We start from the raw sequence: 114,342 nt of genomic DNA on the forward strand, positions 1-114,342 counted from the left end.
TCGGCGCGCCGCACTGCTTGCAGGCGCCGCGCTGATCACCACCGCCTTGGTGGCTCCACCGGGCTCCGCGACCCCAGACGCCGCCGCTGCGCCGGCCGTCAACCGCTTCGGCTTCGCGCCGGGCCGGTATGTCGTCACGCTGGCCGACAAGCCGCTCGCGACGCACCAGGCCGCCTTGACCGGAGCCGGTCACAAGGTCGACGTCACCGGCGGGAAGGCGTACCGCAACTACCTGACCAGCAAGCACGAGCAGGTCGCGGCCGCCGTCGGAGCGAAGATCGACCACGACTACTCGGTCGCCCTGAACGGTTTCGCCGCTGCACTGACCTCCAAGCAGGTCAACGAGCTCAGCAAGACCCCAGGCGTCGTGTCTGTCGTACCGGACCAGCTGCACCACGCCCTCGACGACCGCAACCCCACCGACTTCCTGAAGCTCTCCGGCGCAACCGGCGTCTGGAACAAGCTCGGCGGTACGGCGAACGCGGGCAAGGGCGTCGTCGTAGGTGTGGTCGACACAGGCATCTGGCCCGAGAGCGCCTCCCTGTCCGGCCCCAAGCTCGGTACCGAACCGCCAACAGCAGCTGACCCGTACCGCCCGTACCTGTCCGGCTCGACGACCGTCATGCAGAAAGCCGACGGCCGTACGTTCACAGGCAGCTGTGAGGCCGGCCAGGACTTCACTGCCGACCTGTGCAACACCAAGCTCATCAGCGCGAAGTACTTCGGTGACGGCTGGCTCGGCCTTATCCCTCCGGAGCGCCGCGCCGACTATGTGTCCCCGCGAGATGGCGAGGGCCACGGTACGCACACAGCGACCACCGCAGCAGGCAAGGCCGACGTGGACGTCGTACTGGGCGGCCGTGACCTCGGCACTGTCACCGGTGTAGCCCCTGCCGCAAAGATCGCTGTCTACAAGGCACTCTGGTCCGGCAAGAACGCCAACGACTCAGGCGGCCTCACCTCCGACATCGTCTCCGCCATCGACCAAGCGGTGGCCGACGGCGTCGACGTCATCAACTATTCGGTCGGCTCGACCATCGAGTCGCCCGCAACCGACCCGATCCAGCTGGCGTTCCTGTCCGCCGCATCGGCCGGCATCTTCGTCTCCGCGGCGGGCGGCAACTCCGGACCGGATGCCTCGACGCTCGACAACACGTCTCCGTGGGTGACGACGGTCGGCGCCAGCACGGTCGCACCGTGGAACGGCACAGTCGTACTGGGCAACGGCCAGAAGTACGCCGGTGTGAGCACGACGGTGTCCACCGCTACGGGCAGCAAGCCGCTCGTCAACGGTATTGCCGTCAAGAACGCAGGCGCGAGCGACGCAGACGCACTGATCTGTCTGGCGAACACCCTGGACCCGGCGAAGACAGCCGGCAAGATCGTCGCCTGTGACCGTGGCATCAGTGCCCGCGTCGACAAGTCCGCCGAAGTGCAGCGCGCAGGCGGCGTCGGCATGGTGCTGTTGAACCTCTTCGACCAGGACGTGGTCGGCGACTCTCACGCCGTACCGACCGTGCACCTGAACACGCCCGGTGCGTTGTCGGTCCGCTCGTACGCGGCGCAGGCTGGTGCCACGGCCGAGCTCGTACCTGGTAACACGACCACTACCACGACGCCGTACCCGCAGATGGCCGACTTCTCTTCGCGTGGTCCGTCGCTGTCGAGCAACGGCAACCTGCTGAAGCCGGACCTCGCTGCACCGGGTGTCAACGTCCTGGCGGCCGTGGCACCGCCAACGAACGGCGGCCAGAGCTACGCGTTCCTCTCTGGTACGTCGATGGCCGCACCGCACGTAGCGGGTCTGGCAGCGCTCTACCTGTCACAGCACCCGGACTGGTCGCCCATGGCGGTCAAGTCGGCGCTGATGACGACCGCGGGCAACGTATTGACCTCTACTGGCGCGGTGGACACCAACCCGTTCGACGCGGGCGCTGGTGAAGTACAGCCGTCGAAGATGCTGGACCCCGGTCTCGTCTACGACTCCCGTGACACGGACTGGCTCGGTTACCTCGAGGGGACCGGCGTCAACACCGGTACCGGTGTACCGGCCATCAACCCGAGCGACTACAACGCCCCGTCCATCTCTGTCGGACAACTGTTGGGCACGCAGACCGTGACGCGTCGCGTCACCGCGGTGACGCCAGGCCTGTACCGGGCGACCGCTTCGGTGCCAGGCATGAAGGCAGTGGTCACCCCATCGGTCCTGAACTTCAGCAAAGCCGGTGAGACCAAGTCGTTCACGGTGAAGCTCACCCTCGACACAGCCGACTCCGGTACAACCACGAACGGCTGGCTGACGTGGCAGGGCGCCGGCAAGACAGTACGCAGCCCCATCGTCGTCGTACCTACCTCCGTACTCGCCCCGACCGCAGTGTCAGGTACTGGCGCCTCAGGCTCCGTGTCGTTCACCGCCACCGTGGGCAAGGCCGGCGTACCGATCCGCTCGTACGGCGTCGTGTCAGCTCCCCTGGTGCCGGGTGCGGTTGCAGCGGGCGCAGCAGACGCTGACCTGCCGGACTACCCGGTCACCGTGACCTCACAGACCAAGGCTGTGCAGTGGAACATCAAGACCGTGGACCCGGCCGGGAGCATCTGGCTGGTGCTCTACAAGGTCGTGAACGGCCAGATGCAACTGCAGTCGTTCGTCGGTGACGGTTCGAACCAGGCATCTGCCAGCGTGGCCGGACCGACTCCTGGTGTCTGGGGCGTGCTCGCCATCACCCTGTCCAACCCACCGGGGGCCAGCACTACGGAGTACACGATACAGACCAACGTCGTGACCGGTGGTAGCTCGCTCAAGGTGACGCCGTCGTCGGCACCGGGTGCGTTCAAGCCGTTCCAGGTCACCGCTTCCTGGTCGAGCCTGCCGACGGGCAAGCGCTCCACCGGCTTCATCGAGTTCCCGAACCGAGCCGGGACGGTAGTAACCATCAACTAGCAGTGCGGCGGGCCCGCTCGTGCGGGCCCGCCCATCAACGCCAGGTACTGCGATCCGCGGAGCTTCCTGGAACCGGCTCGAAGACCACGTCCTCATCGGGAACCTGCTGACCGTCCTTGGCCACGAAGCCCACGTCGACAAGGCCCTTCGACCGCGTGTCTCGCCGCAGCACAGTCGGCCCGTCAGCCCGGGGTACGTGCACATCACCCCACTGCTGCAAGGCAGCCAGCACGATCTTGAGGTCCGCACCCGCAGGGGTCAGATGGTACGACGACCGCGTCCGCTCGCCTTCCTCCCGGTACTCACGCTTCTCCAGCAGCCCCGCGTCGACCATGGTGGTCAGCCGGTTCGTCAGGATGTTCGGGGCGATCTTGAGGAAGTCGCGGAAGTCAGCGAACCGGGTCGTACCGAGGTGTGCCTCACGGAGGATCATGAAGGTCCAGCGGTCACTGACCAGCTCGAGCGCCCTGGCGATCGAACAGTTCGGCCGGGTCGCCATGTGCGTTGTCATCAGACCTCCTGGACCTTCTTCGCCGCCAGGGCCCCGGCGGCGCCGATCACGAGCAACGCCAGGCTACTGATGACGATGGCGCCCAGCAGCAAGGCCGTACCCAAACCGGACGCTGTGGCCACCAGACCGAGGGCCAGAGCGATCGCTCCCTGCAGGATGTACGCAACGAGGTAAACGGCCGAGACCGTGCCACCGCGGTGATGGGCCGGAGCGTGTGCCGTGATCAGACCGAGGCCGCCCGAGAACAACAGGCCGTAGCTGATGCCGCCGAGCACGGTCGCGGTCATGAACAACGGCAGCGAGTGCAGTTGGGCCGAGGTCTCAAGAACAGCCAGGTCGATCAGCGTTGCGACCGCGCCGACCAGGACGAGACGGCCCGGCTGGAAGCGACGTCCGGCGATCGCGGTGACGCCGATCATGATCGACATGATCGCGAGCACCAGACCGATCACGAAAACGTTCGCAGTCCCGATCAGCTGATGGGCGATCTGCGCGCCGAGCGCGAGGAAGACCGAGCCGAACGCGTATGCAGTCGTCACCGCCAGTGCGGACGCGACGTACAGCACCCGAATGCCCTGGGGAACGGAGATCGGGCGCGGCCGCCAACGGCCCTGGCTCTCGTCCTTGGTGTGGCGCGGGAGCCTCCAGACGAATCCGAAGACCACTGCGATCACGGCCAGCAGCACCCAGAAGTCCAGGTGCAGCGGCTGCGGCGCATACTCGATCAGCCCGCCGCCGACGATCGTCGCCAGTCCCAGGCCGGCCGCGGTCGCCGCAGTCGTCACGGACGAGGCCCGTGCGGCCTTGCCGAGCGGGCTGAACTCGACGACTGCAGCCGTCGCCGCGGTGAGTGCGAGGCCCACGCCTGCACCCATCAGCGCGCGCCCGGCATACACCCAGGCGACCGACGGGGCGACCGCGAACAGCAGTACACCCGCGAGGAGAGCGCCGACGCCGTACAGCATCGTCGCCCGACGGCCGATGTAGTCGGACAGCTGGCCGAAGACCAACAGGAACGCCACCAGCACCACGGGGTAGACGGCGAAGATTGCCGTGGTCGCAGTAGGAGTCAGGTGCCATGCAGAGGCATAGAGCGGGTACGTCGTCGTCGGGGCAGCGCTGGTCCACAGGCTGAGGCCTGCTACCGAAGCGGCCGTCCAGAAGCTCGCCTTCCGGTTCAGCGTGCGCGGTGCTCGGGTTGTGCTGAGTTCGAGAGTGCTGGTGGTCACGCCAGGTTCCTTCCGGAGCTGAATTGCACAATGAAACCCAGAACATCTGAGTAGCTCGATGCAATCCAGCGTCGGAAGTGATCCCGGTCATACCTCAGATCCAGCGGCGCCGGGCCGCCTGGACACCCGCTTGGAACCGGGTCTGCGCGCCGAGGGCGTCCATCAGCGCGCGGACCCGGCGTTGCGTCGTCCGCGGACTGATCCGCAGCCGCCGGCTGATCATGTCGTCGGTCGCGCCACCGGCCAGCAGCATCAGCACGTCCCGGTCCGGCGCCCGCAGCTCCGCCACCCCGCCGCCGGCCTCCAGCTCAGGCATCGGCACCGCCAGCCCCCACAACATCTCGAACGTCGCGATCAGCCCGTCGAGCAACCCGGTCGATCTGATCAGCAGATGACACTCGGCCGGCGCGCGCTTGGTCAACGCGACCAGCGCCATGTTGTCGTCACCGAGCACCATCTTCATCGGCATCTGCGGCAACACCCGGCTCTGCTCGCCCGCCGCCCGCAGCCCCGGGAGCACCGCCATCACCTCATCGGACTCGAACACCTCGAACCCGTAGATCGCCCGGTACGCCAGCCCTTGCTCGAGCCGCTCCAGCTCGAGCTCCTGCTGCGAAGCCGGCGGCGCCGAGTAGGGACCACGATCCAGCGCCCGGATCTGCACACTGCAACTGCGCTGCATCTCCTCGTACGCCGCCAGCAACGTCGGCCCGTCCTCGACCAACTCAACCTGATTCCCATCCAGAACCGGCTTCCCCCGCCCCTCCCGCAACTCAGCCACCACCCCCTGCAACCGAGCCACGTGCACCTCAAGCTCATCCAGCGGATCCCTCACCCCACGCACACTAAACCGCGTGAAGTAAGTCCCCCGACCAACGTCTCAAAGATCAACTGACGCCCAGGGTCCTGAGTCTTGGTGCGACGGCGCCTACGGGCCGCAGCTGAGGCAGGGCCAAGGGCGGCCGCAGTGAGAGCAGAGGCCTTCGGGGGTTGGGGGTGGGAGCCAGATGGTGGGGGTGGGTTCGGTGGGTGGGGTGCGGTCTTCGGGTGGGGTGGGGAGAGGTTCGTGGGTCCAGTGGAGTTGGGTGCGGGCGTCGGGGGCTTGGGTGGCCAGGAGGGCGGGGATGCCGGCGTCCCAGGTGGCGGTGCTGGGCCAGGGGCCGCGCCAGCGGAGGGTGGCTGCACCGTCGGACCACTCCACGCCCTCGGCGAGGATCGCGGTGGGGTTGGTGTGGCGGACCAGACGGAAGAGGCGGGCCTGGGGCTGCAGCGGGTTCACGTCTTCACGATCGCCCAGAACGCCCTGCGGACAACAGGTGTTTGCTGTGGGCTGTGGGAACAGCCCACAGCCACATGGCCTTGTTTTGAACGGTTTTTGTCGGCGAGGGCTTGTAACTTCACCGGCACGCACCACATGAGCTCGAAGCGACGAACGGGGTGGTCCTGTGACTTTCGGTTCCCTACTGCGGCAGTGCAGGCAGACGGCCGGGCTGAGCCTGCGGCAACTGGCAGCACAGGTTGGGTACGACCACAGCTACCTGTCACAGGTGGAGCGTGGGCAACGACCGGGCTCCACGGACCTGGCGCGGCTCTGCGACCAGGTGCTCGGCACCGACGGCCGGTTGTCCGCCACGTTCGAGCGACGGCCCGCCCGCGTGCGCCCGGAGCCGTTGGAGGCGGCGTGGCGTGGACTGGTCGGCAGCGTCGACGCCGATCCGGGTCAGCTGTTCGGTGACATCGGCAGTGTTCCTCCGGCCGCGCTGCTGCCTTCCCTCGTGCGGCAGCTGGCCGGCGCCGATCAAGCGGAGGCCGCCGAGCTGAGCATCCTGATCGCGGAAACCCTGACCAGGTTGGACGATCGGTGTACTGCGGGGCGCTGGTGGTGGGCCGCCCGCGCGGCCGCGGACAGTGCCGGCTGCGGGGCGACGGCGCGTGCCAGGGAGGTGATCAGCGGGCTTGCCGAGCGTCGTCCGTTGCCGGAGCTGCTCGAGCTGGCAGAGGAAGCGGTCGCCCTCGACCGGCAGGGGTACCTGCCGCGCGCTGCACGAGCGCTGGTGCTGGCCGAGCTCGGCCGGCGCGAGGAAGCACGTCGCGCGTTGCAGGAGTTGATCGGCGTCGAGCTCGCCCCGACGTACCAAATGCACTGGGTGGAGGGACGCCTCTGCACCCTGCTCGGGTACGGCGTGGCCGGCTGTGTGCTGCTGCAGCGCGCCAGGGAGCTCTGCCCGGAGAGGTGGATCGGCGAGCGCGCCCGGCTCGACTTGTGCCTCGCCGAGTGCCTGGCCGTTGCGGGGGAGGTCGCGGCCGGTCTGGCGATGGCACTGCGCGTCCTGGTGGAGCTTCCGGACGAGTGGCGCGACACCTTGGTGTACGACGCTGCCGACCGGGTGCTGTCCGTCGTACAGGCAGAGCCAGGGGCAACCGAGCTACGGCGGCTGATGGCCGGAGTGTGGGCAGCGGGTCGAGCTGGAGGTGAGGGCAGGGGTAGCGTGCGGTGAGTGACAGGTGAACAGCGGACGACGGTGATGACAGACGCATGGGACTTCGCGGTCGAGCTGCGGAGCGACCCGGCCAGTGCAGAGACCAGAGCTGCAGTGCTCGCGAACCCTGCGTTCGGCCAGTCCTTCACGGACCACATGGTCATTGCGAACTGGACTCCGGACCGCGGCTGGCACGACACGAAGGTCACGGCCTACGCACCGCTCAAGCTGAGCCCTGCCGCTGCTGTCTTCCACTACTCACAGGAGATCTTCGAGGGCCTCAAGGCGTACCGGCACTCCGACGGGTCGGTGTGGGCGTTCCGTCCCGACCGGAACGCCGCCCGGTTCACCGCGAGCGCGAAGCGGCTCGCACTGCCGCATGTTCCCGAGGACCAGTTCGTGGCAGCACTGCGGGCGCTGGTGACCGTCGACGAGTCCTGGGTGCCGTCGGCAGAACACGGCGAGACCAGCCTGTACCTGCGGCCGTACATGATCGCCACTGAGGCCGCTCTGGCTGTGCGGCCCTCCAACGAAGTGCTGTTCGGAGTCATCGCCTCCCCTGCCGGTCCTTACTTCAACACGGGCCCCAAGCCGGTCTCGATCTGGCTCACCACCTCCACGATCCGTGCCACCCCGGGCGGGACGGGCGCGGCCAAGTGCGGCGGCAACTACGCAGCCAGCCTGGCCGGCCTGGCGGAGGCCGTGGCGAACGGCTGCGACCAGGTCGCGTTCGTCGACGCCGCCGAGCACAAGTGGCTCGAGGAGATCGGCAGCATGAACATGTTCTTCGTGTACGCCGATGGCCGGATCGCCACGCCGGAGCTGTCCGGATCGATCCTGGAGGGCGTCACCCGCGCCTCGGTCGTCGAACTCGCCGCCGACCTCGGCCACCCGGTCGAGGAACGCCGCATCTCCGCCGACGAGTGCAAGGACGGCGTCCGCTCCGGCGAGATCACCGAGGTCTTCGCCTCCGGCACCGCCGCCGTCATCACCCCGATCGGCCGCCTCGCCTGGCCGGACGGCGACCTGACCATCGGCGACCACTCGGTCAACTACGGCGTCGGCCCGGTGACCGCGAAGATCCGCAGTACCCTCCTCGACGTCCAGTACGGCCGAATCCCCGACACCCGGGGCTGGCTCACGCGCCTGGCCTGACCCCGGTTGTCCCTGGAGCCAGTTAAGTTGGCTCCATGGCGGCCAAGTCTCCGGCGATCGAGCTTGAAGTTGGTGAGCGGACGGTCCGGATCTCGAATCCGGACCGGGTGTACTTCCCTGCGCGCGGGGAGACCAAGCTCGACCTGGTGAACTACTACCTGTCCGTCGGCGACGGGATCGTGAACGCGCTCCGCGAGCGGCCGTGCATGCTGCATCGGTTCCCGGAGGGCGTCTCCGGCGAGAAGGTGCACCAGAAGCGGTTGCCGCACGGCGCGCCGCCGTGGATGGAGACCGTCCGCGTCAAGTTCCCGCGGTACAACCGGACCGCCGACGAGCTGTGCGTCACCGAGGTGGCCCACGTCGCCTGGGCGGTGCAGATGTCGACTGTCGAGTTCCACCCGTGGAACTCGCGGCGCGCCGACACCGAGAAGCCGGACGAGTGGCGGATCGACCTCGACCCGATGCCGGACTGCCCGTTCGACCGGGTCCGCCGCGTCGCGCACACCGTCCACGAAGTGCTCGACGAGCTCGGCGCGGTCGGCTACCCGAAGACGTCGGGCGGCAGCGGTATCCACGTCTACGTCCGCGTCGAGCCGGAGTACGGGTTCACCGACGTACGGCGTGCCGCGCTCGCCTTCGCGCGTGAGGTCGAACGCCGCGCGCCGGAGGACGTGACGACCACGTGGTGGCGCAAGGACCGCGACCCACGGCTCGTCTTCGTCGACTTCAACCAGAACGCCCGCGACCACACGATCGCCGCGGCGTACTCGGTCCGCGGCAACCCCGAGGGCACCGTATCGACCCCGATCCGCTGGGACGAGATCGACGACGTGAACCCGAAGGACTTCACGATCGCGACCGTTCCCCAGCGGTACGCCGAGCTCGGCGACCTGCACGCGACGATCGACGACAACGTCTACTCGCTCGACACCCTCATCGATTGGGCCGACCGCGACGAACGTGAAGGCGCCGAGGAGCCTCCGCCGCCCGAGGACTGACCAGCTACCACCTATGATCCCCGGGTGCAGACGTTGGACCCGGCCGCCGCGTATCAGCGGGCCGTCGAGTTGGCGACGCAGGGTCGACGGCAGATCCTCGGTATCACCGGAGCACCGGCGGCCGGCAAGTCGACGTACGCCGAACAACTCGCCGCACAACTGACCGCTGACGGGTATCAGGTCGCGCTCGTTCCGATGGACGGGTACCACCTCGCGCAATCCGTTCTCGAGACCCTGGGGCTTGCCGAGGTGAAGGGGGCGCCGCACACGTTCGACGGTTACGGCTTCGTCGCCATGCTGAGACGGCTCAAGGAGAGCCCGGACGAGCAGATCTGGGCGCCGCGTTTCGATCGCAGCATCGAGGACTCGATCGCCGCGAGCATCGGCGTCGCGCCCGAGGTCACGCTGGTGCTGACCGAAGGCAACTACCTGCTGCTCGACGAGGCGCCTTGGTCGACGGTACGGACGCTGCTCGACCAGTGCTGGTACGTCGAAGTACCCGAGGACCTGCGCCACGAGCGCCTCGAGGCGAGGCACCGCGCCTTCGGCCGATCCCCCGAACAAGCCCACGAACGAACCTTCGGGTCGGACGAACGCAACGCCCACCTGATCGCGGCCACCGCGCCGTCGGCCGACGCGATCATCCAACCCGGCTGATCGAACGACGGCTTGGTGTTCTGGTCTGCACCTGTTCTCGGTCATGGTGGTGACTTCGCTCTACCGGCGACGCACTCGCAAGTGATCGGCGGACACGCGCCGGATTCGACGGGCGTGACCCCTTGGGGTTGTTAACGTCAAAGTCCCCCCCAACGTGTGGTGGTCCCATCCCCCCGGGACCCACACGGACAAGCGCCCCGATCATCGATCGGGGCGCTCTGTTTTTCTTTCCAGCCGGGTGTCGATTCCGGCCTCTCCGGTTCGACGTATCAGTAAGAGCGACCAAAGGAGAGGGTCAGAATGAACATCACCACCGACACCCGGAACATGATCGTCACCATGCTGGCCGAGGGCAGCCCGGTCTGGTACGTGGCCGGCATGGTCAACATGCGCAGCCACGACGTGTACGTGATCGGTCGCGAGGCCGGCTATCCCGACAAGGCCGAACTGCGCCGAGCCGTCTGGGCCGCCCGCAACCGGATCCCCCAAGCCGCCTGACATTTCAGGTCGCTCCAGCCGCTGTCTGCCCCTGTGGGCGACAGCGGCTTTGCTCTGTCTAGGGTGATCGCGTGGAAGATGTCAGCGTCGTGGACTACCACACCGCCGGCGAACCGTTCCGGATCGTGACGTCGGTGGAGATCCCGGGCTTGTCGGTGGCCGAACGCCGGACCACGGCCCAGTCGTCCGAGTCAGTGGATGCCGTCCGGCGGCTGCTGGTGAACGAGCCCCGCGGTCACGCCGACATGTACGGCGGGTTCGTCGTACCGGCTGATGACGACGGCGCCGACTTCGGCGTGGTGTTCTGGCACAAGGACGGGTACTCGACTGCGTGCGGGCACGGGACGATCGCGCTCGCCACCTGGGCCGTCGACACCGGTCTGGTCCCGCCCGGCGAGGTGGTCATCGACGTACCGTCCGGCCGGGTCACCGCTCGGGTGGATGCCGATGGTGTTGCCTTCCGCAACGTTCCGTCGTGGGTGCTGCGACGCGACGTACAGGTGTCGACGTCCCGCGGCGACGTGCTGGCGGACATCAGCTACGGCGGCGCCTTCTATGCGTCGGTGCCCGCAACTGCGGTCGGTCTGTCGGTCACGCCGGACGCGTACGCGGACCTGATCGCGATCGGCCGCGAGATCAAGTGGGCGCTCGACCCGGTCGCCGTACACCCGGCCGATCCGCGCCTCAGCGGCCTCTACGGCACGATCCTGTACGACGACCTCGGCTCCTGGGCGGAGGGCCCGCACCAGCGCAACCTCGCGGTCTTCGCCGACGGCGAGGCGGACCGCTCCCCCTGCGGCTCCGGTACGTCGGCCCGCCTGACGCTGCTGCACGACGAGGGCCGGCTCGGTCCGGGGCAGACGCTCCGCCACGACTCCATCGTCGGTACGACGTTCCGCGGCCGCGTCGTCGAGGAGACATCCGAGGGCGTGATCACCGAGGTCCACGGCATCGCGTACCGGACCGGGACCGCGACCTTCACCCTCGATCCGCGCGACGGGCTGGGTACCGGGTTCGTCCTGCGCTGATCTCAGATTGCGACTGTCCTTGCCGTGGGTGACCGCTAGGTTGGTCCTCATGATCTTCATCACCGCGAAGTTCCGTGTGAAGCCCGAGCACGCCGACGACTGGCCGTCCGTCACCGCCGACTTCACGGCCGCGACCCGCGCGGAGCCCGGCTGCCTGTGGTTCGACTGGTCCCGCTCCCTCGACGACCCGCACGAGTACGTCCTGGTCGAAGCCTTCGCCGACGACGATGCCGCCACCCACCACGTCACCTCCGACCACTTCAAGGCCGCCCAGCAACACCTACCGCCGCACCTGGTCGAGACGCCCCGCATCGTCAACTTCAAAGTCCCGCAAGACGACTGGTCCGAACTCGGCGAACTCGCTGTCGAGTGAGCTCAGTGGAGGGTGTAGCCACCGTCGATCACGACCACTGAGCCGGTCATGAAGCTGGAGGCGTCCGAGGCCAGGTAGACGACCGTCGGCGCGATTTCCTCGGGCGTGGCGTACCGCTGCATCGGGGCGTCGTCGATCCAGCGAGACTTGAACTGTGGCTCGTCGACCGGCGCCATCTCGGTCTTCACGTAACCGGGCGCGACCGCGTTGACCCGGATGTTCAACGGCGCCCACTCCGCGGCCAGCGACTTGGTGAGCTGGTGCACCGCCGCCTTGGACGCGTTGTACGCCGGCTGCCACTGCGGCCGGTTCACGATCTGCGCCGAGATCGATCCCACGTTGACGATCGAACCGCCACCCACCGTGGTGAAGTGGCGGGCCGCCTCCTGACTGAGCTTCCACAGACCGTCGACATTCGTCGCGAACACGGCGTCCCACTCGTCATCCGGTACGTCGAGCGCCGGCCGGTGAACGCAGGCGCCGGCGTTGTTCACCAGAATGTCGAATCGCCCGGTCGCCTCCAGCGCCGCCTCGATGGCGGCCCGCCCGGATGCCCGATCGGTCACGTCGAGACCGACACCAAGGGCGGTCCGTCCGGTCGCCGCAGCGACCTGCCGGGCCGCCTGCTTCGACGCGGCCGCATCGCGTGCGCCGATCACGACGTCCGCCCCCGCTTCGGCCAACCCGGTCGCGAACGCGAGCCCAAGCCCTCGGTATCCACCGGTCACCAACGCCGTGCGCCCATCCAGCGAGAACCTGTCCAGGATGCCCATCGCACCATTGTCACGCGTCACCGCCGCCCGCGACGCCCGTCTCAGTCTCGAAGGTCAACCACACGCAGCCCAGGACCCAGATCGCAAAGACGAAGGCCCGGACCTGATGGTCCGGGCCTTCTTCCGTAGCGGGGGCAGGATTTGAACCTGCGACCTCTGGGTTATGAGCCCAGCGAGCTACCGAGCTGCTCCACCCCGCGTCGTTGTGTCTTCAGTTTAGAGGATCCGGGCCGTGCAACCAAATCGGTTCCCGGGGCGGCGAAAACCCGTGTCTGCGGACGGCTCCGCGGGCGTACCGTCCAAGTATGTCCCGACACGTCGTCCGCCCGTTCGAGGAGGCGGATCTGCCGGCGGCGGCCGGCCTGCTCGCTCAGCGGCATCAGACGCATCGCAAGCGTCACCCACTGCTTCCCGCCGACTACGAAGACGAGCGGCTGGCACTCACCGAGGTCACCGCAGCCTGGGAAACCGAAGGCGCGTCCGGAGCTGTCATGGTGGAGGCCGGCGAGGTCACCGGTTACTTGCTCGCAGCACCGAAACCGTCGCAAACCTGGGGCCCGAACATCTGGGTGGAGGCCGCCGGTCACGCCGTCCGGGAGCCGGAACACATCCGCGACCTGTACGGCGCTGCCGCTGAAGCCTGGGTCGACGCCGGCCACACCGCTCACTACGTCCTCGTGCCCGACGACGCCGAGCTGATCGACGCCTGGTTCCGCCTCGCGTTCGGCTCGCAGCATGCACACGCGGTCCGCCCCGTGCCCACGACGTCACCGACTCCGCCCCGGAATCTCGTCGTACGTCGGGCGACGCGTGCGGACATCCCTGTACTCGCGGAGCTCGACCTCGTACTGCCCCAGCATCAAGGGCAGTCGCCGGTGTTCTCGTCCGGCGAGGTGCCGACGCTCGAGGAGGCGGTGGCGGACTGGGAGGAATCGATCGACGACCAGGACTACGCCACATTTGTTGCCTCGTACAACGGTGATGTCATCGGCTCGTCGGTGGGGTGCTCACTGGACAAGTCGAGCGCGCACAGCGGGCTCGCGAAGCCGGACAATGCCGGGTTCCTCGGGTTCGCTGCGGTGCTGCCGGCGGCGCGTGGGCTCGGCGCGGGCCGAGCGCTGGGCGAGGCCGTGCTGCAGTGGTCGGCGGAGACTGGGTACACGTCGGTCGTGACCGACTGGCGGGTGACGAACCTGCTGTCCTCGCGGACGTGGCCACGGCTCGGATTCCGGCAGACCTTCCACCGTCTGCACCGGCTGATCGGACACTGACGGGCCGAGTTGTCCACAGGTTCGAATTCGCCGGTCCGGACGAGAGCCGATCGGTGCACCTTCTTGGACACGAAAGGCGTCTCGCAATCGGTGGGGCGCCGACCGTTCCCAGGAGGCTGTCATGTCACGTTCACTGCTTGGCTCCCGAGTCATGCCGTCCGCCCGCCGTATCGTGACCGGGAGCGCGGTCGTGCTGGCCACGCTCGGCCTCGCGACGACGGCCGACGCCGCAACCTCATCGACGTACTCCGTTGTCTCCGGATCCCCATCGACCGAGCAGAAGGCTGGCACCTTGGACGGCTTCGTGATCGAGAACCTGCCCGACGGCATCGGCACGCCGAGCGACTTCGAGTACGAGTGGGAGGACGTGTCGTTCCACAGCCGGGTCTGGGAGACCGGCCCGGATGCGAACGGCGCCTACAAGGTCGACCTCACCGTCAAGACGATCCGCGGCGAGAAGCTCACCGATCTCGAGACCTTGAAGAACTTCCTGGTGGAGTACGAGGAGAAGGACCCGGGCTGGCAGCTCACTCCCGTCAAGGTCGGTGGGTACGACGGGCTGTTCGCCGGTGACGAGGTGTTCTACTTCATCGAACCGGGGGTGGCGGCCGAGGTCACGATCGACCACGACCGGTTCACCGACGAGGACGTGCTCGACACCGCGGCCGGGTTCCGGCCCGAAGCGCCCTGATGCCGTAGGCAACCACCCCCGCAAGACGAAAGGGCGGCGACGCCGACAGGTGTCGGTGTCGCCGCCCGGAAAATGTCCTGCGGGTCAGCCTGACGGCGAGGCCGGCGGGCTCGACGGTGTTGTCGACGGGGTCGTCGACGGTGCTGTTGATGGTGTTGTCGATGGGGCGCCGGACGGTTTCGGTGTCGGGGTGGGCGTCGCCGCGGCACCGGCCGTCGCCCGGTCGAGCGCGGCCTTCATCTGGTTCACGTTCGACTGGTAACCGGCGAGGTCACCCTTCTTGAGGGCGTCCTGTGCCCGGTTGTAGGCCGCTTCGGCTTCGGCCAGGGCCTGCTTGACGGTCTGGTTCGTCTGTGCCGGCGGTGTCTTGGTGCCCGGTGGGTTCTCGCCCGTGTCGACGTTGGTGTTGAACACCTTCTCGAGGGCTTCCTGCAGCGTCGTCCCGAAGGCGACGTTGTCCCCGAAGGACACCAGGACGTACCGCAGGACCGGGTAGTTACCCGGCCCGCTGGTCCGCGACGAGTAGACCGGCTGGACGTAGAGCAGACCACCGCCGAGTGGCAACGTGAGGAGGTTCCCGAACTGGGCTCTGGCGCCGCTGTTCTGCTGGTTGATCGGCAGCAACGCCGCTCGGATGCCTTCGTCGGTCTGGAACTTGTTGTACACCTGCCCCGGACCAGGCACCTGCAGGTTCGCCGGCAATCGGAGTATTCGGAACTTGCCGTAGTCCGGGGAGGTTGCCTCGGAATCGACAGCCATGAACGCGGTGAGGTTCTCCCGTTCACCGTTCGGTACGTACACGGAGGTCAGGGAGAACTTCGGATCGGTCTGGTCCGGCATCCGCAACGAGAGATAGAAGGGAGGCTGGCTGATTTGGCTGGACGAGTCGCTACCGGTCGCCACCGCGGTCGGGTCGGCCGGAACGCGCCACAGGTCGCTGTTCTGGTACCAGGTGCCCGCGTCCTGGACGTGGTACTTCGCGAGCAGGTCGCGCTGCACCTTGAACATGTCCTCCGGGTAGCGCAGGTGCGCCATCAGCGCCGGGGAGATGTCGGAGCGCGGCTTGACCGTGCCGGGGAAGGCCTTCATCCAGGTCTTCAGGACCGGGTCGTTCTCGTCCCATGCGTACAGCTCGACCGAGCCGTCGTAGGCGTTGACGACGGCCTTGACCGAGTTCCGGATGTAGTTGATCTTCTCGCTCGGCTGCTGGGCGATCGTGCCCCGGCCGGTGGTGGTGTCCCGGGTGCTGGTGTCCAGCCCGACCTTCTCGGAGTACGGGTAGTTGTCCGAGGTGGTGTAGCCGTCGACGATCCAGACCACCTGGCCGTCGACGACCGCCGGGTACGGGTCACCGTCCGGCGTCAGCCACGGCGCGGCCTTCTCGACCCGCTCGCGCGGGGTGCGGTCGTAGAGGATCTTCGAGGCCGAGTTCACCCGGCTGGACAGCAGGATGTTCGCGTCCCGGAACTTGGTTGCGTAGAGCAACCGGTTGAAGAAGGAGCCGACCTTGACGCCACCCTTGCCGTTGTAGGTGTTCAGCGTCGGGTCACCGCCTTTGGTCCCCTCCGGGGTGTCCAGCTCGACCGGCGCGGATCCCGGCGGCGCACCGACGATCGAGTAGTCCGGCGACTGCTCACCGAAGTAGATCCGCGGTTCGTAGTCGCCGAGCTGGCCCTGCGGCGGCAGGTCCTTCTCGGTCCAGACCGGCGTACCGTCGGCGGCCCGCTGGTTCCCGTTCGCGGCGACCACGCCGTAGCCGTGGGTGTAGACCGTGTGATCGTTGTTCCAGTTCCGCTGACCGGCCGGCAGCCGGTCGATCTGGACCTCCCGGGCCGCGATCACGGTGTCCTGGGTCTTGTCCTTGAGCTTGTACCGGTCCACATCGAGATCGGTCGGGAAGGAGTAGAAGCCACGGACCTGCTGCAACTGCTCGAAGGTCGGACCGATGACGGTCGGGTCGATCAGCCGGATGCCGGGCAGCACGTCCGCATCGGCGGTCAGCTCGTTCGGCTTGGCGGTGCTCTGCGCCTGGTACTCGGTGATCTGTGTGTTCTCGAGACCGTACGCCTGGCGCGTGGCCGTGATGTTCTTGGTGATGTACGACCCTTCCTTCACCGGCTCGCTCGGGCGCACCCGCAACTGCTGGAGAGCGGCCGGCCAGAGCGCGCCGAGGAGGATCGCCGACAGGATCAGCACGACCGTGCCGACGCCGGGCAGCAGCCAGGTCCGGCGTACGACGTTCGCGAAGAATAGGCCGGCGCAAAGGACCGCGATGACCGCCAGGATCTCCTTGCTGGGCAGGATCGCGTGGTCGCCCGTGTAGGAGATACCCGTGAAGAGCCTGCCGTCGGAGGTGGTCAGGCCGTAGCGGTCGAGCCAGTAGCTGAACGCCTTGAGGAGCACGAGCAGCCCCAGCAGCACCGAGAACTGCACCTGCGCCGCACCGGAGGCCTTCTGTCCCTTGGCCGACGGGCGGAACCCGCCGTACAGGTAATGGGTGATGATCGCGGCCACCAGCGAGAGCAGCACGATCGAGTAGCCGAAGCCGAGCAGTACGCGCAGCCACGGGTAGTCGAAGACGAAGAACGAGATGTCCTTGTTGAAGTGCTGGTCGGTGACTCCGAACGGGGTCCGGTTCTTCCACGCCAGGAAGGTCTTCCACTCCCCCGAGGCTGCCGAGCCGCCGAAGATCAGCATCAGCGTGGCGACCACGCCGACGGCGATCTTCCCGTGCTGCTGGAGCAGGTCGCCGTACCGCTCGAATCCGGGGCTCGGCGACGGAGCGAGGGCGACCCGCGGCCGGGTGCGGAACGCAACGATGATGTTCGCAACGACGGCGACCGCCATCAGCAGGCCGACCACCACGAACAGCAGCACCCGGGTGCCGAGCACCGTGCTGAACACCGAGCCGAGGTCGACCGACCGGTACCAGAGCCGCTGGGTCCAGACGTCGGTGAAGACGCTGAAGAGGATGAGCAGGACGATCAGTGTCGCGATCGTCGGCAGCAGCGCGCGTGGACGGCCGCCCGGCCGCCGCATTCGCCGGGCAGGCTCCTCAGGCATGTCGTAGACGCCGTCGCTCATGGTCGGTTCTCCTCGTCGTCACTCACGCCGTCGACCCCAGGACCTTCACCCGGCCGGTTGCCGGCCGAAGGTTCGAATGTCAATGACAGTACTTCGCACAGCGTGGGGACCAAGTCGACCCCGGTGAGCACTGCACTGTCCTCGTCGTGCGCACGCAGCCGGACCGCACCGAAACGGTCCCCTTCACGCAGCACCGCGGCGACCATGCGGACCTCGTGCCGGCGCGGATCGCTACCGGCCAGCCGGGCCAGCTCGGCGTCGGACTCGACGCTGGACAGTCCCGACTCGGCCGCCGCCGGCAGCACGATCCGTTCGATCGCCAGGGCGCAACCGGCGACACCCTCGGGCCATTCGATCCTGCCCAAGGTGTCAGCGAGGTTCTCGTCGTCGACGCCACCGGGCAGCTCGCCCTGGGCCACCGGGGTCAGTGGCTGGGACGCGTCCTCGGCGCCGAGTTCGGCGGCCAGTTGCGGTTCGGCGCGCAGCAGTTCGGCGGTCGGGACCAGCGCGAACAACTGCGCCGGCTGGTCCCAGCCCGCGCCGCTCACATGCTTCTCGATCTCGACCACCGCGCGGCTGAGCGCGTCAGGAGGCAGCGTGCCTACGGAATCCATGCCGGCAGATCTTCCCTTCGGCTCGCCGATTCGTTCAGGTTGCTCATCTGGGCATGTCTCCCAATCCCGCGCCGTCGCGAGCAGGTGCTCGGCGGAGTGCCTCGGCGCGCCGGCGCGGAGGGCTCGATGTGGTTCCATCGTGCCCTTCGCGCCGGTGCGGCGAGGTGCCCGCCGAGTGCCGCGCAGTAGGCGTGGGATTGGGAGACATGCCCTAGCTGCACGAGGGGACGTCTCCCTTGCCGGTGGTGACCGCCTGCAGGGCGCTGATCGCGTCCTTCAGCGTGCTGATCTTCACCAGCCGGATGCCGCTGACGTCCGCGTGCAGCGCGGCCTCACAGTTCGGCGCGGGGACCAGGAAGATCGTGGCGCCGTCATTCTTGGCACCGGCGATCTTCTGCTGGATGCCGCCGATCGCGCCGACCTGGCCGAGCGCGTCGATCGTGCCGGTGCCGGCGACGTGCTTGCCGTTCAGCAGCGCGCCCGGCGTCAGCTTGTCGTAGATGGCCAGCGCGAACGCGGTACCCGCACTCGGACCGCCGATGTCCTGACCGAGGTTGACCGTCACCTTCACTGTCGAGTCGACGCCGATCGTGATCCCGACCATCGGGCGGGTCTCCTCACCGGGAGTCGCGGCCGTCTTCAGTTCGACGGTCTGCTCGGCGGTGCCGCGCCGGATCAGGAACACGACGGTCTGACCGACCTTGTGCTTCCGGACGAGCTCACCGACCTGCGGGACCTGTGTCACCGTGTGGCCGTCGACGGCCAGAATCAGGTCACCGGGTTTCAACTTGCCCTCGGCCGGCGACTTGTCCGCGACCGTCGACACCTTCGTGTGGAACGGGACGTTCGCGGCCTGCAGCGCCGCGGCGACCGCACTGTCCTGGGAACCGGTCATCTCCGCGGTGTTCTGCTGCTCGACCTCGTCGGCGCTCTGGCTCGGCGGATAGATGATGTCGCGGGGGAACAGGTCGTGGTGTGGGTCGAGCCAGTTCCGCATCGCCTGCGGAAGCGTCAACTGCCGATCGGGCGAGGTCACCGACACCGTGGTCAGGTCCAGCTGGCCCGACGTCGGGAAGGTCTCGTGACCGGTGATCTCGATCACCGGCTTGTCTTTCGCCGTCCCGAGCGTGTCCTTGACCGGTCCCGGGCTGAACGAGACGAACGGCACCGGGAACGCGGTCACCAACCCCAGCGAGACGACGAGCACGACGATCGAGGCGACCAATGTGGCGGTACGACGTGTCACGAACCCTGCCCTGCGATCTTGGTGGAGCCGGAGCCCCGGTCCTCGGAGACCGGCTGATGGTTACGACGACCCAGGCCGCGGCGACGTTCCGGAGTGGCCCGTGGGCCCGGCGCGGAGAGCGCGGCGTTGAACCGGCGGAACTCGTCCACCGACGCGAACGGACCACCGGAGCGGCGCGGCTCACGGCTGCGCCACCCGCGCCAGCCTGCCCAGCACATCGCGAGCAGCGTGGCGACCAGCGGGAACGCCAGCCACGCCAAAACCTTCATCCGGCCACCTTCATGCGCCCAGCGTACGGGTCAGTGAGCGCCGACCCACTCGCTGCCACCGTCGGTGAAGTGCTGGTGTTTCCAAATCGGGACCTCTGCCTTGAGGTCGTCGATCAGCTGCCGGCATGCCGTGAAAGCCACATCCCGGTGCGATGCGGCTACCGCGACGATCACCGCGGCGTCCCCGATGACAAGGTCTCCGGTCCGGTGGACGGCGGCCAAAGCCGTCACCGCGGGGTCGTCGCAGACCCGCTGCGCGACCTTCCGCAGGTGCTCGAGCGCGTCCGGGTGCGCCTCGTAGCTGAGCTGCTCGACGGGCTTTTCCTGGTCGTGGTTGCGCACAGTGCCGATGAAAAGCGCAGTTCCACCCGCCGTCGGATCCGCGACAGCAGCCAGCACCTCGTCGCTGGACAACGCACTGTCGCGAATGTCCAGCAGCCTGATCGCGTCGCTCATCGGTTCCTCATTCCCGCCGGGTACCACGCCTGCAGAGCACACCATTCCATTCCCGCAGCACGATTCTCCCTCCAACCCTGGATTTCCCCGACATCACCTCCCGGTTCAGCACATCTCGCGCTGCGTTGTGTGTCCCGGCGTACACCCAAAGAGACTGTTGCCCTGCTCCCCTACTTGGCTGCGTGTCTCCCGGCTCTGCCCGCGGCGAACACCAGGCGGGAACTGTTGACCGGACGCGGAACTCGTGGACCGAACCAGTACGTTTGGAGTAGTACGCCCCACCCGCACAGGAAGGCCCTCCGATGAGCGACGAACCGGAAAACCCGGACAACCCCTTCAAGGGCACGCCGTTCGAGGCCATGTTCCAGCAGTTCTCCGGTGCGGCCGGCGCGGGCGCTACCCCGGACCTGAACGCGATCTTCGCGCAGGTCCAGCAGCTGCTCAGCGGTTCGGCCGACGGCAAGCCGGTGAACTGGGACCTGGCCAAGGACATCGCGCGCAAGACGGTCTCCGCCGCCGGGGACCGGTCGATGACGGCGACCGACAGCGATCGGGTCGCCGACGCGGTCCGTCTCGCCGAGCACTGGCTGGACGACGCGACCACACTGCCCGAGGTCTCCGCGACCTCACAGGCCTGGAGCCGCGCCGAGTGGGTCGAGAACACGCTTCCGGTGTGGCAGACGATCGTTGACCCGGTGGCCGAGCACGTCGCCGGCGCGATGGGCAACGCGCTGCCTGCCGAGGCACAGCAGTTCGCCGGTCCGATGGCGGGGATGCTGCGGCAGCTCGGCGGTTCGGTGTTCGGCGCGCAGGTCGGGCAGGGTCTCGGCGAGCTCGCGGGTGAAGTGGTCAGCTCGTCCGACATCGGCCTGCCACTGGGCCCGACGGGCCAGGCGATCCTGCTGCCGGACAACGTCGCGAAGTTCGCCGAGGGCCTTGGGTTGACCGACGAGGACGTCCGGCTGTACCTGGCGCTCCGCGAGGTCGCCCACCAGAGGCTGTACGCCGGTGTCCCGTGGCTGCGGCAGCACCTGCTCGCCGCGGTCGCCGACTACGCGGCCGGGATCGAGGTCGACTCCGGCAAGATCGAGCGCGCGATGGCCGACATCGACCCGCAGAACCCGGAAGCCATGCAGGAGGCCCTCGCGGGCGGCCTGTTCGAGCCTGAGGACTCCGAGCAGCAGAAGGCCGCTCTCGTCCGACTCGAGACCACGCTCGCGTTGGTCGAAGGCTGGGTCGACGACGTCGTACGCGAAGCCACCAAGGGCCGGATGCCCGCCGCCGTACAACTCGCCGAGACGGTACGCCGCCGCCGCGCCGCGGGAGGACCCGCAGAGCAGACGTTCGCCACCCTCGTCGGCCTCCAACTCCGCCCCCGTCGCCTCCGCGACGCCGCCAACCTCTGGGCAGCCGTCCGCGACGCCCGCGGGGTAGAGGGCCGCGACAGCCTCTGGTCCCACCCCGACCTGATGCCCAGCACCAGTGACCTCGACGACCCCATCGGCTTCGCCCAACACGCCGGCGAACTGTCCAACATAGACATCACCGACTTCCTGGACACCCCCACCAACCCCGAAGAAGACAACGGCGACACCCCCAAGTAGGGGGTGAGTCCCACCGCAGCTCGACGGCGGTCCGGAGTGGATGCGGGAGACTGGGCGGATGCTTCGTGTAGATGCGGTTGGGGTTTTGGAGAGGTGGAATGCGCCGGATGGGGAGCAGGAGGAGTTGCGGCGGCATTACCTGAGGCATCTGGCTGAGCACGTGGACGGGATGTGGCGGACGTGCCGGCCGGAGCATGTGACCGCCAGTGCGTTGGTGGTCGATGCGCCCGGCGAGAAGACCCTGCTGACGCTGCACAAGGCAGTTGGGCGTTGGCTTCAGCTCGGCGGACATTGCGAGCCTGGCGACACCACCTTGACCGGCGCGGCCCTCCGCGAAGCAACTGAGGAGTCCGGGTTGATCGGGCTGACGGTCGGCCCGCAGCCCCTTCATCTCTCGCGCCATCTCATCGAGGCCGGCGGTTGTGCGGGCGCGTACCACCTCGACGTCCAGTTCTTGGTGACCGCGACCACGGATACCGAGTACGTGGTCAGCGACGAGTCGGAGGATCTTGCCTGGTTCCCTCTCGATGCCCTGCCACCCGACACGGACGCCAGTGTCCAGGCTCTCGCGAGTCGCGCACTTCAGCACATACCCCACGTCTGAGACGGGACAGAACTGTGGGCCGGCTCAACTCAGCCGGCCCACTTCCCCGCAACAAGCCCCCCAGCCCTGCTTCCCCCGCCGAGACCGCTCCCCGTGCCCCCACTGGCAATGCGCCCCGTGCACCCCACTTGCTGGTAGCGATCCCCGTGTCCCCGCTAGTGGTTCCCCGGCACCCCACTGCTACTGGCAATGCTCCCCCGTGCCCCCACTGCTGGTAGCGCTCCCCCGTATCCCCGTTGGTGATACTGCTCCCCCCGCGTCCGCTGGTACAACCCCAGCGATCCCGCTGGTACAACCCCCCAGCGATCCCCGCTACTACAACTCCCCCGCGATCCCCGCTGGTGCTACTCCCCGCGATACTGCGTCCCCGCTCCCCCGCGATACTGCGTCCCCGCTCCCCCGCGTGCTGCGTCCCCGCTCCCCCGCGCGTACTGCGTCCCCGTCCCCTCGGCACGGTCCGTTGACCCTGCCGTCTTCCTGCCCCCGTTGATGTGGCGTGTCCAGGGTGGCGCGGTCCCCCGACCGCGCGGTTGGTGCCGTTCCCCGCCGCATCCCCCCGGTGCGGTTGGGTTCGTCGAGTACCGCCCCTGAACGGCATCGGCGAGGGTGCTGGGCTTCCCCCGAAGACCCTGCTGCATGGTGAACGAGTGGGTGTGGAGAAGGTGACGGGTCAGGAGTGACGAAGTATGGATCTTGTCGCGTCCCAGCCCTCAAGTCCCGGATCCAGTCGCGCTATGTCAGCATTCGATCGCAGACGGTGCCAACCAGGGCCGATCGCGACCGCGTGCCGGCGCGGTTTGCGGGCTTCCAGCTCGGCGAGCGGGGTGTCGAAGGTCGGCGCGAGTTCGGCGACCCAGTCCGCGACCGGCACGTTCACTCCGATCGCCGCCAACGTGCCGTCCTCCGCCGGAGTCACCGCGATGTCGGCATGAGCGAGAGCGCGGAACAGCTTGCCGATCAACAGCCCAGGCAAGTCGGGTACGTCGTGCGACACCGCAACGACCGCCGCGGCCGACCCCGCCTGTGACAACGCGTCCAGCACGGGCCGCGCAGGATCAACGGCGTACGTCGGCGTCCCGGGCCAGGTCAGTGCGCTCATCTCGGCCACGGCGCCCTCGTCGCCAGCAACCGCGACGGCGACCTCGACCCGATCCAGCGCGGCCAGGACTTCGTACGTGTCCTCGGCCAGCGCGAGCCGCCACGCCTCCGGATCGCGGCCGGGCGGAGCCCACGTACCAACTCCCGGTACGACGACAACGACGACCCGGCGGTCCGTCATGCGGGAGTACTCGAGTCGTAGGCGTCGCGGGCGGCGGCAACCTCAGGCATATGGCCGTCGGCCCAGGACTTGATCGCGGAAATGAGCGGCATCAGCGTGCCGCCGAGTGGCGTGAGCTCGTAGTCGACGCGGACCGGTACGGACGGCGTGACCGAGCGAGTCAGCAGACCGTCGCGCTCCAGCGAGCGGAGCGTTTGCGTGAGCATCTTCTCGCTGACGCCGGCGATCCGGCGGGACAGGTCGGAGTATCGCTGGGGACCGTCGGCGAGGGCCGTGAGGATCAGGGTGACCCACTTGTCGCTGATGCGGTCGAGGAGTTGCCGCGCCGGGCAGGTCGCCAGGAACGCGTCGTACTCGCGCGCCGCTTCCTCACGGCGCTGGGCGGCGGTCCGGGTCGGCATGGCTCTCCTCCTCGTACGGTACGCACTCCGAAGTACGTACTTCCCGTCAGAGAGTAGCTCTCCCACAGTGGTGTACACACCACGAAACAAGGAGAGAAACGATATGCGCGCACTGGTGGCCCGGCGGCTCAACGGGCCGGAGGCGGTCGAGTTGATCGAGACCGCCGTACCCGAACCGGCCGCGGGCCAGGTACGGATCAAGGTGGCTGCCGCCGCGGTCAACCCGGTGGATCTGGCGATCAGCAGCGGGGCCCTCGTCGAGGTCGGGCTGACGGCGCCGCGGGAGCAGTTCGGTCTCGGCTGGGACGTCGCCGGCACGGTGGACGCCGTCGGACCCGGCTGCCAGCTACAGATAGGTACGCCGGTGGTCGGCGTGGCGGATCGTCTGGCGCAGAGCCTCAAGACGCATGCGGAGTACGTCGTACTGGACGCCGGCACGGTCACCGAAGCCCCGCATGGCGTGGAGCTCGAGAGAGCAGCCACGTATGGGCTGAACGGTCTCACGGCCTTGCAGGCGGTCAAGGCGGTCCGCGGAGAGACCGTGCTCATCACAGGAGCAGCAGGCGGCGTCGGCGGCTACGCCGTGGAGCTGGCTAAGCACTTCAACAAGACCGTGATCGCCAGCGCAGCGCCAGCTGACGAGGACCTGGTTCGGAGGCTCGGCGCGGACCATTTCATCGACCGCAACGATGACCTGGCGGCAGCGGTACGGCGAATCGCACCGGCCGGCGTTGACGGTGTCGTGGATGCTGCGGTCGCCGGAATCGGCGCACAGGAGGCGGTCCGCAACGGCGGACGGCACGTACACCTACAAGGCGGCCCGCGACCGCCGCACTTAAGAGGGATCACCGTGGAGCAGGTGTTCATCCACGTGAACCAGGAGCAGCTGGCAGAGCTCACACAGCTTGTAGAAAAGAACGTGATCTCAACGCGGATTGCCGACACCTACGAGCTCGGTGACGCTCAGCAGGCCTACAAGCGGCTCGCGGAGGGAGGGGTCCGCGGTCGGCTGGTACTCGCGCCGTGAACGTCAGGCGATCGCGGACAGCTCGGTGCTGATGAGACCGAGGCGTAGTGCAGTCATAATCGCGTTCGCGCGGTTGGTCGCGCCCAGCTTGTCGTAGAGCCGGGACACGTACGTCTTGGCCGTCGACAGGCTCACGAACATCGAGCCCGCGATGGCCGGTACGGACTGCCCGGTCGCCAGCAAGGACAGGACCTCACGCTCCCTCGGGCTGAGCGCCAGTGTGGCGGCCGTCGGCAGGGTGGCCTGTCCGCGACGCGCGAGTGCCGACGCGAGGCCTGTCGCGGTGAAGGACGCGGCCGCCACGGCGGCGTGCCGGATCGCCGCCAGCACCTCGGCGTTCGGGGCGGTCTTGGCCACGAACGCGGACACCCCGGTCTCCAGCGCGCGGAAAAGGACGTCGTCCTCGTCGTGGCATGTCAGTACGACGATGCCGAGCGACGGGTACCGATCGCGCAGTTCCCGGGCGAGGCGCAGGCCGTCGGCGTCCGGCAGGACCACATCGAGCACCACGACATCAGGATGAGCAACCGCGATCCGGGCGGGTGCCTCCGCGGCGAGGCCACACTCACCGACGATGCTGATCTCCGGGTCGGCGCTGACGAGTCCGGCCAGCCCGTATCTGGTCAAGGTGTGGCCGTCGACGACGACGACCGTGATCGGTCCGCTCATGATTTGCCCCCGTGGAAGCCCCAGCGCAGCGTGACGACTATCACGTGCTGTAATGATCATCGGGCATGCGTCACAGGTTGTTACGCCGCTCACGCTAGGTGTTTTTAATCTAAACGCCCTAAACACCTGGTTAACAAGTTGCGGACTCAACCAAGCAGAGCGCCGTACCAGGCGGCCAGCGGAGCGGCCGCGAACACGGCCAGCAGAACGCCACCGATCATGAACGGCCCGAACGGCAGCGCCGTCTTCCGCCCGCCCTGCCGGAAGGCCAGCACAGCGACGCCGACAATCGCTCCGAGCACGAACGCCGCGAAGGCGCCGACGAAGAACGCCTGCCACGAGAGGAACGCCAGTACGCCGCCAACGAGCCCGGCCAACTTGACGTCTCCCCAGCCCATACCGGCCGGGTAGACGAGCACGAGCGCCAGGTAGAACGCGAACAACACTGCCCCACCGATCAGCGCCCGCCCGAGCGCCCACCAGTCGTGTTCCAGAGCCGAAGCGCCGGCCAGCAAGCCGAGGAGGATCGGGTACGACGGCGCCACGATCGCATTCGGCAACCGCCGTACGTCGAGATCGATCAACGCCAGCGCAAGCCCCGCACCCGTGAACCACAGGTACGCCGGAATCGCCCCTCCCCCAACCCGCAATGCGACCGCCGCGAACAGCAGCCCCGTCACCAGCTCGACAAGCGGATAACGCACGCTGATCGGCAGACGACAGTCAGCGCACCGCCCGCGCAACAAGATCCATCCCAGCACAGGGACGTTGTGCCTGGGCCGCACGAGACTCCCACACTGCGGACAGTGCGACGGCGGCCTAACCACAGACTCCCCACGCGGCACCCGGTACACCACCACGTTCAGGAACGACCCGACCATCAGCCCCAGGACGCCCGCAAACGCGGCGATCATCCCGGCCTCGACCAACTGAGCACGGTGACCTGCCGGTGTCCCGGACTCGGCGCCATCGGGTTCGTGTCGACCAGCGCGACCTTCGATCGCAGCACAGGTGTCCCACCCGTCGAACACGGTCCGGCACCGGCGCAGATGTAGGCAGACAAATACAGACTGAACACGAAGCCCGGCGAGTCGTCAGGCACCTCGATCACGACCCCGCCGTAGTTGAAACTGCCTGTTTCCTTCACCCACAACGATCGTGCGATGACGCCGAACCGGAACACCTGCTCTTGGGCGTTGTTGAGCGTGATGTCCAGAGCCGCCTTCGGGGCGTAGGTCGTGCCTTGCACATAGAACTTGTTCGCGGGGTCGAGTTCAGACGTGACAAGGGCACAGGTCGTCGAATGCCCGCCGCTGCGCATGTACGGACCGGTCGCAACGCAGCCGCTGCTTGCTCGGAGGGTTGGCGGCAGGAAGGTGAGCTCCAGCTTCAGGCTGTCCACGCGCTCGATCCCGGCATGCTTCACCGTTGCCGAGTACGTCAGCTTGGTGGTGCTCAGCGTTCCAGCGTTCGCCAACTGTGCCAGTTGCCCGGTCAGGCCCTGGAACACATCGACAGAGTCCGTGTGCACCGCGGTGTCGCCGTAGGAGGGGAGCGTGACCGTGTACGGCGTACCGCCTGTCGGGCTGACCTGTACGGACAGTGTGTCCAGTGTCGAGCCCGCCGTGTTGCCGTGAACAGCGACCATCTTGGCGGAGGTGAGGATGGAGCCCGCAGGGATCGGGGTGGTGGGCTGATATCCGGTGACAACTACTTTGCCCGTCTGTTGGTTGCTCCCGGTCTTTGTCCAGGTAGCGCTCTGGCCGTCGGTCTGGCTGATCCAGCCCGCGTTGGTGAAGTCACCGGTGTCGGAGACTCCGGACATAGTGAGCGCGTTGGACCCGGTCCACGCCACGGGAGAGTCGGCGCCGGTGGTTTGCCCGTAGACCGCGACCGGCGCCTTGTTGGTGTGGTACGAGCCGCAGATCTCGGCCTGAGCCGATCCGACGATCAGTTGACTGTCCCCGCCGAAAATGAACTGGACTCCGACCGCGTTGGCGTTGTTGATCGGGTTGTCACACGCGCCCGGAATGCTCGGTGGAACGGCCGGCTGCGCGATCGGGGTACCGGCGGCGTTGACGGGCGTGCCGGCGACAAGGTAGCCGTCGTCGATTCGCCAAATGTCGTTGCCGGACGAGAGGAACGGGCTCGGGTTGGTGCCGCCGTTGCGGAAGTCGAAGTAGTACGTCCCGGGCTTGAACCACCAGACGCTGTGCTTGCACTGACTGTTCCCATGCATCATCGTGGTCAGGCCCACGGCATCGTCGTAGGCGCCCGGCTCGAAGACGACCACGGAGTTAGCGGTCGTGCAGCTTGGCAGTGCCCGACGGACAGGCGCTGCGACTGCATCGGAAACGTAATTGGGGTCGTCCCCGAGCGGGTTCGACGCATTACCGATATTGCAAGCCGGGGCCGGTGTGCTCTGGATCGATCCGGTGCAGGAGGTTCGGGCGGACGCGATGGCGTTGGTGTTGAGGGTGCCGTTGACGACGTTGATGTTCGAGTTCGAGAAGACGTTGCCGTGGACCCGGAAGGTCGAGCCGGTGTTCTGGGTGATGTTGAGACCGTCCTCGGACGTCCGGCCCAGGGTCAGGATCGCGTTGCCCGGGCGGTTGCAGTTCGAGAGGGATGGGCATTGGATGCGGACCGTCTTGGGGTCGGCTTGGCAGGTTATGGCGGCTGAGTTCGAGCCGTAGAAGTTGCTGAGCTGGAGGGTGTTGCTCGCGCCGAAGCAGGGTTGACCGGCGTTGTCGTTGTAGGCACTGTTTCGGAGGTTGTTGATGGCGGCCTGCATGGCGCCGTCGGCGCTGTAGGTGTTCGATGCTTGGTCGCGGAGGCCGACCGTTGTGCGGACGCTGGTGTCGGAGAGGGTCAGCAGGGCGGAGAGGCTCAAGGCAATGACCGTAATCACGATCAGGACCAGTACCAGCGCCGCCCCTTCATCTCCCTTGGCGCGGGCGATGCGCTTTCTCATTGCTGCCTCCGCTGGCCGTTGAGCGTGATCGGGTAGTCGGCTGCCGAGCCTTTGGTGACCTGGAACGTCAGCGAGAGCTGGTTCGGTACGGCGGTTGCCTCGCAGGTGCTGGAGCACGTCACGGAGACGCTCCCAGGTTTCACGTTGTGGGCGAGGACGACATCGGCGGTGGGCGTCGTCGCCGGGCCGAGGCACTTGATCCGGTGCAGTTCGCTGACGGCGCCGACCGGCTGCAGGTAGTACGCGACGACGTTGGTCGTGGGATCGGTGTTGGAGACGGCCGGGTCCCACGCGTCGGACAGCAGCCGCACCACCGCAGCAGGAGTGGCCGACGTACCGCACGTGTAGCCGCCGGCGTTGTAGGCCGCGTTCAGCTGGACGGACTGCTTGAACGGTACGGCGTTCGCGTTGATGTTGGCCCAGTCCCGGAGGCCGAGCTCGGCGACGTCGCGGGCGAAGTACGACGCACTGATCTGCGCGTCGTGCGACAACGCGAGCCGGTCCGACGTGTCGGTGGTGTTCCGGAAGGCACCGATCACGACGTTCGCCAGCGGTACCGTGATGACCGCGAGGATCGCCACTGCGACGAGCAACTCGACCAGGGTGAACCCGTCGTCGGTACGGCGTACGCGGGTCAGCATGTCGTGTCCAGACCGCACGGCTTGCGCAGTACGACAGTGACTCGCTCCGTCGCGCGGCCGTCGGTGCTCGCGACCTGGACCGTCAACTGCTGCAGGCCGAGATCGGTCGTGCAGCTGGTCTGCCACGAGCTGCCGTTCCAGTACCGGATCGAGCCGGCGACGATCGACTTCGTGTAGCCGGTGGGGACCGTGAAGGACGACAGGTTGTACGGCGTGATCGAGCCGCAACTGTCCACATAGTTGCCGTTGGCTACGAATGTCTGGATCGCCTCGGCGTAGTCGCGGACCGCGGTGCCGGCGGTGGCCTGTTTGCGATGTACGTCGGAGACGAGCACGCTGGTGACCAGACCGGCCATGATGGCAACCACGGCGATTCCCATGATCGCCACGGCGATCAGTAGCTCCAGCAGCGATTCGCCGCTTTCGTCCTGGGTCATGTCTGCACCTGGCGGAAGATGCCGTACATCGCGGAGACCAGAGCGACGGCCACGAAGCCGACGATGAGACCCATGACGACGATGACGAGGGGTTCGAAGAGGCCGATGAGCTTCTTGAGCTTGTAGTCCAGCTCACCCTCATAGTAGGCCGCTGTGACTTCCAGCTGGGTGTCCAGCGTGCCCGTCTCTTCACCGACGCGCATCATCTGCGCGGCAGTCTTCGGGAACAGTTTGGTGGCGGCCAGTGGACGGGCCAGGCCCTCACCTTCCAGCAGAGCTTCGCCTGCCACGCCCAGCGAGCGGCGGAAGACCAGGTTCGGCAGCGACCCCGTGGCAACCCGCAGAGCCTCCGGGAGCTGAACACCCGCACCGACCATCGACGACAGGATCCGGCAGAAGCGTTCGACCAGCGCGAACTGGATCGTCCCACCGAGCACCGGCAGCGCGAGGAACACCCTGTCCCGCAGGTAGCGGCCGCCTTGGGTCTGGACGACGCTGAAGATGAGCAGTGCGACTACGGCGGCACCGCCGGCCAGCGCCCACCACCATGCGGCGAAGAAGTCCGTGACCGCGAGCAGCATGCGTGTGGGAAGCGGCAGCGTCGCATGCAGGCTGGCGAAGAAGTCCTTGAACCGCGGTAGTACGAAGGCGGCCAGCACAACCACCGTCACCAAGGACATGATCGCCACGATCGACGGATAGATCATGGCCTGCTTCACCTTGCGCCGTGCTTCCAAGTCCCGTTCCAGATACCTGGCCAGTTGCCCGAGTACCGTGTCGAGCTGACCGCTCAGCTCTGCCGAGCGCAGGATGCCGCGGTAGAACTCGGGAAAGATCTTCGGGTGCCGGTCGAAGCAGTCCGAGAGCTTCTCACCACCGCGAAGTCCGTGCTCGACCTCGCCCATCATCCGGCGTACCGAGGCGTTGTCCGACTCCTCGCCCAGCGAGTGCACTGCGTCGATGAGCGGCATGCCTGCCTTGATGAACGCACCCAGTTGCCGGGAGAGGTGCATGACCTCCTCACGCTTCACCCGGCGCGGAGTGATCTCCAACTGCAGGACACTGCGCTTCTCGGTGACCCGGATGTCGCGCAGCTCGCGTTCGTACAGTGCGAGCTCCGCGTCCTCACGGCTCTCCGCCTTCGTGGTGCCCTTCGCGACCTGGCCGTCCGGTGCGACCGCGACGTACGCGTATCTCGTCATCGGTCAGCTCCCGACCATGTAAATGGACCGCATGACCTCACCGATGGTGGTAATACCATGGCCGACCAGCCGGACGCCCTCCTCGGTCAGCGTGCGCATCCCCTCGTAGCGGGCAGCCTTGCGGATCTCGTCGTGGGAGGCGCGGTCCACGATCAGCTCGCGGATCGCGTCCGACACCGGCATCAGCTCGTACACCCCGGTCCTTTCCAGGTATCCCGTGTGAGCGCAGAAGTTGCAGCCCGCGCCGCGGACGAAGCCGTCGGACGGCAGGGCTCCACCGGCGCTGGCAAGGAAGGCCAGCTCTTCGGACTTCGGTTGGTAGTACTCGCGGCAGTTCGTGCAGATCCGCCGTACCAAGCGCTGTGAAACCACCGCGGTCACGGAGGACGCGATGAGGAACGTCTCGATGCCCATGTCCAGCAGGCGATGCAGCGCAGTCGCGGCGTCCGTTGCGTGCAGGGAGGACAGTACGAAGTGCCCGGTGAGGGCGGACTGTACGGCGATCCGCGCGGTCTCCACATCGCGGACCTCACCCACCAGGATCACATCGGGGTCCTGCCGCAGGATCGACCGCAGCCCACCGGCGAACGTGATGCCGGCCGCTTCGTTGATCTGGATCTGGTTGATCGAGTCGAACGTGTACTCCACCGGGTCCTCGATCGTCATGATGTTCCGCTCGGGACTGTTGATCTCGCCCAGCGACCCGTACAGCGTGGTGGTCTTGCCGCTGCCGGTCGGCCCGGCGCAGATGACCATGCCGTACGGCGCCCGCAGCAGACCCGAATACGTCGAAGCCATGTCATCCGGCATCCCGAGCTGCTCCAGGCGGTACAGCGGCCGGCTCTTGTCCAGCAGTCGCAGCACGACCTTCTCGCCGCCGACCACCGAGGTCGTCGAGACCCGGATGTCGACCGGTCGGCCCTCGACGTCCATGCTGATCTGCCCGTCCTGCGGGCGCCGGCGCTCGACGATGTTCAGATCGGCGAGGATCTTGATCCGGCTGACCACCGCAGGGCCGATCGACCCGGGCAGTTCGAGTACGTCGTGCAGCGCGCCGTCAATGCGGTACCGGACCCGGACGCGGTCGCCGTGCGGCTCGATGTGTACGTCCGAGGCACGGTCGCGCAGCGCCTGGGTGATGACGAGCTGGACGACCTGGACCACCGGGGCGTCGTCGCTGGCACCAGGGGCGTCGTCACGGAAGTCCTTGCGGACCGCGTCGCGGGCCTCGAAGACCTTGACCCGGTCGTCGATCCCGGTGAGCGCGCGGTACGCCGTACCGATCGCGTGCAGCACATCGGTCGGCGCGGCCAGCTTGACGATCACGCGGCGGCCGAGGGCTGCCTGTAGTTCCTGGTGCACGGTCGGGTCGGCGACCGCGGCCGTGACGACGTCGTCGTGGACCTCCAGCGGTACGGCGACCAGGGAGCGAGCAGTGCGTTCGTCGAGCAGGGCGGCCGCGGTCGGGTCGGGGCTGACTGTGCGCAGATCGACCAGCTGGAGGTTGTGCTGCTCGGCGAGCTGACGGGTCCTGGTCCGCTCGATGTGCAGGTCCTGTTCGGTCGCGGCCGGGAGTACCTCGGCGCGCGGCGCCGGCGCGGCGTGCCGCGGTTCGGGCTGGGTGGGCTTGCGGAGCTTCATGCCGTCACCCCCGCGTGCAGGCGCGGACGTGCCTCGACGTCCTTCGGGTAGAGGCTGCGCGCGACCGCATCGTCGTACGAGACGATGCCGTTCTGTACCAGCGTCGAGAGCGACTGCTCGAGCGTCTGCATGCCGTCACGCTGGCCGGTGACGACCGAGTTGCGCAGCTGATGCGTCTTGCCTTCCTTGATCAGGTTGCGTACCGCGGCGTCGGCGACCATCACCTCGTACGCCGCGACGAGGCCGCCGCCGATCCTTGGGACCAGCCGTTGGTACACGACACCGGTGAGGGCCGCGGCCAACTGGACCCGGACCTGTGCCTGCTGCTCACCGGGGAAGACGTCGATGATGCGGCCGAGGGACTGCGCAGTGTCGTTGGTGTGCAGGGTCGCGAACACCAGGTGGCCGGTCTCGGCGATCGTGAGCGCGAAGCGGATGGACTCCAGGTCGCGCATCTCACCGACGAGCAGTACGTCGGGATCCTCGCGCAGTGCGGAGCGCAGGGCGTCCGGGAAGCTTGCCGTGTCGCTGCCTACCTCGCGCTGGTTCACCGCGGACAGCTTGTGGTCGTGGACGTACTCGATCGGGTCCTCGACGGTGATGATGTGGCAGGCGCGGTCCGTGTTGATCTTGCCGATCATCGCGGCCAGCGTGGTCGACTTGCCGGAGCCGGTCGGGCCGGTGACCAGAACCAGGCCCTGGTGCTTGCGAGCGAAGTCGTACAGCACGGGCGGCAGGCCGAGCTCCTCCATCGTCGGGATCTCGCGCGGGATCATCCGGAGCGCCACGGCGGTGTCACCGCGCTGCGTGAACGCGTTGCCGCGAATCCGGGCCTCGTCGCGCCACGAGAACGAAAAGTCGTGTTCGTGCTTGGTGTTCCAGTCGGTCGCCTGTTCGGGGGTGAGTACCTCGGCGAGCAGGGCGTCGGTGTCGTTGCGGGTCAGGGGGTCCAGGCCGTGGACCGAGTACAGCCGGCCGTGCACACGGATCTGCGGCGGCATGCCCGCGGTCAGCAGGAGGTCGGTGCCGCCCGCGTTCCACAACTCTTCGAGCAGCAGGTCGACCCGGCTGCCACGAGCAAGACTGATCATGGTCGTCTCCAGGAGAAGGTCAATGGAAACCGGTGGAGAGGGGCGCTTGGGGTCCCCCCTCCCCACCGGGGTCAGGTGGATCAGCCGGCAGCGCAGCCAGTCGGCACGCCCGCCGCGGCCATCGTCAAGGCGCCAGTCGTCCCGTCGGCACTCGCTACATACTTCGGCGTGCCTGGGCGCAGGAACCCGTTGGTGACCAGGCCGCCCAGGTCGGCGTAGGCGCCCTTCTGTGCGTAGTTGGCTTCTTCGGCGACCGCGATGGTCTTGACCTCGGACTTGCAGGCGGCCAGGTCACCACGGTCTTGGATGCCCTTGACGGCAAAGACGACGATCCCCGACAGGATGCCGAGGATGACGATGACCATCAGGAGTTCGATCAGGGTGAAGCCGGACTGATTGCGCCGGGCTTCGTGGATTCGGTTGAGCATGGTGTTTTCTCTTTCTGTACAAAGGGTTTGATGGTTGTGAAGTGGTGCTACGCGGAGGGCGGGTCGCGGCTGCACCTCCCGTCGCTCGCGGCCAACGAGCCCGCGAGTTCGCGGATGGCCTGGCTGACGGGGTGGTCCGGGTAGCCGACGACGATCGGTTCGCCGCGGTTGATCGAGGCGGGTACGTCGGTCCAGTTCGGCAGCTGGATCGTGATCGGGCTGCGGAGCAACTGGTCGACGTCGGCCGCGGTGAGGCCGGTCCGGCTGTCCGATCGGTTGACGACGACCGAGCGCGCGCTCGCGTCGTACAGCACGTCGAGTACGTCGAGCGTGAGTCGCAGGTTCTTCAGCGAGGGGCGCTCCGGCGTTGCGACCAGCACTTGGTGGTCGGCCGCGTCGAGCGCCGCGAGTACCGAGGCGTCGAACTGTGCCGGGGTATCGACGACCACGTAGTCGTACGCGTCCGGCAGCACCTGCAGGAGTTCCTCGATCAGGGCCTGCGGCACCTGTGCGGCGGCTCCCGGCCCGGTCGGTGCCAGCAGGCAGTCGAGGTTCGGACGGAACGAGGTCATCAGTTCCGGCAGCTGCTCGGCGGTCAGGGCGCCGGACCAGCGGACCGCATCGCAGAGACCGCGTTCGGCGCGGAGTCCGAGCGCACACGCGACGTCACCGAACTGCAGGTCCAGATCGACCAGACAGACGTGCCGGGTGCCGAGAGCACACAGGGTCGCGGCCAGGTTCGTGGCCACCGTCGTCTTCCCGCAGCCGCCCTTGGCTGCGAAGACCGTGATGATGCGTCCCCTCGACATCCGACACCCCCCCGCCACCACTCTCTGTCACCGCAACCCGCGATGAAGCTGCCTAAAGAGTGATGTCCACCGCGAATCCGTCACAGCGGGTGAACGGATGACAGAGCCTGTCGTTCGGCCGACCTGCCGTCGGCTGAACGGACGACAGGGCTCAGCCGAGGGCGGAGTGGAGGCGGAGGGCTACCTGGATGTCGAGGGCGCGGGACGGGGACTGCCAGCCGTTGCCGAGGAGGGCGGTGATTCGGTCGAGGCGTTGTTGGACGGTGTTGGGGTGGATGTGGAGGGACGTGGCGGCGCGGGTCGGGCTTTGGCCGGCGGCGAAGTAGGCGTGCAGGGTGCCGATGAGGTCGGTGCCGCGTTGGGTGTCGTAGTCGAGGACCTGGCCGAGTACGTGCTGCACGTGGGTGTGTACGTCGACCTCGGACGCTCCGACGAGTCCTGCGACGCCCAGGTCGTCAGGAGTCGCCGCCTCGTTCGTACGCCCCAGCCGGATCATCCTGGTGACCAGGCGCGCCGCCTGGCGGTGCGCCTCGACCAGTGGCTGGCCCCAGGCGGCAGGGCCCGTCACTGCGACGGTGACACCAGTACGCTTCGCCAACTCGGACAGGTCCCGTGCAGCCGACACGGCCTTCGTACGGGCGAACAGCAGCACCAGGTCGCCGCCGTACGGACCAGATAAGACCAGCCGCTCCTCCAGCGGAGCAGACAGTCGCGCACGTACGCCGGAGTGATCACCGCGGCACACTGCGACGACGAGAGGGTCGTGGCGGTGCTGTGGTGCAAGCAAACGGAGTCGATCGGTCAGGGTGCGCGGGTCAGCGCTTCCACTGAGTACGTCGGCCAGTAGATCCGCCTGTGCACGTTGAGATTGCTCAGCGGCCTGTCGACGGAAGAGCAGCACCAGCGCCGTGACAACAGCTGCACGCTCCACGATGCGCTGATCAGCACCGGACAGGTCGTCGGCGCCGCCAATGACCAGGGCTCCAAGCCGCTCGCCCTTGGCCGTCGCTGCGACGACCCAGCAATCCTCAGTGCGAGTCAAACGACCAGACACCGACTCCTGCCACGGGACCGACGCACCAGGAACACGACCCGCGTTGGCGAGCTCGTTGCCGTTGGCATCAACCAGTACGACCCACACGTTCAGGAGCTCGGCAAGGGCGGCCGCGATGGCGTCGACATCCCCACCGGACAAGACGATCTCAGCGAAGCGGTCATGCGCGGCAGCTGCGTGCTCCACTCCAGCATGTGCTGCAGACAGCTGATCCAGCGCTGCAGCCGTCTCTGCGGCGGCCCGCACCTGTACCAGTGTCACAGCAGCCAGCGTGGCAAGTGAACCTAGTAGTGACACCTCGTCATGGCTGAACGGCCTACGAGTCCGGTTGGACGCGAACAGCACGCCGACGAATGCCCCGTCCACCACAAGCGGCGTACCGCAGATGGCTACTAATCCCTCCTCACCAACGGCGTCGTCGATCGGCAGGGTGTGCTTGAAGCGACGGTCAGACGGATAGTCCGCGGTCCAGTACGGCTTGTACGTTTCTGCGACCAGTCCCCCGAGCCCCGCGCCCAGCGGCAGTCGCAGCTGCTGGAAGGCCGCGGACACGGAGCCATCGGTGGCCCGCATGTACGTGTCACCACGTGTCTCGTCGTACAGGGTCAGGTAGGCGACGTCCGTCCCGACCAGAGTGCGAGCACGGTGCACGATGGTTTGCAGTACGCCGCCCGGGTCGCGGGCGGATGCCAGCTCGCGTGCTACGTCGACCAGTGCGGACAGCTCGGCCTCACGCTTCTTGCTGGCGTCCATGCCGGCCCGGATGCGCAGGGCGAGGTCGCGTGCCACCGCGTCCTCGCCCGCCGCGCGGGCCAGCTCGCTCCCGGGCGCATCCTCCGCCAGCAGGCGCAGCAGCTCCTCCATGGCCTACAGCGTAGTGAGGTCCCGGCGATGCGTTTCGGAATACGCCGTGACCGCGACGATCGAGATGACCGCGCAGACCGCGACGTAGACGGCGATCGCGTACCCGGAGTCGTACGCCTTGAGCAGGGCGACTGCGATGAACGGGGCAAGACCGCCCGCGATGATCGAGGCGAGCTGGTACCCCACCGAGACGCCGGAGTACCGCACTCGTGTCCCGAACAGCTCGGTGAAGAACGACGCCTGCGGTCCGTACATCGCACCGTGCAACACCAGGCCGACCGTGACCGCAAGAGCCGCGAGACCGAAGTTCTTGGTGTTCACCAGCGTGATGAAGACGAAGCCCCAGACCCCGACGCCGATCGCACCGATCAGGTACACGGGCCGGCGACCGATACGGTCCGACAGCGCTCCCCACAGCGGGATCGCGAAGAAGTGCACGGCCGCACCGATCAGTACCGCGTTCAACGCGAAGGACTTGCCCATGTGCAGGTGTTCCTTGGTGTACGTCGCGATCACGATCGTGAAGATGTAGTAGCTGACGTTCTCCGCCATGCGTGCGCCCATCGCTGTCAGGACCTCGCGCGGGTACCGCGTGAGCACCTCCACCAACGGCAGCCTGTCAGCCGGCTCTTCCTGCGCTCGAACTTGAGCCTGCTTGAACACAGGCGACTCCTCGATCCGCAGCCGCACCCACAGACCCACCAGGACAAGCACTGCGGACAGGAGGAACGGGATGCGCCAGCCCCACCGGTTGAAGTCAGCGTCCGACTGGAACGCGGCCAGCCCGGCCAGTACGCCGTTGGCAATCAGCTGACCCGCTGGAGCACCCGCCTGCGGCCAGGACGCCCAGAAACCACGCCGTGCCGGATCACCATGCTCCGACACGATCAGAACTGCCCCACCCCACTCCCCACCTAGTGCGAAACCCTGGATGAGCCGCAGTACTGTCAGCAGGACCGGAGCGAGCGCACCGACCTGCGCGTACGTCGGGAGTAGGCCGATGGCGAACGTAGCGAGTCCCATCATCAGCAGCGACAGCACGAGCAGCTGCTTGCGGCCCAGGCGGTCCCCGAAGTGCCCGAACACCACACCGCCGACAGGACGGGCGAAGAAGCCGACCGCGAAGGTGGCGAAGCTCAGCAGCGTCCCCGTGAGCTGCTCGCCCTTCGGGAAGAACAGGTCGCCGAACACCACCGATGCGGCGACCCCGTACAAGAAGAAGTCGTACCACTCGACCGTCGTACCGACGAGGCTCGCGCCGACCACCCGGACGATCGACGTACGTGTCTGGACTGGTTGTGTTGCTGCCGTCATGGCGGGCTCCTGTGTTTAGTGGGCGGTCCAGCCGCCGTCGAGTACGAACGAGCTCCCCGTGATGGAGGCGGACGCGGGGCCGCACAGTACGGTCACGAGTTCCGCCACTTCGGCCGGCTCGATCAGCCGCTTCACCGCGACCGGCTCGAGCAGGACCTTGTCCAGCACCTCCGACTCGGACAGGCCGTGGGTTGCGGCCTGGTCCGCCAGCTGCGCGGTGACGAGCGGCGTACGGACGTACGCCGGGTTCACGCAGTTGCTGGTCACTCCGTGCGCCGCACCCTCCAGTGCGACAACCTTGCTGAGTCCCTCCAGCCCGTGCTTCGCAGCGACGTACGCCGCCTTGAAGGGACTCGCCCTGAGTCCGTGGACCGAGCTGATGTTCACCACGCGGCCCCAGCCTGCGCCGTACATGTGTGGCAGCGTCTGGCGGATCAGCCGGAACGGGGCCTCCAGCATGAGCCGGATGAGATAGCTGAACCGCTCCGGCGGGAACTGCTCGACCGGTGCGACCTGCTGGACGCCTGCGTTGTTCACCAAGATGTCCACGTCTGCGGGGAGTTGCTGCAGGCTCTCGAGGTCGGACAGGTCGGCTACGACCGTCTCGACACCCTCCAGAGCGTCGAGACCAACCTGGTCGAGGTCGACGGCCACCACGTGGACGCCGTCCGCGGCCAGGCGCTGGGCGCAGGCGGCGCCGATACCGGACGCTGCACCGGTGACGAGGGCTCGACGGGTCTCCATGGCGGACGACTGTAGGAATCCCGAGGCGGCTGCGGTATGGGATGCGGCCACATATCCACGCGGTCATCGATGGGTCCGGAAGCCAGTTATCCACAACTCCGGCTATCAGGGCAGCGCTTGGGGATAGCCAGGCCTATTGTTGAAACATGGTCGATATCGAGCAGCCGCAGAAGAAGGCCGCCGGGGTGCCCGCGGTGCTGTCGTCGTTCAAGTTCGGCTTGCACGAGATGGGCCCGCTGCGGACCGGCAAGGTCTTCCAGAAGATGAACCAGGACGGCGGGTTCGACTGCCCGTCGTGTGCGTGGCCGGACCCCGACCACAAGCGCAAGCACGCCGCCGAGTTCTGCGAGAACGGCGCCAAGGCCGTCGCCTGGGAGGCCACCCGGAAGCGGGTCCCGCGGGCGTTCTTCGCCGAGCACTCGGTCGCGGAAATGGATCGGATCAGCGAGTTCGAGCTGGGCAAGCTCGGCCGGATCACCGAGCCGATGCTGCTCCGGGCCGGCGCCACCCACTACGAGCCGGTCGGCTGGGACGAGGCCTTCCAGGTCGTCGCCCGGCACCTGAAGGCGCTGGTCGACCCCAACGACGCCGTCTTCTACACCTCGGGCCGGACCAGCAACGAGGCCGCTTTCCTGTACCAGCTGTTCGCCCGCGCTTACGGGACGAACAACCTGCCCGACTGCTCCAACATGTGCCACGAATCTTCTGGTACGGCGCTGTCCAAGGTGATCGGCAGCGGGAAGGGCGCGGTCACGCTGGAGATGCTCGAGGAGTCCGAGCTGATCGTCGTCGTCGGGCAGAATCCGGGCACGAACGCGCCGCGGATGCTCAGCCATCTGGAGATCGCCAAACGCAACGGCGGCTCGATCGTCTCGGTGAACCCGTTGCCCGAGCCCGGCCTGAAGCGGTTCATGAACCCGCAACGCCCGCGCGGCTGGGTCGGCAAGGGCACCGAGCTCGCCGACCAGCACCTGCAGATCCGGATCGGTGGCGATCAGGCGCTGTTCCTGGCCCTCGGCCACTTGCTGCTGGAGGCCGAGGCCGCCGCCCCGGGCACGGTCCTGGACAAGTCGTTCATCGAATCGCACACCAGCGGCTTCGAGCTCTACTCCAAGCACAACGCCGAGCTGGACTGGGCGGCCGTCGAACAGGCGACCGGGTTGCGGCGGGCCGAGATCGAGGAGCTGGCGCAGCGGTTCATCAAGTCCAAGGCGACCGTGATCTGCTGGGCGATGGGCCTGACGCAGCACCGGGACGCGGTCGCGACGATCAGGGAGATCGTCAATGTGCTGCTGCTCCAGGGCAACATCGGCAAGCCGGGCGCCGGCCCCTGCCCAGTGCGCGGGCACTCCAACGTGCAGGGCGACCGGAGCATGGGCATCTGGGAGAAGATGCCGGACGCCTTCCTGGACAAACTGGACCGCGAGTTCTCGTTCACGTCGCCGCGGGAGCACGGGATCGACGCGGCCGCGACCGTGAAGAGGCTGCGGGACGGTGCCGTGCGCGTGTTCTTCGCGATGGGCGGCAACTTCGCGATGGCCACTCCCGACACAGAGGTCGTACACCGCGGGCTACGGGAGTGCGACTTGACCGTCCACGTGTCGACCAAGCTCAACCGGTCCCACACCGTGACCGGCCGGGAGGCGCTGATCCTGCCGACGCTCGGGCGCACCGACCACGACCACACCCCGGCGGGGCCGCAGTCGGTCACGGTCGAGGACTCGCAAGGCGCCGTACACCTGTCCACCGGCAACCTGACCCCGCCGGCACCGGAGATGAAGAGCGAGATCGGGATCATTTGCGGGCTCGCGCAGCACGTCGTACCGGACGTCGGGCAGATCCCGTGGGCGGACTTCGCCGACGACTACAGCCTGATCCGGCAGCGGATCGGGCGGGTGGCCGACGGGTACGAGGACTTCGAGGAACGGCTACGGGCCAACGAGGGTGGGTTCCTGCTCGCGCACGCGGCCCGGGACAAGCGTGAGTTCAAGACGTCGGATGCGCGCGCGCAGTTCACCGCCAACGATCTGACTTGGTTGCCGACGGCACCTGGGCGGTTGTTGCTGCAGACGTTGCGGAGCCACGATCAGTTCAACACGACGATCTATGGGCTCGAGGATCGGTACCGCGGGGTGCACGGGACGCGCGAGGTCGTGTTCGTGCATCCGGACGATCTGGCGGACCTCGGGCTGCAGGACGGTCAGTACGTCGACATCGTGAGCGAGTTCGAGGGGGTCGAGCGGCGGGCGTCGCACTTCCAGCTGGTGTCCTATCCGACGGCCCGCGGGTGCGTGGCGGCGTACTACCCGGAGACCAACGTGCTGATGTCGGCCGATGACCTGGCGAAGGGCAGCAACACCCCGGTTGCCAAAGGTCTGACGGTCAGGCTGGAGCCGCGCAGCTGACGCCCGGTCGTCACGATCACAGCCGGCGGGGCCGTACCACTGCTGTCGTCGCCGGGCGGGTCGGAGGGCAGTGGCTTCAGGCCAGCCAGGAGCCGGTGCCGTCCCAGGCGTACTCGAGTTCGTCGGCGACAACGGGATCCGGCAGCCGGGAGGCGACCTCAGCTATCGCCGCACGCATCGACGCGATCCCGCCGTGTGCGTGCAGTTGGCGGCCAAGCTCGCGAGCACGGGCCTCACCGGGACCGCCGTCCAGGTACTTTTCGGCCTTGCCGATCTCCGTCAACTCCTTGACGACGGCCTGCAGGTCCAGGCCGCCGGGCTTTGGCGATGCGTCGGTCACCTGTACTCCGATCCGATCGAGCTCCCCAGCATTCGTCACTCGGCACCGGGACGCAACTGCCGTCTGACCCACGGTTGGAGTGCGGCGAGCACGGCGGCGACCGCGGCGCTCGTGAGCCAGAGTCCTGTCGGACCGGACGTTTTGAGGAGCTGGGTGACGGTGATGGGTGCGATCGTGGTCGCGATACCCCAGCTCAGGCCGAAGATCGCGAGGTAGCGCCCGCGCGCGTTGTCCGGGGCGAGTCCGGAGGCTTGGGTGAGGTAACGGGTCAGCAGGAAGAGGTCCCCGAGGCTCCAGAGGACGGCGGCCAGGAGGAAGACGAGGAGCGTGTGGGCGAAGGCGCTGGCGATCAGACCGGTTGCCAGTAGTACGTAGCCGATCGCGATCGATCGGAAGTCGTCGAGTTTCTGGACGCGCAGGAGCCGCTGGGCGACGATCAGAACCAGTGCCGAGACCGCGAGAATCACGCCCGTACCGGACTTGGGGATGCCCTGCTCGAGCAGCGTCAGCGGAATACCGATGACGAGCTGCATGTAGATCGTCGCGAAGACGGTTCCACTTGCCAGCAACAACAACAACCGCCGATCCCGCCATGCAGATCCCCCATTCCCAAGCCCACCCTCCACCTCCAGCCCCGCATCGCCACGCCCCTCCGCCTCGCCGCGCCCCTCCAGCTCCGCGTGGACCCGCCCCTCTGCCTCCGTGTGGCCGCGCCTCTCCAACTCCCCGTAGACCCGGCCCTCCGCCTCCATGTGGCCGCGTCCCTCCGCCTGCGTACGACGCAGGACGCTGACCGGCGGCTCGCGTCGTACGCCGGTGCGAGTGTCCCGGCGTACATCAGCTGGTAACGCCAGCGCGACCAGCGTGGCGCAGGAGAGGCAGGTGAGCGCGTCGGCGACGAAGAGCCAGCGGAGGTCCCAGTGGCTGATTGCCGCCGCCAGTAGTCCGGCGAGGACGCCGGCCGCGGCGAGGGCAGCGCTGTAGAGGCCGTAGGCGGCGGGGCGATCCTCCGGTGCGGTGACGTCGGCGATCATCGCCTGGCTCGGCGGCTCGTAGATCTCGAACGCCAGGCCCAGCAGGACGGTCGCGAGTACCGCGGACCACAGCGCGTGGCTGAGCGCGATCCACAACTGCGAGACCGCACACCCCACCAGCCCCAGGACGATCGTCCGGCGACGCCCGAGCCGATCCGCCAACTGACCGCCGAGCAGCCTCGACGGGATGGTCGCCGCGCCGAAGATCGCCAGGATGAGCCCGGTCTGACTCAGCGACGCCCGGAATTCGACGGTCAGCACCACCCCGAGGAAGGGCAGCGTGAACGCCCCGATCTTGTTGACCGCCCGCGCGACGATCAGGATCCAGACGGTCCGCGAGAGCCCTCTGGTCGCGACAACAACGCTCATCCAAGAACCCCATGACTGTCTAAGTGGCTATGATCGGTCACGCAAGCTCGAGCCTACGGAGGGATCGCATGACTGGTCAAGTGTCTTTTGATAGTCATGCCCGCAGCGTGCTGGCGGCGTCGGTCGAGTACGTCAACCGCCTGACGCCGGGCTACTCGGGCGGTACGCCGTACTCCGCACCGGCCGACGATCCGGAATCGGTCACGTCCGCGGTCGCTGATGCGCTGACCGCGATCGGCTACCCGCCGAGCGCGCGGCCGCCGTTGGAGGACTCGCGTCGCCTGGTCCAGCTTGCTCAGCGCATGCGACTCGTCTTCGAGTCCGCCCACGCCGGCGACCTCGACGCAGCCGCGGCCGAAATCAACTCGCTCCTGGTCGACACCAACGCCCGCCCACAGTTGGACCGCGGCCGCGACCGTCCGTGGAGCCTCCACTTCCACGGCCCCGACGAACAACTGGCCAACGGCTGGGCAGCCGGCTGCGCCGCAGGCCTCGCCCTGGCAGTAGGCAGCGACCTGGCCGGCCGCCTAGGCGTCTGCGCGGCTCCCCACTGCGACCGAGTCTTCGTAGACACCTCCAAAAACGGCCAACGCCGCTTCCACTCCCCCCAATGCCAAAGCCGAGTAAAAGCCGCCGCCCACCGAGCCCGCCACTCCACCACCTGACCCGGCCGGCACTCCACAAATTGGATGCCGGTAGCACGTGTCCCCAGCACAATGGCGCCATGGTCGAGCAGGTCCTTCCGAACGATGCAACACCGCCACCCGCGCTCGTCGCCGCCTGGCTGACCCTCGACAACCTGCACCTGGAGGCGGTGCCGATGTGGGCGGCCAACTGGATCGTCCAGGGATACGACGGTCCATCGCTGGCGGAACTGGCTGGCCTCAACGGCCAGGACACCCGCGAGGTCCGCGACCTCCTACCGGATGCCCTCGCAGACACTGGAATCGCCGCGCTGCCATCCGGTCAGGCTGCGCTCAAGATTGCGTACGACGACATCGCCACGGCGTACCTCGCCGGCCGCGCTCAGTGGACCTGGGCTGCCAACGAAGTCGCCCGACTCGTCATCGCCACCAACTACGCCGAGGAGAACTTCGATCACCCGCTGAGCGTCCTCTGGTACATCGACGAGGAGATTGGTCAGCCATGGGCCCGGACCGATGACGAACTGGCCGCAGACGTACGCCGGCTGTGCATCGATCAACTGCACCACTGACAAACCTCTGCTCGGTCCTGGCGCCCCGAATGGATTCATGTGACGACGCTAGTGCACGCCGCTCGAAGCAGTTCGGCCAGTGCTTCGAGGTGTTCCAACAGCACGCTCACACTGGGTGTGGAAATCGGAGCAACGAGCTAATCGTCCACGATCCTCAGTGTCGGTCAGCCGGCAGATGGTCGGGTGAGGATCGGGCGGGCTGGGTTCTCGTTGTCGATGACGAGGTGGGCGCGCGCGGCGGGATCGACCCGCTTGATGTAGAGGCGTTCCCCCGGGATGTACCGGGTGCGGTACCGATGGGCAGCTGCCTCTGGTGAGTCCATCCAGGCTGCGTCGCGGTCGGTGCCGCGACGGAGTACGGTCTCGAAACTCACGTGTACATACATGCTCAGATCCCAGCAGTCGTTGAGTTCTGGACGTTGCAGGAAAGCACCGTCGGCGATCAGGATCGCGGCCGGGGCCGCAGTACGGACCGGTACGTCGAGCACCTCCGCGGCCGAGCTGTCCCGCAGACCGTTCACATACCGCCGATCCCCACCCGACCCCAACGGCACCAACAACCGCTCCCGGATGCTGTCGCAGTCATACATCTCGAAGTAGTAACTCTCGGGTGATTCGAGCGGATACCGAGTCCGCAGCTCCGGGGCTCGCTTGAAGTGGTCGATTTCGGCGCGGATGAGCTCCCGATCGGTGCGTAGTCGCAGTACGTCGGCCAGCTCGTCTGCCAGTGTCGTCTTGCCTGCAGCGGAGCAGCCGTCCACGGCGACACGTACTGGATGGTCGCGTTCGATGGAGAGCACTTCGTCCGCGAGCTTCTCCAGAACCGCAGCTCGGTCTGCCATGGGTCCATCGTGCAACGACAGCGGCCCACCCGATTCGGGAATCGGGTGGGCCGCTGGGATGTGTTAGCCGACGGGGGTTAGTTCGCGGTTTGGGGTGGGTGGGGGTGTGGCGTGTTTGGGGGGCTTGGGGCGGAGCCACTTGGGGGTCCACCAGTTTGCTTCGCCTAGGAGGGTCATGATGCTGGGGAGGACTACGGCGCGGATGATCGTGGCGTCGATCAGGATTGCGACCGCCAGGCCTACGCCCAGTTGTTTCATGTCCAGGGTGCTCAGGGTGGCGAAGACTGCGAAGACGCCGATCATGACTGCGGCTGCGCTGGTCACCACTCCTGCTGAGCCGGTGATGCCTTCGGCTACGGCCTGGCGGGTTGGGATGCCGCGGAGTACTGCCTCGCGGATCCGGCTTACTACGAAGACGTGGTAGTCCATCGAGAGGCCGAACAGGACCACGAACAGGAACAGTGGGAGCCAGCTGACCACTGCGCCGTTGGAGCGGAAGTGGAGTATGCCTTCGGCCCAGGTGTTCTGGAAGACCGCGGTGACGACTCCGTACGCCGCACCGGCGCTCAGCAGGTTCAGGCCGATCGCGGTGACAGCCACGACGACGGACCTGAACGTCACCATCATCACGATCATCGTCAGCAGCAGTACGAACCCGATCACGAGCGGCAGCTTGGACCGGGTGTGGGCCGCGTAGTCCACGTCCGCGGCCACGAACCCACCGACGGCGTACTCGACCCCGGGCACCTTCCCGACCGTCTCCGGCATCAGCTCCTTGCGCAGCTTGGCCAAGGAATCACGGGCCTGCTGGCTACCACCCTCGTACGGCGTGGCGACCTCAAGCGTCGCGACCGTACCGTCCTTGGAGAAGCGCGGCTCCTCCAGACCGTCCGACGCGAACAGCTTGTCGCCCTTGGTCTTCTGCTGAAGCTCGGCCAGCGCGGCCTTCACCGCGGGCAGCTCGTTCGCAGGCGCCCGTACGGCGACCTCGTGGCTCGTGCCCGTACTCGGGAACGCGGCCGTCAACCGGTCGTACGCCTTCATCACAGACGTCGTCCGCGGCAGGTCCTCGGTACCGGGGAACTTCAGCGTCATGCCCAGCGCCGGCGACGCAACCGCGAGCAGTGCGGTGACTGCGACGAGCAGCGTGGCAACGGGGTGCTTCAGAGCGGGCTTCAGTACGGTCGGCCAGAACCGCGGCCGACGGTTGCCGGCGGTCAGCCGCCACAGCAGCGGGATCCGCGGGCGGTCCACCCAACGACCGAGCTTCGCGAGTACGGCGGGAAGTACGGTCAGCGAGCCGACGACGGCCACCGCGACGACGAGGATCGATCCGACGGCGAACGACGAGAACACCGCGTCCCGGGCCAGGAACAGGCCGGCCATCGAGATGATCACCGCCGTACCGGACACCACGACCGCATGCCCCGAGGTCGCCGCGGCGATCTCGACCGCGTCGACGTGACCGCGGCCCTTGGCGCGTTCCTCGCGTTCACGGCGCAAGTAGAACAGTGAGTAGTCGACGCCGACCGCCATACCGATCAGCAGGATCACGCTGTTCACCGCGTCGACCGCGGGCACCAGCTGGGACGCCGCGGCGGAGAGGCCGATGGCGGCTGCGACGGCGGACAGCGCGAGTAGTACTGGTACCGAGGCGGCGATCAGTGCACCGAAGGCGATCAACAGGATCGCCAGCGTCACCGGCAGGCTGAACATCTCGGCCCGCTTGAAGTCCTTGCCCAGCGTCTCGTTCAGGGCCTTGCCGATCGACAGTCCACCGACCTCCTCGATCCGGAGGTCCGGGTACTGCTGCTGGACCTTGGCGGTGGTGTCGAGCAGCGGCTGGACCCGGGCGTTGTCGTCAGCACCCTGCGGCGCGTCCTTCAGCGTCACTCGGACGATGACCGCGTCGTTCTTCGGCGACGGCATCGGCTGACCGACCTCCGCGACCCCACCGAGGGCGCGCATCTGCTGGATCACCGTGCCGGCCGCCTTCGTCGCCGCGGCCCGGTCGAGCTGTCCGGACGGCGCCGTGATCAGCACGCTCTCCACGTCCGGGTCGTCGAAGTTGCCGGACTTCACGATGTTGTCGGCCCGGGTCACCTCGCCGATGTTGCCCTCGTCGGTGGACTTCTTTGTGCCGGTCACCGAGCCGAGCGCGAAACACGCGGCTACCACGACCACGCACATCGCGATCGCGCGCCACGGATGGGTGGCGCTCCAGCGCGCCGCCCGGACCGTGATCTGTCCCCTGGCCATACCTTCCCTGCCCCTCTGCGCCCCCACCGGCGCCCCACCCAGCGCACCTGGCGTGGCGCTGGCTACGGGACAAAAGCCTCGCTGGCAGGCACACCGCGCGACCATGCAGGAAGCCCCCTAGTAACCCCTGGGGAAGACCCCACCCCTCCCTTTCCCGTACGGCGTACGCACCCGGTGATCGGATGTCCGCACCGAGGGCGTCAGAAGTCCTCGAAGTCGAGCGAGGCGGCGGCCGAGACCCCCTCCAGATACCCCTCGGCGCGCTCTGCCTTGGGGTAGCGGTGGACCAAGGACCAGAAGTGGGCGTTGTGCGCCGGCTCGACCAGATGGGCCAGCTCGTGCACCAGCACGTAGTCGACGACCCAGGCCGGCATCGACTGCAGCCGGGTGCTCAAACGGATCGACCGGTCCGCCGGGGTGCACGATCCCCACCGTCTGTTTTGGTTCGAAACCCACCTCACCGACGCAGGTTCGGGCACTTCCGGGAGGTGACGACACGCGAGTTCGTGTGCTCTGGCCAACAATTTTTCGTCCGACACGCGCGATCGGCTGCGCTGCTTCTCGAGCCGCGCCAGCATGGTCTCGACCCAGCGCGCCTCCTCGGCGGCCGACAGCCGGTCGGGCATCAGCACGACCACCCGCTCACCGTCGCGGTACGCGCTGACCGTGCGCTTGCGGCGCTTGCTGCGGCGGATGTCGACGTACGGCGGGATCGGGCGCGGTGGGGAGTCGGCCATGGCTCAAAAATGTACCCCCCGAATCCGACAACTTTCTTCCGCGCACAGCCTGTGGACTTGTGTTTTCGCAGGTCAGGCGCCAGATCGTGAGCCCTGGGACCCCGGTTGTTCACATCGTGTTCCCCCGCCCGTCCACAGTGCCGCGCGGCGCGTCCCACAGGTTGCGCACAGAGTTATCCACAGGGGTGGACAACCGGGGCTTGCCACCGCTGCCGTGGCCTCCTAGCGTCGTCTGCAACAGGCTCCCGGACCGCCTCCGGGGCTGCTCGGAGGGGAAGCCGAGTGGCTCCGGAGGCGGATCACCGGGAGCCTGTTCCGCGCCGCCGAAAGTCTCGGTAAGGGCTTTCCCAGGCGGGCCGACGCGGCACGCGGACGCCGACGTGCGCTTGAGCGTGCGGAAAGCTGCCGTAGGGTGAATCCCGACTGGGCCGAACGGCCTACGGCAGGACGGTCTGCCGTTAGCATCCAACGACTGCCCGGGGCCAGACCCCGGGCTGAAATTCAGAGCAAGGAGAGGGCCCTCATGGCAGAGACCTGGAGCGGCGAGTTCTACTGCGTCAAGTGCAAGGCCAAGCGCACCGCCGACGGCGAGGTCAAGGTCAACGACAAGGGCACGCGCATGGCGAAGGCCAAGTGCCCCGAGTGCGGTACGAACCTGAACCGGATCCTCGGCAAGGCCTGACGCACCCCGTAGCACCAGTAGGACCGAGCAGTACGAGTAACACCGCGGAGGCGGTGTCCGGCCGGTCGCCGGGCGCCGCCTCCCGCTGTGAGCGAGTCGTGATCGCATCGATGAGGACGACACCGGGCACCCCGGAGCGCCCGGACTTGGGTGACCGGACAGAATGGGTACGTGTCGGACCTTCCCCGTAAGGCGCTGAGCCGGACCGCGAAACTTGCCAGCCTGCCGCTCGGCGCCGCCGGGCGCGCGACGGTCGGCCTGGGCAAACGGATCGGTGGCGCACCCGCCGAGGCGGTGTTCGCCGAGTTCCAGCGCCGCACCGCGGACCAGCTGTTCGCCGTCCTGGGCGAGCTCAAGGGCGGCGCGATGAAGTTCGGGCAGATGCTCAGCCTGATGGAATCGGCGATGCCGGAGGAGTTCGCGGCGCCGTACCGGGCCACCCTGACCAAGCTGCAGGACTCCGCTCCGCCGATGCCGGCCTCGACCGTGGACACGATCCTGTCCCGGGAGCTCGGCAAGCGCTGGCGGGACCGTTTCGACGAGTTCAACGAGGTTCCGGCGGCGGCCGCGTCGATCGGCCAGGTGCACCGCGGACGGCTGAAGGACGGCCGTGAGGTCGCGGTCAAGCTGCAGTACCCGGGTGCCGCCGAGGCGCTCCGGTCGGACCTGCGTCAGCTCGGCCGGGTCGGCCGCACGATCGGCACGATGATCCCGGGCCTGGACGTGAAGCCGCTGGTCGCGGAGCTGCAGGAGCGGATCGGCGAGGAGCTCGACTACGACCGCGAGGCGCAGGCCCAGCAGCAGTACGCCGACGCCTTCAAGGACCACCCGGAGTTCGTCGTACCGCGGGTGGTGAAGCACTCCCCCACCGTGATCGTGTCCGAGTGGATCGAGGGCCGGCCGCTGTCGTCGTACATCAGTGACGGCACGAAGCAGGAGCGGGACGCGATCGGGCTGAAGTACGCGCGGTTCATGTTCAGCGGACCGAAGTACGCCGGTCTGCTGCACTCCGATCCGCATCCCGGGAACTTCCGCGTGCTGGCCGACGGCCGGCTCGGCGTGGTCGACTTCGGCCTCTGCGCCCGGCTCCCGGACGGACTGCCGCCGGCGATCGGCAGGCTGCTGCGGATCTCGCTGCTCGGCGACGGGATCGCGGTCCGGGACGGTCTCAAGGCCGAGGGCTTCATCAAGCCTCGGATGGAGATCGATCCGGAGCAGCTGATGAACTACCTGTCGCCGTTCGCGGACCCGGCCCGGGAGGAGACGTTCCAGTTCAGCCGGGCCTGGATGCGTGCGCAGGCGAACCGGACCAGTGACTTCCGGTCGCCGAACGCGTCGCTCGCACTGCGCCTGAACCTGCCTCCGTCGTACCTGCTGATCCATCGCGTCTGGATCGGCGGCATCGCCGTACTGTCCCAGCTCGAGGCGCAGGCGCCGTTCCGGGCGGTCCTGGAGGAGCTCCTCCCCGGCTTCACCGACGACTGAGGACCGGTAGCGCCCGGAGCGTGACCGCGAGCAGGACCGCCATCGCGGCCAGCGCCGCGGCGGTGATCCCGGCCGCCAGGTGCAGGCCGGAGGTGAAGGCGTCACGGGCGTGCTCCAGGACATCGCCCGTCGCGCCGGAGGCGATCGTCTCGCCGAGCGAGTTGCTGCCCGTCCGGCCGCGGTAGACGGCGGTCACCACGCAGCCGAGGACGGCGATGCCGAGCGAGTACCCGAACTCGTTGCCGGTCTGGGTCAGCGCGCCCGCCGAGCCCGCCTGCTCCGGTGGGACCGAGCCGATCACCAGGTTCGTCCCCAGGATGACCAGCGCGCCTGGCCCGAAGCATTCGAACGCGAACGCGATGACCAGAACGGTCGTCGACGTCGTCAGGCTGACCACGACCATCCCGACCACCGTGAACGCGACCCCGATCGGGATCAGCACGCCCGGCCGGATCCGCTGCGCCAGCCGCGGCGCGAGCTGGAACCCGATCGTCGACGTGATCATGCCCGGTACCAGCGCCAGCCCCGCCTGCAGCGGTGTCATGCCCTTGACCAGCTGGAAGTACTGCGCGACGAACACCATCACGCCACCGGACAGCATCGAGTACGCCGTCATGCTGCCGAGCGTCACGCTGAACGTCCGCCGGGTGAACAGCCGAACGTCGACGAGCGGGTCGTCCAGTCGCGCCTGCCGCCGTACGAAGACGATGCCGAAGAGGACACCGAACGCGAGCGCCCCGAGGGCCTGGGCGTCGGCACCGTGCGCCGCCAGGTGTTTCAGACCGTGGATGACCGGCAGGATCGCGGCCAGCGACAGCAGCACGCTCGGTACGTCGATCCGCCCGGCCCGCTCGTTGCGGTACTCCGGCAGCAGTACCGGCCCCACCGCCAGCAGCACGACCATCGCGGGTACGCCGATCAGGAACGCCGAGCCCCACCAGAAGTGGTTCAGCAGGACGCCACCGACGATCGGGCCGATGATGGCGCCGACCGTGAAGCAGCCGCCCCAGACGCCGAGTGCGGTGGCGCGCCGGCGCTCGTCCGGGAACAGCGTGGAGATCAGCGACAGTGTGCACGGCGCGATCGCGGCGCCGGCGATGCCCAGGACTGCGCGGGCGCCGATAAGCATTGCCGGGTTCACCGAGTACGCCGCGACGACCGAGGCGACGCCGAACACGGCGGCCGCGATCAGCAGCAGCCGCCGGCGCCCGAGGCGGTCACCGAGATTGCCCATCGTGATCATCAGGCCGGCCACCATGAACCCGTACACGTCCAGGATCCACAGCTGCTGGCTCCCGGTCGCGCCGAGCGCTGCGGTGACCGAGGGGATCGCCAGCAGCATCACGAACAGATCCAGCGACACGAGCAGCGCCGCCAGGCACAGCACACCCAGCGCGATCCACGGCCGCTTGCTCGTCGCCACCACGTCTGCCTCGATGGTCATGATCGTTCCTTTCGCGGAAGTTCCTTCACCCACTGCGTCGATCGGAGCGCGTCGGCGTCGACATATCTTCGAAAGGAACTTCTTCGAGGAGCGGAGACCGTGATGACGACGTTCGGAAACCTCCCTGAGGTCGTGTCGCCAGACGAGTGGCTGGCCGCCCGCCGGGAACTGCTGCGGCTGGAGAAGGAGGTCACGCACGCCCGGGACCGCCTGAACGCCGAGCGGCGGCGGTTGCCGATGGTGCGGATCACCAAGCCGTACGTCTTCGAGGGACCCGACGGACCGGTCGGTCTGCTCGACCTGTTCGAGGGCCGGGACCAGCTGGTGATCCATCACTTCATGTTCGCCCCGGACTGGGACGAGGGCTGCCCGAGCTGTTCGTCGGCGGCCGACGAGATCGGCAACCTGCGGCAGCTGCACGTCCGGAACACGTCGCTCGCCGCCGTGTCGCGGGCGCCGTACCCCAAGCTGGCCGTATTCAAGGAGCGGCTGGGCTGGACGTTCCCGTGGTACTCGTCGTACCCGGGCGACTTCAACTACGACTTCCACGCGACGCTCGACGACCGGGTCGCGCCGGTACTGCTGCACTTCCGGACGCAGGCGGAGCTGGCCACCGAGAAGGGCACGCCCTGGACGGACGGGCCGTGGACCGCGGACATGAACGGCGAGGAGATGCCGGGGATCAGCGCGTTCCTGCGGGTCGGCGACGAGGTGTTCCACACGTACTCGACGTTCGGCCGCGGGATCGAGGACTTCCACAACTGCTACCGATACCTCGACCTGACCCTCCTCGGCCGGCAGGAAGCGTGGGAGGAGCCGGCCGGGCGGGCCGAGCCGCTCGGGCTCCAGGTCGGCGGGCCGTCGATGCGGGTGCCCGACCGGTACTGATCACCAGTAGACGGAGTCGAGCTTGCCCTCGATGCTGCGGACGTTCTCGCGGGCGCAGCGATCGCAGTACAGCAGCTTGCGGCCGTCCTCGATGGACGTCATCCAGGTCAGCGGCACGTCCTCCGACTCCGCCTGCCGACCACACAACGCACAGGTAGCTCTCACATGTCCTAGTGTGCCCTGCGTGCGATGGACGGTTCACGGCGAGGGTGAAGTCTGGGGAAATCAGTGGCTGAGCGTACGGCGGCTGGACGTCGAGCAGCCTGACGGGCTGCGGTTCGACTATCACGCCGTACGGCTGAAGGACATCGCAGCGGCTGTCGTCACCCGGGACGAGCATGTGCTGCTGATGTGGCGGCACCGCTTCCTGACCGACACGTGGGCGTGGGAGCTCCCGATGGGGATCATCGAGCCGGGTGAGAGCCCGCAGACGGCGGCGGCCCGGGAGCTGCTGGAGGAGACCGGGTGGCAGGCGGACAGGCTGACCGAGCTGATCCGGTCGGAGCCGGCCGCCGGGATCATGGACTCGCGGCATTTCGTGTACCGGGCGACGGCCGCGAGGTGGGTCGGTGAGCCGACCGAGAAGAACGAGTCGGACCGGATCGAATGGATCCCGATCGCCGACCTGCCCGGGATGATCGCCCGGCACGAGATCGTCAGTGGGATCACGTTGATCGGGCTGCTGCAACTGCTGGTGCAAAGCTGAAGGGGCGGCACCCCCGGTGGGTGCCGCCCCTCGATGGTTCAGCTGGTCAGGCTGTTGTGTGGATCAGACCAGGCGGGCGAGTGCGAGGCGCGCGCGTGCGCTGGCCCTCTCCGCTCGCCGCGAGGCCCGCTCGGCCTGCTTCTGCGCCCGCTCGAGCTGACGAGCGAAGTGGAAGCGCCGGTTCTGCTCTGCGTCGTTCAATGTGGAACGACAATGAGCACGGGCGAGATCTTCATTGAGTAAATGCATTTCGGTGCTCCTGTTGAAAGTCTGGGTAGTCATCGTTCGGACTCGTTTTCGGTAGGGGTTGTCGTCGTCAGGCAGCGGTTACGGTGTCGCTCTTGCGGGGACGCCCACGGGGCCGCTTGCGCGGAACCACCACACCCTGGACGAACAGCTCGCCACCCCACACTCCCCACGGCTCGGAACGCTCGAGCGCTCCGGCCAGGCACTCGGCCTTCAGCGGGCAGGTCGTGCAGAGCGACTTCGCGTACTCGACGTCCGCCGGCGATTCGGCGAAGAAGAGTTCTGGCGCGTAGGACCGACAGGGCAGGTCCTGCGACGTTGCCACCTCGGTGAAGACATCGAGGAAGCTCACGCTCATTCCGGTCACCTCCCAGTGACTGTTGTTGCTGATCTCTTGTCGTCCCTGACGGCTGCCGGTTGGCAACCGCCAAATCTGTGTTGACAAACAAAAGGGCCGCGGGACCCTTGGGTGGGTTCCGCGGCCTGGAGGTGCCGGCTCTGACGCTTGTCAGACCGGTGGACTCCATGCTCGAGAACCCGAATCGCCGTACTTCACATCGCCGACAGCTCCGCCCTTGAACTGGGCAGCGCCGGAAGCCATGAGCACAACGGTCGCGACGTGCAGGCGCGGCGAGGCACCCGGGATCTGGGCGCACGGCAGCGCGGCAGCGTCGCTGAACGGCTTCTTGACCGTGTTGGTGATCATTTCCAGGGCACCTCCTCTCGTTGTGGCGAAGCGGGCGGTTGGCTCGATCGCTATGGTGGTTTGAAGTTTTCGGCCAGGCTTCGACCGCAGAAAGAACAGTACGCCGTCCGCGCCGAAGCCCGCAAACTATTTATTGCCAGTTCGCGAAGTTGGCCGGAAGTTGCCGCTCCGACGACCGGATCTGACCGTCGAAGAAGCTTTCCAGCACGCTCCGGGACGCCGTCCGCACGCTGCGGGATCGTTGCCCTTGTCACCTAACTGCCACGTCTGCCAGGAGCAGAACACGGCCTGTCGTCCAGCATGCGCCGCGCTTCGCGTGCCTGGCAACAGATTTGTCAGCGCGTGCAGAGGTTGATGATCTGCTCGCCGTACTTGCTGATCTTGGTATGGCCGATGCCCGGGATCTGCCGGAGCGCCTGCGCGTCGGCGGGCCGGGTCTCCGCGATCGCGGTCAGCGTCGCGTCGGTCAGGATCACGAACGCGGGCATCTTCTCGGACTCGGCCTGCTCGGTGCGCCACTCGACCAGGGCGTCGTACAGCTTCTGGTCCATCGTGGACGGGCAGTCCTCGCAGCGGCCGAGCTTGCGCGCGCCCGGCTCGAGCAGGCCCTTCCCGCAGACCCGGCACTTCGGGATCGGCCGGCCGGACCGCTCCGAGCGCGCCGGCCGCTCCCAGCCGACGGAGGTCGACGGATTCCACTCCGACCGCGCCGTCCGGACGCCGATCGGGTCGAGGAACCGCGTCGGCCCGCGGGTCCCGCGGCCGCCTGGCGAGCGGGACGTCGCCCAACTGACGAACAGCTGCTGCTTCGCGCGCGTCACGCCGACGTAGAACAGCCGGCGCTCCTCCTCCACCTGTGCCGGCGTCTGGGCGTAGCTGATCGGCAAGGTCCCCTCGTGCGCCCCGACGATGAACACGCACTCCCACTCCAGCCCCTTCGCCGCGTGCAGTGTCGCCAGCGTGACACCCTCCGCCAGCGGCGCGTGCTGGATCGTCGCCCGCCGGTCCAGCTCCGCCATCAATTCGGGCAACCGCGCCGACGGGTGCTCCGCGGCGAAGTCGGCCGTCATCGTCACCAGCGCGCTCAGCGACTCCCACCGGTCCCGCACTGCGCCGGTCCCGGTCGGCGGCTCCGCGGTCCATCCGGCGCCGGCCAGCACGCCGGTCACCGTCGACAACAGGTCGTCCGACACGTCGCCGGCCTTCACCTGCCCGCGCAGCAGGACGGCGGCCTGCCGGATCTCGGCCCGCTCGAAGAACCGCTCCGCGCCCTTCAGCACGGTCGGGATCTTCCGCTCGGCCAGCGCCTGCTCGAAGTTCTCCGACTGCGCGTTGGTCCGGAACAGCACGGCGATGTCGCGTAGCGCCACGCCCTCGTCTCGCAGCCGGACGACAGCCCGCGCGACCGCATCCGCCTCCGCGACCTCGTCGGAGTACTCGCGGTAGACCGGGACCGGGCCGGCCTCCTTCTGCGAGCGGAGCGTGACCCGCCCGGGCAGACCGGTCGGGCCCGCCGCGTCGAGGATCTTGTTCGCGACGTCGACGATCTGCGGGGTCGAGCGGTAGTCGCGGACCAGCTTGATCAGCGTCGCGGAGGGATGCCGGGACGCGAAGCGGACCAGGTTCTCCGGCTCGGCGCCGGCCCAGGAGTAGATGGTCTGCGCCGGGTCACCGACCACGCAGACGTCCTCGCGACCGCCCAGCCACAGGTCGAGCAGGCTCTGCTGCAGCGGCGAGACGTCCTGGTACTCGTCCACGACGAAGGTCCGGTACTGCCGGCGGATCTCCGCCGCGACCCGCTCGTCCTCCGCGAGCAGCGCGACCGCGCAGAGCAGCACGTCCTCGAGGTCGATCCGCCCGCGCTCGAGCTTCACGTCCTCGTACGCCGCGAAGATCCGGGCGATCGTCGCCGGGTCGAAGGCGGCGAGCTGGCGCCCGGAACGAGGCGCCAGCTTGGCGTAGTCGTCCGGGCGGACGTTGCTCACCTTGGCCCACTCCACCTCACCGGCGAGGTCGCGCAGCGCGGGCGTGTCGACGCGGATCCGGCACCGCGACGCGGCCTCGGTCAGCAGCGGGAACTTCCGGTCCACGATCGGCGGCAGCTCCCCGCCGTACACCTTGGGCCAGAAGAACCGCGCCTGGCGCAGCGCCGCCGAGTGGAACGTCCGGGCCTGGACGCCCTGGACGCCGAGCTGGGCGAGCCGGCCGCGCATCTCGCCCGCCGCGCGCTGGGTGAAGGTCACCGCGAGCACCCGGACCGGGTCGAACGTGCCGGTGCGTACGCCGTACGCGATCCGGTGGGTGATCGCCCGGGTCTTCCCCGTGCCCGCACCCGCCATCACCACGACCGGCCCGTGCAGGGCGGTCGCGACCGCCCGCTGCTCCGGATCGAGCGCCTCGAGAAGGCTCTCCGCGGAGGCGGGTCGTGTGAAGTCGCTCACGGACTGAGACATGCGGGAACAGCACCACCTGCGCCATGGTTCGGATACGTCGAGGGCAACCCTAGACGGGTCGTCCGACAAAACCCCTCCCAGCTCCAACAAGGAGTCCGCCGATGTCGGCTTTCACCATGTATTCGACCCCGTGGTGCGGCTACTGCCACCGCCTCAAGGGCCAGCTCGACCGAGCCGGCATCGAGTTCACCGAGGTCGACATCGAGCAGGTCCCCGGCGCCGCCGAGATCGTCGAGAAGATCAACAACGGCAACCAGACGGTGCCGACCGTGGTCTTCCCGGACGGCACCGCGATGACCAACCCGTCACTCGCCCAGGTAGCGGAGAAGCTCGCCGCGTAACTGAATAACGGCTCAGGCCGTATTGGCTGAGCCATGGACTTTACGGCCATGGCCGTTATACCTTGCGATGAACCACGTCGCAGGGAGTCCGCCCATGTTCTCGCGCCGTCTATTCCGCCGTGCCTTCATCACTTTCATCGCCGCGACAGGTCTGCTCGCGACCGCGGGCCTGCACGCAACAGCGGCCCCGCCGAGTGATCTGCCGGACCCGTTCCCGTCCGAGAACTGGCCGCTCGGTCCGGCCGTCAGACCGCTCGCTCCGTCCGCGGACGTCGTCAAGGACCTCGGCTCACCGGTCAGTTCGCTCACGATCATGGAGGGTGCGGTCGGCCGCACCCCCGACGGTCGCGGCGTCGTGTACGCCGTACCCGCGGGTGAGAACGCCCGTTTGAACGTCGTCGATCTGCACTCACGCCAACTGCTGCGGACCGTCCCACTGCCCGGCGCGGCCGGCGGCTGGGCGATCGTCGTCGTACCGAACGGTGACGTCTACCTCGGTACGTACGCCAACGCGCATCTCTACCGCTACAGCCCGGTCACCGGCGAGGTGACCGATCTCGGCCAGCCGATCCCGGGGCAGTCGCAGATCTACGGCCTCACGTCCGATCCGGACGGCAACGTGTACGCCGGGACGTACCCGAACGCGCACGCGTTCAAGTACGACGCCACGACCGGTGAGGTCACCGACTACGGCTCGCTGGACCCCGTACAGCAGTACGCACGCTCCACGGTCTACGACCCCGACCACAACAAACTGTTCGTCGGTGTCTCCACTCCGAACGCCCGGCTGCTCCGGATCGACGTAGCCACCAATGCGGTCGAGGACATCACTCCCCCGGGCATTACGGCCAAGGACTTCATCGACCTGGACTACGCGGACGGCAGGGTGTTCGCCAACGCGAGCAGCCGTCTGGTCGTGGTGGACGCGGTGAGCGGAGAGCAACTCAAGTACACCGACGCGACCACGGGCCAGCAGGTGATGGACTACCCCATCGCTGCGCGTGGCGTGTCCCCAGCCGGCCCGGGCGGTGTCTACTTCACCGACAACACGCTCAAGCTCATCCACTACGACCTGGCCACCAACACGGTCGGCCCCGTCATGCCGGTGCGCACGCTGACCCGTGGAGCGTCCATCGGCTACGGCTGGGTGACTGAGAACGGCGTACCGGTCCTGTACGGCCTTGCAGGTAACTACTCCGGTGGCACGTTCCGCTACAACCCCGCGGACGGCACGCTCGCTCAATGGAGCTCTCCGTTCCAGTACGTGCCGTCTCCACTCATGCACGAGCTGGCCGATCCCAGTACGGGCAAGGTCTTCGTCAACGTCTATCTGAACGGCTCGACCGCCATCTACGACCCCGCGACCGGCAAGTCGACCGTGACTACCCGCCAGGGACAGGTGGAAGGCTGGGCGTGGGACGGCCACGGCAAGATGTACGTCGGCATCTACCCGTACGGCAGGCTCTCGCTCTGGGACCCGACCAAACCGGACAGCTCCACCAACCCGAAGGAGCTGTTCAGCCTCGTCGACAGCGACCACCAGAACAGACCGGTCGCTGTAGTACCTGACGGCGACCACGTCTACGTCGGCACTACCCCCGCGTACGGCGAGTACGGCGGCGCGCTGACCGTGTACGACGTACCGACCGGAGCTCACACCGTCTACCGGGACCTGGTGACCGATCAGACGATCGCCTCGATCGTGCCGGACGGCAACGACGTCTGGCTCGGCTCCAGCATCGAGGGCGGCCAGGGCACCGAGCCGAAGGCGAGCGAAGCCCACCTGGTCAAGGTGGATCCAGCGACGGGACAGGTGCTCACCGACATCGTCCCAGTGCCTGGTGCGGCGAGTATCAACGAGCTGATCACCGGTCCGGACGACAACATCTGGGGTCTGGCCGACGGCATCGTGTTCGCCGTCGACCCGGCGACCGGTGTGGTGAAGCGGCTGCTGCCCGTGTTCAGCGGATTCACCGGCTCACAGGACGGCGCACTCTCCTGGCGGGACGGCTACCTCTACGGAGTGACGGGCGGCCGGCTGTTCGTACTGGACATCCTCAGCGGACAGACGACCGTACTGCGCGACCACGGGCTGAACCGGCTCACCCAAACGCCGGACGGTACGTACTACACGCTGCTACGCCCGGACGGGTACATCAACCCGACCAACCTGGCGTCCTACACCCCGCCGGTGGACCCGTGCCCGCACTCCGACCTACGGCCGACGGTGTGGACCGGCAACATCGACAGCCACGTCCAGAACCGGTTCTTGACGTACGGCTGCACGCTGACCGACGTACTACCCGACGCCGGAGCGGACTGGCCGAGCCACAGCGCCTACGTGAGCGCGGTCGTGAAGAAGGTGCACGAACTCGAGGGCGACGGCTCCATCGCCCGCTGGGAAGGCACCCTCGTCATCGTGGCCGCGGCCCGGTCGGACGTGGGCCGCTGATCACCAGCTGCCGCTGAGGCTCTCGCCGTACCAGCCTTCGATCAGGCGGCGGGAGATCGAGATCGCACCTGGGAGGGCCATCGTGCCGGCGTCGACCAGCACGCGGAGGTCCTCCCGGGTGAACCATTTCGCCTCGGCGATCTCGTCCTGGTCCACCTCGATCTCGAAGCCCGTCGCCTTCGCGTAGAACCCGAGCATCAGGCTCGCGGGCAGCGGCCACGGCTGGCTGCCCGCGTACTCGATCTCCGGGCCGACGATCACGCCGGTCTCCTCGAGCACCTCACGCCGTACCGCCGACTCCAGCGACTCACCCGGCTCCACGAAGCCGGCGAGCGTCGAGTAGCGGCCGACGGGCCACGCCTCGTTGCGGCCGAGCAGCGCACGGTCCTGGTCGTCGGTGACGAGCACGATGATCGCCGGGTCGCTCCGCGGGAAGTGGCTCTTTCCACACACCGGGCAATGGCGAACGTGCCCGGCCTCGACCACCTCGGTGTGCTCGCCACAGTTCGCGCAGTGGGTGTGGACGCCGTGCCAGTTCGACAGGCCGATCAGATGCACGGCGATACCGGCCTCGCGATCGACCAGCAGTGCGCCCAGCTCACGCAGGCCGGCGTACGACTCGTCGGGCGTACCGTCGACGATCACGCCGAAGACCGCCCGGCCCTCCGCGGTCATGCCGGCCCCGGACTCGCGGTCGATCCCGAGGAAGACCCGGATCCCGTCGGGTGCCTCGCCCGGCGTCAGGAACCGCAGTGCGGAACGGTCCTCGACCACCTGGATCTGGTCGCCGGCCACGACGACCACCTGGGTGTCCGGCGCGGCCCAGGCCTTCTCCAGCCAGTCGTCGTCACGGCGGCGATCAGCGGCGCGGTCCAGGACGGAACGGGACAGGGCTAGCGAACCGGGAGTGATGGAGTAGGCCACAGGTCTCAACCTACCCCGGCCCGGTGACTGGTCTCCGTGAGAGCATCCCCGCATGAGTATTCACATCGCCGCCGAGAAGGGGCAGATCGCGCCGCGGGTGCTGTTCCCCGGGGACCCGCTGCGGGCCAAGTGGATCGCCGAGACCTACCTGTCCGACGTGATCTGCTACACCGAGATCCGGAACATGTTCGGGTTCACCGGCACCTACAAGGGTGAGCGGATCTCCGTCCAGGGCTCCGGCATGGGCCAGCCGTCCGCCTCCATCTACGCGAACGAGTTGTTCGAGGAGTACGACGTACAGACCCTGATCCGGGTCGGTACGTGTGGCGCGCTGACCGAGGCGGTCCGGGTCCGGGACGTGATCGTGGCGATGTCCGCGAGTACCGACTCGCAGATGAACCGGCTGCGTTTCCACGGTATCGACTACGCGCCGACCGCGGATTACAAGCTGCTCCGCGCGGCCGTCGACGCGGCCGAGGCGGCCGGGCTGAACGTGCACGTCGGCCAGGTGTTCTCCGGCGACCTGTTCTACAACGACCGTCCCGACCTGGTCTCGCGGACCGCGGAGTACGGCGTGCTCGGCATCGAGATGGAGGCCGCCGCGCTGTACACGCTGGCGGCGAAGTTCGGCCGCCGGGCGCTCGGCATCATGACGGTGTCGGACCACCTGATCACGCACGAGGTGACGTCCGCGGAGGAGCGCCAGACGACGTTCTCCGAGATGATCACGATCGCACTGGACGCGGCGATCGAGGTGCCGGTCTGAACCGCCGGCTCGGCGCGGCCTTCGCCTGCGCCGCGCTGCTGCTCGGTACGACGGCCTGCTCCAGCAGCAAGCCGTCGTCATCGTCCGGGGGCAGCAGCCCGAGCACATCTACTACCGGATCTACTGCCGGGCCTACGACTGGACCGTCGGCGACGTCCAGCAGCGGGTCTGAAGAGACACTGTCGGATCTCACCGAAGCACAGGTGGTTGCCGCGTTCACCGGTCAGCAGTACCAGTGCACCACCGACGAGGCGTACCAGACGTGCAGCAAGGGCACGACGTCCGTACAGGTGCTGATCGGCACCCAGCCTCGCCCTGCGGTGCTCTCACTGCAGGCCACGGGCGCCGCCGCAGAGGCGGCAGCGGCGCTGGTCGAGTTCGCACCGCAGGCGCTCGAGCTCGCTCACGTGAATCCACGCGGCACGATCGTCGACTGGCTGAAACAGCAGTCGGGCAAGGCGGGCGGTACCACAACGGCCGGCAACTGGACCGTCGAATTCTCCACCGAGTCCGGTACCGATCAGCCCGGCGCGATCCTCACGCTGACCGACAAGCTCTGCAAGGTGGACTGCGGAGCGGAGTAGCGGGCGCTACGCCGCGACCAGTTTGGGCAGCACCTGCATGATGCGGTCGCACAGCAGTGCGGGTGCCTTGTCCGGGTTCGCGGCGTAGGCCACCACGGCCTGCTCGAACAGGCCGTCGACCAGGGCGTACGCCGTCGGCGCGTCCACGGTCGGGATCGTCTCGGTGAGATCGGCGTACCGCGACAGGATCCGCCAGATCATCTCCTCGAGCAGCTTGTCGATCGCCTCGACGTCCGGGCGCAACTGCTCCTCGAACATGCTCTGCGCGCGGAGGTCGTACCAGAGCTTGTGCATCGGGGTTTCCTCGACCAGCGTCTGGGTCATCTTGGCCAGGAAGCCGGTCGCGAGCTCCTCCGCCGACGTCGCCGTCTCCACGACCTCGTCGTACCGCCGGGCGCACTTGGTCTTGTAGTAGCGCACGCAGTAGCTGATCAGGTCGATCTTGTCGCGGAAGTAGTAGTGCACGACGCCGTGCGTGAACTCGGAGTTGTTCGCGATCTCGCGCAGGCTGGTGCGCGCGTAGCCGAGCTCACCGAGGGTCTTCAGCGCGGACTCGGCCAGCGCGATCCGGCGGCGCTCGATCTTGTCGATCCCCGAGACGCGGGCAGGTCGCTCCTCAGCGGCGGACACCACGGCATTCACCCACTCTTCTGCTCGACTCGTTGCGTCAGAGTACCCCGCGCCGGGCCAGGCGCGTCCCGGCGCGGGGCGGTTTCTTGACAAGTGTCAAACAAAGTCTTGACGAGTGTCAAAAGACTGGCCCAGAGTGTGAACAACCCGTACGAGCAAAGGGAGCTTCAGATGGGTTCACTCGATCTCTCCGGCCGCAAGGCCCTGGTCACCGGCGGCGCGCAGGGTCTCGGCGAGGGCATGGCGCGAGCCCTCGCGGCAGCCGGTGCCAAAGTCGTGATCAGCGACATCCAGAAGGACCTCGGCGAAAAGGTCGCCGACGCACTGGACCAGGAGTACGGCGACGGGAACGGCTTCGTCGCGCACGACATCACCGACGACGGCGACTGGGAGAACGCGGTGGTCGCCGCCAACGACATCCTCGGCGGGCTGGACATCCTGGTGAACAACGCGGGGGTGGAGATCACCAGCCTGCTCACCGAGGTCACTGCGGACCAGATCCGCAAGATGCTCGAGGTCAACATCCTCGGCACCACGCTCGGCATCAAGTGGGGTCTGCGGACGATGCGTCCCGAAGGCCTGGCCGGTCAGGGCGGCGCGATCATCAACGTCGCGTCGGTCGCGGCCACGATCGCGTTCCCGGGCATCGCGGTGTACTCCGCGACCAAGTCCGCGGTCGACCGGCTGACCCGGGTCGCCGCGATGGAGTCCGGCAAGCTCGGGTACGGCGTCCGCGTCAACTGCATCTACCCCGGCCTGGTCCCGACCGCGATGGGCGCCGGTCTGGCGAACGACGTCGCCCAGCTCGGCCTGTTCGAGTCGCCCGAGGCCGCGGTGGCGGCGGTGGTCGGACTGACCCCGTCCGGACGCCTCGGTGAGGTCTCGGACATCGCGGACGCAGTGGTGTTCCTGGCCTCGAACGAGGCGCGGTTCATCACCGGCATCGGCCTGCCGGTCGACGGCGGGATGGGGATGTAGATGTCCGAGAAACCAGTGGTTGTGTACGGCGCCTCGGGCTACACCGGCCGTCTCGTCTGTGAGTACCTGCGGCACTACCACGTTCCGTTCGTCGCAGCCGGTCGTAGTGAGGACAAGCTGAAGGCGTCGATGGACTCCAACGTCCCCGGCATCGAGACAGCGGACTACGAGGTCGCTGCGGTCGACCATGACGTCTCAGCACTGACCGACCTGTTCAAGGGCTCGTCCGTGGTGCTCAACACGGTCGGACCGTTCAGCGAGCTGGGCCCTGCCGCAGTAGAGGCTGCGCTTGCGGCAGGAGCGCACTACACCGACACCACCGGCGAGCAGGACTGGTTGATCACCTGCGACGAGAAGTACGGTGCCAAGTTCGCCGAGGCCGGCCTGCTCCTGGCGCCGGGCATCGCGCAGATGTACACGACCGGTGAGATCGCCGCACAGCTGTGCCTGGAAGAGCCCGGTCTCGACACGCTCGACATCGCAGTGTTCTGGGGAGGCAGTCCGACCATCGCCTCGACCCGCACGATCCTGGTGAACGCTGCGACGTCCAAAGCGCACTATCTCGATCAGAACGCGTACGTCGAGTTCCCGGAGCAAGGCCTGGTGCCGTTGGTGGTGCCTGGGCAGCATGAGCTGGCACTGTCACTGCCCTGGGGTGGCACGTCGCACCCTGTCTGGTTCAAGCGTGACCCACGGGTGGCCAACTGCAAGGCACAGGGCGGTGTGTTCAACGCTGCGCTGATGAACGGCGTACCGCAGATCGTTGCGGCTGCGCTGGAAGCTACGAAGGACATGGCGCCGGACGACCGCAACGCGGCTCTCACCGAAACAGCACGTCAGGTGATGAACCAGATGCCGCCGCGCGAGAACCCTCGCGTCAACAAGTCGCTGGACTCGGTGCACGCGTCCGGACCGCTGGGGCGGGCGCACTGTGTCATCCACGGCAACAGCAATTACCAGCAGACAGGGCTGCTGCAGGCGTACGCGGCGTACTCGCTGCTGCAGACGCCTCCGAAGCGGGTCGGTTTCGCGAGTGGCTGTCAGGCGTTCGGTCACCGCGAGCTGCTCGGCGTACTGCGGAGCTTCGGGCTGGTATCGGAGCCGCAACTCATGGTGTATCGCTGATGCGACTGGTCGAGTATCTGGACAAGGGGGCGTCGCTGGCGCCGGACGCCCCCTGCCTCACCACGGACGGCGAGACGCTGACGTACGCCGACGTACAGCAGCTCTCGTACCGGATCGCGGGTGCGCTGGCGGCGACCGGCGTACGGCCCGGCGGGAAGGTCGCGATCCTGTCCGCGAACGATCCGGTGGCGTTCGCCTGCGTGTTCGGGATCAGCCGGGCCGGTGCGGTCTGGTGCCCGATCAACCCGCGCAACGAGGCGGCCGAGAACCGCGAGCTGCTCGACCAGTTCGACTGTGAAGTACTGATCTACCAAGCGGCGTTCGCACCGCTGGTGGACCGCATCCGGGACTCGTTGCCGAAGATCCACACGTTCGTGTGCCTCGACGGTGCAGCTCCGGACCCACAGACCTCCGGCCTCACCCCCCACCCTGCCGGCCGGAGAACTGTCGGCTGGGACGCGTTCTGCGGGGGCGCGTCCCAGCCGGCACCTGATCTGACCTCACCCGACGACCTGGCGATGATCGTCGGTACCGGAGGGACGACCGGGCGCCCGAAGGGGGTGATGCTCAGCAACGGCAATCTCGAAGCGATGACCGCGCTGACGCTGATGGGATACCCGTTCGGCGAGCGGCCCGTGTACTTGGCGCTGGCACCCCTCACGCATGCGGCAGGCGTGCTGTGCTTCCCGGTGCTCGCGTCCGGCGGCGAGATCGTCATCATGCGCGCGCCCGACGTCCACGCGTTCCTGGAACTCATCCCGCGCCACAGGGTGACGCACACGTTCCTGCCGCCGACGCTGATCTACATGGTGCTGGCGGCGCCGGAGCTCGACGCCACGGACCTGTCGTCGTTGCGGTGCTTCTGGTACGGCGCTGCGCCGATGTCGGTGGCCCGGCTCGAGGAGGCGCTCCAGCGGATCGGTCCGGTGATGGCGCAACTGTTCGGGCAGACCGAGGCACCGATGATGATCTCGATGTTGCCGCCCGCCGCGCACTTCGATGCTTTTGGCAACATTGCGCGGGACCGGCTGTCCTCGGCGGGACGACCGGCGCCGCTGGTCACGGTGGCGATCATGGGCGCGGACGGCACGTTGCTCCCGCATGGGGAGCGCGGCGAGATCGTGGTGCGCGGGTCGCTGGTGATGAAGGGGTACTACCGCAACGCCGAGGCGACCGCGGCTGCTTCGGCGTACGGCTGGCACCACACCGGCGACATCGGGTACCTGGACGACGAGAACTACCTGTACATCGTCGATCGCGCCAAGGACATGATCATCACCGGTGGTTTCAACGTGTACTCCACCGAGGTCGAGCAGGCGCTGATGGCACACGCCGCCGTCCAGGACTGCGCGGTGATCGGACTGCCCGACGAGAAGTGGGGCGAGCGGGTGGTGGCCGTCGTACAGCTCCAGCCGGGCGCCTCGGCGGACGCGGGCGAGCTGATCGCGTTCGCGAAGGCGCGGATCGGCAGCGTCAAGGCGCCGAAGGAAGTACTGGTCTGGCCGGACCTGCCCCGCTCCAAGGTCGGCAAGGTGGTCAAGCCAGACATCAAGGCCCGGCTGAGCGTCGCTCCTGACCCCACGCCCTAGCTGCTGCTGCCTGCGCTCGCTGCGGTTGTCGACGCGATGATCGCGGCTGTTACGGCGGCTTGCATCTCGGCAACCGCCTTCTTGACCGCGGCCGCGGCCCAGTCGGAGTCGGCAATCTCCTTGGCACGCTGCTTCAGCGCCCGCTTGTCCACCGCGTCGGTGATGACCTTTGGTACGACGTTCAGCGCGCTGAGCAGAGCGATCAGCGCGGCGGTGCGCTGATCCGGCGCCAGCCCGTGGGTGAGCACGCTTTCCAGTTGGGTGCGCACCTCCAACTCGTGCCGCGCGTCCTTGGCCGGCCAGCGGGTCACCGGGAACAGGCCGAGCAGCTTGCCCTGGTCGGCCTCCAGCACGCCCTTCTGGGCGAGCCTGGTCAGCAACTGATCCCGCAGGTGCTTCGACAGCGGCTTGATCTGGTCCTTGGGCTTCTTACCCGGCCTGTTGACCACATACGACAGACGCTCGTCCAGGATCGAGTCACCGGTCGGAGCGCCGTCCAGCACCTGCAGCCGACCCGACCTTCCCTCACTGGTGATGTCCAGCTTCTGCTGCAACGTCAACTCGATCAACACCGCCCCGGCCAGCGCAAAGTCCAGCCCCGGCGACCCGGTGATCGGCTTGCCGGTCTGATCGTCGTACAACAGCAACAACAGATCCTCAGCGATCAACATGCCACCAACGTAACCAAGCCGCCCGCCACGAGACATCCACCGCACGACCGACTCGACAAGTCCACCTCACGTCACCACCCGCTGGTCAGGAACAGGCGACGGGGTCGCGAGACATGAAATAGCACGTGCGCTCACACCAGGAGGTGTTCCGTGACCCCGTAGTCCGGGCGGCGGCCGGGGCGGTGGCGGTGCCCGGGGCGGTGGCCGGGGCGGTGGCGGTGGCCGGGGCGGTGGCCGTGGCGGTGGCCGGGGCGGTGGCCGGGGCGGTGGCCGGGGCGGTGGTTGGCGCGGTGGCCGGGGCGGTGGCGGTGGCCGGGGCGGTGGTTGGCGCGGTGGCGGTGGCCCGGGGCGGTGGCGTGGTTGGGGCGGTGGCGTGGTTGGGGCGGTGGCGTGGTTGGGGCGGTGGCGTGGTTGGGGCGGTGGCGTGGTTGGGGCGGTGGCGTGGTTGGGGCGGTGGCGGTGGTTGGGCGGTGGTTGGGCGGTGGTTGGGCGGTGGTTGGGCGGTGGTTGGGCGGTGGTTGGGCGGTGGTTGGGCGGTGGTTGGGCGGTGGTTGGGCGGTGGTTGGGGCGGTGGTTGGGGCGGTGGTTGGGGCGGTGGCTGTGGCGCCGGCTGCGGCGGTGGCCCGGGGCCAAGGCTGAAGCGGTGGTCCGGGGCGATGGCTGGAGCGGTAGTTGGAGCGGTAGTTGGAGCGGTGGCCCGGGGCGGTGGCCCGGGGCGATGGCTGGGGCGGTGGTTGGGGCGATGGCTGGAGCGGTAGTTGGAGCGGTGGCCCGGGGCGGTGGCCCGGGGCGGTGGCCCGGGGCGGTGGTTGGGGGCGGTGGCCCGGGGCGGTGGTTGGGGCGGTGGTTGGGGCGGTGGTTGGGGCGGTGGTTGGGGCGGTGGTTGGGGCGGTGGTTGGGGCGGTGGTTGGGGTGGGGGTTGGGGTGGGGGTTGGGGTGGGGGTTGTGGATAACTTCTGCGGTGGTGCGGCGGGATGCGTCAGGCTGGTGGGGTGCCGACAGCAACAGCTACCCGGGACGGACGGCGGTACGAGATTGTCGACGGTCGCCTCCTCGTTACCGGACCCCAACCGCCTGCGCACCACGCAGCCGTGGTCGCCCTGATGGTGCAACTGAAACGCGCCTGCCCACCGCACCTGCTCGTCGCGGTCGGTTCCCTCGACTTCCGCCCCACCCTCAACACGTCGCTGCGCCCGGATCTCCTGGTCTGTCCCCGTACCACCGCCCCGCTCCTGACCACCCCACCCCTGCTCGTGGTCGAGGTCCTCTCCCCCAGCACGAGAACCACCGACGTGGTCCTCAAACGCACCCTCTACGAAACCCACCGCGTCCCGTCCTACTGGCTCCTGGACCCCACCACCGAAGAACTCACCGTCCTCGAACTGACCCCAACCGGCTACACCTGCCAAGCCGTCATCCAATCCGAGGAGACATACGAGACCACCCGCCCCTTCCCACTCCCCCTCGCCCCCGCCACCCTCACCAGATGACCAAAGCGGGGCATCTCGGGGCAACCTGGGGCAGATCGCCGAAACGGCACCAACCACCTGCGCGGAGCCGCCATGCTGGTCGTGTAATCGACAAGGAGGCACCCGCCATGGTGGACGTGGAAACACACGAGCCGGGTCATTACACGGTGGCCGATCTCGAAACGTTCCCCGACGACGGGAAGCGTTACGAGGTGGTCGACGGGACCCTGCTGGTGACGCCCGCGCCGTTGCCGGTCCATCAGACCGCGGTGGTTGAGTTGGCCGTCGCTCTCCGGGAACGCTGCCCAGAAGATCAGAAGGTGTTCATCGCGCCGATGGACTACCAGCCGACGCCGACACGGTCCGTGCAGCCCGACCTGCTCGTCTGCCGTCGGCAGGATGTCGGATACAAGAAGATCGAGAAGCCGCTGTTGCTCGCGGTCGAGGTTCTGTCGCAGTCGCCGAGTCTGGCGGATCGCATCCTCAAGCGGCATTTGTACGAACAGGCCGGTGTCACGTCGTACTGGATCTTCGATCCGGGCAACGAGGAACTAACGGTTCTCGAACTCGACGGCGACATGTACGTCGAGCGGGCCGTTGTCACCGGCAAGAACGCATTTGAGGCAGAACTGCCGTTCCCCGTGCGCATTGTCCCCGCCGACCTTGTCATCTAGCCGGGACAACCCCGGCGCAGATGCTCATCCGTTAAGGAGGTTGGTTAGTTGTTGTTTGTCGGGGAGGTTTTCGGGGCGGATTATTTCGCCGGTGCGGACGTAGTAGAAGGCGGCGGTGATGTGGGACAGGGGGATGTTCATGAGTTCGGACCAGGCGACTCGGTAGATGGCCAGCTGGAGGGGGTCGGCGGTTTCGCCGCGGGTGGTTTTCCAGTCGATGACGTCGTAGCCGCGGGAGCCGTCGGGGCGAACCAGTTGGTAAACGGCGTCGATGCGGCCGCGGATGACGCGGCCGTCGAGGGCGAGGGCGAACGGGGCCTCGATCTCGTACGGCGTGGTGTCGCCGAACGGGCCGTCGCGGAAGGCGTCCATCAGGGTGGTCAGGTCGGTGTCGTCGACGATATCCTCGTCCGCGGCCCCGGGGAGGTCGTCGGGGTCGAGGAGTAGTTGCTGGCCGAAGTAGCTCTCGACCCAGGCGTGGAAGCGGGTGCCGAAACGCGCCGCCCGGTTGGGTTTGCGCGGCATCGGCCGGGCGAGCTCGGCGGCCAGACCGTCCGGGTCCTTCGCCAAGCGCATGAGCTGGGTCGCGGACAGCGCCGCCGGCAGCGTCACGTCGTACGCCTTCCGGCTCCGGCTTTCCTTTGCCTCGGACAACAACCGCTCGATCTCGGAGTCCCAGCGCGCGACGGTTGCCTGCTCGTCGAGGAGCAGCGAGTCCTCCGCCTCGACCGACGGACCTTCCGCGCGAGCCTGCTCGACCAGCGCGACCGCCTCGAGCCGGCGCTGGAATGCATCCCGGTCGTACGGCGTGGGCCACGGCGCCTGGGTCTGCTCGGCGAGCTCCGGGTTCTCGGCGGTGAGCTCCGGCTGCTCCGCCCACGCGATCACCCGCTCCCCCGCGTGCTTCTTCAGCGTCTCCAAATACGACGACGGTCCGCGCGGCCGCTTCTGCGTCAGACCCCACCAGTGCCCGGTCGCGACCAGCATCTCCTTCGCCCGGGTGAACGCGACGTACCCGAGCCGCCGTTCCTCGAGCGCGTTCATGTCCTTGCACTCGTCCGCGAACGCCTTCAGCCCGGCGTTCGTCAGGTCGTGGATGTCCGGCAACGTGTCGGCGTCACCCCGTAGCGGCCACGGCAGCACCTTCGCGTTCGTTGTCCACTTGTCCCGTCCGCGGTCCGACGGGAACACCTTCGACACCAGGGTGGGTACGAACACCACCGGCCATTCGAGTCCCTTCGACCGGTGCGTGGTGAGCAGCTTCACCGAGTCGGCTTCACTCGGTACGGCGAGGTCGAGGCCGGCGGCGTACTCCTCCTCGGCGGCGAGGTACGCGAGCAGGCCGTCGAGCGACCCGTCGGACTCGGTCGACACAAAGTTGCCGACGGCATCGAGGAACGCGGCCAGGTGGTCCCGCCGGCCGGCGTCGACGTGATCCGGCGTCGCGGTCAGCTCGACATCCAGGCCGATCGTGCTGATCACCCGGCGGACCAGATCCAGCAGCGGTTCGCCCGCGTGCGCGCGCAACTCGCGAAGCTCAGCAGACAGTTCCTTGAAGCGCACAAGGGCTTCCGGTGCGTACTCCAGCGGACCCGGGTCGTCGACGGCCTCGGCGAGCGAGCTGACCTCGGTCGAGTCCATCCCGGCGACGGCAGCGTCCAACGCGGACACCAGGTCGTCGGTCTGATGATGGGATCCGCCGTCGGCAAGCATCCGGGCCCGGTTCGCGAGCAGCGCGAGATCGCGATGACCGATCCGGTACCGCGGGCCGGTCAGGATCCGCAGCATCGCCGCGTTCGCGGTCAGGTCGTTGACGGCCTGCAGGGTCGCGACCACGTCGACGACCTCGGGCAACGCGAGCAGCCCACCGAGACCGACGACCTCGACCGGGACCTTGCGCGCGATCAGCGCCTCGTGCACCGCGCTGAGGTCGACGTTCGTCCGCATCAGGATGCCGATGTCCTTCCACCGGCGGTTGCGGGTCCGATGCGCCGCGACAATCGCGTCCGCGACCCACTCGACCTCCTGCGAGCGCGTCTCGAACAACCCGACCGTGATCGCTCCCTCAGGGGCATCAGCAGGCGCCTCGAGCGGAATCACCCCGGGATGCTGTTCGTACAGCTCGGCCGCATGCTGGTTCGCAGCGGCAAGGATCCGGCTTCCACACCGGCGGTTGACGCTCAGCACATACCGCGCAGCAGGCGACCCGTCGGCCTGCGGGAAGTGCGTCGGGAACTCGTCCAGGTTCGCAACGGACGCACCACGCCACCCGTAGATCGCCTGACACGGATCGCCGACCGCTGTGACGGGATGCCCGCGCCCGTCACCCGCGGCGAAGAGCGCCGTCAGCATCCGCCGCTGCGACACCGAGGTGTCCTGGTACTCGTCCAGCAGCACGACCTTGTACCGCCCGCGCTCGACCGCGGCGACCTCCGGGCACTCCTCCGCGAGCCGTGCCCCGAGCGCCATCTGGTCGGCGAAGTCGACGACGCCCCGCTCCCCCTTGTACGCCTGGTACTCCTCGACGAGCTGCAGGATCTCCCCACGCTTCAACGCGGTCTCGGCGAGCTTGCGTACTTCGACCGTCTGCTTCCGCGCCGCCGCGACCTCCTGCCGGACGGCGTCATCGTGCTCGCGGACGTCGTCGGGGCGGAGCAGGTGGTCGGCGAGTTCACCGTCGAGCGCGAGCAGGCTGTTCACCAGCGTCGGTACGTGGTGTGAGGCGAACCGGATCGGCCCGGCGGACCGCCGTACCACTCGACCGGCGAGCTGGTACCGGGTCGCGTCCGCGAGAACCCGCGAGTCCGGCTCGAGACCGAGCCGCAAGCCGTGCTCGGCGATCAGCGTGCCGGCGAAGGCGTGGTACGTCGAGACGACCGGCTCGCCCGGCTCCTCGGGCTCCCAGTTCGGGATGTTGCTCCGCAGGTGCGCGGCGAGGATCGGGTGCTGGTCCCGGGGCAGTGTCGACCCGAGGACGCCGGCCTTCGTCAGGTCCTCGCGAATCCGTACGTCGAGCTCGTTCGCCGCCTTCTTCGTGAACGTCAGGCCGAGCACTTCTTCCGGCTTGACCTGCCCCGTGCAGATCAGCCACACCACCCGGGCCGCCATCGCGGTCGTCTTCCCCGACCCGGCGCCGGCCACGATCACCCCGGGCGCGAGCGGCGCGGTGATCGCGGCCAACTGCTGATCGGAGAACGGGATCCCGAGCAGATCGCACAGGTCGGCCGTGGTGCGCAGTTCGACGGCCATCAGACGATCTCCCGGCCCTCGGGCTGGATCGGGCAGAGCGCACGCGCCTCGCACCGGCTACAGCCGTCGTTGCGAGTGGCCACGAAATCCTCCGAACGAATCATCTTCTCCGCATCGTCGACGGCCTCGTCCAGCCAGGTCCTGCCGTCCTCGTCGGTCTCCAGCGGACCCTGGTGCTGCACCTTCGGGAAGCCGCCGTTGTCGTCGTGGCGCAGCTGCACCAGCTCGGCACCACCGGCGACGGTCTCCTCGCCGAGCTTCTTCAGCTGGCGGGAGTTGATCGCGCGCTGGTAGATCGCCAGCTGCACGTGCCGCGCCAACGCCGGCTTGGTCGGGATGTTCCGCCCGGTCTTCAGGTCGACGACCCGGACCGTACCTTCCGGATCCTTCTCAACCCGGTCCATCCGGCCCGTCACCCGAACCGCAGGGTGCTCCTCATCGGGAAGCAGTACGTCGAATTCGACCTCGGTGCCGACCAAGGTCCGATCCGGCCGCCCTTGGTGCCAGGCGACAAACCGCCGGAGCGCCTGCTCCGCCTCGACCCGCTCGCGGTCCGAGATCCACGCCGACTCGAACTCGAGCTGCGTCCACACCTTGTCGAGCCACCCGTTCAGCTCGTCGACGGACGGTGGCAGCACCCCGGTCGCGACCGCGTCCGCGAGCGTGTGCAGCACCATGCCGAACCCGATCGCCGACGTACTCGGCGTCTCGCCACCCGCGCGCCGGGTCAGGAACCACCGCAACGGACAGTCCACGATCGTCGTCAACGCACTTCCCGACAACGGCACCGGCAGGGCGGGATCCGCGATCGGGCGCACCGACTCGGTCCGCTCCCGCACGCCCCACCAGCGGGCCGGATCCGCCGTCGGCACCAGCGGCTCCTCGCGATCGTCGACCGCCGACGCGAGCTGCGCCAACCGATCCGCCGCGACTCGCTTCAACGCGGGCGACGACGCCGGATCCGCCAGCACACAGCGCAGATCCGCGACCAGCCCCGGCAGCGACAACGGCCGCCGCGGCCGCCCCGCCACCAGTTTCAGAGGAATGTCCAGCTCGGCAAGGAATCGGGAAGGCTGATCGCCGTCGGCCTCGGGCGCCTGCACGGCGGTCACGATCAGACGCTCGCGCGCCCGGGTGATCGCGACGTAGAACAACCGTCTCTCCTCGGCGAGCAACGCGCCCGCCGACAACGGATCGATCAGCCCGTCCGGACCCAGCCGGTCCGGCTCCAGCAGCGACCCCCGCCGCCGCAGGTCCGGCCACTGGCCCTCCTGCACCGAGGCCACCACGACCAGCCGCCACTGCAACCCCTTGGACCGGTGCGCGGTCATCAGCTGTACGCCGGCCTCGCGGTACGTCCCGTCGAACCGGTTGTCGCCCGCGATGTCCAGCGACTCCAGCTCGGACAGGAACGCCGAAACGCCTTTGAAACCGACCTGTTCCTCGGCCCGCCCGGCCGCGTCGAACAACGCGCACAACGAGTCCAGGTCCCGGTTCGCGGTCCGCGCCGTCTCACCTCCGGACGCGGCCTGCCCCCGCAACCGCCGCAGCCACGGCGAGTCCGCCCACAGCGACCACATCACCTCGTCCGGCGCCGCGCCCGCGGTCACAATGTTCCTTGCCTTGAGCAACCGTTCGCCGAGTGCCGCGAACCGCGCCTCGGCCGGTGAAGCCTCCTCGTCGAGCAGCAACGGGTTCAGCATCGCTTCCCGCAGCAGTTCGTCGGACGAGCGCGGCAACCGCTGCCCGCCCGCCGCGTCCCGGTCCCGGCGACGCAGCACCCGCGCCAATCGCCGCAACTGACCCGCATCCATCGCGCCCAACGGCGACAGCGCCAACGCCCGGACGACGTCGACGGTCAACGTCTCGGGATCCGCCACCGCCCGCAACGCCAGCAGCATCGGCCGAACCGCGGGCTCCCGCGACAGCGGCAACTCGTCACCCGCGACGTCGACCGGGATGCCCGCCGCGGCCAGCGCCCGGCGCAACGGTGGAATCGAACGGCTCCCGGAGCGGACGAGCACCGCCATCTCGCTCCACCCGATGCCGTCCTGGACGTGCGCGCGCCGCAACAGGTCCGCGATGTGCTCGAGCTCGGCCCCACTGGTCGAGTACAGATTCGCCTCGACCTTTCCCGGACCGAACACGCACGACGACGCATCCGGGTTCCGGAACCGCTCGAAGGTGTCCCGGTCCAGCGAGCCCGGTACGCCGAGCCGGTTGACGACGTTCCGCGAGACGCGTTGCAGCGTGGTCCCGAAGCGGCGCGTCGTACCCAACGCGATCTGGGCCGCCTCGGCGCCGTCGCGGGTGCGGAACTCGTCGGTGAACCGCAGCAGCCCGCGGACATCCGCGCCGCGGAAGGTGTAGATCGATTGATCCGGATCCCCGACCACGACCAGGTCGCGCCCGTCGCCCGCGATCGCCTGCAGGAGCTTGGTCTGCCCCGGATCGGTGTCCTGGTACTCGTCGACGAACACGGCCTTGAACTCGGTCCGCAGCTTCGCCTGCACCGCCGGCTGCTGCGCCAGGATCACCGCACGATGGATCAGCTCGGAGTAGTCCAGCACCTGCTCGGCGTCGAGGACCTGCAGGTACTCCTCGAAGAAGTCGCCGACCGCGACCCACTCGGCCCGCTCGGCCGACCGCCCGATCGCGGACAGGTCCTCCGGGTCGAGCCCCAACTGCCGCGCCTTGCCGATCACGGCCTGCACCTCGTCGGTGAAACCGCGCGTCTTCAACGCCGGATGCAGACTGCTCGGCCAGTGCACTGCCCCGACCTCGCGACTGCCAGACAACGCCTCGGTCAACCGCAACGACTGCTCCGGTCCGGAAGGAAGTCGCAGCGGTACGTCGAACGCGTCCGCCGGCGTGAACCGCCGCAGCAACGCGTAACAGAACGAGTGGAACGTCATCGACGGCATCACCCGCGTCGTCCGCCCCAGCCGTCCGGTGATCCGGTCGCGCAGCTCGGTCGCCGCCTTCCGCCCGAAGGTCAGCACGAGCACCTCGTCCGGACTCAGCCCACGGTTGCGGACCCGATCGACGACGGCCTCCACCAAAGTCGTCGTCTTGCCGGTGCCCGGGCCGGCGAGCACGAGCAGCGGTCCGCCCGCGTGGTCGACGACCGCCTGCTGATCGGCATCCAGGACAGGCGTTTCCGCCTTCGGCTGTGTCGCCCGCACCAACCGGTACCGGGAACCCTGTCTGCTGACCACCGCCACATCTCAACAGACGCCACCGACAAAACTCGCGGCCCACCCCGCAAACCCTGTAAATCGTCGAAAACCGGACGCTTTCAGACCTCCGGATGCCAGCGCGCCTCGCGCAGATTGACGCGCCCGTTCGTGATCCGGACACCGTCGGACCGGAGCCGGTGCAGTTGCTCGTCACCGACCTCGTCGGCCGGTACGCCGGACGCGCGGATCACCCGCCACCACGGCACACTCGCGCCGTACTCGCGCATGATCGCGCCGACCTGCCGCGGTCCGCCCTGACCGACGTACTCGGCGATGTCCCCGTACGTCGCGACGCTGCCCTCCGGGATCGACTCCACGGCCTGCAGTACCGCCTCGACGTACTCCTCCCTGTCCACGGAGACGAATCTAGGCGAGTGGCGCGAGTGCTTTCGCGAGCGGTTCGAGGACCGACGGCGGCGCGTCCAGCGGCAGGTTCATGATCACCAGGTCGACGCCGGCCTCGCCGTATGCTGCGGCCTCGGCGACCGCCTTGTCGAGCGGGCTGTCCGGGTCCATCCGGACGTTCACCGAGCACGTGATCTCGCCGACGTCACGACCGACCTCCTCGCAACGCTGCACGAGGACGTCCTTGAGCGCCTTCCACTCCTGTGGGTTCGGGACGATCACGTTCCACTGCTGCGCCCACTTGGCGACGGCGCGAAGCGTCCGGTTCGGGCCCTTGCCGCCGATCGTGATCGGTGGGTGCGGCGTCTGGACCGCCTTGGGGTTGCAGTAGGCGTCGGTGAGCTTGATGTACTTGCCGTCGAAGTTCGCGACCTTCTCGGTGAGCAGCAGGATCATCGCCTGCGTGCCCTCGTCGAAGCGGTCGAAGCGCTCCTTCAGCCCGTACAGTTCGATGCCGTACGCCGCGGTCTCCATCTCGTTCCAGCCCGCGCCGATGCCGAGCTCGAGCCGCCCGCCCGAGATGATGTCGGTGGTCGCGGCCATGTTCGCGAGCACGGCCGGATGCCGGTAGATCATCCCGGTCACCTGGCAGCCGAGCCGGATCCGCGACGTCGCCTCCGCGAGCGCCGCGAGCGTCGTCCAGGCCTCCAAGTTCGGGCCCTGCATGTCGCCGGTGAGCGGATAGAAGTGATCCCAGTGCCACGCGGACTCGAAGATCTCGAACTGATCCGCCGCGACCCACACGTCCCGCAGCTGCTGCCAGGTGGTGTGCTCCGGCCTGGTCTTGATCGCGAACCGCATGTACGCCCTCCCTTGAGCCAACCGTTTCCCCGGCTGACCCTACTCCGGGAAGGTGCTCAGTCGAGGCCGAGGCGGGCGCGGACTTCGGGACGGCGCAGCGGTGGGACGGTCTGGGGTGGCGTGCGGCGGGCCGGCATCTCCTCGAGAAGTTGCTCGGTGATGCGCGCGACCTCGGTGGCGGCGCGTTCGATCGGGCCGCGCGTGGTCGCGCTCAGCGAGCCGACGCCGGTGACCTTGCGGACGTACTGCAATGCCGCCGCGTAGATCTCCTCGGAGGTCGCGGACGGCTCGAGTCCCCGGAGCACTGTGATGTTTCTGCACATGCCTTCAGACAGTACGCGCTGCCGAGGACAATCTACGAGGTATTGACATCCCTAATGCCGTTAGGTTTTCCTCATGGTATGAGCACCGCCGCTACACCGGACCGTCGGACCCGCCGTCGTCAGGAGACGATCGGCGAGATCCTGGACGTCGCCATCGAACTGATGGGCAGCGAGGGTGTCGCGGCGCTCAGCCTGTCCGCGGTGGCCCGGCGGCTCGGGATGCAGCCGCCGTCGTTGTACCAGTACTTCCCGTCGAAGATGGCGATCTACGACGCACTCTTCCAGCGCGGTGCCGAGCAGGTCCTGGCCGTGCAACGAGAGGCGATCGCTGCCGCGACGACCGACGACGTGATCGAGGTGCACCTGATCGGCGCCACCGCGTTCGCCCGGTGGTGCCTGCGAAACCCGGTCTACTCGCAGCTGCTGTTCTGGCGGACGATCCCGGGGTTCGAGCCGAGCCCGGAGGCGTTCGCACCGGCACAGGAAGCCCTGGCAGACCTGCGCGGCGCTCTGCAGGACGCGGTCGACGCCGGCCGGCTGCGTCCGGACGCGGCGAGCGACGAGGGGGTCGCGCTGTTCACGTCGCTGACGTCAGGAGTCCTGTCGCAGCAGATCGCGAACGAGCCGGACGTGCCGTTCGAAGAGGGGCGGTTCAGCCGCCTGCTCCCCGTCGTACTCGAGATGTTCTATCAGCACTACGCACCAGCAGGGGGATGAGATGACCGCAGTACTCGCGGAGCAGATCGGGCGGCCCGACCGGGCACGGTGCCGGGTCCACCGGGACGCCGAGCTCCAGGCGTGGCACGAGCTGCTCGCGTCGATCGAGGGGGACGAATGGCAGCGCCGGACGGTCTGCGACGAGTGGGACGTCGCGGACATCGCCGGCCACCTGATCGGGCAGGCGGAGGACGTGAACCGGCCGCTGTCGTTCCCGCGCCGGTACCGCAAGGCCAAGCGGGTCTATCCCGGCGTACTGCGGATCGACGCGCACATGATGGTGCAGGCCGACGAGCACCGCGGTACGCCGCCGGAGCGACTGCGGACCGAATTCGACGGCGTGTGGGGGAAGGCGACGCGGCGGATCTCGACGGAGCCGGCGGTGCTGCGGCGGATGTCCATGACGGTGAACGGGTTCCGGATGAATCTCGGGTACGTCCACGACGTCCTGCTCGCGCGGGACCTGTGGATGCACCGCGACGACGTCTGCCAGGCGCTGGGCCGCCCGTTCGACGCCGGGCCGTACGCCGCGGAGCTCGTCGCACAGGTGATGTACGACGTGATCGACGGGCCGTGGTGGGGCGAGCGGCCCGCGGTCGAGGTGGAGCTCACGGGGGCTGGAGGCGGGACCTACCAGCTCGGGAGGGGCGAGCCGGTGGGTCGCGCCGCGGTGGACGTCGTCGGTTACATGCGGACGCTGTCCGGACGCGACGACGCCCCAGCGGTCACCGGTGACCCGGCAGCCACTGAGGCGATCACGTCGTGCAGGATGCCCTTCTAGTAAGAAGGTTGGCTCGGGTCGATCTGGTCGACCCAGGCCACCACGCCGCCGCCGACGTGGACGGCGTCGGAGAAGCCGGCGCCCTTGGCGATGGCGAGGACCTCGGCGGAGCGGACGCCGGTCTTGCAGTGGAAGACCAACTGCTTGTCCTGCGGCAGCTTCTCCAGCGCCACGCCGGTCTGGAAGTCCGCCTTCGGGATGAGCACCGAGCCCGGGATCTGGTTGATCTCGTACTCGTTCGGCTCCCGGACGTCGATCAGGACGAAGTCCTTCTCGCCGTTGTCCTTGAGCTTGATCCACTCGCTGAGCTGCTTGACCGAGATCGTCGAGCCGACGGCCGCGTCGGCCGCCTCCTCGGTGAGCGCGCCGCAGAAGCTCTCGTAGTCGATCAGCTCGGTGACGGTCGGGTTCTCGCCGCAGATGGCGCAGTTCGGGTCCTTGCGGACCTTCAGCGAACGCCAGTTGAGGTCGAGCGCCTCGTAGATGTTCAGCCGGCCCAGCGACGGGTCGCCGATGCCGGTGAGCAGTTTGATCGCCTCGGTGACCTGCGCGGCGCCGACCGACGCGCAGAGCACGCCGAGGACACCGCCCTCGGCGCAGGACGGAACCATGCCGGGCGGCGGGGGCTCCGGGTACAGGCAGCGGTAGCACGGGCCGTTGTCCGCCCAGAACACGCTGACCTGGCCGTCGAAGCGGAAGATCGAACCCCACACGTACGGCTTGTGCAGCAGCACCGCGGCGTCGTTGACCAGGTACCGGGTGGCGAAGTTGTCGGTGCCGTCGACGATCAGGTCGTACGGCTCGAAGATCTCGAACACGTTGTCGTTGTCCAGCCGGGTCTCGTGCAGGACGACGTTCGTGTACGGGTTGACCTCGAGGATCGACTCCTTGGCCGACTGCGCCTTGGACTTGCCCACGTCGGACTGGCCGTGGATGACCTGGCGCTGCAGGTTGGACTCGTCGACGGTGTCGAACTCGACGATGCCGAGGGTGCCGACACCGGCGGCGGCCAGGTAGAGCAGCGCCGGGCTGCCGAGGCCGCCGGCGCCGATCACCAGCACCTTGGCGTTCTTCAGCCGCTTCTGTCCGGCCATCCCGACCTCGGGGATGATCAGGTGCCGCGAATAGCGCCGCACCTCGTCGATCGTGAGCTCGTCGGCCGGTTCGACCAGCGGTGGCAAAGACACGTGTCGGCTCCTCAGGAAGACATCGGACGGGGTCTGCTGGTTTTCAACCATCTGTCCCGCCTCCATGTTCCCGCACTCTTTCAAGCGCCTCCGACAGAGTCCACATCTCGGTACCCGTGTCTCAGTCGTTGTCGGTGATCGTGACGGTGAGCGTCTTCGGCACCTTCAGTACGGCGCCGTCGACCGTGGTGATCACCGCGCTGAACGTCTCGGTGGGCTCCTTGAGCCTGTCGTCGAGGATCCGTACCTGGAGCTCACCGGCGGTCTTACCGGCCTCGACGTACCCGTCGATGGCCCGGACCGCCGGACCCGTCCCGTCGTCGTTCACGCTCCGGTAGTCCTTCCGGATTACCGCTGTACCGTCCTTGAGTACGCCGGCGAACGTGACGTACTTGTCGCTCGGCGCGGACAGCTTCACCGGGAAGTTGACCACCCCGTTCTTCTCCACGGTCTTCACGTTGCCGAGGATCAGTTTCGGCGTCGGGTCGTCGTCTTTGACGAGCCCGTGCCCGAAGGACTGGTCCAGCAGCGCGTCGTGCGGCACTGACAGCACCAGACTGAACGGCAGGTCGTAGCTGTCCCGCGTGTTCCCGACGATCGGTACGGTCACCTTCTGGCGTACCTGCCCCGGCTTGAACACCAGGTGCCGCGCGACGTCGCCCACCGACGTACCGAGGTCCCCGTTCGTCTCCGCGTACACGCTGACCGGACGGATGCTGGGCCGTGACAGGCGGACCCAGAAGTCCACGGTGTGCGTGCCCTTGTCCCCCTCCTTCACGGTGACGTTCGACGCGGACAGCTTGGGCAGCAGAACGGCAGGCGCGGACAGCCCGACCCCGGGCGACGAGAAGGCCAGATCACTCACGTACGCCGAGCCCTTGGCGACCCTGTCCGTCCTCAGCTCCACACTGCGTACGTCGCTGAGATCCACGCCCTTCAGCGACGCCACATGGATCCGTACTGTCCGTAGGAGGTTCTTGGGCAGACCGCTGTCGTTGGCGCCAGGCATCCGTACGAGCGCGTCGCTGACGGCTGACACCGGTACGGCGGCCGCTCTGCCGTGCCCGTCGACGATACGGACGGTCAGGTCGGTCTTCGGGGTGCCGGCCGGGTCCGGTGCGGCGCGGAAGGTGAGCGCGGCGAAGCGACGTACGTCACGCTGCCACGCGGGGACCGTGACGCGCACTACCCCGTCAGTACCGCTCCACTTGATCTTGGTGACCGCGGTGGTCGGTGTCTTGGACGCAAACCACGCCGTGGTCCAGTGAGGTGCGTTAGCCCAGTCGTCCGTGGTCATGCAGGTCGGTAGAGCAGCCCTGACCGCAGTATTGGTCACACCGGCGCACACCGTCGCTGTGACCTTCCCGCTGACCGCTCCACGAGGCAGGGCCTTGTCGAAGTGGGTCAGATCCTCCCGCGACGCCAACGGTGCCTGGGAGGTCACACGTACGACGGCCTTCCCGGCCGACGCGGCCCGTGAGTCAGAACCGTCGAACTGCGGCAGGAACTGCGTCTCGTGCCCCAGCTGCAAGCGGAAGAAGCCCGCGATGTACGCCGTACCCACGGCTTGCTGCTGCTTCGCCGTCAGCCTCCCCGCGGACTTGGAACCGCAGGGCGACGCCTTCTCGTCACCGGCCCAGTCGTCGTTGGACGGCGCGGTGGACTGCCCTGGCGTCCACTCGGTGTTGAAGAAGTTGTGGTTGGCACCCATCACCAGCACGGTCGAGCGGGGCGCGGTGTCACCGCCAACGGCGTACCTGGTGTCGTCGTAGAACAGTTGGCCTTCGAGATCGGACACGTCACCGTCGCAGTACGGAAGTACGACGCTCATCGCGACGCCGGGAACGGTGGACCGCGCGAAGTCGGTAGGAGCGAGAGGTAGTACTGCGCGGATGCCGAACTGGCCGCCGCGGTCAGCGTTCAGCTGTGCCGCCCTTGCGACGCCCTCGCCGCCGCGGGAGTGGCCCATCAGGCCGACGTCCTGCAGGTTCAGCTTGCCGACAAAGCGGTTGCCGAACGGTCCACCCCCGACCGTGGACCACCGACGCCACAGGGCCAGGTGGTCCAGGATGAGCTCGGCCCGCGCTTGGGCGCCCGCGTCGTACGCGTCGCTGTCCCAGGCGTTGACGGCGTTCGCGCTGATCGACACGACCTCGTACCCGTTGCTGGCCAGCGCTGTGGCGGGACCGTCGTATCCGCGGTAGCTGGGGATCGGCTTCATGCCCGGCGGGCACGGCCACGGCTTCTGGTCGTCTGCGGGATGAGTGGGCTCGCCGTCGCAAACCTCGTGCCGGCCGTGCAGGAAGACGATCACAGGTCGCGGGCCAATCGCACCATGCGGCGAGTAGACCTTGCCGCGCAGCTCGGACCTGTGCGCGAGACCAGGCAGGTACACGGCCTCGTCACCGAGGTTGTACTCGGCTGTGTCCACCTTGTACTTGCCGAGCACGCCAGGGTCCGACGGGAGCAACGGACCACGCCGCGCCTTCAACCAGTCGGCGTCTGTGGAGCCGGTGGCCGCAGTGATGCTCCGGCTCTTGCTGGACTCTTTACCGAGGTCCCCGGACCACACCAGCCGTACGTCGTGCGCGTTGACGACAACCGGGTCAGTGGTGACCAGGGTCAATGACTTGCGGTCCGCGGACTGCTTCGCGACTCCTAAGGGATTTCCGTCGACCTCCAACAGCGGAAGGGACGCGCGCATCGGTGCGGGCGCGTCGAGGTGCAGGGTCAGTTGGTAGCCCACTGCGAGCGGACGCACGTCCCACTGGTTGCTTTGAGCAACAACTGGCGGCGCGGCGGTCGCCGGCAGCGACCCCACCCCCAGCAGTACGGCGATCCCCACGGACAGATTTCGGGCGGTTCTGCCAATCACGCGCCCAAGTTGACCCGACGCGCCGCTCGATCGTGTCTCAGTGGAGCGTCGGAATCGACTCGATCAGGCGATCAGCTGGCGGAACGCGCGGGCCACTTGTTCCGGGTGTTCCATCTGCGCGACGTGGCCGGACTGCGGCAGGTAGAGCAGGTGTGCGTTCGGGAAGGTGCGCTGTGCCTTGGTACGGATCCGTGCGTCCACGAGACGATCCTTGCCGCCGTAGATCAGCAGCACCGGGCACTCGATCGTGGCGGCATCCGCCCACAACGAACGGCGCGGTCTGGCCAGTGACGAACGCAGGATGCTCCGGGCACCGTCGAGAGTCGCCTGCCGGCCCCACGGGTCGGTGTCGCGCCGGCGCAGTTCTTCCTCGTACGCCGCGCGTACCTCCGGCGCCAGCGCCCGCGGATCCCCGAACACCATCGCCAGCGACGCCTCGAACCGCTGCTCGAACGGCATGCGGTACGTGCGTTCCAGTACGGCACGACCGAGACGGGGCGTGGCCAGCGCGGTGAACCACAGTGCGCTGGCAGAGACCCGTGGATGCGGCAGCGCCGGCGACACGAGCGTCAGCGACGCCACGAGATCCGGACGCTGCGCGGCCAGCGCCACCGACGCCGCGCCACCCATCGAGTTACCGAACACGTGCACGGGTTCGTCGTACTCGCGCTCCAGCAGCTCTACCAGTACTGCGGCCTGCTCGGAGATCCCGGTCATCCCGGACAGCGGCGTACGACCGAAACCTGGGAGGTCGGGCGCGATGCCCCGGATCGTGTCGTTGAGCAGGTAGCCGAGCGCGGTCCAGTTCAGCGACGACCCGCCCAGCCCGTGTACGAACAGAGCAGGCGGCAGGTCCTGCTTCGCGCCGGGCAGGTCCCTGACCAGCAGCTGGACCCCCGCGACCGGCACCCGCCGCTCCGGCCACCGCTTGAGCTCCACGGGCACGCCATCCCCAGTTACTGACGCGTAACTATCCACAGGACCCATGTTAGATCCGTCTGCTGATGGAGACTGGGAGCTATGGCGGGTGCGCAGCAGCAGCTGACGACCGAGGTCGATGGGCAGACGATGAAGCTCACCAACCTCGGCAAGGTGCTGTACCCACAGACCGGGTTCACCAAGGCCGAGGTGATCGAGTACTACCACCAGGTGGCGGACGTGCTGCTGCCGCATCTGTCCGACCGGCCGCTGACCCGCAAGCGCTGGCCGGACGGCACGAACGCGTCGTTCTTCTTCGAGAAGAACGCTCCCCGCGGTACGCCGAGCTGGGTGCGCACCGAGACGCTGCCCACGCCCGGTAGCTCGACGGGCCGCGACGAGATGAGCTTCGTGGTCTGCGACGACGTACAGACCGTGGTGTGGCTGGCGAACCTGGCCGCGCTCGAGCTGCACGTCCCGCAGTGGCGCATCGGCCTGTCCGACCAGGGCAGGGACCCGCAGGCCGACCTGATCGTCTTCGACCTGGATCCAGGACCGGGAGCAAGCATTGTCGAGTGCTGCGACGTGGCGCTCGCCCTGAGACAGCTGCTGCACCACTTCGGCCTGGAGGGCTGGCCGAAGACCTCTGGCAACAAGGGCATGCACCTGTACGTACCCATCGAGCCCGCGTCGTCCAAAGCGACCAGTGCGTTCGCGAAACTGCTCGCGGAGCAGCTGGCGGAGGCCCTGCCTGAGAGTGTGACCGCCAACATGACGAAGGCGCTGCGCCCGGGCAAGGTCTTCATCGACTGGAGCCAGAACGCCAGCGCGAAGACCACGCTCGCGCCGTACTCACTACGCGGCGCCGAGGAACCGCGGGTCTCCACGCCGATCGACTGGGACGAGGTGGCCTCCGCGACCGCACCGGAGGACCTCACGTTCCTTCCGCACGACGTACTCGCCCGGATCGAGGAGTACGGCGACGTACTCGGGGAACTGTACGACGACCCGCAACCACTACCGCAGAGCTGATCGAAAGGAGAACCGGATGACCAGCGAGACCGACTACGAGGGCCCGGGCGACTTCGAGAACCTGCCCGACGACGCGCCCGAGGCGGATGTACTCGAGCAACGTCAGGCCTCGACCGTCGTGGACGACCGGTCCGATGCCGAACCGCTGCCGGCCGAGGCCGATCCCGCGGACGTCGAGGAGCAGCGCCGCGGCCTCGACGGCACCGACGACGAGGACGGGTACCGCTGAGCGACCGGATCGTTACGACGTTGGAACGCCTTCGGTCTACCACGATGGAACCTCGCCCGGCGGGGAAGCTACTGGCCGGGAGGACTGCTGGGTAGGATTCGTGGAACGACCTGACGGCCGACCGCCGCCGGAGAGCACCATCGAAGGAGCCCGACGTGTCGACGACCCCGGAGACCGCACCCAAGCGCGGCAGCCGCCTGCCCCGGCTGGCGCGTCGCGCACAACTGCTCGAGGCGGCCCAGGAAGTCTTCGTCGCGAACGGGTACCACGCCGCCGCGATGGACGACATCGCCGACCGGGCCGGTGTGTCGAAGCCGGTCCTCTACCAGCACTTCCCCGGCAAGCTCGAGCTGTACCTGGCGCTGCTCGACACGTCCTGCGACGCGATCGTCGCCTCCGTGCAGGACGCGCTGAAGTCGACCGAGGACAACAAGCTCCGGGTCGCGGCCACCATGCACGCGTTCTACGACTACGTGGCGAACGCGCAGGGTGCGTTCCGGCTGGTGTTCGAGTCCGACCTGACCAACGAGCCGGCCGTCCGGGAACGGGTCGACCGGGTCACGCACGCCTGCGCCGAGGCCGTCTCCGAGGTGATCAGCGCCGACGCCGGCCTGAGCCGCGACCAGTCGATGGTGCTCGCGGTCAGCCTGGTCGGCATGGCACAGGTCAGCGCGCGGTACTGGCTCGGCGCCGGAAACCCGTCGCTCCCCCAGGAGCAGGCCGCCGACCTGGTCGCCTCGCTGGCGTGGCGCGGCATCCGCGGCTTCCCCCGTACCGACGGCTGAAGGTTCTGCTCTCGGCGGACGGGTGCGGGTCGGCGATCGGTAGCGGATAGGCTCGAAGCGTCACCGGCGAGAGCCGCCGGTCGGAGCGTGCCCGGAGGGTTTCGTGGAGGTCAAGATCGGCGTACAGCACGCCAATCGTGAGTTGGTTCTGGAGAGCGACCAGAGCCCGGAAGAGGTCCAGCAGCTGGTCGCGGACGCGCTCAGCGGGAAGACCGGTCTGCTCCAGCTGACCGACGACAAGGGCCGGAAGGTGCTGGTCCCCGCCGACCGGCTGGCCTACGTCGAGATCGGCGAGGTCTCGACCCGCAAGGTCGGCTTCGGCGCAATCTGATCGCGTTCCGGACACAGTCGCGCGTGTCCGGGTTGCAGGCGACGGCTCAGCGGGCACGATGGCGGTAGACCTGCCGCCGATTGGTCTGGTTGCTACGGGGCACCGGGCAGGCGCAGGTCAGCCATCCCTCACAAGGAGGAACCGTGTACTGGGTCTGGATGCTCATCGTCAGCCTCATCGCGGGCATCATCTTCGGGCCGCTGGCCCGGCTGGTGCTCCCCGGCAAGCAGAACATCAGCCTCGGCTGGACCATCCTCGGCGGCGGCATCGGCGCCTTCATCGGTGGTCTGATCGCAAAGCTTCTCGGAGTCAAGGACACGCCTGGCCCGGACTGGATCCAGTACCTGATCCAGATCGTCTGTGCCGCGATCGTCGTCGCCATCATCTCGGCTCGGAACAGCAGCAAAGCCCGAGCCTGACGCAGGCAGCACCACCAAACGGCCGCCACCCCACTGCGGGGAGGGCGGCCGTTGCCCTGTCTGTCGCCTTTGTCCGAGCTCAGGCCCTTTTGTCGGGGTTCAGGCTTGGAGGCCGAGGGCGGTCATCCGGGCCGTGTGTGCTTCGGTCAGGCGGGTGAACATCCGGCCGATCGCGGCCAGGTCCAGCCCGGGGCGGTCGACACTGCCCGCCAGCAGCGCGGCCAGCGAGTCACGGTCGGCGGCGATCCGCTGCGCCTGGCTGAGCGCCTCGCCGACCAGCCGCCGGCCCCAGAGCGCCAGCCGGCCGCCGAGCTTCGGGTCCTCCTCGATCGCGGCCCGGACCCGGTCCACCACGAACTCGGCCTGCCCGGACTCCGCGAACACCTCGAGCACCAGCGCCCGCGTCTCCGCGTCCACGAACGACGAGATCTCCCGGTAGAAGTCGTTCGCCAGGCCGTCCCCGACGTACGCCTTCACCAGCCCCTCGAGCCAGTCCGACGGTGCGGTGTGGTCGTGAAACGCGTCCAGCGGCGTGACGAACGGCCGCATCGCCTCCATCGGGTCCACGCCGAGCTCGACCAGCCGGTCGCGGAGCCGCTGGAAGTGGCCGAACTCGGTGGTCGCCAGCGCCGCCAGCTCCGCCTTGTCGTCCAGCGTCGGCGCGAGTTTCGCGTCCTCGGCCATCCGTTCGAAAGCGGTCAGCTCGCCGTACGCGAGCACCCCCAGCAGATCCACCGCCGCGGCCCGGTAGGCGGGATCATCAAAGGCCGTCTGCTCCATGCCCGGCACCCTATCGGGCCTGGCGCGACAGGGTGTGCAAAAGCAGCGAACAGAAAATTGCGCAGGAGAGGGGTTGCCCCGGGGACTTCCGCGTGGTGGCGCATGCCACACCGGACGGCGTTGACAGCTCGTGCGGTTACACTGGTGGGCGATTCGCCGGTGACGCGCCCACATGGGCAAGCTGGTGCGAGGTGCTTGCACAGTGTCCCCGCGCCTCACGACGGGGCTGTCCGGCCCCAGGCGCCCGGCCACAGAGCATCTGTCCGCACAAGCATGTGAGAGGCGATCAGCCTGACCACCTTCCGAGAGCTCGGGGTACTCCCCGAGATCTGCGACGCACTCGACCGCGTCGGCATCGTCGAACCCTTCCCGATCCAGGAGATGACCCTCCCGGTGGCCCTGATGGGCACCGATCTGATCGGCCAGGCCCGTACCGGTACCGGCAAGACCCTCGGCTTCGGCATCCCGTTGCTGCAGCGCACGATCGCGCCGCACGAGCCCGACTACGCCGAGGTCGCCCCCGGCAAGCCCCAGGCGCTCGTCGTCACTCCCACCCGGGAGCTGACGATCCAGGTCGCCAAGGACCTCCAGACCGCCTCCACCGTCCGCAACGTGCGGATCCTGACCATCTACGGCGGCGTCGCGTACGACCCGCAGCTGGACGCCCTGAAGAAAGGCGTCGACGTCGTCGTCGGTACGCCGGGACGCCTGCTGGACCTGGCCGATCGCGGTGTCCTCGACCTCGGCCACATCAAGGTGCTGGTCCTCGACGAGGCCGACGAGATGCTCGACCTGGGCTTCCTGCCCGACGTCGAGCGGATCCTCCGCAAGACGCCCGAGCTCCGGCAGACGATGTTGTTCTCGGCAACGATGCCGTCGGCCGTGATCGGCCTGGCGCGCACCCACATGCGGCACCCGCTGAACATCCGCGCGGAGTCGCACGAGGACACCCAGATGGTGCCGACCACGGCCCAGTTCGTTTACCGCGCCCACGATCTCGACAAGCCCGAGGTCGTGGCCCGGATCCTGCAGGCCGAGGACCGCGGCCGGGTGATGATCTTCTGCCGCACCAAGCGCGAGGCGTCCCGGCTCACCGACGACCTGCAGGACCGCGGGTTCAAGGCGGCCGCGATCCACGGCGACCTGAACCAGCAGGCGCGCGAGCGGGCGCTGACCCGGTTCCGCGGCGACAAAGTCGACGTACTGATCTGTACCGACGTCGCCGCCCGCGGGATCGACGTCGAGGGTGTCACGCACGTCATCAACAACACCTGCCCCGAAGACGAGAAGGCCTACATCCACCGGATCGGCCGCACCGGGCGCGCGGGGGCGAGCGGTATCGCCGTCACCTTCGTCGACTGGCCGGACCTGACCCGGTGGAAGGTGATCAACAAGGCCCTCGACCTGCCGTACGAGGACCCGCAGGAGATCTACTCCACGTCGCCGGAGCTGTACCACGACCTCGGCATCCCGTCCGAGGCCAAGGGCCGCATCCGCGCCGCCCGCGACCCGCACGAAACCCGCGAAGCACGCGACTCCCGCGGCCGCCACGACCGCACCGACCGCTCGGACCGCAACTCCGACCGCACCGACCGCGCTGACCGGACCGAGCGTTCCGAGCGGGATGGTCGTTCGGACCGCGCGGACCGTTCCGAGCGGGACGGCCGCTTCGAGCGCGACGGCGAACGTTCGGGCCGCAACCGCAAGCGCAACCGCACCCGAAAGCGCACCCGCGCCGGCCAGCCGGTCGAGGAACTCGCGGACGTAACCACCAACACCGAGGTAACCGCGGTCGTCTCCGACACCACCGAGGACCAGGCCCGCAAGCCCCGCAAACGCAAGCGCAACCGCAACCGCAAACCCGGCAGCGCCCAACCAACCCTCCAGCCGACCGACGCGTCCACGCCGACCGGCGACCCGACCGACGCACCCACGCGGACCGCCGAGCCAAGCGGCGCGCCCACGGGGACCGGCAAGGCGACCGGTGCATCCACGCGGACCGCCGAGCCGAACGGCGCACCCACGCGAACCGGCAAGCCGAGCGGCACACACACGCGAATCGGCGAGCCGAGCGGCACACGCACGCGAACCGGCGAGCCGACCGACGCACCCAACCGGACCGGCGAGCCGAGCGGCGCATCCCCCGCTACCAGCGAGCCGGGCGCACAAGTCTCGGACCCGGACACGGGCACCACCACGACGTCCGCACAGCCGACGACGTCCGCACAGTCGACGACGCCGAGCACCAGCGCCACGGAACCGACCACCCAGTCGGCCGAGCCGACCGCACCGGCTGCCAAGCGGACCGCGCAAGACTCCCAGGTGACCGCCCCGGCTCCTGAGGTGACTACCCCGGCCTCCGCGGCGGCCACACGTACCACTGAGCCGCCCACGGGCCAGGCAGCACAGGCCGCACAGCCAGCCACTGCTGCACCTGAGGCGAGCACTCCCGCGGGTCAGCCGAGCACACCCGCAGCTGAGCCGACGCCGTCGACTGCCGACCGCCCGGCCAAGCGCACCCGCACCCGCAAGACGCCCCAAGCAACCAGCTCCGCCCCCGAGGCACCCGCCGACACGGCACCTGCCACTGACACGGCTGAGGTGGCGCCGGCCAAGCAGTCGCGTACTCGGAAGGCTGCTGCTGTTGAGCCGGAGGCGGACGCTCCGGTGAAGCAGGCTCGCAAGAGCACGGCTACCAAGAGCACTGCAGCCAAGACCGCGACTGCCAAGAAGGCTCCCGCCAAGACCACTACGGCGAAGAGCCCCGCGAGCAAGAGCGCTGCAAGCAAGAGCACTCCGGCCAAGAGCACCACGACCAAGAAGGCTCCGGCCAAGGCCACGACGGCAAAGAAGGCAGCCGCCGGGGCCACCACGGCCAAGAAGGCAGCTGCCAAGAGCACCACGGCTCAGAAGGCTCCGACCAAGGCCACCACCGCCAAGAAGGCACCGGCGAAGACCGCCGCGGTCAAGAAGGCAACTGCCAAGAGCACGACGGCTGAGAAGGCACCGGCTAAGGCCGCCACCGCTAAGAAGGCACCCGCCAAGAGCACAACCGCTAAGAGCGCGGTCGCGAAGAAGGCTGCGGCTAGCGGTGGCGCAAGCAAGAGCACGACGGCTAAGAAGGCTCCGGCCAAGGCCACCACCGCCAAGAAGGCACCCGCGAAGATCGCCACGGTTAAGAAGGCAACCGCCAACAAGACCGTGACGGCTAAGAAGGCGCCCGCCAAGACAGCCACGGCTAAGAAGGCGCCCGCCAAGACAGCCACGGCTAAGAAGGCAGCTGCCAAGGCCACCACCGCCAAGAAGGCACCTGCGCAGACCGCTGCGGTTAGGAAGGCGCCCGCCAAGACCGTGACGGCCAAGAAGGCGCCCGCCAAGACAGCCACCGCCAAGAAGGCTCCGGCCAAGAGCGCGGTGAGCAAGAAAGCTACGGCGAAGAAGGTGGCAGTGAAGGCGCCGGCAAAGAAGGCACCCGCCAGCAAGGTCGTGGCCAAGAAGGCAACCGCCGGCAAGGCCGTAGCCAAGAAGGCGACCGCGAAGAAGGCTGTGGTTAAGAAGGCGACGGCTCGGAGGTAGCGGGCGCGGAGGCCTCGCGTCGGCTGCCGGAATGTTTCTGATGAGGCAGCGGGCGCGGGGCCTCCGCCTCGGCTGTGGAACGTTCTCGGTGAGGTAGCGGGCGCCGGGGGCCTCCGCACCGGCTGTGGGAATAGTTGCTGACGAGGTAGCGGGCGCGGTGCCTCCGCCTCGGCTCTGGAAATAGTTTCTGATGAGGCAGCGGGCGCGGGGGTTCCACCTCGGCTGCCCGAACGTCTTCTGATGAGGTCAGCAGACACGCGCGTTCCACCTCGGCTGCCGGAACGTTTTCTGATGAGGCAGCGGGCGGCTGGGCTCCGTTTCGGCTGCCGGGATCTTTCTGACGAGGCAGCGGGCGCGGGGGCTCCGCCTCGGCTGCCGGAACGTCTTCTGATGAGGCAGCAGACACGCGCGTTCCACCTCGGCTGCCGGAACGTTTTCTGATGAGGCAGCGGGCGGCTGGGCTCCGTTTCGGCTGCCGGGATCTTTCTGACGCGGCAGCGGGGCGTGGGACCTCCGCCTCGGCTGCCGGGATCCTTCTGACGCGGCAGCGGGCGCGGGACCTCCGCCTCGGCTGCCGGGATCCTTCTGACGCGGCAGCGGGCGCGGGACCTCCGCCTCGGCTGCCGGGATGTTTCTGATGCGGCAGCGGGGCGTGGGGCCTCCGGCTCGGCTGCCGGGATCTTTCTGATGCGGCAGCGGGCGCGGGGGCTCCGCCTCGGCTGCCGGGATCTTTCCGATGAAGCAGCGGGCGCGGGAGCTCCGCCTCGGCCGCCGGGATGTTTCTGATGAGGTAGCGGGGGCGCGGGGCCTGCGGTTTGCCGTGCATCGGATCGGGGCGAGGCACGGAGGTCGGTTCGTAGGGGTTCGACGAGGTGGATCGGGGGCGGACGTTTTCTGATGGTGATGTGGGGGTGCAACATCCGGGGGCTGGTGGGCCGTCCTAGGGCGGTAACCACTAGAGAGGGGCTGGGTGATGGGGCGGATCAGGGCGGTTGCTGGTGTGGTGGTCGCTGTGGGGGTTTTGGGGCTTGCCGGGTGTGGGGCCTCGGGTAAGGGGCATGAGAGCAGTGGGGCGGCCAAGCAGGACTCTGGGGAGACGGCTGCGCAGCCGCAGGCACCTGCGGTGGGGAAGCCGGCGGGAACAGCAGGACAAGGGAACTCCGCGGGCGCAACGGGCAGTCAGGGTGGGGACGATCCGACGATTACGCGGGCGATCGTCAAGACCGGTTCGCTGACCGTCGAAGGTGACGATGTGTCCGCGATGCGGCAGAAGGCCGTCACCGCGGTCGCCGGTCTCAACGGTCAGGTGGCATCCGAGGACACCGGCAGCGACCCCGACGGCAACATCACCCAGTCGAACCTGGTACTCAAAATCCCCACCAAGTCGTTCGAGACAGCGATCCAGCAACTCTCCGAGCTCGGCAAACGCCTGCAGATCCACCAGGACTCCGAGGACGTCACCGAGCAGGTGGTGGACGTAGCGAGCCGCATCCAGTCCCAGCGCGCCAGCCTCGAGCGCATGCGCGTACTGATGACAAAAGCCAACACCATCGGCGACATCGTCTCGGTCGAGAGCGAACTGACCCGTCGAGAAGCCGACCTCGAAGCCCTGCTGGCCAAACAGAAGAACCTCGCCCTGCAGACAGACCTGGCCACCCTCACGCTCACCCTCACGGAGAAGGGCAAGCCCGCGGTGAAGACCGAGCCCAAGAAGGCCACTGGCTTCCTGGCAGGCCTCAAGGGCGGCTGGCACGCGTTCACCGCAGTCTTCTCCGCACTGGCGACCGCCCTCGGCGCGCTCCTCCCGTTCCTCATCCTGCTGGCGATCATCGTCCTGCCGCTCTGGCGTTTCCGCCACAAGCTACGCCGGCAGCCGGCCGGTCAGCAAAGCCCAGCCAGTCAGTGAAGCAACGCGTCGGCCAACGCCCGGTACGCCTTCGCACCGGGCGAGGCCGGCGCCGTACTCAGCACGGTCTCCCCGATCGCCGGCGCCTCCGCGAACCGGATCGACTTCGGGATCGCCGGCTGCAGCACCTCCAGCGAGTACGTGTCCGCGATCCCCTCCAGTACGGCGCGCGCATGCGTCGTACGCCCGTCGTACAACGTCGGAAGCACCCCGAGCACCCGTAGTTCCGGGTTCGTCAGCCGCTGTACGTCGTACACGGTGTCAAGTAGTTGCCCTACGCCACGATGTGCCAGCGTCTCGCACTGCAAGGGAATCAGTACGTCGGACGCCGCGGACAGACCGTTCACCGTGAGCAGCCCGAGCGTCGGCGGGCAGTCCACGACGATCCAGTCGTACGACGCACGCAGCGGGCGCAACGCCGTACGCAGCACCTGCTCCGGTTCACTCTCCCGGGCCAGCTGCACCTCGGCCGTGGCGAGAGTGATCGTCGCGGGCAACAGGTCCGGCGCGTCCTCGAACTCGATCAGCACGTCGCGCGCCCGGACACCGCCGAGCAGCACATGATGCACCGACTTGTCCAGGTCCTCCGGGTCGATGCCGACCGAGAACGTGAGGCAGGCCTGCGGGTCCAGGTCGACCAGCAGCACCCGCTGACCGCGCTCGGCCAGGGCTGCCCCGAGGGTGGCGACGGTGGTCGTCTTGGCCACGCCGCCCTTCTGATTGGCGACCGCGAGAGTGCGAGGCACCCGGCCATTGTGCCGTACCCGGGAACGATGCCTGCCACCTGTGGTCCGGGCGAGCGGTTACCCTCTTTACTTGTGAGTACGCCGCGTACGTTGACGCTGCCCGACGGGGTGCACCCCGAGACACTCGAGACCGAGCGGGGCGCGTTCGCCACGCTGACCGCCATACCCTCCATCGGCACGCCCCTGGGCACGGTGCTGCTCGTCCCGGGGTGGACGGGGAGCAAGGAGGACTTCACACCGCTCGTGGACCACCTGTGCCGGTACGGGTGGCGCACGGTTGCCGTCGACCAGCGCGGGCAGTACGAGACCACCGGCCCGGCCGACAAGTCGGCGTACTCGCTGGCTGAGCTCGGCGCGGACGTGGTCGCGATGAGCAAGGCACTCGGCGGCTACAGCCAGCTGGTCGGGCACTCGTTCGGCGGATTGGTGGCGCGCGAGGCCGTGCTGACGGATCCCTCGGTGTTCTCGTCCATCAGCCTGCTCTGCTCGGGCCCCGCCGCGTTCACCGACGAGGCGACCGTGCAGAGCCTGCAGATGATGGCGTTCGGTCTGGAGAACCTCCCGATCGAGCAGGTGTACGACCTGAAGCTCGACCACGACAGCAAGACCCCTGGGTACGTCGCTCCGCCCGCGGACGTCGCGGCGTTCCTACGGAAGCGGTTCACGAGCAACGTACCGACGAGCCTTGCCGAGATCACCCGGCGGCTGACGGACGCCGAGGACAAGACCGAGCTGCTGGCGAAGTCCGGCGTACGTGCGCAGGTGCTGCACGGCGAGACCGATGACGGCTGGCCGCTCGCGGCACAGCAGGCGATGGCCGCCGTACTCGGTGTCGAGGTGGAGGTCATCCCCGACGCCGGGCACTCACCGGCGATCGACCAGCCCGCGAAGACCGCCCGGCTGCTCGTGGACTTCTTCCACGACTACCCGAACCTCCGGACGGTCTGAGCGCTCAGCGGACCGGGGTGACCTGTGGGTCGAAAGCGAGCAGGTTCAGGCCGATCGGCGCCAGCGCGTCCTTGACCTGCTGGGTGTAGGCCAGCAGGGAGACGGTGGCCGGGCCGCCGGTCATGCCGGCACCGGCGGTCATGTAGATGCCGAGGTTCTTCGCGTCGACCTTGCTGGACAGCTCGTTGGTGACCCGCTCCTCGTCGGCGCGACTCATCAGGACCGGCGTGACGCAGAGGTTCCCGGAGTACACCTTCTCCAATGCTGTGCGGAACGCGGCGAGGTCGCCGTGCGCAACGCCGACCATCATCACGACCGGGGCGTTGCGGCTGGTGCCGTTCGGGTAGTAGGTGATCGGGCCGTATGCCTGGTCGGCGTGCGCGGCGAGGAACGCGGTCACCGCCGGGGACGCGACGTTGCTCGGCTTCGGCTGCCAGCCGCCCGCGGGAGCGGCGCACGGGAGCTTCGGGAGCGGCATCGGCTGCGGCGCGGTGGCCGCGGTCTGTTCCTTGACGTCGATCGAGCGGTTGCCCCAGATCCCTGTCAGGGTTGCGTGTCCGGTCCGTACGCCCTTGATCGTGGTGAGGTCGGGGATGCGGTCCAGGTCGACGCCGTTGAGGGCGACCGAGAACTCGGCAGGGCAGCTCGGGGCGGGTTCCTTGCCCTTCGGGTAGCCAATGGCGGCGACGGCGAGCGGCGCGCAGAACACGGGGGTCTTGCCGGGTACGGCGATCACCTGGCCGCTGACGCGCACCTTGTCGCCACGTTTCACCAGGAGTGCATCGCTGGTGTTGTCCGCCGGCTGGGCGGCTGGGGCCGGCACGGTGCCACTCGCGTCGTTGTGGTTCGGGAGTACGGCGAGGAGGCCGGCGGCGATCACAGCGACGGAGGCGGCGGCCAGGGCGGGGATCCAGCTCTTGCGCTTGCCGTGTACGACGTGTTCGAGGTCGGGCTCGGGCGGCAGTTCCTGGTCGGCGCGCCAGCGGGCGCCGGCCCGGTTGAGCAGGTCGTCCATCTCGTCGACGGGGTTCATCGCACAGCCTCCACGGTCATTCGCTGACTTCCAGGACGACCCGGAGCCGGGCCCGGGCGTCGGACAACGTCGACTTCACGGTGCCTTCGGAGCACCCCATCACCGCGGCCGTCTCGGCGATCGACAGGTCCGCGAAGTAGTAGCAGTCCACCGCGAGCCGCTGCCGCGCGGGCAACGCCTGTACGGCGTCCTCGACGTCCATCCGGGCGTCCAGGTCGGGACGACGGCTCTCGTCGTCCGGGAGGAGCACGAGGCCGCGGTGGGTACGGCGTACCGCTTTGCGGGCCTGGTCCGCGGTGATCGCGAGCAGCCAGGCGGACGGCGTACCGCGGGATTCGTCGTACTGCGACCGCTTGGCCCACGCCCGCGCGAGCGCCTCCTGGACGACGTCGTCCCGGTCCGCACCGACCGCGAGCCGCGCCGCCAACCGGGCCATCGCCCCCAGATGCGGCCGCACCCACTCGACGAACGCACCCGCGTCCCCCGGCGGCCCGAGAACCCCGACCACCGGCTCACCCGTCATCGTCGGCATACCTTCTCTACCCCCGATCCACCGCATCCGGTTGGGTCCCTACCCGCATCTCAACGACCCCACCACGCAGACGTCACCCACCCCACCCATTCCGTAACCCACCCGAGTTATCCACAGATCCCGAAAACCACCCCACAGCTCCCACCAACCTCCCTACGTTCGAAGAACGACAGTTCCAGGGAGAATCAGATGCCACCGCCCCCATGCGACCCCACCGCCCTCCACCAGGCGTTCGCCGCCTCCCGCCCGCTCGACTGGGGCGAGAAACAACCCACCACCGCCGAGATCACGGAGCTTCACGGCGAACGGGCCACCCGACGAAGCCTCGAGCTACTCGAGCGGACCGTCGAAGTGGAGCCGCGGGTCACGGGTGATTTCCTCAACTCGATTCCCGTCGGCACCACGCCGTACCACCTCGAGAACAGGATCAAGTCGCCGGAGTCCCTGGCCCGGAAGCTGCGCGACCAACGTCGCGCGAACAAGCGACGCCCGGTCGACGACCTGCTTCGTTACACGGTACTGACGGAATCACCCGACGACCTCGTCGCGGCAACACTCGACACAGCGGACGCGCTTGCGACGCACGGCTGGCGGGTTGACTATGCGATGCACTCCTACACCGAGGGGTCGCGCTACAAAGGCCTCCACGCCTGGCTCCGCACTCCGGACATCGAACGGGTGGAGGTCCAGTGGCACTCGAGGGCCTCTGCGCGCGTCAAGGAGCTCACCACCTCGTGGTACGAAGTCGAACGCAGCGCCACAGCGACTGATTCGGAGCGGACCGCCGCCCGGGAGAAGTGTGTGGCGGCCTCAGCAGAACTGCACACACCGCGAGGACTCGACGCCATGACGGAGCTAGGCGGACGCCAGGTGCAGGTCAAGAACTACAGTGACTCCCGGAGTACGGGTTCCGGACGCCGCGTCGCACCGGTCGAAGAGCGCCAACGGCCGGCGAAACTTCAGGATCGAGCCAAGGGGATTGCGCTGTGAAGCTCTATCTGGTGAAAGAGGACGAGCGCGAGGTTTGGGTTGCGGCGCTGGCGCATGAACACATGTACTCCTACGTCGCCAACACCGGGATGTTCCACGACAACAATGCCTTGCGCAACGACTTCTACATGGAGCGGGACTTCCGGTACGAGCCGATCGGGGCCGCCGAAGCCCGGCGGTTGATCGGTGACGGCGTGGGCAGCCTCGATGAAGAGGAGGACGCCGACGCCCTGGCAGAGTGGCGCTCCGACACGAATGCCCTCGCAGCCGCCGACGTGTTGTCGATGGCTGCTGGGTTCGACGAGTAGGCCGGCCTGGCGACTGCCGGACCGAGTCAGGTCGCGGTCGTGTAGAGCTGGGTGATGACTGATTCGATGGTGGGTTCGGAGAGGGATAGGTCTACTAGGGGGTAGTTGGCGGCTAGTTGGGTTAGGAGGGGGGCGGCGCTGGTTGTGGTGGGGAAGGTTAGGTGTTGGCGGGGGCCGTCGACCTTGACGACCGTGGCGCCGGGGATGTTGATGGGAGGTAGAGAGGTGGCCAGGTCTACTACCAGGGTGCGTGGGGCTGACTGGCTCGACTTCAGTTGGTCGAGGGTGCCGTCGAAGATCTGGTGGCCGTGGTCGATGACCATGACGCGCGTGCAGAGGGCTTCGATGTCGTCGAGGTCGTGGGTGGTCAGGATGATCGTGGTGCGGCGGAGGGTGTTGACCTCGGCGAGGAATTCGCGCAGCCGGGCCTTGCTGATCACGTCCAGGCCGATGGTCGGCTCGTCCAGGTAGACGATCTCCGGATCGTGGAGCAGGGCGGCGGCGATGTCGCCGCGCATGCGTTGGCCCAGCGACAGCTGGCGGACCGGGACGTCCAGCAGGTCGCCGAGGTCCAGGAGTTCGACGAACGTCGCCAGGTTCGCGCGATGGCGTTCGGCGGGTACGCCGTACATCTTCTGCAGCACCGCGAACGAATCCTTGAGCGGCAGGTCCCACCACAGCGTCGTGCGTTGGCCGAAGACCACGCCGATCCGCTTCGCCAGCTTCAGCCGGTGCCGTGACGGGTCGACGCCTGCCACCCGGATCGTTCCGCCGGACGGCACCAGGATTCCGGTCAGCATCTTGATCGTGGTGGACTTCCCGGCGCCGTTCGGCCCGATGTACCCGACCACTTCCCCGGGCTCGACGGTGAACGACAACCCGTCCACCGCGCGCACCTCCCGGCTGGTACGGCGGAACCCGGTACGCGACCGTACCGTGAACGATCGCGTCACGTCCGACAACTCGATGACAGACACAGCTCAGCTCCCTGTACTGCGATAGCGACGAAGGCCGGCCCGCCACGCGAGCGACGCGACCCCGACCATGAGCGCGGCCACCACCGGCGACAGCAGCCCGATCCAGGACGGCATCCCGAGCGGCGCCGGTTTACCCAGGACGAACAGCACCGGGTAGTAGTTGACAAAGGCAAGCGGTACGACGAACGTCACGGCCCGCACGATCTCCTTGCCGAAGACCGTCAACGGGAACTGGGTCAGCGCCTGCCCGCCGTACGTGACCGAATTCGCCAGCTCCGCCGAGTCGATCGCGACGAACTGGAACGCGGCGCCGAGCACGAACAGCGCCGCGAAGATCACCGTGCCGGTGATCATCGAAACCACCAGCATGATGCCGCGGGCAACTGTCCAGTCGATGTCGACCTTACTCAGGGCGAACACCAGTACGGTCCCGGCTTGCAACGGTCGGCCCAACCGGCGCAGTGCGAACCCGTCGGCCGCGGCCTGCAGGAAGGCCGGTACCGGCCGGATCAGGTACGCGTCGAACGCGCCGGTCCGGATCCGTTCGCCGACCCGTTCGATCGACCCGGTGAGCAGGTCGGCGAGCCCGAGCGCGGTCGAGGACGTTGCGTAGAGCAACGCCATCTCGCCGAGCGCGAACCCGCCGAACGCGGTGATGTGGCTGAACATGATCAGCACCGCGACGAAATCGGTCAGCGTGACCAGCGTCGAACCGATCAGCATCATCACGAACGACGCCGGGTAGGCCAGCACCGACCGGATCCACATCACGATCAACAGCCAGTACTGCGCCGGCGCTCGCAACACACGCTCAACCACCCTGGATCACGACCTTCCGGGTCGCCAGCGTGGTGGCGAGTTGCCCGGCCAGGACCAGTACGAGCAACCAGCCGAACTGGAACAGCAGGGCCGCGCCGGTGCCGCCCGGGTTCCGCCCGAGCCAGATGTCGATCGGGACCTGCATCGTCGCGGCCCACGGTGTCGCGCGGGCGATCACGCCGAGCCAGCCCGGGAACGCGACCAGCGGCAGGATCGTCCCGGCGAAGAACAGCGACAGCACCAGCGCGAGCTGCTCCATCCCGCGCGAGTCGGTGATCCAGAACCCGGACAGCGCGACCAGGTACCGGATCGCGAAGCTGACCATGATCCCGAGCAGCAGCCCGAGCGCGACAAGCGGCCAGAGCGCCACAGTCGAAGGAAACTTGAGATCGAAGACCAGGGAACCGACGAGCAACGGCGCTCCGCCGCGGGCGAGCAGTTCGAACGACGCGCGCCCGAGGTCGACCGACAGCCACCACAGCAACAGGTGTGTCGGCCGGTACAGGTCGACCGCGATCGCGCCGCTGCGGACCCGCTCCCCCAGTTCGTTCGTCGTGGTCGCGCCGAAGATCCCGACCGGCACCAGCATCCCCTGCTGCAACCACACGAACGTCAGGGCGTCCGGTACGTCGTACCCGCCGAGCCCGGGCCGTTCGTGCCAGAGCGTCAGGTACACGCCGCAGAGGATGAAGCCGAAGACCGAGTTCGTGAAAATGCCCGACACGGTGGCGATCCGGTACGTCGAGAACCGCCGGAACGACCGTACGGCGATCGCCCAGTAGACACCCACCACTACCTCCTCTCGCACACGTTGGCGTGGTGTCCGGGAAGCACAGTCCTTGTCACAGGGCACGCGGAACCACCCCGGTTCCATGAGGACCCCGGGGGTTCGGACACCACTGTGAAGACGTGGTTGAACCACGCCGATTGTCAAGGGCAGAAGAGGGACGGTACGCCGCCGTCCGAGCAACCGTCAACACGAATAACCGGTCCGGGCGCGGGACCCCTCAGACCCACGCCCGGACCGGTGCCGGGGGAAAGCTACACCGTGTCGGTCTTGAGCAGGTGCGCGAGGTGGGTGGCGAACGGCGCCGGGTGCCGGGAGTATCCGCTGTGCCCGCCGGGGAACATCACCACCGGCCAGCCGAGGTGGTCGGCGATCACGTCGATCGGCCGGCCGGGCAGATGGGCGCACGACTCCATCCCGGCCGCCGGTACCACTCGGTCCGCGAGACGTCTCAACGTCGGCAGGTCCGGGACGTACCGGGTGAACGGGAGCAGCTTGTGCTCGTAGAAGTTGGCCGCGTTCGCCTGCATCCGCTCCGCGAGCTCACGGTACTCGGGCAGCAGATCCTCCAGCGGCGGCATCGCGTCGCTGTCCATCCCGGTGCCCATCATGTAGACCACGTCGGCCGCGGTCAGCCCGTCCTCGCGGTACGTGCTGTAGACCTCCTCGAAGAACGCCCGCGCGTCGGCGGCGTCCGCGAGTACCTCGGTGCACGGCGGCTCGTGCGCGACCAGCATCCGAACCCGGTCCGGATGCCGGGTGATCAGCTCGAGCCCGGTGATCGCGCCCGAGCCGCTGCCGAAGACGTACGCCGGTTCGTCCGCGCCGACCGCGTCGATCACCGCGAGCGCGTCCGCGGCCGACTGCTCGACGGACTCGTCGGCCGGGTCGCCGTCGTACCCGCTGCGGGAGTTGCCGCGCGGGTCGTACGTGACGACCGTGTACTCCGCGGCGAGCTGCCCGACGATCCCGGAGTACACGCCCGCATCGGTCCCACCACTGGCAATCAGCAGCAACACCGGCCCGTCCCCGGCGACCTCGTAGTGCAACGTCGCCCCTGGCACCACCAGCTTGTTGACAGTCTTCGCACCCATTCCTCCGAACCCCTTTCGTCCACCCTCAGGGTTCACCTGCCCGCTGGCACGCCACGCACACGGCGCTGGCACGCCTGTCAGCCGACGTCCTCCAGTGGGATCGTCGCCGGCTCGTCGAGGCCGGCCCACGGGTCGCGCGGTGGTGCTTCGCGGCGGCCCTGGGGGCAGATCTTCGCGAAGTCGCACCAGCCGCACAGCGGGGACGGCTCGGGTGGGAAGGCGGCGTCGGCTTCGGCGGGGGTCAGGCCGGCGGCCCAGCGAGCTTCGGCGGCGGCTGCATCGTCCGCCATCGACTCGGCGCGCTTCTGGTGCCGGGCGAGGGACGCCTCGTCGTGGTCCGCGGCGGCGACCGTGTTGGTCGGCAGGTGGTGCAGCTCGACGCGGGTGCACGGTTTGTGCAGGACGCGACGGGCGCCGAGAACGTACAGGGCCATTGCCAGCGAGGACCGCGCGTCGGTCGAGGTCAGCGGGCGGCGACCGGTCTTGTAGTCGACGATCGCGAGCTCCGTACCACCGCTGCCGTCGCGCGCCGGGCGTTCGTCGATCCGGTCCACGCGGCCGCGCAACGAGGCCCGCTCCGTGGTGAAGGCGACGGTGCGCTCGACTCCGCGCGGTTCGTAGTACGGATCGGAGTCGCGCAGGTACCCGAGGACCATCTCGGTCGAGCGGTCCCGCCAGTCGAGCGACTGCCGCTCGTCGCGGAACCCTTCGCTGCGCCAGCTCGAGCGCATCTTCGCGACCACCTCGTCCGGCGTACGGCGGGACGCCGGCCAGCGGCCGAAGAAGTCCGCGAGCACCTCGTGCACGATCGCGCCGACCGTGTTGTGCGCCCACGGCGGGCCTTTCGGCGGGCGCGGTGTCTCGAGGTAGGTGTAGCGGTACTTCCGCTTGCAGTCGGCGAACGTCAGCAGCTTCGTCGGCGTCGCGACGAACAACCGGGTCGGCATCCCAGGCAGCATCGGTCAGCCCGCCCGGATGAAGTCGCGGACCGCCCCCGCGACCAGTTGGACGGCGATCGCGCTCAGCAGCAGACCGGCGATCCGGGTGATCAGGAGTACGCCGTTCTCGCCGAGGATCCGCATGATGACGCTGGAGAACCGCAGCGTCAGCCACATCACCAGGTGGATCGCGACGATCCCGGCCGAGATCGCGACCACGTCGGGCAACGAGCCGTTCGCGCGCTGCACGAACACCATCGTCGCGACGATCGCACCCGGTCCGGCGAGCAGCGGCGTACCGAGCGGGACGAAGGCGATGTTCACGTTCTTGGTCTGCACCGGGTCCTCGGCGGTGTCGGTCAGCAACTGTAGCGCGATCAGCAGCAGCAACAGACCGCCCGCGCACTGCAGCGCGGGCAGTGTGATGCCGAGGTGCTTCAGGATCTGTTGCCCGAACGCGGCGAACACCACGATCACGCCGAACGCGACCAGCACCGCCTGCCAGGCCGCCTTCTTCCGGACGGCGCGGGACTGCCCGGCGGTCAGCGAGATGAACAGCGGGACGGTGCCCGGCGGGTCCATGATCACGAACAAGGTGACGAAGACCGAGCTGAACAGACCCGCGTTGATGACGCTGTTCACGGGAGGTAGGCCTCGGGCACTGCGGCGTTGGAGGCGGCGGCATTCGTCTTGGCGACCTCGAGCAACCGCTCGAGCTGGTCGGGCTCGGTGGAGTTCACGCCCAGGTCGTGGTCGATCTTGCCGAGGCCGTGGTGGTCGCTGGAACCGGTGTAGATGATGCCGAGGTTCCGCGCGATCGCCCGCAGCGCCTCCCGGGACTCCGGCGAGTGGTCCTGGTGGTCGACCTCGATCCCCGCCAGTCCGTGCTCGTCGACCAGCCGGCCGATGGTCTCCTCGGTCATCACCTTGTAGCTCGACCGGCCCCACGGGTGCGCGATCACCGGTACGCCGCCGGCCTCCCGGACCAGGTCGATCGCGCGTCCCGGCTCGATCGCGTAGTGCGAGACGTGACCGGCGCGGCCGTCGGCGAGGTACTTGTCGAAGGCCTCGCTCCGGTTCGCGACCGTGCCGTTGGCGACCAGGGCGTCGGCGACGTGCGGGCGGCCGACCGACGGCGTCCCGGTGGCCTGGGCGAGCACCTCGTCGACGGTCAGCGGTACGCCGATGCCGTTCAGCCGGGCGACGATCGCCGGGATCCGGTCGGTACGGCCCTCGCGGACGATCCGCAGCTCGTCGGCGAGCGGCGCGTACGACGGGTCGGGCAGGTAGCCGAGCAGGTGGACGCTGATCCCGTTGAGCTTGCAGGAGATCTCGAGCCCCGGTACGAACCCGATGCCGAGCTCCTCCGCGGCCTGCCGGCCCTCCACCCAGCCGTCGGCGGTGTCGTGGTCGGTGAGCGCGATCACGTCCAGCCCCGCCTCGTGCGCATGCCTGATCAGAATGGCCACCGGGTCGGTGCCGTCCGAACGGTTCGAGTGGGTGTGCAGGTCGATGCGCACGCGGTCCGCGTCCTTTCGCCGGTCCTCTGTCACCGCTGATGCTATCCGGGTTCACCCTTCCGGCCTGGTAGTTGTGCACAGGGGCCCTATCCTCAGGGTGCATGGAGCGCGTCGACTGTGTGGGTGCCTTGGTGTACGACGAGCAGCACCGGCTTCTCGTCGTACGGCGGGCGAACGAGCCGGGCCGTGGTCTGTGGGCGATCCCGGGCGGCCGGGTCGAACCCGGTGAGGACGATCCGACGGCGGTCGCCCGCGAGGTCGCGGAGGAGACCGGGTTGACCGTCGTGGTCGGCGGGCTGGTCGGTGAGGTGGAGCGGCCAGGGCCGCAGGGCCAGCTGTACGTGATCCGCGACTACGAGGCGACGGCCGTCGGCGGCACGCTGACACCGGGTGACGACGCGTCCGACGCACGGTTCGTCACACGCTCGGAGATCGCGGCGCTACCGACGACGACGCTGCTGATTTCCACGCTGGAGCAGTGGAACGCCCTACCTGGTTAACAGCTCGCGCCTACTTCGGCTGGCCGCCAGACTGGGTCGATGGATGTCGTGCGGGCGATTGAGGAGAACGCGGCTGAACTGCTGATGGCGATGGGTGAAGCGGGTGGCGGTTCGCAGCGGGTGGACGGGCGGGCGGCGTGGACGATCGGTGGATCACCCATCGACTACCACAACGCCGTCGTCCGGGCGTCCGACACCGGAGTCGTCGCGGAATCCCTTGCGGAGTTGAAGAAACACGACGTACCCGGCACCTGGCACGTCGGTCCCTCGACGCAGATCGACCGTACGGCGCTGACCGCGGCCGGTTTCGTTGCAGCCGGATCCGAGCCCGGAATGGCGGTGCGGATCACCGAACTGACGGCGCCCCGCGACGTACCGGGTCTCGAGATCACGCGGATCACCGACGACGACGGCGTGGCGACCTGGGAGGAGACGCTCGCGCAGGGGTTCGGTGAGGGCGAGCGCGAGGCGCGGTGGGTCGCGTCGACATACCGCAGGCTCGGCTACGGCGACCCGTGGCGGCACTATCTCGGCTGGCTGGACGGTACGCCGGTGGGTACGGCGACCGTGTTCCTCGGCGCGGGCGTCGCCGGGCTGTACTTCGTGATGACCGTCCCGGCGATGCGCCGGCGTGGCATCGGGGCGGCGATCACGTACGGCGTACTACGGGAGGCCGGGCCGGAGTACGGCGTACTGGGATCGTCTGCGGCCGGGCGCCCGGTGTACGAGGCGCTCGGGTTCCGCGAGTACTGCACGATCGACCTCTACGAGTGGACGGGCTGGAGCACCTCGGCCGGCTGACGCTCGCGGAGCAGCAGGGCGGCGTCGAACAGCATCACGAGCGCCGTCAGACCGTGCACGCCGAGCGCGGTCGCGGCCGGGCCGCCGTGGCTGAAGACGGTGATCATGTCGATGATCGGGACCAGGGTGGTGATCGCCATCAGGATGCCGGTCGCGCGGCGCTGCCGGAGCGCGAACAGCGTGAGCAGGTTCAACCCGATCACGATGTCGCGGATCCCCTTCACCGCGAAGTACCCGGAGGCGAGACCGGTGGGCCACTCGGCGATCCCGAAACTCGGCGCGATGGTGTGCCCGGCGAACAGGAACTGCGAACCGAACGTGAGCGGGAAGATGCCGAGCAGCACGGTCAGGACGGTGGTGAAACGACGCATCGGAAGACTCCTTGAACTAGCAGCGCTAACTTTCCTAGCGATGCTAACCCTGTCGACGCTAGATTGTCTAGCGGTGCTAGTATCCGGAGTATGCCGACCCAGTCACGCCGGGAACGGGCCCGCGAGGAGCGCCGTGACCTGATCCTGCGCACCGCCCGCGAGCTCGCCGAATCCGACGGCTGGGACGCCGTCACCACCCGTCGGCTGGCGGACGCCGTCGACTACAGCCAGCCCGTCCTCTACGGCCACTTCAAGAACATGAACGCGATCGCCGACGCGATCGCCGTGCAGGGCATCGTGGAGCTCACCGACGTACTGCGCGCAGCGCGCGAGACCGGCGGCCTGCACGCGCTGGCGCAGGCATACCTCGACTACGCCGCCGAGCACCCGGCCGTCTACGAGGCGATGTTCGTCCGCCCGACCGAGTTGGAGTTCGGCAGCACGGAAAGCCCGGCCGCACTGAAGGCCGCGTTCGACGAGTTCCTGGCAGCGGTCGAACCACACGCCGGCGCCGACGTCGAAACCCTCGCCGAAGTCCTCTGGAGCGCCCTGCACGGCCAAGCCACCCTCAACCGAACCAACCGCCTCCGCCCTAACCAGCGACGGGCGCGGGCGGCGCTGCTGGTTGACCTGCTGACCCGCTGAGGGTCAGCTGTTCCACTGGAGGATGGCGGGGGAGCCTCGTTCCCAGCCGAGGGTGGAGATCGTGGCGGTGTTGAGGACGAAGTGGCGGCCTTCGGTGACGGCCAGTTCCAGCCAGCGGGCCGTGAGGGCGCGGAGTGCATGGGAGTGGCCGAAGACGAGGACGTCGCCGGGGACCGCGGCCAGGCGGGCGTTGACGCGGTCCAGGCGGGCGGCGACCTGTTCCGGCGTTTCGCCGTGCGGCACCGGGTTGTCCCAGACGGTCCAGCCGGGGACGGTCTTGCGGATCTCCGCGGTGGTGATGCCCTCGTAGTCGCCGTAGTTCCACTCGACCAGGTCGTCGTCGACCTCGGCGTCCGGGAAGCCGGCCAGTTCTGCGGTACGACGTGCGCGCTGCCGCGGTGAGGTGAGCACCAGGTCGAACGACTCCCCCGCCAGCCGCTCCTTCAAACTCGCGGCGACGCGCTCACCCTCGGGCGTCAGCGGAAGGTCGGTGACCGACGTGTGCCGGCCCGACTTGCTCCACTCGGTTTCCCCGTGCCGGACTAGGAACACCCGGTCCTCTCGCTCCTGTGTGGTCACCCCCGCATCCTCTCAGACCGGTCCCGAGGTCTTGACCGTTTGGACGAACCAGGGCAGGGTACTCAAACTGTAAGCGCTTCCACTTTTCGTCAGGAGTGAGCCAGTGCCTTCCGGACCCACCGGCCGGCCGGCGACGATCTACGACGTCGCGGCCCGCGCGAAGCTGTCGATCGCGACGGTTTCGCGTGTCCTGCAAGGGACCGGGCCGGTGTCGGCGAAGGCGCGGGCCCGGGTGGACCAGGCGGCGCAGGAGCTCAACTACGTACCGTTGCGGGCCGCGCGGAGTCTCGCCGTACAACGGCACGAGGCGCACGGTCTGGTGCTGCCTGATCTCGCCGGCCCGTTCTACGGGGACCTGTTGATGGGGTACGAGCGCTGGGCCGGCGAGCACGGGCAGAGCGTGGTGATCACCGTGACGCACGGCAACCCGGATCCGCGCCGGACCGTGATGGACCTGGCCGGGCGGGTCGACGGGATCGTTGTCCACGGCAACGCTCTGGAACTGCCGACGGTGCAGGGGTTACGGAAGGCCGGCGTACCGGTGGTGCTGATCGCGCATCCGCCGGTCACCGGGTGTGATTCGGTCCGCAGCGAGAGCGCGGGCAGCGCCGAGCAGCTCACGACCAGGTTGCTCGATCACGGTCGGCAGCACCTGCAGTTCGTTGGTGATCCCGCCAGTTCGTACGACGTCTCCGAGCGGTACGCCGGATTCGCCAAGGCGCACGAGCTCCGTGGGCTGCAGGCGCCGAAGCCGGTGCGCGTGCCGCTGACCGAGGAGGCAGGGCGGACAGTCGCAGAAAAGGTGCTGAAGGCAAGCAACCGGCCGGATGGACTGGTGTGCGCGAACGATGAGCTCGCGTTGGCTGCGCTCACCACGTTCACGGCGAACGGGGTGCGGGTGCCTGAGCAGATTGTCGTGACGGGATGGGACGACGTGATGGCGGCGCGGTACGTGTCGCCGGGGTTGACGACTGTACGGCAGCCGATGGCGGAGCTGGGGCGCACGGCTGCGGAGCGCCTGCACGAACGGGTCACGGGGGCTCGTACTCGCGCGCGCAACGACGTACTGGCAACACAACTGGTGCTGCGGGACAGCTGTGGCACCGACCGGGGGAGGTAACCGAGTGAGGAGACAGCACATGTTCACCCACAGCATCCGCCGCCGGCTGGTGATCGGCAGCGCTGCACTGACCGCGGCGGCGCTCGCGCTCGGCGGCTGCGGCCGTTCGAACGACACCAAGGAATCCGGGTCACAGGCCACGACAACCGTCAGCCAGGGACCCGCGACGGGGAACCTGACCGTCTGGGCGATGGGCACCGAGGGCGAGAACCTGCCCAAGCTGATGGAACAGTTCAAGCAGGCCAACCCGGGCGTGAACGTGACCGTCACCCCGATCCCGTGGGACGCGGCGCACAACAAGTTCACCACCGCGATCACCGCGAACACGCTGCCGGACGCGGCGATGGTCGGCACCACCTGGATGGGCGAGTTCGCCGACCTCGGTGCGCTCGACCCGACACCGCAGGGGTTCGACAACTCCGGGTTCTACCCGGGTGCGCTGGACACCACGAAGGTCGGCGGAACGCAGTACGGCGTGCCCTGGTACGTCGAGACGCGGCTGGTGTTCTACCGCAAGGATCTCGCCGCGAAGGCCGGGTTCAGCACGCCGCCGACCGACTGGGACGGGCTGAAGGCGATGGCCAAGGCGATGAAGGACAAGGCCGGCGCGAAGTACGGGATCAACCTGCAGCCCGGTGGTGACGGGTCCTGGCAGACGGTGATGCCGTTCGCGTGGTCGGCCGGTGCGAACATCACCGACGACAGCCAGAAGCAGTTCACCTTCGATACGCCGGAGATGCAGGAAGGGCTGAAGTACTACCAGTCCTTCTTCACCGAGAAGCTGGCCGGCACCGACCTGCCGCCGAACCAGACCGAGGCGCAGTTCGTGAACGGGCAGGTGCCGATGTTCATCTCCGGTCCGTGGATGGCGGGCTCGGTGGCGAAGGTCGGTGGGGACGCCATCAAGCCGAACATCGGGGTGTTTCAGATCCCGAAGAACAAGACGTCGACGTCGTTCGTCGGCGGGTCGGACTTCGTGGTGTTCAAGGCGTCGAAGAACAAGGACAGCGCGTGGAAGCTGGTCAAGTGGCTGTCCGATCCGAAGACGCAGGCGGCGTGGTTCAAGCTGTCGTCGGACCTGCCGGCCGTGAAGAGCGCGTGGCAGGACCCGAGTATCGCGTCGGATCCGTTGCTGCCGGTCTTCGGCAAGCAGCTGGAGGACGCGAAGGCGCCGCCGGCGATCGTGAACTGGGAACAGGTCGCGAAGGCGTTCGACACCGAGGTCGAGAAGATGGCCAAGTCCGGCCAGTCCCCCGCCGACACCGCCAAGGCCATACAAACCAAGGCCAGCCAGATTGGCACCGGCGGTAGCTGATGACGGTCGTCACCGAGTCGGAGACCCGGGCGGTACGGCGGTCCGCACCACCCGGGCGTCCACGCCGGAAGGTCAGCCGTGAAGCTGTCGCGGCCTGGACGCTTGCGCTGCCGTTCGTCGTGTTGTTTCTCGCCTTCACGGCAGGCCCGGTGCTGGGGTCGTTGGGGATGTCGTTCACGGATATCAAGCAGCGGGATCTGCGGACGCCGTTCTCGGTGAACGGGGTCGGGTTCGGCAACTACGTGAAGGCGCTCGGCGACGAGACGTTCCGGAAGGCGGCGTTCAACACCGCGTACTTCGTGGTGATCGGGGTGCCGTTGACGCTGGTCGTCGCGTTGGCGGCGGCCGTCCTGCTCGACCGGGGCGTGAAGCGGTTCCAGGCGTTGTTCAAGGTCGGGTACTACCTCCCGGTGGTGACCTCGATCGTCGCGATCGCCGTCATCTGGCGGTTCGTCCTCTCCCCGGACAACGGCCTGCTGAACACCGTTCTCGGCTGGGTCGGCATCGACGGCCCGAACTGGCTGGCGTCCAAGACCTGGGCGATGCCGTCACTGATCGCGATGGCGGTCTGGCGGAACTTCGGCTCCGCGATGATCATCTTCCTGGCCGGTCTGCAGGGGATCCCGGACTCGGTCGAGGAGGCCGGCCAGATCGACGGTGCGGGCTCCTGGCAACGGTTCCGGTACCTGATCCTGCCGCTGCTGCGACCGACCGTGCTGTTCACCAGCGTCACCACCGGCATCGGCTACCTGCAGTTCTTCGAGGAACCGTTCGTGATGACCCAGGGCGGCCCGCTGGACAGCACGATCTCGGTGTCGATGGCGACCTACGACCAGTTCGGCTTCGGCAACTACGGTCTCGCGACATCGATGGCGTACATCCTGTTCGTCGTCATCGCGGTGATCACGTTCATCCAGTTCCGGCTGCTGAGGGAGAAGTGATGCGCCGTACCTGGTGGATCTATCTGATCGGGGTGCTCGGACTGATCGCGGTCGCGGCGCCGTTCCTGTGGATGGTGCTCGGCAGCTTCAAGACCCAGGGCGAACTGCTCCGGGTCCCGCCGACCTGGTGGCCGCAGGACGCCACCACCCAGAACTACGGTGACCTGTTCAGCAAGGCGAACTTCCCGCGGTACTTCGTCAACTCGACGGTGGTCGCGCTCGCTGTCACGGCCGGCAACCTGGTGTTCTGCTCGATGATCGGTTACGCCCTGGCGAAGCTGCGGTTCAAGGGCCGCAACGCCCTGTTCGTCGTGGTGATGGCGACGCTGATGATCCCCGGCATGGTCACGTTCGTGCCGCTGTTCGTGCTCGTCACCAACGCCGGCCTGGCGAACTCGTACCCGGGCCTGATCCTGCCGTTCCTGGTCTCGCCGTTCGGCGTGTTCCTGATGCGGCAGTTCTTCCTCGGACTACCGGACGACCTTATCGACGCCGGTCGCGTCGACGGGACGAGCGAGCTCGGGATATTCGCGCGGATCATGCTGCCGCTCACCAAGCCGGCGCTGGCCACGCTCGGCATCCTCACCTTCCTCGGTTCCTGGAACAACTTCCTGTGGCCGCTGGTGATCGCCCAGACCGAGGACAAGTACACCCTGCCCGTCGCCCTCGCCCTGTACTCGACCGGCCAGAACGCGCAGAACTACGGCCTGCTGATGGCCGGCGCGGTCGTGGTCGTCGTACCGGTGCTGGTCATGTTCCTGGTGTTCCAGCGGCATGTGACCAAGGGCATTGCCATTACCGGACTCAAATAGGAGACATCTGATGACCGCCAACATCAGTCGACGTACCTTGCTTGCTTCAACCGGAGCGATCGGACTTGCGGGGGTCGCAGCACCCGCCTTCGGAGGAACGACCAACCGCCGTTGGGTGCCCAGCCGCGCTGAGCGGGCGTTGGTCGGGCGGTGGGCCCGGGACACCTGGCGAAGCATCGTCGCGATGACGGACGAGAACACCGGGCTGCCCGCCGACAACATCGGGGAGTCCGTGACGAACCCGGTGCGCAGCAATTACACCTCCCCCACCAACATCGGTGGGTACCTGTGGAGCACGGTGGTGGCCCGACACCTCGGGATCATTTCCCCGCAGGAGTCGCTGCGGCGGATCACGCAGACGTTGACGACGATGCGGGACGCCGTACATCACGTCCCCAGCGGCATGTACTTCAACTGGTACGACGAAGCGACCGGTGAGGTGCGCTACGTCGACCCGGACGGCACCCGCCCGATCACGCCGTTCGTGTCCAGTGTCGACAACGCGTGGTTCGCCTGCGCGCTGATGGTCGTCCGGAGCGCCGAGCCCCGCGCCCGGGCACTCGCCGACCTGCTGCTGAACCGGATGAACTTCAAGTTCTACTACAACCCCGCGGCCCGCCCCGGCGGCCTGATGCGCGGCGGGTTCTTCGAGACCCCACCGCCCGACGAGGAGACCGACAAGGGCAACCACGCCGGCGTCGGCCCGGACGTGTACTACCGCAAGTTCCACTACGACACCTGCAACACCGAGGCCCGGATCGCCGGGTACATCGGGTTCGCGCTCAACCAGGTCCCGCACACGCAGTACTTCGCGACGTACCGCACCTTCCCCGACACCTGCGACTGGTCGTGGGTCGAGCAGAAGCCGAAGGGCGTCCACCGCACGTACCTCGGCCTGGACGTCTTCGAGGGCACCTATGAGTACCGCGGGATGCGGCTGGTGCCGTCCTGGGGCGGCGACATGTTCGAGTCGCTGATGCCGGACCTGTTCGTCCCCGAGGCGACGTGGGCGCCACGCAGCTGGGGCATCAACCACCCGCTGACGGTCCGCGCGCACATCGAGCACGGGCTGGACGACGCGAAGTACGGCTACTGGGGTTTCTCCCCCGCCTCGAACCCCAAGGGCGGGTACTCCGTGTACGGCGTCGACGCGATCGGCATGGACCCGTCCGGGTACCCGTCGGACCTGGAGGCGACGAACTACGACGCGGGCTTCGAGGGCTGCCGCGAAGGCACGAACCCGAACCCGACGTACGGCGACGGCGTGGTCACCCCGCACGCGGCGTTCCTCGCGATGGCGTACGCACCGGCGCAGGCGATCGAGAACCTGAGCAAGATCGAGACCAACCTGCACGCGTACGGCGCCGGCGGCTTCTACGACTCCGTCGCGGTCAGGTCCGGGCTGATCGCCAAGCGCTATCTGTCGCTCGACCAGGCGATGGTGATGGGTGCCATCGGCAACGTGTTCGGCAACGACCTGATCCGGCGCAGCTTCGCCGGCCGGACGGTAGAGCAACGGATCCGGCCGTTGATCGCGATGGAACAGTTCGAATCGGGAGTTCTGTAGATGCCGGAACACGCCAAGACGGATTGGGACCAGCGGATCGCGCTCCGCTCCGACGAACGGCGCGAGTTCGCGTTCCCGGACCTGGATCCGCCGAAGGAGGTCTCGGCGGCAGGCGGCGTCGGCCACGTGACGATCGACTGGTCGCCGGTCGACGGCGCGGCCGGGTACCTGATCCTCCGGGGAGCCGGCGAGCACGGTCCGCTGGAACCGGTCGACCACCACAGCGGCGACGTCCTCTCGGTACCGTCGCCGCCGTACGTCGACACGACGGGCACCCCTGGCACGCCGTACCGTTACGCGGTCGTGAGCGTGCCCGAGGTGACCGCCGTCAACGGCCGCCCGAGCCACACCGTCGGCGCCGTCCCGTTGGTTGCCGGCAGCATCGCTCCGACCGTCACGGTGACTGTCGACGTGGTTGCCGAGGGCACTGAACTGCCGAGGCCGTGGGTGCCGATGGTCGGCAGCGAGCGGCTCAGCCAGCTGCTCAGCACGGAGCGCACCGGCGGTCACGAGATCGGCGTCGAGCTCGGGGCCGCGCTCCGCCGGATGCACGACGAGCTCCGGGTCCGTACGGTCCGCGCGCACGCGATCTTTCACGACGACACGCACGTGATCGATGGCGACACCTACGATTTCACCACCGTCGACAAGATCTACGACAAGCTGCTCGGGATCGGGCTCCGGCCGGTCGTCGAACTCGGGTTCATGCCGCGCGAGCTGGCGAGCGACCCGAGCAGGACGGTCTTCGCGTACGGCGCGATCATCTCGCCGCCGGCGTCGTACGACCGCTGGTACGACCTGGTCCGCGCACTCGTCCACCACCTGGTCGACCGGTACGGGCTGGACGAGGTGCTGACCTGGGACTTCGAGGTCTGGAACGAGCCGAATCTCGAGGTCTTCTGGTCCGGCACGAAGGCCGAGTACCTGCACCTGTACGACGTGTCCGCCGCCGCCGTGAAGTCGGTGGACCCGCGCCTGCAGATCGGCGGCCCGTCGTCGGCCGCGGCCGGCTGGGTCGACGACCTCCTGGACCATACCAAACGGTATGGTACGCCGGTCGACTTCGTCTCCACGCACACGTACGGGTCGCCGCCGCTCGACGTGCGGGCGTCGTTGGAGCGGCACGGGTACGGTGACGCGCGGATCCTCTGGACCGAGTGGGGTGTCACGCCGACGCACTTCAACCCAATCAACGACTCGGTCTTCTCCGGAGTCTTCCTGCTGCGCGGGATGCGGTCCGCGGCCGGCCGCATCGACGCACTGTCCTACTGGGTTGCCTCCGACCACTTCGAGGAGCTCGGCCGCCCGCCGCGTTTCCTGCACGGTGGCTTCGGCCTGCAAACCGTCGGCGGGCTGGCGAAACCGCGGTACCACGCACTGACGTTGCTCAGCCGGCTCGGCCCGGTCGAGCTGCCGGTGACGTACGGCGGTGACGGCGGCGGGAGCCTCGTCGAGGCGTGGGCGTCCCGCGATCGCGACCGGATCGCCGTCCTGCTGTGGAACCTGACGCTCGATCAGACCAAGGCGGACGGCGACCCCGGCCTGTCCAGGAGGGTCCAGGTCCAGCTGCCCGGCGTGGACCCGTCCTGGCAGGTCACCGCGACCACGCTCGCGATCGGTACCGGCGATCTCGCCACTGCGGCCGCGGGTCTCGGCGACTGGCCGACCGACGCGGAACTGGCAGACCTCGCCGAACGGAGCCGGATGGCAACCACAGCACTGGAGCTGTACGACGGCGCCGTCGAGGTGAACCTCCCGATGCCGTCGGCGGTACTGCTGGAGATCACGCCCCGGTAGCCTCCTGGATCCACCGCTCGACACCGACGATGTGGACGGTGGCCCATGACCGGGCCACCTCCGGCTCGCGCCCTTCGATGGCCGCCAGGATCGCGCGGTGTTCCGCCAACGTACGGGCCACCGCGTCGGTCTGGGTCAGCCCACGCCAGATCCGCGCCCGGTACGTCGGCTGCCGCAACGAATCGATGATCGACGCCAAGGCGCGGTTCCCGCTGCCGACCGCGATCAGCCGATGGAACTCGACGTCCCCGGCGAGCAGCTCCGCGACCGACGGATCCGGCCCGAGGTCGTCGAGCAGTTTGCGCACCGCGGCGACGTCCTCGTCGGGCATCCGCAGCGCCGCCCGCGCAGCGGCGGCCGGCTCCAGAATCCGCCGTACCTCGAAGAACTCCAGCACCGACGCGTCCTGGTGCAGGTCCAGGACGAAGCCCATCGTCTCCATCAGCAGCGCCGGGTCCAGGCTGGTCACGTAGGTGCCGTCGCCCTGCCGGACCTCCAGGACCCGGATCAGCGCCAGCGCCTTGACCGCCTCGCGCAGCGAGTTGCGGGACAGCCCGAGCCGCGCGGCCAGGTCGGC

Annotated in this window: 109 protein-coding genes, 1 tRNA gene and 1 pseudogene (2 of these 111 running past the window's edge); 50 read left to right on the forward strand and 61 right to left on the reverse strand. The window is 68.1% G+C overall.

All coding sequences use genetic code 11. The features are described from left to right. Positions 1 to 2,941, forward strand: partial view of a S8 family peptidase gene (locus FB475_RS06285; protein WP_202878267.1) — the 3' portion only. 20 nt of this gene lie to the left of the window's left edge; the window shows 2,941 of its 2,961 coding nt (coding positions 21-2,961); its start codon lies beyond the left edge, outside the window; it ends in the stop codon at positions 2,939 to 2,941. A gap of 34 nt (positions 2,942 to 2,975) precedes the next feature. Here the strand turns inward: FB475_RS06285 and FB475_RS06290 are convergent, their stop codons facing one another. From FB475_RS06290 to FB475_RS06305, 4 genes are all read right to left on the reverse strand, one after another. After that, positions 2,976 to 3,452, reverse strand: a complete 477-nt coding sequence (locus FB475_RS06290) for a winged helix-turn-helix transcriptional regulator (protein WP_202878268.1) — start codon at positions 3,450 to 3,452, stop codon at positions 2,976 to 2,978. Next, positions 3,452 to 4,681, reverse strand: coding sequence for an MFS transporter (locus FB475_RS06295; protein ID WP_185759105.1), 1,230 nt, complete (start codon positions 4,679 to 4,681; stop codon positions 3,452 to 3,454). The genes FB475_RS06290 and FB475_RS06295 overlap by 1 nt, the downstream gene beginning before the upstream one ends. Before the next feature lie 94 nt (positions 4,682 to 4,775). Next, entirely contained in the window at positions 4,776 to 5,516 is a 741-nt protein-coding gene (locus tag FB475_RS06300; RefSeq protein WP_141853392.1) for a helix-turn-helix domain-containing protein, read from the reverse strand. 93 nt (positions 5,517 to 5,609) lie between these two features. Further along, entirely contained in the window at positions 5,610 to 5,960 is a 351-nt protein-coding gene (locus FB475_RS06305; protein WP_141853394.1) for a hypothetical protein, read from the reverse strand. Positions 5,961 to 6,126: 166 nt separating this feature from the next. On the opposite strand from FB475_RS06305, the gene FB475_RS06310 reads away from it, so the two are divergent. The 7 genes from FB475_RS06310 (at position 6,127) to FB475_RS06340 (ending at position 11,870) form a co-directional block, all read left to right on the forward strand. Further along, entirely contained in the window at positions 6,127 to 7,179 is a 1,053-nt protein-coding gene (locus tag FB475_RS06310; RefSeq protein WP_141853396.1) for a helix-turn-helix domain-containing protein, read from the forward strand. Positions 7,180 to 7,206: 27 nt separating this feature from the next. Then, complete coding sequence (locus tag FB475_RS06315) at positions 7,207 to 8,316, forward strand: branched-chain amino acid aminotransferase (RefSeq protein ID WP_141857835.1); 1,110 nt, start codon at positions 7,207 to 7,209, stop codon at positions 8,314 to 8,316. A 35-nt stretch (positions 8,317 to 8,351) separates the two neighbouring features. Further along, complete coding sequence (gene ligD, locus FB475_RS06320) at positions 8,352 to 9,314, forward strand: non-homologous end-joining DNA ligase (protein WP_141853398.1); 963 nt, start codon at positions 8,352 to 8,354, stop codon at positions 9,312 to 9,314. A 24-nt stretch (positions 9,315 to 9,338) separates the two neighbouring features. Continuing rightward, positions 9,339 to 9,971 (forward strand): nucleoside/nucleotide kinase family protein, encoded by a 633-nt coding sequence (locus tag FB475_RS06325; RefSeq protein WP_141853401.1) that lies wholly within the window; start codon positions 9,339 to 9,341, stop codon positions 9,969 to 9,971. Between the two features lie 300 nt (positions 9,972 to 10,271). After that, a complete protein-coding gene (locus FB475_RS06330; protein ID WP_141853403.1) occupies positions 10,272 to 10,469 on the forward strand; it encodes a hypothetical protein in 198 nt (65 codons plus the stop codon). 71 nt (positions 10,470 to 10,540) lie between these two features. Beyond that, positions 10,541 to 11,497 carry a proline racemase family protein gene (locus FB475_RS06335; RefSeq protein WP_141853404.1) on the forward strand — a complete coding sequence of 319 codons (957 nt, stop codon included), beginning with the start codon at positions 10,541 to 10,543 and terminating at the stop codon, positions 11,495 to 11,497. Positions 11,498 to 11,546: 49 nt separating this feature from the next. Beyond that, positions 11,547 to 11,870 (forward strand): putative quinol monooxygenase, encoded by a 324-nt coding sequence (locus FB475_RS06340; RefSeq protein WP_141853407.1) that lies wholly within the window; start codon positions 11,547 to 11,549, stop codon positions 11,868 to 11,870. A gap of 2 nt (positions 11,871 to 11,872) precedes the next feature. Here FB475_RS06340 and FB475_RS06345 read toward each other — a convergent pair whose 3' ends face one another. Together FB475_RS06345 and FB475_RS06350 are read right to left on the reverse strand one after the other, a co-directional pair. Further along, on the reverse strand, positions 11,873 to 12,643 hold the full coding sequence (locus FB475_RS06345; RefSeq protein ID WP_141853409.1) for an SDR family NAD(P)-dependent oxidoreductase: 771 nt from the start codon (positions 12,641 to 12,643) through the stop codon (positions 11,873 to 11,875). 126 nt (positions 12,644 to 12,769) lie between these two features. After that, positions 12,770 to 12,843, reverse strand: a tRNA-Met gene (locus FB475_RS06350). A 105-nt stretch (positions 12,844 to 12,948) separates the two neighbouring features. On the opposite strand from FB475_RS06350, the gene FB475_RS06355 reads away from it, so the two are divergent. Together FB475_RS06355 and FB475_RS06360 are read left to right on the forward strand one after the other, a co-directional pair. Further along, entirely contained in the window at positions 12,949 to 13,914 is a 966-nt protein-coding gene (locus FB475_RS06355) for a GNAT family N-acetyltransferase (protein WP_185759107.1), read from the forward strand. A gap of 121 nt (positions 13,915 to 14,035) precedes the next feature. After that, complete coding sequence (locus tag FB475_RS06360) at positions 14,036 to 14,605, forward strand: hypothetical protein (RefSeq protein ID WP_141853411.1); 570 nt, start codon at positions 14,036 to 14,038, stop codon at positions 14,603 to 14,605. An 84-nt stretch (positions 14,606 to 14,689) separates the two neighbouring features. Here FB475_RS06360 and FB475_RS06365 read toward each other — a convergent pair whose 3' ends face one another. From FB475_RS06365 to FB475_RS06385, 5 genes are all read right to left on the reverse strand, one after another. Then, the gene (locus tag FB475_RS06365) at positions 14,690 to 17,689 is read right to left on the reverse strand and encodes a UPF0182 family membrane protein (protein WP_141853413.1); all 3,000 of its coding nucleotides are present in this window, start codon (positions 17,687 to 17,689) and stop codon (positions 14,690 to 14,692) included. Further along, a complete protein-coding gene (locus FB475_RS06370) occupies positions 17,686 to 18,303 on the reverse strand; it encodes a PPA1309 family protein (protein WP_202878269.1) in 618 nt (205 codons plus the stop codon). Before FB475_RS06370 ends, FB475_RS06365 begins: the two co-directional genes overlap by 4 nt. A 211-nt stretch (positions 18,304 to 18,514) precedes the next feature. Then, positions 18,515 to 19,549: a YlbL family protein gene (locus FB475_RS06375; protein WP_141853415.1), complete on the reverse strand. Its 1,035-nt coding sequence runs from the start codon at positions 19,547 to 19,549 to the stop codon at positions 18,515 to 18,517. Next, entirely contained in the window at positions 19,546 to 19,818 is a 273-nt protein-coding gene (locus FB475_RS06380; RefSeq protein WP_141853417.1) for a hypothetical protein, read from the reverse strand. The genes FB475_RS06375 and FB475_RS06380 overlap by 4 nt, the downstream gene beginning before the upstream one ends. Before the next feature lie 30 nt (positions 19,819 to 19,848). Next, positions 19,849 to 20,274, reverse strand: a complete 426-nt coding sequence (locus FB475_RS06385) for a molybdenum cofactor biosynthesis protein MoaE (RefSeq protein ID WP_141853419.1) — start codon at positions 20,272 to 20,274, stop codon at positions 19,849 to 19,851. A gap of 302 nt (positions 20,275 to 20,576) precedes the next feature. Between FB475_RS06385 and FB475_RS06390 the strand changes: the two genes are divergently transcribed. Continuing rightward, the gene (locus FB475_RS06390) at positions 20,577 to 21,878 is read left to right on the forward strand and encodes a zinc-dependent metalloprotease (protein ID WP_141853421.1); all 1,302 of its coding nucleotides are present in this window, start codon (positions 20,577 to 20,579) and stop codon (positions 21,876 to 21,878) included. 85 nt (positions 21,879 to 21,963) lie between these two features. Continuing rightward, positions 21,964 to 22,482 carry an NUDIX hydrolase gene (locus FB475_RS06395; RefSeq protein ID WP_238331991.1) on the forward strand — a complete coding sequence of 173 codons (519 nt, stop codon included), beginning with the start codon at positions 21,964 to 21,966 and terminating at the stop codon, positions 22,480 to 22,482. A gap of 670 nt (positions 22,483 to 23,152) precedes the next feature. On the opposite strand, the gene FB475_RS06400 is transcribed toward FB475_RS06395, so the two are convergent. Further along, on the reverse strand, positions 23,153 to 23,761 hold the full coding sequence (locus FB475_RS06400) for a DUF2064 domain-containing protein (RefSeq protein WP_141853425.1): 609 nt from the start codon (positions 23,759 to 23,761) through the stop codon (positions 23,153 to 23,155). Then, the gene (locus tag FB475_RS06405; protein ID WP_141853427.1) at positions 23,758 to 24,162 is read right to left on the reverse strand and encodes a winged helix-turn-helix transcriptional regulator; all 405 of its coding nucleotides are present in this window, start codon (positions 24,160 to 24,162) and stop codon (positions 23,758 to 23,760) included. Before FB475_RS06405 ends, FB475_RS06400 begins: the two co-directional genes overlap by 4 nt. A 103-nt stretch (positions 24,163 to 24,265) precedes the next feature. On the opposite strand from FB475_RS06405, the gene FB475_RS06410 reads away from it, so the two are divergent. Next, complete coding sequence (locus tag FB475_RS06410) at positions 24,266 to 25,189, forward strand: NADP-dependent oxidoreductase (protein WP_141853428.1); 924 nt, start codon at positions 24,266 to 24,268, stop codon at positions 25,187 to 25,189. Positions 25,190 to 25,192: 3 nt separating this feature from the next. On the opposite strand, the gene FB475_RS06415 is transcribed toward FB475_RS06410, so the two are convergent. The 13 genes from FB475_RS06415 to FB475_RS06475 all read right to left on the reverse strand — a co-directional run bounded on the left by FB475_RS06415 (position 25,193) and on the right by FB475_RS06475 (position 39,057). After that, entirely contained in the window at positions 25,193 to 25,858 is a 666-nt protein-coding gene (locus FB475_RS06415; RefSeq protein WP_141853430.1) for a response regulator transcription factor, read from the reverse strand. A gap of 146 nt (positions 25,859 to 26,004) precedes the next feature. Next, positions 26,005 to 26,772, reverse strand: coding sequence for a prepilin peptidase (locus FB475_RS06420; protein WP_141857837.1), 768 nt, complete (start codon positions 26,770 to 26,772; stop codon positions 26,005 to 26,007). Next, positions 26,769 to 28,832: a hypothetical protein gene (locus FB475_RS06425; protein ID WP_141853433.1), complete on the reverse strand. Its 2,064-nt coding sequence runs from the start codon at positions 28,830 to 28,832 to the stop codon at positions 26,769 to 26,771. The genes FB475_RS06420 and FB475_RS06425 overlap by 4 nt, the downstream gene beginning before the upstream one ends. Then, entirely contained in the window at positions 28,829 to 29,473 is a 645-nt protein-coding gene (locus FB475_RS06430) for a prepilin-type N-terminal cleavage/methylation domain-containing protein (protein ID WP_141853435.1), read from the reverse strand. The genes FB475_RS06425 and FB475_RS06430 overlap by 4 nt, the downstream gene beginning before the upstream one ends. Next, entirely contained in the window at positions 29,467 to 29,910 is a 444-nt protein-coding gene (locus FB475_RS06435) for a type IV pilus modification PilV family protein (protein WP_141853437.1), read from the reverse strand. Before FB475_RS06435 ends, FB475_RS06430 begins: the two co-directional genes overlap by 7 nt. Then, positions 29,907 to 31,112 carry a type II secretion system F family protein gene (locus tag FB475_RS06440; RefSeq protein WP_141853439.1) on the reverse strand — a complete coding sequence of 402 codons (1,206 nt, stop codon included), beginning with the start codon at positions 31,110 to 31,112 and terminating at the stop codon, positions 29,907 to 29,909. Before FB475_RS06440 ends, FB475_RS06435 begins: the two co-directional genes overlap by 4 nt. A 3-nt stretch (positions 31,113 to 31,115) precedes the next feature. Next, positions 31,116 to 32,753, reverse strand: coding sequence for a GspE/PulE family protein (locus tag FB475_RS06445; protein ID WP_141853441.1), 1,638 nt, complete (start codon positions 32,751 to 32,753; stop codon positions 31,116 to 31,118). Beyond that, positions 32,750 to 33,844, reverse strand: a complete 1,095-nt coding sequence (locus FB475_RS06450; RefSeq protein WP_141853443.1) for a type IV pilus twitching motility protein PilT — start codon at positions 33,842 to 33,844, stop codon at positions 32,750 to 32,752. Before FB475_RS06450 ends, FB475_RS06445 begins: the two co-directional genes overlap by 4 nt. Before the next feature lie 80 nt (positions 33,845 to 33,924). Beyond that, positions 33,925 to 34,272, reverse strand: a complete 348-nt coding sequence (locus FB475_RS06455) for a type IV pilin protein (protein ID WP_141853445.1) — start codon at positions 34,270 to 34,272, stop codon at positions 33,925 to 33,927. 47 nt (positions 34,273 to 34,319) lie between these two features. Continuing rightward, positions 34,320 to 35,081, reverse strand: a complete 762-nt coding sequence (locus FB475_RS06460; protein WP_141853447.1) for a CpaE/TadZ family protein — start codon at positions 35,079 to 35,081, stop codon at positions 34,320 to 34,322. A 151-nt stretch (positions 35,082 to 35,232) separates the two neighbouring features. Beyond that, entirely contained in the window at positions 35,233 to 36,999 is a 1,767-nt protein-coding gene (locus FB475_RS06465) for a helix-turn-helix domain-containing protein (RefSeq protein WP_141853449.1), read from the reverse strand. A gap of 3 nt (positions 37,000 to 37,002) precedes the next feature. Further along, a complete protein-coding gene (locus FB475_RS06470; protein ID WP_141853452.1) occupies positions 37,003 to 38,313 on the reverse strand; it encodes an MFS transporter in 1,311 nt (436 codons plus the stop codon). A gap of 15 nt (positions 38,314 to 38,328) precedes the next feature. Then, positions 38,329 to 39,057, reverse strand: coding sequence for a 3-hydroxybutyrate dehydrogenase (locus tag FB475_RS06475; protein WP_141853454.1), 729 nt, complete (start codon positions 39,055 to 39,057; stop codon positions 38,329 to 38,331). A gap of 146 nt (positions 39,058 to 39,203) precedes the next feature. Between FB475_RS06475 and FB475_RS06480 the strand changes: the two genes are divergently transcribed. Next, positions 39,204 to 41,462, forward strand: a complete 2,259-nt coding sequence (locus FB475_RS06480) for an FdhF/YdeP family oxidoreductase (protein ID WP_141853456.1) — start codon at positions 39,204 to 39,206, stop codon at positions 41,460 to 41,462. Positions 41,463 to 41,538: 76 nt separating this feature from the next. Here the strand turns inward: FB475_RS06480 and FB475_RS06485 are convergent, their stop codons facing one another. Together FB475_RS06485 and FB475_RS06490 are read right to left on the reverse strand one after the other, a co-directional pair. After that, on the reverse strand, positions 41,539 to 41,802 hold the full coding sequence (locus tag FB475_RS06485; protein ID WP_141853458.1) for a hypothetical protein: 264 nt from the start codon (positions 41,800 to 41,802) through the stop codon (positions 41,539 to 41,541). 35 nt (positions 41,803 to 41,837) lie between these two features. Further along, positions 41,838 to 43,205: an MFS transporter gene (locus FB475_RS06490; protein WP_141853460.1), complete on the reverse strand. Its 1,368-nt coding sequence runs from the start codon at positions 43,203 to 43,205 to the stop codon at positions 41,838 to 41,840. Between the two features lie 68 nt (positions 43,206 to 43,273). Here FB475_RS06490 and FB475_RS06495 point away from each other — a divergent pair, with 68 nt between their 5' ends. Together FB475_RS06495 and FB475_RS06500 are read left to right on the forward strand one after the other, a co-directional pair. Then, on the forward strand, positions 43,274 to 43,870 hold the full coding sequence (locus FB475_RS06495) for a CGNR zinc finger domain-containing protein (RefSeq protein ID WP_141853462.1): 597 nt from the start codon (positions 43,274 to 43,276) through the stop codon (positions 43,868 to 43,870). Between the two features lie 59 nt (positions 43,871 to 43,929). Beyond that, positions 43,930 to 44,421 carry a hypothetical protein gene (locus FB475_RS06500; protein WP_141853464.1) on the forward strand — a complete coding sequence of 164 codons (492 nt, stop codon included), beginning with the start codon at positions 43,930 to 43,932 and terminating at the stop codon, positions 44,419 to 44,421. 164 nt (positions 44,422 to 44,585) lie between these two features. Here the strand turns inward: FB475_RS06500 and FB475_RS06505 are convergent, their stop codons facing one another. From FB475_RS06505 to FB475_RS06515, 3 genes are all read right to left on the reverse strand, one after another. Next, a complete protein-coding gene (locus FB475_RS06505; RefSeq protein WP_141853466.1) occupies positions 44,586 to 45,263 on the reverse strand; it encodes a nucleoside/nucleotide kinase family protein in 678 nt (225 codons plus the stop codon). 63 nt (positions 45,264 to 45,326) lie between these two features. After that, positions 45,327 to 47,522 carry an MMPL family transporter gene (locus tag FB475_RS06510; RefSeq protein WP_141853468.1) on the reverse strand — a complete coding sequence of 732 codons (2,196 nt, stop codon included), beginning with the start codon at positions 47,520 to 47,522 and terminating at the stop codon, positions 45,327 to 45,329. Between the two features lie 200 nt (positions 47,523 to 47,722). Then, the gene (locus tag FB475_RS06515; protein WP_141853470.1) at positions 47,723 to 48,259 is read right to left on the reverse strand and encodes a M48 family metallopeptidase; all 537 of its coding nucleotides are present in this window, start codon (positions 48,257 to 48,259) and stop codon (positions 47,723 to 47,725) included. 523 nt (positions 48,260 to 48,782) lie between these two features. On the opposite strand from FB475_RS06515, the gene FB475_RS36655 reads away from it, so the two are divergent. Together FB475_RS36655 and FB475_RS06520 are read left to right on the forward strand one after the other, a co-directional pair. Beyond that, a complete protein-coding gene (locus FB475_RS36655) occupies positions 48,783 to 48,941 on the forward strand; it encodes a DUF5679 domain-containing protein (protein WP_012922897.1) in 159 nt (52 codons plus the stop codon). Between the two features lie 171 nt (positions 48,942 to 49,112). Next, entirely contained in the window at positions 49,113 to 50,426 is a 1,314-nt protein-coding gene (locus FB475_RS06520; RefSeq protein ID WP_141853472.1) for an ABC1 kinase family protein, read from the forward strand. On the opposite strand, the gene FB475_RS06525 is transcribed toward FB475_RS06520, so the two are convergent. Next, entirely contained in the window at positions 50,413 to 51,870 is a 1,458-nt protein-coding gene (locus FB475_RS06525) for an MFS transporter (protein WP_141853474.1), read from the reverse strand. The genes FB475_RS06520 and FB475_RS06525 overlap by 14 nt on opposite strands. A 102-nt stretch (positions 51,871 to 51,972) precedes the next feature. Here FB475_RS06525 and FB475_RS06530 point away from each other — a divergent pair, with 102 nt between their 5' ends. After that, positions 51,973 to 52,758 (forward strand): DUF899 domain-containing protein, encoded by a 786-nt coding sequence (locus tag FB475_RS06530; protein WP_141853476.1) that lies wholly within the window; start codon positions 51,973 to 51,975, stop codon positions 52,756 to 52,758. Here the strand turns inward: FB475_RS06530 and FB475_RS36660 are convergent, their stop codons facing one another. Further along, positions 52,759 to 52,923: a hypothetical protein gene (locus FB475_RS36660; RefSeq protein ID WP_185759110.1), complete on the reverse strand. Its 165-nt coding sequence runs from the start codon at positions 52,921 to 52,923 to the stop codon at positions 52,759 to 52,761. A gap of 19 nt (positions 52,924 to 52,942) precedes the next feature. On the opposite strand from FB475_RS36660, the gene FB475_RS06535 reads away from it, so the two are divergent. Beyond that, complete coding sequence (locus FB475_RS06535) at positions 52,943 to 53,464, forward strand: NUDIX hydrolase (protein WP_141853478.1); 522 nt, start codon at positions 52,943 to 52,945, stop codon at positions 53,462 to 53,464. Between the two features lie 316 nt (positions 53,465 to 53,780). On the opposite strand, the gene FB475_RS06545 is transcribed toward FB475_RS06535, so the two are convergent. From FB475_RS06545 to FB475_RS06555, 3 genes are all read right to left on the reverse strand, one after another. Beyond that, entirely contained in the window at positions 53,781 to 54,068 is a 288-nt protein-coding gene (locus FB475_RS06545) for a WhiB family transcriptional regulator (protein ID WP_131285495.1), read from the reverse strand. A 150-nt stretch (positions 54,069 to 54,218) separates the two neighbouring features. Next, complete coding sequence (locus tag FB475_RS06550; protein WP_141853480.1) at positions 54,219 to 54,416, reverse strand: hypothetical protein; 198 nt, start codon at positions 54,414 to 54,416, stop codon at positions 54,219 to 54,221. Between the two features lie 335 nt (positions 54,417 to 54,751). Next, positions 54,752 to 56,869, reverse strand: coding sequence for an ATP-dependent DNA helicase UvrD2 (locus FB475_RS06555; protein ID WP_141853482.1), 2,118 nt, complete (start codon positions 56,867 to 56,869; stop codon positions 54,752 to 54,754). A gap of 101 nt (positions 56,870 to 56,970) precedes the next feature. On the opposite strand from FB475_RS06555, the gene FB475_RS06560 reads away from it, so the two are divergent. Further along, positions 56,971 to 57,210, forward strand: a complete 240-nt coding sequence (locus tag FB475_RS06560; RefSeq protein WP_141853484.1) for a mycoredoxin — start codon at positions 56,971 to 56,973, stop codon at positions 57,208 to 57,210. A gap of 94 nt (positions 57,211 to 57,304) precedes the next feature. Beyond that, a complete protein-coding gene (locus tag FB475_RS06565) occupies positions 57,305 to 59,662 on the forward strand; it encodes a hypothetical protein (RefSeq protein WP_238331993.1) in 2,358 nt (785 codons plus the stop codon). On the opposite strand, the gene nudC is transcribed toward FB475_RS06565, so the two are convergent. Next, entirely contained in the window at positions 59,663 to 60,586 is a 924-nt protein-coding gene (nudC, locus tag FB475_RS06570) for an NAD(+) diphosphatase (RefSeq protein ID WP_238331994.1), read from the reverse strand. A 52-nt stretch (positions 60,587 to 60,638) separates the two neighbouring features. Here nudC and deoD point away from each other — a divergent pair, with 52 nt between their 5' ends. Both deoD and FB475_RS06580 read left to right on the forward strand, forming a co-directional pair. After that, positions 60,639 to 61,352, forward strand: coding sequence for a purine-nucleoside phosphorylase (gene deoD, locus FB475_RS06575; protein WP_141853487.1), 714 nt, complete (start codon positions 60,639 to 60,641; stop codon positions 61,350 to 61,352). 203 nt (positions 61,353 to 61,555) lie between these two features. Beyond that, complete coding sequence (locus FB475_RS06580) at positions 61,556 to 61,936, forward strand: hypothetical protein (RefSeq protein ID WP_141853490.1); 381 nt, start codon at positions 61,556 to 61,558, stop codon at positions 61,934 to 61,936. 6 nt (positions 61,937 to 61,942) lie between these two features. Here the strand turns inward: FB475_RS06580 and FB475_RS06585 are convergent, their stop codons facing one another. Next, positions 61,943 to 62,578 carry a TetR/AcrR family transcriptional regulator gene (locus FB475_RS06585; protein ID WP_238331995.1) on the reverse strand — a complete coding sequence of 212 codons (636 nt, stop codon included), beginning with the start codon at positions 62,576 to 62,578 and terminating at the stop codon, positions 61,943 to 61,945. A gap of 159 nt (positions 62,579 to 62,737) precedes the next feature. Between FB475_RS06585 and FB475_RS06590 the strand changes: the two genes are divergently transcribed. From FB475_RS06590 to FB475_RS06600, 3 genes are read left to right on the forward strand one after another with little or no spacing between them, the layout of a single operon-like run. Beyond that, positions 62,738 to 63,544, forward strand: a complete 807-nt coding sequence (locus FB475_RS06590) for an SDR family NAD(P)-dependent oxidoreductase (RefSeq protein WP_141853492.1) — start codon at positions 62,738 to 62,740, stop codon at positions 63,542 to 63,544. Continuing rightward, positions 63,545 to 64,669, forward strand: coding sequence for a DUF5938 domain-containing protein (locus FB475_RS06595; protein WP_141853494.1), 1,125 nt, complete (start codon positions 63,545 to 63,547; stop codon positions 64,667 to 64,669). It begins immediately after the preceding gene. Next, positions 64,669 to 66,258 (forward strand): AMP-binding protein, encoded by a 1,590-nt coding sequence (locus FB475_RS06600; RefSeq protein WP_141853497.1) that lies wholly within the window; start codon positions 64,669 to 64,671, stop codon positions 66,256 to 66,258. The genes FB475_RS06595 and FB475_RS06600 overlap by 1 nt, the downstream gene beginning before the upstream one ends. Here the strand turns inward: FB475_RS06600 and FB475_RS06605 are convergent. Next, positions 66,255 to 66,929 (reverse strand): GOLPH3/VPS74 family protein, encoded by a 675-nt coding sequence (locus FB475_RS06605; protein WP_141853499.1) that lies wholly within the window; start codon positions 66,927 to 66,929, stop codon positions 66,255 to 66,257. The genes FB475_RS06600 and FB475_RS06605 overlap by 4 nt on opposite strands. A gap of 974 nt (positions 66,930 to 67,903) precedes the next feature. Between FB475_RS06605 and FB475_RS06615 the strand changes: the two genes are divergently transcribed. Both FB475_RS06615 and FB475_RS06620 read left to right on the forward strand, forming a co-directional pair. Next, positions 67,904 to 68,419 (forward strand): Uma2 family endonuclease, encoded by a 516-nt coding sequence (locus tag FB475_RS06615; RefSeq protein ID WP_141853501.1) that lies wholly within the window; start codon positions 67,904 to 67,906, stop codon positions 68,417 to 68,419. Further along, a complete protein-coding gene (locus FB475_RS06620) occupies positions 68,416 to 69,072 on the forward strand; it encodes a Uma2 family endonuclease (RefSeq protein WP_238331996.1) in 657 nt (218 codons plus the stop codon). The genes FB475_RS06615 and FB475_RS06620 overlap by 4 nt, the downstream gene beginning before the upstream one ends. A 24-nt stretch (positions 69,073 to 69,096) precedes the next feature. On the opposite strand, the gene FB475_RS06625 is transcribed toward FB475_RS06620, so the two are convergent. The 5 genes from FB475_RS06625 to FB475_RS06645 all read right to left on the reverse strand — a co-directional run bounded on the left by FB475_RS06625 (position 69,097) and on the right by FB475_RS06645 (position 77,089). Continuing rightward, a complete protein-coding gene (locus FB475_RS06625; RefSeq protein ID WP_141853503.1) occupies positions 69,097 to 72,321 on the reverse strand; it encodes an ATP-dependent DNA helicase in 3,225 nt (1,074 codons plus the stop codon). Then, positions 72,321 to 75,539, reverse strand: coding sequence for an ATP-dependent helicase (locus tag FB475_RS06630; RefSeq protein WP_141853505.1), 3,219 nt, complete (start codon positions 75,537 to 75,539; stop codon positions 72,321 to 72,323). The genes FB475_RS06625 and FB475_RS06630 overlap by 1 nt, the downstream gene beginning before the upstream one ends. Positions 75,540 to 75,619: 80 nt before the next feature. Then, positions 75,620 to 75,916 carry an MGMT family protein gene (locus FB475_RS06635; RefSeq protein ID WP_141853507.1) on the reverse strand — a complete coding sequence of 99 codons (297 nt, stop codon included), beginning with the start codon at positions 75,914 to 75,916 and terminating at the stop codon, positions 75,620 to 75,622. Positions 75,917 to 75,926: 10 nt separating this feature from the next. After that, entirely contained in the window at positions 75,927 to 76,766 is an 840-nt protein-coding gene (locus FB475_RS06640) for a TIGR03560 family F420-dependent LLM class oxidoreductase (RefSeq protein ID WP_141853509.1), read from the reverse strand. A 56-nt stretch (positions 76,767 to 76,822) separates the two neighbouring features. Continuing rightward, positions 76,823 to 77,089, reverse strand: coding sequence for a DUF2277 domain-containing protein (locus FB475_RS06645; RefSeq protein ID WP_130439916.1), 267 nt, complete (start codon positions 77,087 to 77,089; stop codon positions 76,823 to 76,825). A 78-nt stretch (positions 77,090 to 77,167) separates the two neighbouring features. Here FB475_RS06645 and FB475_RS06650 point away from each other — a divergent pair, with 78 nt between their 5' ends. Both FB475_RS06650 and FB475_RS06655 read left to right on the forward strand, forming a co-directional pair. After that, positions 77,168 to 77,806, forward strand: a complete 639-nt coding sequence (locus FB475_RS06650) for a TetR/AcrR family transcriptional regulator (protein WP_185759114.1) — start codon at positions 77,168 to 77,170, stop codon at positions 77,804 to 77,806. Between the two features lies 1 nt (position 77,807). Then, on the forward strand, positions 77,808 to 78,587 hold the full coding sequence (locus FB475_RS06655) for a maleylpyruvate isomerase family mycothiol-dependent enzyme (protein ID WP_141853513.1): 780 nt from the start codon (positions 77,808 to 77,810) through the stop codon (positions 78,585 to 78,587). Here FB475_RS06655 and moeZ read toward each other — a convergent pair. From moeZ to FB475_RS06670, 3 genes are all read right to left on the reverse strand, one after another. Beyond that, positions 78,584 to 79,774 carry an adenylyltransferase/sulfurtransferase MoeZ gene (moeZ, locus tag FB475_RS06660; RefSeq protein WP_141853515.1) on the reverse strand — a complete coding sequence of 397 codons (1,191 nt, stop codon included), beginning with the start codon at positions 79,772 to 79,774 and terminating at the stop codon, positions 78,584 to 78,586. The genes FB475_RS06655 and moeZ overlap by 4 nt on opposite strands. Before the next feature lie 121 nt (positions 79,775 to 79,895). After that, the gene (locus FB475_RS06665) at positions 79,896 to 82,649 is read right to left on the reverse strand and encodes a Calx-beta domain-containing protein (protein ID WP_141853517.1); all 2,754 of its coding nucleotides are present in this window, start codon (positions 82,647 to 82,649) and stop codon (positions 79,896 to 79,898) included. Between the two features lie 63 nt (positions 82,650 to 82,712). Further along, positions 82,713 to 83,588, reverse strand: a complete 876-nt coding sequence (locus FB475_RS06670) for an alpha/beta fold hydrolase (RefSeq protein WP_238331997.1) — start codon at positions 83,586 to 83,588, stop codon at positions 82,713 to 82,715. 81 nt (positions 83,589 to 83,669) lie between these two features. Here FB475_RS06670 and ligD (FB475_RS06675) point away from each other — a divergent pair, with 81 nt between their 5' ends. The 5 genes from ligD (FB475_RS06675) (at position 83,670) to FB475_RS06695 (ending at position 86,363) form a co-directional block, all read left to right on the forward strand. Next, entirely contained in the window at positions 83,670 to 84,599 is a 930-nt protein-coding gene (gene ligD, locus FB475_RS06675) for a non-homologous end-joining DNA ligase (protein ID WP_141853521.1), read from the forward strand. A gap of 16 nt (positions 84,600 to 84,615) precedes the next feature. Further along, positions 84,616 to 84,828: a hypothetical protein gene (locus tag FB475_RS06680; protein WP_141853523.1), complete on the forward strand. Its 213-nt coding sequence runs from the start codon at positions 84,616 to 84,618 to the stop codon at positions 84,826 to 84,828. A gap of 155 nt (positions 84,829 to 84,983) precedes the next feature. Further along, entirely contained in the window at positions 84,984 to 85,613 is a 630-nt protein-coding gene (locus tag FB475_RS06685) for a TetR/AcrR family transcriptional regulator (RefSeq protein ID WP_141853525.1), read from the forward strand. Between the two features lie 103 nt (positions 85,614 to 85,716). Beyond that, positions 85,717 to 85,944: a DUF3107 domain-containing protein gene (locus FB475_RS06690; RefSeq protein ID WP_141853527.1), complete on the forward strand. Its 228-nt coding sequence runs from the start codon at positions 85,717 to 85,719 to the stop codon at positions 85,942 to 85,944. A gap of 143 nt (positions 85,945 to 86,087) precedes the next feature. Beyond that, complete coding sequence (locus tag FB475_RS06695) at positions 86,088 to 86,363, forward strand: GlsB/YeaQ/YmgE family stress response membrane protein (protein WP_185759116.1); 276 nt, start codon at positions 86,088 to 86,090, stop codon at positions 86,361 to 86,363. Positions 86,364 to 86,462: 99 nt separating this feature from the next. Here FB475_RS06695 and FB475_RS06700 read toward each other — a convergent pair whose 3' ends face one another. After that, positions 86,463 to 87,143, reverse strand: coding sequence for a ferritin-like fold-containing protein (locus tag FB475_RS06700; RefSeq protein ID WP_141853529.1), 681 nt, complete (start codon positions 87,141 to 87,143; stop codon positions 86,463 to 86,465). A gap of 381 nt (positions 87,144 to 87,524) precedes the next feature. Here FB475_RS06700 and FB475_RS06710 point away from each other — a divergent pair. Together FB475_RS06710 and FB475_RS06720 are read left to right on the forward strand one after the other, a co-directional pair. Then, a pseudogene (locus tag FB475_RS06710) lies at positions 87,525 to 88,775 on the forward strand (DEAD/DEAH box helicase); the annotation flags it as partial. Between the two features lie 3,205 nt (positions 88,776 to 91,980). Continuing rightward, positions 91,981 to 92,625 (forward strand): DUF4349 domain-containing protein, encoded by a 645-nt coding sequence (locus FB475_RS06720; RefSeq protein ID WP_238332263.1) that lies wholly within the window; start codon positions 91,981 to 91,983, stop codon positions 92,623 to 92,625. Here the strand turns inward: FB475_RS06720 and FB475_RS06725 are convergent. Continuing rightward, positions 92,619 to 93,371: a ParA family protein gene (locus tag FB475_RS06725; RefSeq protein WP_141853533.1), complete on the reverse strand. Its 753-nt coding sequence runs from the start codon at positions 93,369 to 93,371 to the stop codon at positions 92,619 to 92,621. The two genes, FB475_RS06720 and FB475_RS06725, sit on opposite strands and share 7 nt — an antisense overlap. Positions 93,372 to 93,443: 72 nt before the next feature. On the opposite strand from FB475_RS06725, the gene FB475_RS06730 reads away from it, so the two are divergent. Continuing rightward, positions 93,444 to 94,319, forward strand: a complete 876-nt coding sequence (locus FB475_RS06730; protein WP_141853535.1) for an alpha/beta fold hydrolase — start codon at positions 93,444 to 93,446, stop codon at positions 94,317 to 94,319. 4 nt (positions 94,320 to 94,323) lie between these two features. Here the strand turns inward: FB475_RS06730 and FB475_RS06735 are convergent, their stop codons facing one another. Both FB475_RS06735 and FB475_RS06740 read right to left on the reverse strand, forming a co-directional pair. Then, positions 94,324 to 95,352, reverse strand: a complete 1,029-nt coding sequence (locus tag FB475_RS06735; RefSeq protein WP_141853537.1) for a hypothetical protein — start codon at positions 95,350 to 95,352, stop codon at positions 94,324 to 94,326. Between the two features lie 16 nt (positions 95,353 to 95,368). After that, positions 95,369 to 95,884, reverse strand: a complete 516-nt coding sequence (locus FB475_RS06740; protein WP_141853539.1) for an RNA polymerase sigma factor — start codon at positions 95,882 to 95,884, stop codon at positions 95,369 to 95,371. A 189-nt stretch (positions 95,885 to 96,073) separates the two neighbouring features. Here FB475_RS06740 and FB475_RS06745 point away from each other — a divergent pair, with 189 nt between their 5' ends. Beyond that, positions 96,074 to 96,874: a RelA/SpoT domain-containing protein gene (locus FB475_RS06745; RefSeq protein ID WP_141853541.1), complete on the forward strand. Its 801-nt coding sequence runs from the start codon at positions 96,074 to 96,076 to the stop codon at positions 96,872 to 96,874. Beyond that, entirely contained in the window at positions 96,871 to 97,182 is a 312-nt protein-coding gene (locus FB475_RS06750; protein WP_141853543.1) for a hypothetical protein, read from the forward strand. The genes FB475_RS06745 and FB475_RS06750 overlap by 4 nt, the downstream gene beginning before the upstream one ends. 26 nt (positions 97,183 to 97,208) lie before the next feature. On the opposite strand, the gene FB475_RS06755 is transcribed toward FB475_RS06750, so the two are convergent. From FB475_RS06755 to FB475_RS06785, 7 genes are all read right to left on the reverse strand, one after another. Further along, positions 97,209 to 98,159, reverse strand: coding sequence for an ABC transporter ATP-binding protein (locus FB475_RS06755; RefSeq protein ID WP_141853544.1), 951 nt, complete (start codon positions 98,157 to 98,159; stop codon positions 97,209 to 97,211). Between the two features lie 3 nt (positions 98,160 to 98,162). Beyond that, positions 98,163 to 98,978 (reverse strand): ABC transporter permease, encoded by an 816-nt coding sequence (locus FB475_RS06760; RefSeq protein ID WP_238331998.1) that lies wholly within the window; start codon positions 98,976 to 98,978, stop codon positions 98,163 to 98,165. Then, positions 98,971 to 99,768, reverse strand: coding sequence for an ABC transporter permease (locus tag FB475_RS06765; protein ID WP_141853546.1), 798 nt, complete (start codon positions 99,766 to 99,768; stop codon positions 98,971 to 98,973). The genes FB475_RS06760 and FB475_RS06765 overlap by 8 nt, the downstream gene beginning before the upstream one ends. A 251-nt stretch (positions 99,769 to 100,019) precedes the next feature. After that, positions 100,020 to 100,859, reverse strand: coding sequence for an alpha/beta hydrolase (locus FB475_RS06770; RefSeq protein ID WP_141853548.1), 840 nt, complete (start codon positions 100,857 to 100,859; stop codon positions 100,020 to 100,022). 77 nt (positions 100,860 to 100,936) lie between these two features. Continuing rightward, positions 100,937 to 101,806 carry a RecB family exonuclease gene (locus tag FB475_RS06775; protein WP_141853550.1) on the reverse strand — a complete coding sequence of 290 codons (870 nt, stop codon included), beginning with the start codon at positions 101,804 to 101,806 and terminating at the stop codon, positions 100,937 to 100,939. Between the two features lie 15 nt (positions 101,807 to 101,821). Next, positions 101,822 to 102,439, reverse strand: a complete 618-nt coding sequence (locus FB475_RS06780; protein WP_141853552.1) for a MarC family protein — start codon at positions 102,437 to 102,439, stop codon at positions 101,822 to 101,824. Further along, the gene (locus tag FB475_RS06785) at positions 102,436 to 103,317 is read right to left on the reverse strand and encodes a PHP domain-containing protein (protein WP_141853554.1); all 882 of its coding nucleotides are present in this window, start codon (positions 103,315 to 103,317) and stop codon (positions 102,436 to 102,438) included. Before FB475_RS06785 ends, FB475_RS06780 begins: the two co-directional genes overlap by 4 nt. Positions 103,318 to 103,418: 101 nt before the next feature. On the opposite strand from FB475_RS06785, the gene FB475_RS06790 reads away from it, so the two are divergent. Next, positions 103,419 to 103,817 (forward strand): NUDIX domain-containing protein, encoded by a 399-nt coding sequence (locus FB475_RS06790; RefSeq protein ID WP_141853556.1) that lies wholly within the window; start codon positions 103,419 to 103,421, stop codon positions 103,815 to 103,817. Positions 103,818 to 103,856: 39 nt separating this feature from the next. Continuing rightward, positions 103,857 to 104,618, forward strand: a complete 762-nt coding sequence (locus FB475_RS06795; RefSeq protein ID WP_141853558.1) for a GNAT family N-acetyltransferase — start codon at positions 103,857 to 103,859, stop codon at positions 104,616 to 104,618. Here FB475_RS06795 and FB475_RS06800 read toward each other — a convergent pair. Further along, on the reverse strand, positions 104,582 to 104,989 hold the full coding sequence (locus FB475_RS06800) for a DUF4267 domain-containing protein (RefSeq protein WP_141853560.1): 408 nt from the start codon (positions 104,987 to 104,989) through the stop codon (positions 104,582 to 104,584). The two genes, FB475_RS06795 and FB475_RS06800, sit on opposite strands and share 37 nt — an antisense overlap. Before the next feature lie 90 nt (positions 104,990 to 105,079). On the opposite strand from FB475_RS06800, the gene FB475_RS06805 reads away from it, so the two are divergent. Continuing rightward, entirely contained in the window at positions 105,080 to 105,634 is a 555-nt protein-coding gene (locus tag FB475_RS06805) for a TetR/AcrR family transcriptional regulator (protein WP_141853562.1), read from the forward strand. A gap of 3 nt (positions 105,635 to 105,637) precedes the next feature. Here the strand turns inward: FB475_RS06805 and FB475_RS06810 are convergent, their stop codons facing one another. Beyond that, a complete protein-coding gene (locus FB475_RS06810) occupies positions 105,638 to 106,213 on the reverse strand; it encodes a histidine phosphatase family protein (protein WP_141853563.1) in 576 nt (191 codons plus the stop codon). A 103-nt stretch (positions 106,214 to 106,316) separates the two neighbouring features. Here FB475_RS06810 and FB475_RS06815 point away from each other — a divergent pair, with 103 nt between their 5' ends. The 6 genes from FB475_RS06815 to FB475_RS06840 are packed head-to-tail and all read left to right on the forward strand — an operon-like array spanning position 106,317 to position 113,765. After that, positions 106,317 to 107,333, forward strand: coding sequence for a LacI family DNA-binding transcriptional regulator (locus FB475_RS06815; protein WP_141853565.1), 1,017 nt, complete (start codon positions 106,317 to 106,319; stop codon positions 107,331 to 107,333). 19 nt (positions 107,334 to 107,352) lie between these two features. Further along, on the forward strand, positions 107,353 to 108,648 hold the full coding sequence (locus tag FB475_RS06820; RefSeq protein WP_141853567.1) for a sugar ABC transporter substrate-binding protein: 1,296 nt from the start codon (positions 107,353 to 107,355) through the stop codon (positions 108,646 to 108,648). Continuing rightward, entirely contained in the window at positions 108,648 to 109,589 is a 942-nt protein-coding gene (locus FB475_RS06825) for a carbohydrate ABC transporter permease (protein ID WP_238331999.1), read from the forward strand. The genes FB475_RS06820 and FB475_RS06825 overlap by 1 nt, the downstream gene beginning before the upstream one ends. Then, positions 109,589 to 110,401, forward strand: coding sequence for a carbohydrate ABC transporter permease (locus FB475_RS06830; RefSeq protein WP_141853569.1), 813 nt, complete (start codon positions 109,589 to 109,591; stop codon positions 110,399 to 110,401). The genes FB475_RS06825 and FB475_RS06830 overlap by 1 nt, the downstream gene beginning before the upstream one ends. 10 nt (positions 110,402 to 110,411) lie before the next feature. Then, on the forward strand, positions 110,412 to 111,968 hold the full coding sequence (locus FB475_RS06835; RefSeq protein WP_141853571.1) for a glucoamylase family protein: 1,557 nt from the start codon (positions 110,412 to 110,414) through the stop codon (positions 111,966 to 111,968). Then, complete coding sequence (locus FB475_RS06840) at positions 111,969 to 113,765, forward strand: GH39 family glycosyl hydrolase (RefSeq protein WP_141853573.1); 1,797 nt, start codon at positions 111,969 to 111,971, stop codon at positions 113,763 to 113,765. It abuts the gene before it with no gap. On the opposite strand, the gene FB475_RS06845 is transcribed toward FB475_RS06840, so the two are convergent. Beyond that, on the reverse strand, positions 113,752 to 114,342 hold the 3' portion of the coding sequence (locus tag FB475_RS06845; protein WP_141853575.1) for a FadR/GntR family transcriptional regulator. Its footprint extends 87 nt past the window's final position; 591 of the gene's 678 nt are visible here — the last part of the coding sequence; its start codon lies off the right edge, out of view — the gene reads right to left on this strand; it ends in the stop codon at positions 113,752 to 113,754. The two genes, FB475_RS06840 and FB475_RS06845, sit on opposite strands and share 14 nt — an antisense overlap.

The organism is Kribbella jejuensis (assembly GCF_006715085.1).
Lineage (GTDB): Bacteria > Actinomycetota > Actinomycetes > Propionibacteriales > Kribbellaceae > Kribbella > Kribbella jejuensis.

Bases quoted from the DNA above. Each gene is read 5' to 3' on its own strand.
- FB475_RS06290 (WP_202878268.1), bottom strand. From the start codon at position 3,452: ATGACAACGCACATGGCGACCCGGCCGAACTGTTCGATCGCCAGGGCG.
- FB475_RS06315 (WP_141857835.1), top strand. From the start codon at position 7,207: ATGACAGACGCATGGGACTTCGCGGTCGAGCTGCGGAGCGACCCGGCC.
- ligD (WP_141853398.1), top strand. From the start codon at position 8,352: ATGGCGGCCAAGTCTCCGGCGATCGAGCTTGAAGTTGGTGAGCGGACG.
- FB475_RS06330 (WP_141853403.1), top strand. From the start codon at position 10,272: ATGAACATCACCACCGACACCCGGAACATGATCGTCACCATGCTGGCC.
- FB475_RS06340 (WP_141853407.1), top strand. From the start codon at position 11,547: ATGATCTTCATCACCGCGAAGTTCCGTGTGAAGCCCGAGCACGCCGAC.
- FB475_RS06345 (WP_141853409.1), bottom strand. From the start codon at position 12,643: ATGGGCATCCTGGACAGGTTCTCGCTGGATGGGCGCACGGCGTTGGTG.
- FB475_RS06355 (WP_185759107.1), top strand. From the start codon at position 12,949: ATGTCCCGACACGTCGTCCGCCCGTTCGAGGAGGCGGATCTGCCGGCG.
- FB475_RS06360 (WP_141853411.1), top strand. From the start codon at position 14,036: ATGTCACGTTCACTGCTTGGCTCCCGAGTCATGCCGTCCGCCCGCCGT.
- FB475_RS06365 (WP_141853413.1), bottom strand. From the start codon at position 17,689: ATGAGCGACGGCGTCTACGACATGCCTGAGGAGCCTGCCCGGCGAATG.
- FB475_RS06370 (WP_202878269.1), bottom strand. From the start codon at position 18,303: ATGGATTCCGTAGGCACGCTGCCTCCTGACGCGCTCAGCCGCGCGGTG.
- FB475_RS06380 (WP_141853417.1), bottom strand. From the start codon at position 19,818: ATGAAGGTTTTGGCGTGGCTGGCGTTCCCGCTGGTCGCCACGCTGCTC.
- FB475_RS06385 (WP_141853419.1), bottom strand. From the start codon at position 20,274: ATGAGCGACGCGATCAGGCTGCTGGACATTCGCGACAGTGCGTTGTCC.
- FB475_RS06390 (WP_141853421.1), top strand. From the start codon at position 20,577: ATGAGCGACGAACCGGAAAACCCGGACAACCCCTTCAAGGGCACGCCG.
- FB475_RS06400 (WP_141853425.1), bottom strand. From the start codon at position 23,761: ATGACGGACCGCCGGGTCGTCGTTGTCGTCGTACCGGGAGTTGGTACG.
- FB475_RS06405 (WP_141853427.1), bottom strand. From the start codon at position 24,162: ATGCCGACCCGGACCGCCGCCCAGCGCCGTGAGGAAGCGGCGCGCGAG.
- FB475_RS06410 (WP_141853428.1), top strand. From the start codon at position 24,266: ATGCGCGCACTGGTGGCCCGGCGGCTCAACGGGCCGGAGGCGGTCGAG.
- FB475_RS06415 (WP_141853430.1), bottom strand. From the start codon at position 25,858: ATGAGCGGACCGATCACGGTCGTCGTCGTCGACGGCCACACCTTGACC.
- FB475_RS06420 (WP_141857837.1), bottom strand. From the start codon at position 26,772: ATGATCGCCGCGTTTGCGGGCGTCCTGGGGCTGATGGTCGGGTCGTTC.
- FB475_RS06425 (WP_141853433.1), bottom strand. From the start codon at position 28,832: ATGAGAAAGCGCATCGCCCGCGCCAAGGGAGATGAAGGGGCGGCGCTG.
- FB475_RS06430 (WP_141853435.1), bottom strand. From the start codon at position 29,473: ATGCTGACCCGCGTACGCCGTACCGACGACGGGTTCACCCTGGTCGAG.
- FB475_RS06435 (WP_141853437.1), bottom strand. From the start codon at position 29,910: ATGACCCAGGACGAAAGCGGCGAATCGCTGCTGGAGCTACTGATCGCC.
- FB475_RS06440 (WP_141853439.1), bottom strand. From the start codon at position 31,112: ATGACGAGATACGCGTACGTCGCGGTCGCACCGGACGGCCAGGTCGCG.
- FB475_RS06445 (WP_141853441.1), bottom strand. From the start codon at position 32,753: ATGAAGCTCCGCAAGCCCACCCAGCCCGAACCGCGGCACGCCGCGCCG.
- FB475_RS06450 (WP_141853443.1), bottom strand. From the start codon at position 33,844: ATGATCAGTCTTGCTCGTGGCAGCCGGGTCGACCTGCTGCTCGAAGAG.
- FB475_RS06455 (WP_141853445.1), bottom strand. From the start codon at position 34,272: ATGCTCAACCGAATCCACGAAGCCCGGCGCAATCAGTCCGGCTTCACC.
- FB475_RS06460 (WP_141853447.1), bottom strand. From the start codon at position 35,081: ATGTCGAGGGGACGCATCATCACGGTCTTCGCAGCCAAGGGCGGCTGC.
- FB475_RS06465 (WP_141853449.1), bottom strand. From the start codon at position 36,999: ATGGAGGAGCTGCTGCGCCTGCTGGCGGAGGATGCGCCCGGGAGCGAG.
- FB475_RS06470 (WP_141853452.1), bottom strand. From the start codon at position 38,313: ATGACGGCAGCAACACAACCAGTCCAGACACGTACGTCGATCGTCCGG.
- FB475_RS06475 (WP_141853454.1), bottom strand. From the start codon at position 39,057: ATGGAGACCCGTCGAGCCCTCGTCACCGGTGCAGCGTCCGGTATCGGC.
- FB475_RS06480 (WP_141853456.1), top strand. From the start codon at position 39,204: ATGGTCGATATCGAGCAGCCGCAGAAGAAGGCCGCCGGGGTGCCCGCG.
- FB475_RS06490 (WP_141853460.1), bottom strand. From the start codon at position 43,205: ATGAGCGTTGTTGTCGCGACCAGAGGGCTCTCGCGGACCGTCTGGATC.
- FB475_RS06495 (WP_141853462.1), top strand. From the start codon at position 43,274: ATGACTGGTCAAGTGTCTTTTGATAGTCATGCCCGCAGCGTGCTGGCG.
- FB475_RS06500 (WP_141853464.1), top strand. From the start codon at position 43,930: ATGGTCGAGCAGGTCCTTCCGAACGATGCAACACCGCCACCCGCGCTC.
- FB475_RS06505 (WP_141853466.1), bottom strand. From the start codon at position 45,263: ATGGCAGACCGAGCTGCGGTTCTGGAGAAGCTCGCGGACGAAGTGCTC.
- FB475_RS06510 (WP_141853468.1), bottom strand. From the start codon at position 47,522: ATGGCCAGGGGACAGATCACGGTCCGGGCGGCGCGCTGGAGCGCCACC.
- FB475_RS06515 (WP_141853470.1), bottom strand. From the start codon at position 48,259: ATGGCCGACTCCCCACCGCGCCCGATCCCGCCGTACGTCGACATCCGC.
- FB475_RS36655 (WP_012922897.1), top strand. From the start codon at position 48,783: ATGGCAGAGACCTGGAGCGGCGAGTTCTACTGCGTCAAGTGCAAGGCC.
- FB475_RS06525 (WP_141853474.1), bottom strand. From the start codon at position 51,870: ATGACCATCGAGGCAGACGTGGTGGCGACGAGCAAGCGGCCGTGGATC.
- FB475_RS06530 (WP_141853476.1), top strand. From the start codon at position 51,973: ATGACGACGTTCGGAAACCTCCCTGAGGTCGTGTCGCCAGACGAGTGG.
- FB475_RS06545 (WP_131285495.1), bottom strand. From the start codon at position 54,068: ATGAGCGTGAGCTTCCTCGATGTCTTCACCGAGGTGGCAACGTCGCAG.
- FB475_RS06550 (WP_141853480.1), bottom strand. From the start codon at position 54,416: ATGATCACCAACACGGTCAAGAAGCCGTTCAGCGACGCTGCCGCGCTG.
- FB475_RS06555 (WP_141853482.1), bottom strand. From the start codon at position 56,869: ATGTCTCAGTCCGTGAGCGACTTCACACGACCCGCCTCCGCGGAGAGC.
- FB475_RS06560 (WP_141853484.1), top strand. From the start codon at position 56,971: ATGTCGGCTTTCACCATGTATTCGACCCCGTGGTGCGGCTACTGCCAC.
- FB475_RS06565 (WP_238331993.1), top strand. From the start codon at position 57,305: ATGTTCTCGCGCCGTCTATTCCGCCGTGCCTTCATCACTTTCATCGCC.
- deoD (WP_141853487.1), top strand. From the start codon at position 60,639: ATGAGTATTCACATCGCCGCCGAGAAGGGGCAGATCGCGCCGCGGGTG.
- FB475_RS06590 (WP_141853492.1), top strand. From the start codon at position 62,738: ATGGGTTCACTCGATCTCTCCGGCCGCAAGGCCCTGGTCACCGGCGGC.
- FB475_RS06595 (WP_141853494.1), top strand. From the start codon at position 63,545: ATGTCCGAGAAACCAGTGGTTGTGTACGGCGCCTCGGGCTACACCGGC.
- FB475_RS06600 (WP_141853497.1), top strand. From the start codon at position 64,669: ATGCGACTGGTCGAGTATCTGGACAAGGGGGCGTCGCTGGCGCCGGAC.
- FB475_RS06605 (WP_141853499.1), bottom strand. From the start codon at position 66,929: ATGTTGATCGCTGAGGATCTGTTGTTGCTGTTGTACGACGATCAGACC.
- FB475_RS06615 (WP_141853501.1), top strand. From the start codon at position 67,904: ATGCGTCAGGCTGGTGGGGTGCCGACAGCAACAGCTACCCGGGACGGA.
- FB475_RS06620 (WP_238331996.1), top strand. From the start codon at position 68,416: ATGACCAAAGCGGGGCATCTCGGGGCAACCTGGGGCAGATCGCCGAAA.
- FB475_RS06625 (WP_141853503.1), bottom strand. From the start codon at position 72,321: ATGGCCGTCGAACTGCGCACCACGGCCGACCTGTGCGATCTGCTCGGG.
- FB475_RS06640 (WP_141853509.1), bottom strand. From the start codon at position 76,766: ATGCGGTTCGCGATCAAGACCAGGCCGGAGCACACCACCTGGCAGCAG.
- FB475_RS06645 (WP_130439916.1), bottom strand. From the start codon at position 77,089: ATGTGCAGAAACATCACAGTGCTCCGGGGACTCGAGCCGTCCGCGACC.
- FB475_RS06650 (WP_185759114.1), top strand. From the start codon at position 77,168: ATGAGCACCGCCGCTACACCGGACCGTCGGACCCGCCGTCGTCAGGAG.
- FB475_RS06655 (WP_141853513.1), top strand. From the start codon at position 77,808: ATGACCGCAGTACTCGCGGAGCAGATCGGGCGGCCCGACCGGGCACGG.
- ligD (WP_141853521.1), top strand. From the start codon at position 83,670: ATGGCGGGTGCGCAGCAGCAGCTGACGACCGAGGTCGATGGGCAGACG.
- FB475_RS06680 (WP_141853523.1), top strand. From the start codon at position 84,616: ATGACCAGCGAGACCGACTACGAGGGCCCGGGCGACTTCGAGAACCTG.
- FB475_RS06700 (WP_141853529.1), bottom strand. From the start codon at position 87,143: ATGGAGCAGACGGCCTTTGATGATCCCGCCTACCGGGCCGCGGCGGTG.
- FB475_RS06720 (WP_238332263.1), top strand. From the start codon at position 91,981: ATGCGGCAGAAGGCCGTCACCGCGGTCGCCGGTCTCAACGGTCAGGTG.
- FB475_RS06735 (WP_141853537.1), bottom strand. From the start codon at position 95,352: ATGAACCCCGTCGACGAGATGGACGACCTGCTCAACCGGGCCGGCGCC.
- FB475_RS06740 (WP_141853539.1), bottom strand. From the start codon at position 95,884: ATGCCGACGATGACGGGTGAGCCGGTGGTCGGGGTTCTCGGGCCGCCG.
- FB475_RS06745 (WP_141853541.1), top strand. From the start codon at position 96,074: ATGCCACCGCCCCCATGCGACCCCACCGCCCTCCACCAGGCGTTCGCC.
- FB475_RS06770 (WP_141853548.1), bottom strand. From the start codon at position 100,859: ATGGGTGCGAAGACTGTCAACAAGCTGGTGGTGCCAGGGGCGACGTTG.
- FB475_RS06775 (WP_141853550.1), bottom strand. From the start codon at position 101,806: ATGCCGACCCGGTTGTTCGTCGCGACGCCGACGAAGCTGCTGACGTTC.
- FB475_RS06790 (WP_141853556.1), top strand. From the start codon at position 103,419: ATGGAGCGCGTCGACTGTGTGGGTGCCTTGGTGTACGACGAGCAGCAC.
- FB475_RS06795 (WP_141853558.1), top strand. From the start codon at position 103,857: ATGGATGTCGTGCGGGCGATTGAGGAGAACGCGGCTGAACTGCTGATG.
- FB475_RS06800 (WP_141853560.1), bottom strand. From the start codon at position 104,989: ATGCGTCGTTTCACCACCGTCCTGACCGTGCTGCTCGGCATCTTCCCG.
- FB475_RS06805 (WP_141853562.1), top strand. From the start codon at position 105,080: ATGCCGACCCAGTCACGCCGGGAACGGGCCCGCGAGGAGCGCCGTGAC.
- FB475_RS06820 (WP_141853567.1), top strand. From the start codon at position 107,353: ATGTTCACCCACAGCATCCGCCGCCGGCTGGTGATCGGCAGCGCTGCA.
- FB475_RS06825 (WP_238331999.1), top strand. From the start codon at position 108,648: ATGACGGTCGTCACCGAGTCGGAGACCCGGGCGGTACGGCGGTCCGCA.
- FB475_RS06830 (WP_141853569.1), top strand. From the start codon at position 109,589: ATGCGCCGTACCTGGTGGATCTATCTGATCGGGGTGCTCGGACTGATC.
- FB475_RS06835 (WP_141853571.1), top strand. From the start codon at position 110,412: ATGACCGCCAACATCAGTCGACGTACCTTGCTTGCTTCAACCGGAGCG.
- FB475_RS06840 (WP_141853573.1), top strand. From the start codon at position 111,969: ATGCCGGAACACGCCAAGACGGATTGGGACCAGCGGATCGCGCTCCGC.